We start from the raw sequence: 113,892 nt of genomic DNA, 5'->3' as shown, positions 1-113,892 counted from the left end.
ACCTGCTTTACGACATTTCGCAGATTGCCATTCCGTTCGATAACGTCGACGAGGACATGCTGAAACAACCGCAGCGCTGGCAGCCGGGCGACGTTGGGCGTTTCATGCTGTTTTTTGGCCCGATCAGTTCGATTTTCGATATCACCACGTTTGCCTTGATGTGGTACGTGTTCGATGCCAATACGCCGGATCACCAGACCCTGTTTCAGTCTGGCTGGTTTGTGGTCGGGTTGCTGACCCAGACGTTGATCGTGCACATGATTCGCACGCCGAAGATTCCGTTTCTGCAAAGCCGTGCTGCGATGCCGCTGTTGGTAATGACCGGGATTATCATGGCGGTCGGGATTTTTCTGCCGATGGGGCCGTTGGCGCATTACTTCAAGTTGCAGGCATTGCCGTCGCTGTATTTTGTGTTTTTGCCGGTGATTCTGCTGGCGTATATGGGGCTGACTCAGGCGGTGAAGGGCTTTTATGTTCGGCGGTTTGGCTGGCAATGATTGGTCTGTGCTGTGTTGGTTTTTTGGGTACATATCCGTTGCTGCGGTAACGGCTGCTTATGGTTTCGCCCTTACGGCGAGTCCCTTTTTCAGACGCCAAAAAGGAACCAAAAGGCTTGCTCCTGCGTTCGGCCCTCGCAAGCTCGGGTCCCTTCGCTCCGGGATTGATCCGGGCGCAGCGGCTACGGTTTGCTTCGCTGCACCTCCTTCCGCTGTGTCTGGCTGCGCCAGACGGTCGCTGCGCTCCCACGCCCGGATCGATCCCTGCGCTCAGCCTTCCGATGTCGCTGGTTAGGCAAGATCAAGATCAACAGCACGCGAGCTAACGCTCATTGTTGAGTGGTTAGAAGCGGGTGGTTGGATTTGGATTTGTGGTGGATTTTCCCTCACCCCAGCTCTCTCCCCCTGGAGAGGGAGCCGATTTTGGTTGGATTTGGCATTTGCGTTCGACTCGGTATCGCATGTCGGCGTATCTCTCGAATCCACCGCGATCGTTCCCTCTCCCTCCGGGAGAGGGCTAGGGTGAGGGGCTTTTGACGTGGCTTTTGATTTCAGGCCCGCCCGAGGTAACGCGTTGCCGCGCCGCCATCAGCAGCACCCTGGCACTGGGCTGCAACAGCGCCGCGCCCGGACGGCCTCGGACGAATGATCGATTTTTTAGGAAAAGTCCTACAGAGCCCGGTACACGCAATTGCGTAGCCTTGCCCCACCCAGAAACTCTGGAGGGAGAATGACCATGATCAACAAAGCCCTGCGAATCCTGATCGCCGATACCCAGCATTTTCACCGGATGAAAATCGAGCGCCTGTTCAACAGCCTCGATTATTACCGCGTGGCGCCGGTGCAAAGCCTCGCCGAGCTGTTGACGCTGGTCGACTACGGTTGCGAGCCGTTCGATGCGGTGATCATCAATGCCGATCTGGCGGGTCGGCTCGACCTGCTGGGGTTTTTCCTCGATAACCCACAGGTGCGGCAGGCATTGATCTACAACGAGCGCACGGCGCCATTGCAGTGCACTGCAGGTTTCGCTCAGGACAATGTGCAAATCAGCCCGCTGGCGTTGCCCGGACTGCCGGCGATCAAGCAGTTGATGGCAATGGTCGAGGCGCCGGCCATCCGGTGCGAGACGTTGGCCCGGCAGCCGCTTGCGGCGGTGCGCAGGGCAACCCATGCATAAAAAATCAACGTGCACAACTGTCAGACCTGACAGGTGATTCGCCCGTCGTTCCGTGTAACAGTCCCGGCGCAGCCACCGAGTCCGGATCCGCCCGCACCGGTGGGCTGTTCGTCCGGCTTTGCACTGGGAGTGGCCATGAAGCCCGAGAAGTCAGCGCTGATCGTTGACGATCATCCGGTGGTGCGCGCCGCCATCCGGATCGTATTGCAAGCTGAAGGATTCAAACTGATTCACGAGGCTTCTCAGGGCAACGAGGTGCTGGCGCTGATTCGTGAACATCAGCCGCAACTGGTGATCCTCGATATCAATCTGCCGGCGCTCGGCGGGCTGGAGGTGCTGGCGCGGATCAAGGCCAATGATCTGAATTGCCGCGTGCTGGTATTCAGTACTCACGATCCGCTGTTTTACCAGCAGCGCTGCCTGAGGGCCGGGGCAATGGCCTACGTGACCAAGACCAATCAACTGCAGCAGTTGCACAAAGCCATTCAGGCACTGATGTCCGGTTACACCTATTTTTCCGCGTTGTCGGATACCGCCAGCGTGCTGAATGCGGTGCAAACCACCGAGAAGGAAATGATCGATCAGCTTTCCAACCGTGAACTGAACATTCTCGAACAATTGGGGCACGGCAAGTCCAACAAGTCTATTGCCGAGGACATGCACCTTAGCCACAAGACCGTCAGCACGTACAAGACCCGATTGATGAAAAAACTCGGGGTCAATTCAGCGGTGCACTTGCGCGATTTCGCCAAGCGCAATCACGTCATCTGAGCACGCGATCATGCGCCAGGGAGGCTGGATCGTCGGGCTGTGGCTGAGCCTGACCGCGCTATGCGCGGCGAGTGAACCACCGCAGGTGCTGGAAGTGCTGACCCGTACCGGCCTGGAAAATGTCCAGTTGCGCCTCGACGCCCAGGACCGGCAATGGCTGCGTCAGCACCCGCTGTTGCGCATGGGCATTTCCGGGCCGGATTACCCGCCATTCGAACTGACCCGCAACCAGCATGAACTCGAAGGATTGACCGCCGATTACGCTGATCTGCTGGCGCAGTTGCTCGGGATCCGCATCGAGGTGCGCCGGTTTGCCGACCGGGAGGCGGTGATGGCCGCGCTCAAGCGTGGCGAGCTCGATCTGCTCGGCACCTCCAACAGCTTCGAAATCGCCGATCCGGCCTTTGTGTTGTCCCGGCCGTACGCCGAAGATCAACCGATGCTGGTCACTCGCCTCGACGAGCAATTGCCGACCGATCTTGCCGGCAAACGCCTGGCGATGGTCGAGGACTATTTGCCGCTGGCGACCGTGCAAGGCTTTTATCCGCAGGCTCAGGTGCAGCGTTACCCGTCGGCGATGGACGCACTCGGTGCGGTGGCATTCGGCGCGGACGACGTGTACCTCGGTGATGTCATCAGTGCCAACTACCTGATCAACACCAACTATCGCAACGACCTGCAACTGGCCGGCCCGTCGGGCCTGGACGCCAATGCGTTCGGCTTCGCCCTGCTGCGCAGTGATGCGCGCCTCAAGCGCATCGTCGATGTGGCGTTGGCGGCCATACCCATGGAGCGCCGGCAACGCATCGAACAGCGTTGGAGCGCCGGTCTGGCGGAAATGGCGGAGCAATCGCGGGTACAACTCAGCGCCAGCGAACAGGCCTGGCTCGACCAGCACCCGGTGGTGCGAGTTGGCGCCATCGAAGATTTCGCGCCGCTGACGTTTTTCGATGCCGACGGCCGTTTCAGCGGGCTCACGGCGCAATTGCTGAGCCTGATCAGCCAACGCAGCGGGCTCAATTTCGAAATCGTGCGCGGAACCTCGCTGGACCGTCAGATCGAACAGCTCAAGACCGGTGAACTGGACCTGCTGCCGGTGGTAACGCCGAGCAGCGAGCGCGAAACCGAGCTGCAATTCACCCGCGCCTACCTGAACAATCCGTTCGTGCTGGTCAGCGCAAGCACCTGGCAGGGGCCGCTCCCCCTGGACGAACTGGCGGGCAAGCGGCTGGCAATCTACCGCGGTCATCCGTTGCGCAGTTATCTGTTGGCCCGTGTGCCGCGCTTGCGTCTGGTCGAAACCGCGAGCCCGGCCGACGGCATGGCGATGATTCTCAAGGGCCAGGTCGACGTCACGGTGAGTTCGTTGGTGGTGGCGCGTTTTCTGATTGCCCGCCATTACCGCGAACGGCTGCGCATTACCGGCACAGTCGGTGATCAACCGGCGCGCATTGCCTTGGCGACCGCACCACAAATGCCGGCGCTTCACTCGATCCTGAACAAGGCACTGCTGAGCATCGCCCCGCAGCAGATGGATGAGCTGGTCGAGCGCTGGAGCCATGAGGTGGTGATCGATGACAGTTACTGGCGGCGCCATCGCCACGAAATTCTCCTTGGCTTTGCGGCAGCGGCGCTGCTGCTCGCGCTGGCGCTGGGCTGGATCGTCTGGCAGCGCCGTCAGTTGCGACGCCGCCAGCAATGGCTGCAGCAATTGCAGGACGCCAAGAATGCCGCGGACGATGCCAATCGCGCCAAGACCACGTTTCTGGCGACCATGAGCCATGAAATCCGCACGCCGATGAGCGCCTTGATCGGCATGCTCGAACTGGCCTTGAAACGCGCGGAGGAGGGCGTCACCGATCGTCTGGCGATACAGGTGGCGTCAAACGCCGGGCAACAATTATTGGCGCTGATCGGCGACATACTCGATATCGCACGGATCGAAACCGGGCATCTGTCCCTCGCGCCCGAACGCGCCAACCTGCGTGATCTGGTGCTCTCGGTGTGTCGGGTGTTCGAGGGGCTGGCGCGGCAGAAGCACTTGCTCTGGCATCTGCAACTCGATACCGGCAGTAATGTCGACGTGCTGATTGACCCGACACGTTTCAAGCAGGTGCTGTCGAACCTGCTGAGCAATGCCATCAAGTTCACTGACGAGGGCCAGGTCAGCTTGCATCTGGTGGTCGGCGCTGCGCCGGCCGAGCGCTTGGCGGTGAGGGTGTTGATCGAGGACAGCGGCGTGGGGATCAGTCACGCAGATCGTCAACGATTGTTCAGCCCGTTCGTGCAGGCGAGCAATCACGCGCAATCGGCGCGCAGCGGTTCCGGGCTGGGCCTGGTGATCAGCCGCAACCTGTGCGAGATGATGGGCGGCACACTGCGACTGGACAGCGTGCCGGGTATAGGCACGCAGGCAGAAGTCAATCTCGAGTTGCCGCTGCTGGCGCCGCTTGCGCAAGCGGCGTCGGCTCCCGTTGCGGTTGTCACGGCGGCGCGTTCGCTGAATGTGCTGGTGGTCGATGATCATCCGGTCAACCGCTTGCTGCTGTGCTGGCAGTTGAGTGAACTCGGCCATCGTACGGTCGATACTGACAACGGTGACGACGCCCTTGAGCGCTGGCGAACGCAGGCGTTCGATGTGGTCATTACCGACTGCAACATGCCGCGGCGCAATGGTTATCAGCTCGCGCAGGCGATCCGCGAGCAAGAATCGCTGGCCGAACGCACGCCGTGTTTGCTGCTGGGCTTCACCGCCAATGCGCAGGCCGAGGAACGCGCTCGCTGTCTGGCCGCCGGCATGGACAATTGCCTGTTCAAGCCTATCCGCTTGCACGATCTGGCACAGGCATTGGCCGCAGCCAGCCACTGCGCCGTGCCGGCGGATCACGTTGCAACGGCTGCGCTGGTGGAAATCGACTTGAGCACGCTGGAGCAAATGGCTGGCAATGACCGCGGTTTGATCGAGCGCCTGCGCGAGGAAGTGCTGAACAGCTTGCGCCTGGACCGGCGACTGCTGGCGGTGTTGCAGGATGACCGCGACCGCGCCGGGTTGCGCGATCTGGCGCATCACATCAAGGGTGGCGCGCAGATGGTCGGCGCGGCGCGGGTGGTGGCGGCCTGTGTCGACCTGGAACTGGCTTGCGCTGACGGGCAAACGCCGCTGTCCAACACAGCAATCGAGGCGTTGCGCGAGGCCATGGACAGCCTCGCGCAACGCCTGCTGACCTGATAGCGGCGCTTCGGTTTTTGTGGGAGCCAGCCTGCTGGCGATCGCAGCACCGCAGATTTTGTAGGCAGGTCACTGTTCCCCTGATGGAACGCTGAAGCCGGTTTTCGCCCTCTAGTCCGATATTGGTCAGGCGGTTAGGATTAATCCAATGCTTTTATCCAGATTGGAGACCCCATGAAAAACCTTATCGGTATCTACACCAGCCCGCGCGGCCATTGGGTCGGCGATGGTTTTCCGGTGCGCACGCTGTTTTCCTACGACAACCTGGGCAAACACATCAGCCCGTTCCTGCTGCTCGATCATGCCGGCCCGGCCGAATTCGCGCCGACCACGGAACAACGCGGCGTGGGCCAGCATCCGCATCGCGGTTTCGAGACTGTGACGATTGTTTACGACGGCGAAGTGCAGCACCGCGATTCGACCGGCAGTGGCGGGCTGATCGGCCCCGGCGATGTGCAGTGGATGACGGCTGCGTCGGGGATTCTGCATGAAGAGTTTCACTCGGAAAATTTCGCCAGAACCGGTGGCAAACTGGAGATGGTGCAGTTGTGGGTCAACTTGCCGGCCAGGGACAAGATGGCTGCGCCGGGGTATCAGACCATTCTCGACAGTGACATTCCGCGCATCGCGCTCAAGGACAACGCTGGCAGCCTGCGTTTGATTGCAGGTGAGTTCGAGGGGCATAAAGGACCGTCGCGCACGTTTACCCCGATTGATGTGTGGGATTTGCGGTTGAACGCAGGCCGGTTGCTGACGCTTGATTTGCATGAGGGTCGCAATACCGCGTTGGTGGTGTTGAAGGGCTCGGTGCGGGTTAATGGTGGGGAGTCGGCGTCTGTCGGGCAGTTGGTGCTGTTCGAGCGTGCGGGGCGGGCGGTGTCGCTTGAGGCGCATGAGGACTCGGTGGTGTTGTTGCTCAGCGGCGAGCCGATTGATGAGCCGATTGTCGGGCATGGTCCGTTTGTGATGAATTCGGAGGAGGAGATTCATCAGGCGTTTGTTGATTTTCAGTCGGGGCGGTTTGGGCGGATGCAGGGTTGAGATGAGCTTTTTTTGGGGTACATATCCGTTGCTGCGGTAACGGCTGCTTAGGGTTCCGCCCTTACGGCGGGTCACCTTTTTCAAACGCCAAAAAGGTAACCCAAAACGCTTGCTCCTGCGTTCGGCCCTCGCAGGCTCGGGTCCCTTCGCTCCGGGACTGATCCGGGCGCAGCGGCTGCGGTTTGCTTCGCTGCACCTCCTTCCGCTGTGTCTGGCTGCGCCAGACGGTCGCTGCGCTCCCACGCCCGGATCAATCCCTCCACTCAGCCTTCCGATGTCGCCGGTGACGCAAGATCAAGATCAAGGGCACTCGAGCTAACGCTCATTGTTGAGTGGTTAGAAGCGGTGTTTGGCTTTTGATTTGTGGTGTGGCTGCCCCTCACCCCAGCCCTCTCCCGAGGGAGAGGGAGCCGATTTTGGTTGGCTTCGAAGTTTTGCATTCGACTCGGTATTTCACGTCGGCAGATCTTTCGCATCCAACCCGGTCAGTCCCCTCTCCCTCCGGGAGAGGGCTAGGGTGAGGGGCTTTTGATTTTCAGCTAACTCCAAGCATCACTCAACCTCCCGACATCACCGCTGAACCAGGATCAAAACGGCGCCGAAATCATTTGCTCCTACACTGTGCCAATCTGTGCGATCTTTTCGCGATTGGCCTTTGTCGGAGTTGTTTGATGCTGTCTCTGCTGACCGAACATCCGCTGTTTAGCGCGTTTATCCTGATCCTGCTCGATCTTGGTCTGTGGCGGTTGATCAGTTCCCGTGGCAGTGAGTGGAAGCTGTTGGTGCGGGTGGTGATTTTTGCGTTGTTCAGTGTGTTGCTGTTCAACGAAGGGCTCAATCCGATGGAGCCGGCGCCGTGGGCGGAGAATGTGCCGTTGCATCTGGCGGCGACCGGGCTGCAGATCGGTTGGTGGCTGTTCGGTGCGCGGACGCTGACGGTGTTGATCGGTGCGGTGATGATGCAGCGGGTCGGGCATACCGGGCGGCTGTTGCAGGATCTGCTCGGGGCGGTGATTTTTCTGGTCGCGATCATTGCGGCACTGGCCTATGTGCTCGATCTGCCGGTCAAAGGCGTGCTCGCGACCTCTGGCGCGTTGGCGATCATTGTCGGCCTGGCGTTGCAGAGCACGCTCAGCGACGTGTTCTCGGGGATCGTCCTCAATACCACCAAGCCTTATCAGTTGGATGACTGGATTTCCATTGACGGCACCGAGGGCCGGGTGACCGATATCGATTGGCGCGCCACGCGTCTGCAAACCAGCCAGGGCAGCATGGCGGTGATTCCCAACTCGTTGGCGGCCAAAGCCAAGATCATCAATTTCAGCCGGCCAAGCAATATGTTTGGCGTCGCAGTCAGCGTGCAGGTCAGCCCGCATGCGCGACCCAGTGCGGTGATCGAGGCGCTGGAGCGGGCGATGCAGGGTTGTCGGCAATTGCTCGACACGCCGGCACCGAGCGTGGCGCTGAAAAACTCAGCCAGCGCTGGCGCGGAGTATGAAATCAGCGGGTTTGTCGCGTCGATGGGCGAGAAGCGTGTGGTGCGCAATCAGCTGTTCGATCTGGCGTATCGGCATTTGCAGGCGTCCGGAGTCAATCTGCTGTCGAGCAATGAAACCAGCATCGCGCCGCACTTGTCGCGCCCACGGGCGTTGCTCGACAGTTCGCCGATCTTCTCGACCCTGCGCGAGGAAGAGAAGGACACCTTCAGCCAGAACATGAGCCTGCAAACCTTCCGCGCCGGCGAGATCATTCTGGCGGGCGGGGAGGTCAGCGATCATTTGTTCATCATCGAGTCCGGCGTGGTCTCGGTGACATTGAAGCGCCACGGCACGACGTTCGAATCCGGACGCATGGGCCCGGGCGAGGTGATCGGCGAAGCGGGAATCCTGTCTGACACCGCGCTGCCGGCGGACTTCTCGGCGAAGACGTTCTGCGCCTTGTACCGCATTGAAAAGTCCTATCTGAAACCTTGTCTGGATGCCCGTCACGACATCCATGACGCCATGCAGGCCTTGCTCGATTTCCGCTTGCACAAGGCGCAAGCACTGACCGAGGAAGTCCCCGCGGTTGCGCCAAAACGCGGCTTTCTGCAATGGCTGCGCAATCGCGCCTGAGGTCACCGCTGTTATCGAATGCAACCTGCGCGGCGGTCCCGGGGTCACTATTGGCATACCCACTGGCCGGAGTTGCAGACGATGAAAAACCTGCGGATCGCCACCTTCAACGTCAACGGCATGCGTGCGCGGCTGCCGAATCTGCTGGAATGGCTCAAGCGCGAGCAACCGGACATCGTTTGCCTGCAAGAGCTCAAATCGGTGGACAGCGCCTTTCCCGCCGCCGAGCTGGAAGCGGCCGGTTACGGCGCGATCTGGCAGGGCCAGGCATCGTGGAACGGCGTGGCGATTCTGGCGCGCGATGCGCAACCGCTGGAGAGTCGGCGCGGGCTGCCGGGCGACCCCGATGACACCCACAGCCGCTACATCGAAGCTGCGGTGCATGGCGTGCTGGTCGGGTGCCTGTATCTGCCCAACGGCAATCCGCAACCAGGGCCAAAATTCGATTACAAACTGGCGTGGTTCGAACGGCTGATTACCTACGCGAAGGATCTGCAAAGCAGCGATCACCCGGTGGTGTTGGCCGGCGATTACAACGTCGTGCCCACCGACATGGACATCTACAACACCCGCTCATGGCTCAAGGATGCCTTGCTGCAACCCGAGAGTCGCGAGTGCTACCAACGGCTGCTCGATCAAGGCTGGACCGATTCGCTGCGTCATTTGTATCCCGAGGAACGCATTTATACGTTCTGGGACTACTTTCGCCAGCACTGGCAAACCAACTCCGGCCTGCGCCTCGATCATCTGCTGCTCAACCCGGCATTGAGCCCGTATCTGCAGGACGCCGGGGTAGACGCCTGGGTGCGTAACGAGCCGCATGCCAGCGACCATGCGCCAACGTGGATTCGCATTGGCTCGCGCAAGAAGCGCTGATGGCAATTGGCGAAATCAATTGTCGAAAAGTGCGCGCGATCCGTATACATGGCGAGCAGCAACGCAGTGATCTGCGACCTCCCTGCATAAGGATCGAGCAATGAGCGCGCCACGCCTGAACCATCTGAAACTGTACCTGCAACGCCTGGGGTTTGATTCAGCGCCGCCCGCGACGCTGGAAACGCTGCGCCAATTACAGTTGCGTCATACCGGCGTGTTTCCCTTCGAGAATCTGGCGACTATCGCCGGCGCGCCAGTGCTGATCGATCTGCCGTCCATTGAACAGAAAATCCTGCTGGGTGGTCTCGGCGGTTATTGCTACGAACTCAATCATCTGTTCTTCGCGCTGTTGCTGGAGCTGGGCTTTGACGCACGGGCAATCAGCGGGCGCGTGGTGATGAATCAGCCCGAAGGTAGCTGGACGGCACGTACCCATCGTTTGAGCCTGGTGACAATCGACGGCGAGCGCTACATCACGGACGTCGGCTTCGGCGGCATGGTCCCCACCGCACCTTTACTGCTCGACACCGAAACCGAACAAGCGACCCCGCACGAACCCTATCGCCTCGAACACCAGGCCGGTGGCTACATGCTCCGTGCCAACGTCGCCGGCGAGTGGCGGCCCATGTACCTGTTCGACCTGCAACGTCAGGAGGACATCGATTACACCGTCGGCAACTGGTACGTCTCGACGCATCCGGACTCGCCGTTCACTCAGCGGCTGATGGTTGCCCGTACTGGCGATGGCTGGCGCAAGACGCTGAACAACGGCAGCTTCGCTATCCATCACACGGGTGCGGAGAGTGAGCGGCGCGAGGTGACCGAGGTTGACGAGTTAATTGACGTGCTGCAACGCGAGTTTGGCCTTGATGTGAGTAATTTGCCGCGCATTCGCCAGGCACTGGCGCGGGTGATGATGCCTGTCGCAGCCTAAGGTTTGACGTCCGGTTCGAGCACGCGACGGATTTCGCCGATCGCGGCTGAAAGCTTCCTTTCCAGACTCTTCAAATCACTGGCCGTAATGCCTTTTTTGAATTGCCCGCTCAGGCCTGAATCATCCGGCTGTTGCTGGCGGGCGGTGTCGAGCAAGGCTTGGCGCAGCGTGTTGTTGATGACCGTCTGATAGCCGAACCCCTCATGTTCCGCAGCCGTACGCGCCGCTTCGATTACCGCGTCATCCAGCATGATGGTGATGCGGGTCTTGCCTTTGTTGGGCGCCACTGCGCCGCGTTTGCCCGGGGAAAAGTCATATTCGTCTTGCATGGTTCAAGCCTCCTGAAAACAGGCACATCGTTCGCTCGGTGTGGCGAGGCGTGCAGAAATGATTCAAACGACATTATGCATACTTTATATGTATAAAAAGGAGCGCGATCGCACCGCCGGTCGCCATGAACACTTCAGCCTGGTGGTCAGGTGCACGGATGCTGTCGGGGATTTGTTACCGGATTTGTGAGGGCAGAAGCCGCAGGCTAGAAGGTTGGGTGGCTAGCTAACCATTATGTGACCGATAAGTTGTATACAACTCTATGGACATTTGTCGCGGGTATTGAATACAGTGTGCGCATAACAAAAACCAGGGAACCCCCCACCATGAAAACGCCCCATGTTTCACACCCACGGCCCGAGGACGAAAATCTCGGGGTCGGCGCGAATATGGCTTACGGCCTGCAACATGTGCTGACCATGTACGGCGGTATCGTTGCGGTGCCACTGATCATCGGCCAAGCGGCCGGCCTGTCGCCGGCGGACATCGGTTTGTTGATTGCTGCTTCATTGTTTGCGGGGGGGCTGGCGACGCTGCTGCAAACCCTGGGTCTGCCGTTCTTTGGCTGTCAGTTGCCGCTGGTGCAGGGCGTGTCGTTTTCCGGCGTGGCGACCATGGTCGCGATCGTCAGCAGTGGCGGGGAGGGCGGCTTCCAGTCGGTGCTCGGCGCGGTGATTGCGGCGTCCTTGATAGGGCTGTTGATTACCCCGGTGTTCTCGCGCATTACCAAATTCTTTCCACCGCTGGTCACGGGCATCGTGATCACCACGATCGGCCTGACGCTGATGCCAGTGGCGGCACGTTGGGCCATGGGCGGCAACAGTCATGCGCCGGACTTCGGCAGCATGCAGAACATCGGTCTGGCGGCGGTCACGCTGGTGCTGGTGTTGCTGTTGAGCAAGGTCGGCAGTGCGACCATTTCGCGCCTGTCGATCCTGTTGGCCATGGTGATCGGCACGGTGCTGGCGGTGTTCCTCGGCATGGCGGATTTCTCCAGCGTCACCACCGGGCCGATGTTCGGCTTCCCGACGCCGTTTCACTTCGGCATGCCGACCTTCCACTTCGCCGCCATTCTGTCGATGTGCATCGTGGTCATGGTGACGCTGGTGGAAACCTCGGCGGACATTCTCGCGGTGGGTGAGATCATCGGCACCAAGGTCGACTCCAAGCGCCTGGGCAATGGCTTGCGCGCGGACATGCTGTCGAGCATGTTTGCACCGATCTTCGGTTCGTTCACCCAAAGCGCCTTCGCGCAGAACGTTGGCCTGGTGGCGGTGACCGGCATCAAGAGCCGTTACGTGGTGGCCACGGGCGGTCTGTTCCTGGTGATTCTCGGCCTGTTGCCGTTCATGGGCCGGGTCATTGCCGCGGTGCCGACTTCGGTGCTCGGCGGGGCCGGTATCGTGCTGTTCGGTACGGTGGCCGCCAGTGGTATTCGCACCTTGTCCAAGGTGGACTACCGCAACAACGTCAACCTGATCATCGTCGCCACCTCGATCGGTTTCGGCATGATCCCGATTGCCGCGCCGAGTTTCTACGACCAGTTCCCGAGCTGGTTCGCGACGATTTTCCATTCGGGTATCAGTTCGTCGGCGATCATGGCGATCCTGCTCAACCTGGCGTTCAACCACTTCACTGCCGGTAACTCGGATCAGCAATCGGTGTTTGCCGCAGCGGAGGAGCGCACCTTGCGCTACCGCGATCTGGCCGCGCTGCGTGAAGGCGACTACTTCAGCGATGGCAAGCTGCACGATTGCGATGGCAAGGAAGTGCCGGTGATCGAGCCTGATGAACACGACCCTGGGCACGGTGCAGCGAAAGTGCAGATCAAGAGCAGCGAACACGTTTGACGGCGGCGACTGAATAGAAAAGGGCCGATCTGTCCTGGACAGATCGGCCCTTTTCATTGGGGCTTTTCGAGCGCCCACAAAAAAGCCCCTGAATCTTTCGATTCAGGGGCTTTGCTATTTGGCTCCACAACCTGGACTCGAACCAGGGACCCAATGATTAACAGTCATTTGCTCTACCAACTGAGCTATTGCGGAATTGGTGCGTATGTTACTGATTTAAAAAGACTAGTCAAGCGCCTGATGCAAAATTGCAGGAATCTTCGGGACGGACGGTGATTTGTCAGCGATTGGCGGTTACCAGAAAAGCCCCATAGGTCTACCATGACCGCCCGGAAGTGGTCACACGCGCTGCCGGCCATCAGCCGCAAAGGTACGCGCCATGCCTCTAATCACTCGCAACACCGAGGTGCTCGCATGAGCACTGCACAAATCAGCCTGCCAAAAGGGATCGGCCCGCACGCGGAAAAACTCTTCGATGCAATCGCCGGGGCCAGCACTGCCGAAGAACTGAACCGCGCTGGCGGCAAGGCCGAAGGGTTCGTCCTCGGGCTTGAAAGCAGCAAGACCATCAAGAGCCAAGTGGCCGAATCGCTGTATGTGATTTACGACGATGCCGCCGCTCAGCGCTCGGATGAACTGGCTTAACTGCCGAAAGTAATCGTGCCCAGCATCAGCTTGGCATAGGCCGCCGTTGCCGCCAGTTGCACCAGCCACAGGGCCAGGCCACCGAGGAATACCCCGGTGGCGACTTGCAGCACCAGGCTCTTTTCGCGTTTGGCCGAGGCGCGCGGGATGAAATCATCCAGATCGTCACGGTCGGCGCGCAGGTTGTCGTTTTTCATGGGCTTCTCACAAAATTCTCGAATGTACACAAAACCCTGTAGGAGTGAGCCTGCTCGCGATAGCGTTTTTTCAGCCTGAACAGGTATGACTGACACACCGCTATCGCGAGCAGGCTCACTCCTACAGTTGGAATTGCGTGCAGTCTAGAGGTTACGGGGCGTTGTCAGAGACAAATAAAAACGGGAAGCCTTGAAGGCTTCCCGTTTTTCATCAAGCTGCGTGATCAGATGACCTGAACAATCGCATCCGTCACAGCCTTGATGTTGCTCTGGTTCAACGCCGCCACGCAGATGCGACCGGTGTCCAGAGCGTAGATGCCGAACTCGTTGCGCAGGCGATGAACCTGTTCAGTGGTCAGGCCCGAGTAGGAGAACATGCCGCGCTGACGGCCGACGAAGCTGAAATCACGGCCCGGCGCTTTCTCTGCCAGCAGATCGACCATTTGCGTGCGCATGCCGCGAATGCGCAGACGCATTTCCGCCAGTTCGGCTTCCCACTGCGCGCGCAGCTCAGGGCTGTTCAGCACGGCGGCGACGATGCTTGCACCGTGGGTTGGCGGGTTGGAGTAGTTGGTGCGGATCACGCGTTTGACTTGCGACAGCACGCGCGCGCTTTCTTCCTTCGATTCGCTGATGATCGACAGCGCGCCAACGCGCTCGCCGTACAGCGAGAACGACTTGGAGAACGAGCTGGAAACGAAGAAGGTCAGGCCGGACTCGGCGAACAGGCGCACCGCAGCGGCGTCTTCGTCGATGCCGTCGCCAAAACCCTGGTACGCCATGTCGAGGAACGGCACGTGGCCTTTGGCTTTGACCGCTTGCAGTACGTTGTTCCAGTCCGCCGGGCTCAGGTCGACGCCGGTCGGGTTGTGGCAGCAAGCGTGCAGGACAACGATCGAACCGTTCGGCAGGGCGTTGAGGTCTTCGAGCATGCCGGCACGGTTCACGTCGTGCGTGGCGGCGTCGTAGTAGCGGTAGTTCTGCACCGGGAAACCGGCGGTTTCGAACAGCGCGCGGTGGTTTTCCCAGCTTGGATCGCTGATTGCCACAACGGCGTTCGGCAGCAATTGCTTGAGGAAGTCAGCGCCGATTTTCAGTGCGCCGGTACCGCCGACGGCCTGAGTGGTGATGACACGGCCAGCACTGATCAGCGGCGAGTCGTTACCGAACAGCAGCTTTTGCACGGCCTGGTCGTAAGCGGCGATGCCATCGATCGGCAGGTAACCGCGCGAAGCGTGTTGCGCGACGCGAATCGACTCGGCTTCGATCACCGCGCGCAGCAGTGGAATTCGCCCCTCTTCGTTGCAGTAGACACCCACGCCCAGGTTGACCTTGGTGGTCCGGGTATCGGCGTTGAATGCTTCGTTGAGGCCCAGGATTGGATCGCGGGGTGCCATTTCGACAGCGGAGAACAGGCTCATTATTGCGGCGGCTCTGAATGGGATATGGAGGGACGTGTCGCGCTCCAGCCGGATGCACTAGAGCGGTGCACAAACGGGGAGCTAGTATAGAGGCCATCAGCGCGCAATGGCGACAGGCGAATCGGTTTTTCCGGTAAGTTTTTCCGATTATTTCTTGACCGTTAGTCGATTGTCTTTGTCAGACTCTTTACCCGGATGTAGGACGTTTGCCTTGAAAGGTCAGGCAATCGCCACCACATTACGGACAATCCAGGTTTTTCTTGCGCGACATCGGTCGTTTGCGGTCGTCCCCGTGGTAATCCGTCTGACTCGGAACGCCGCGATTCCAGAGGTGTGTATGTCGGAATTCCAGCTAGTCACCCGCTTCGAGCCTGCCGGCGATCAGCCGGAAGCGATCCGCCAGATGGTCGAAGGCATCGAGGCCGGGCTGGCGCACCAGACGCTGCTCGGTGTGACCGGCTCGGGCAAGACCTTCAGCATCGCCAACGTCATCGCCCAGGTGCAGCGCCCGACGCTGGTACTGGCGCCGAACAAGACCCTGGCCGCGCAGTTGTATGGCGAGTTCAAGGCGTTCTTCCCGAACAACGCCGTCGAGTATTTCGTTTCTTATTACGACTATTACCAGCCGGAAGCCTACGTGCCGTCGTCCGACACCTTCATCGAGAAGGACGCGTCGATCAACGACCACATCGAGCAGATGCGTCTGTCCGCGACCAAAGCGTTGCTGGAGCGCAAGGATGCGATCATTGTCACCACGGTGTCGTGCATCTACGGTCTGGGCAGTCCGGAAACCTATTTGAAGATGGTGCTGCACGTCGATCGCGGCGACAAACTCGATCAGCGCGCGCTGCTACGGCGTCTGGCCGATCTGCAATACACCCGCAACGACATGGATTTTGCCCGAGCGACGTTCCGTGTGCGTGGCGATGTGATCGATATTTTCCCGGCGGAATCCGATCTGGAGGCGATCCGTATCGAGTTGTTCGATGACGAGGTCGAGAGCATTTCCGCGTTCGACCCGCTGACCGGCGAAGTCATTCGCAAGATGCCGCGCTTCACTTTTTATCCGAAGAGTCACTACGTGACGCCGCGCGAGACCTTGCTCGACGCCATCGAAGGCATCAAAGTCGAATTGCAGGAACGTCTGGAGTACCTGCGCAGCAACAACAAACTGGTCGAAGCCCAGCGTCTGGAGCAACGCACTCGCTTCGATCTGGAGATGATTCTCGAACTGGGTTACTGCAACGGCATCGAAAACTACTCGCGCTACCTGTCCGGGCGTCCGGCCGGTGCCGCGCCGCCAACGCTTTACGATTACCTGCCGGCCGATGCCTTGCTGGTCATCGACGAGTCCCACGTCAGCGTGCCGCAGGTCGGCGCGATGTATAAGGGCGACCGCTCGCGTAAAGAAACCCTGGTCGAATACGGCTTCCGTCTGCCTTCGGCGCTGGATAACCGGCCGATGCGTTTCGACGAGTGGGAAGGGGTCAGCCCGCAGACCATTTTCGTCTCGGCGACGCCGGGCAATTACGAGGCCGAACACGCCGGTCGCGTGGTCGAGCAAGTGGTGCGCCCGACCGGTCTGGTCGACCCGCAGGTCGAGGTGCGCCCGGCGCTGACCCAGGTCGATGACCTGCTCTCGGAAATCACCAAGCGCGTAGCGGTGGAAGAGCGCGTACTGGTTACGACGCTGACCAAGCGCATGGCCGAAGACCTCACCGATTACCTCGCCGACCACGGCGTGCGCGTGCGTTATCTGCACTCCGACATCGACACCGTCGAGCGCGTGGAGATCATCCGCGACTTGCGCCTTGGCGTGTTTGACGTGCTGGTCGGCATCAACCTGCTGCGCGAAGGCCTGGACATGCCGGAAGTGTCGCTGGTGGCGATTCTCGATGCCGACAAGGAAGGTTTCCTGCGTTCCGAGCGTTCGCTGATCCAGACCATCGGCCGCGCGGCACGTAACCTCAATGGCCGGGCCATTCTGTATGCCGATCGCATGACCGGTTCGATGGAGCGGGCGATTGGCGAAACCGAACGCCGCCGCGAGAAACAGATCGCTTTCAACCTTGAGCACGGCATCACTCCGAAGGGCGTGATCAAGGACGTCGCCGACATCATGGAAGGTGCCACTGTGCCGGGCTCGCGCAGCAAGAAGCGCAAAGGCATGGCCAAGGCTGCCGAAGAAAACGCCAAGTACGAAGCCGAACTGCGCTCGCCAAGCGAAATCACCAAACGCATCCGTGCGCTGGAGGAGAAGATGTACCAGTTGGCGCGGGATCTGGAGTTTGAAGCGGCGGCGCAGATGCGTGACGAGATTGCCAAATTGCGTGAGCGCCTTTTGACCGTCTGATCTGTAGGGGCTGCGCTGGCCTCATCGCTAGCAGGCTAGCTCACACACAGGAATCGTGCCCGCCACAAAACTCTGTGACAGCTAGCCCTGCTAGCGATTGGGGCAACTCGGTTTCAGTGAGCCCCCCCATGTCTGGCTTTAATACCCTGTCCGCTGGAGCCGGGCGGGTCTCGCCTGTTACCATTCGCCGCTTGATTGTTCTGCTTTTCATTCTTTTCGAGACATGCCATGACCACCGTCCGCACTCGCATCGCGCCATCGCCTACCGGGGACCCCCACGTAGGTACCGCTTACATCGCATTGTTCAACTACTGCTTTGCCAAGCAGCATGGCGGTGAGTTCATCCTGCGCATCGAAGACACCGACCAGTTGCGTTCGACCCGCGAGTCCGAACAGCAGATCTTCGACGCCCTGCGCTGGCTGGGTATCGACTGGAGCGAAGGCCCGGACGTCGGCGGCCCGCACGGCCCGTATCGGCAGAGCGAGCGCGGCGACATCTATCAGAAGTACTGCCAGCAACTGGTCGACATGGGTCATGCCTTCCCGTGCTTCTGCACCGCTGAAGAACTCGACCAGATGCGCGCCGAACAAATGGCTCGCGGCGAAACCCCGCGCTATGACGGCCGCGCGCTGCTGCTGTCGAAGGAAGAAGTCGCCGCGCGCCTCGCTGCCGGCGAACCTCACGTGATCCGCATGAAAGTGCCGAGCGAAGGCGTTTGCGTGGTGCCGGACATGCTGCGTGGCGACGTCGAGATCCCGTGGGATCGCATGGACATGCAAGTGCTGATGAAGACCGACGGCCTGCCGACGTACTTCCTCGCCAATGTGGTCGACGATCACCTGATGGGCATTACCCACGTGCTGCGCGGTGAAGAATGGTTGCCGTCGGCGCCGAAACTGATCCTGCTTTACGAGTACTTCGGCTGGGAACAGCCAGAGCTGTGCTACATGCCGCTGCTGCGTAACCCGGACAAGAGCAAGCTGTCCAAGCGCAAGAACCCGACTTCGGTGACGTTCTACGAGCGCATGGGCTTCATGCCCGAAGCGATGCTCAACTACCTGGGTCGCATGGGCTGGTCGATGCCGGACGAGCGCGAAAAGTTCTCGCTGCAGGAAATGGTCGATAACTTCGACCTCAAGCGCGTGTCCCTCGGCGGGCCGATTTTCGACATCGAGAAACTGTCATGGCTCAACGGCCAGTGGCTGCGTGATCTGCCGGTGGAAGAATTTGCCGCGCGCGTGCAGAAGTGGGCGTTCAACTCGGAATACATGATGAAGATCGCGCCGCACGTTCAGGGCCGCGTCGAAACCTTCAGCCAAGTGGCACCATTGGCCGGGTTCTTCTTTGCCGGTGGGGTCAATCCGGACGCCAGACTGTTCGAGTCGAAAAAGCTCTCCGGCGATCAGGTGCGCCAGTTGATGCAACTGATCCTGTGGAAACTGGAAAGCCTGCGTCAGTGGGAAAAGGACAGCATCACCGCGACAATTCAGGCAGTGGTCGAGTCGCTGGAGTTGAAACTGCGCGATGCGATGCCGCTGATGTTCGCGGCGATCACCGGCCAGGCCAGTTCGGTGTCGGTGCTCGATGCGATGGAAATTCTCGGGCCGGACCTGACCCGTTTCCGTCTGCGTCAGGCGATCGACCTGCTGGGCGGCGTGTCGAAGAAAGAAAACAAGGAGTGGGAAAAGCTGCTGGGCGCCATTGCTTGAGCAGGTCTGACCCAGTGTGACGGCAGCCGAAGGCCACGATCTTTTGATCCGGCCTTTGGCGCTTCTCCCTGATTTACGGGGGGAGGGTGGTAAGTGATTGTTATCCCGACGAAAAATTTTGAAATTTTTCAAAAATAAGTTTGACAGGGTTTCGATGCGCCATTAAGATTCGCCCCGTCCTCAGCGATGACATCAACGATGAGGGGCTATAGCTCAGCTGGGAGAGCGCTTGCATGGCATGCAAGAGGTCGACGGTTCGATCCCGTCTAGCTCCACCAATTTACACTTCAAGGCCTGGCCACACCGACCTTGAAGCGATCAACACTCAGCGTTGATCAGTTGTACAGAAGGGTTTGCGTCCCCTTCGTCTAGTGGCCTAGGACACCGCCCTTTCACGGCGGTAACAGGGGTTCGAGTCCCCTAGGGGACGCCAGTTTTACAGAAGCGATGTTGCAAAATGTCGCTCCGCCGCGAGGCGAAAAATCCGGGGCTATAGCTCAGCTGGGAGAGCGCCTGCATGGCATGCAGGAGGTCAGCGGTTCGATCCCGCTTAGCTCCACCAATTTTACAGTTCAAGGTCTGGCCACACCGGCCTTGAATCGATCAGCACTCAGCACTGATCAGTTGTATAGAAGGGTTTGTGTCCCCTTCGTCTAGTGGCCTAGGACACCGCCCTTTCACGGCGGTAACAGGGGTTCGAGTCCCCTAGGGGACGCCACGATTACCCGCTCTGCGGGATTTTATAAGGGTCATTCAATTATTGAATGGCCCTTTTGTTTGTCTGGCGTTTGGCCAACTCTCCTTTTTCCTTACACTGTGCTTCAGACCAGCGGTCATATCCTTGACTTGCGGAATATTATTATGCGAATAATATTCTAGTCGTAATATTCGGAGGCAACGATGAACGATAAAAAAGCTCAAACCCGCGAACGCATCCTCAAGGCTGCCAGCGCCGCACTGATTCAGCGTGGCCCGGCAGATCCCAGTGTGGGCGAAGTGATGGGCGCGGCCGGCCTGACCGTCGGCGGCTTCTACGCGCACTTCGAAAGCAAGGACGCAATGATGCTCGAAGCGTTCAAGCAATTGCTGGGTCGGCGTCGCGACCTGATTGCCGACATGGATGCCGAGTTGACCGGCGAAGAGCGTCGCGCCCTGGTTGCCGCGTTCTACCTGTCGCGCAAACACCGTGATTCCAGCGAGGCGGCGTGCCCGATTCCCGCTTCGATTGGTGAGCTGGGTCGTTTGCCGGAGTCGTTCCGTCTGGCGCTGAACGAGCATCTGGAGCTGATGGTCGCGCAACTGGCGGCCAGCCCTGAAGACACCGACAAGGCCCTGGCTGACGTGGCGTTGATGGTAGGCGGTCTGGCGCTGGCACGCGCGCTCGGCCCGGGAGATTTATCCGATCGATTGCTGCGCGCCGCCAAGTCGGCGGTGCGTTGACCTGAAGGCATCCGGCCTTAGGAGAGAGCGATGAACGCGTTGAAGTGGGTTCGTGGCGTTAACGGCACCTTGGGCTGGATTGCACCGAAACGGGTGGCGAGCAAAATGCGTCTGGTGTTCATGACGCCACGCGCGCTGCCATTGCGTGACTGGGAATTGCCGATGCTGGCCAGTGCCGAGCGCATTACCTTGCGCTTTGGCCTCTCCGCGTTGCGCTGGGGCCAGGGCCCGGCCGTGCTGCTGATGCATGGTTGGGAAGGGCGGCCAACCCAGTTCGCCGCGTTGACCACGGCGCTGGTCGATGCCGGTTATACCGTTGTCGCACTGGATGGCCCAGCCCATGGTCGTTCGCCGGGGCGCGAAGCCAATGTGGTGCTGTTTGCCCGAGCCATGCTTGAGGCAGCGGCTGAGCTGCCGCCGCTGCAAGCCGTCATCGGCCATTCGATGGGCGGCGCCAGCGCGATGCTCGCTGTGCAAATGGGCTTGCGCACCGAAACCCTCGTCAGCATCGCCGCGCCGGCACGTATTCTCGGTGTGCTGCGTGGTTTCGCGCGCATGGTCGGCATGCCGCCGCGAGCGCGCTCGGCGTTCATTCGTCAGGTCGAACAGGACGTCGGCATGCGCGCCGCGACACTTGATGTGGCGCGCTATCAACTGGATATGCCGGGCTTGATCGTGCATGCCGAGGACGACAATTTTGTTTCGGTAAAAGAGTCGCAGTTGATCCACGAGGCCTGGTTCGACAGCCGCTTGCTGCGCCTCGAAAGCGGCGGGCATCAGCGCGTGCTGGCCGACCCTCGGGTGATTGATGGCGTGTTATCACTGCTGGCCGGTCGCAGCCTTCAGGCGCGCCAATCGGCGTAGGCATCCGTTACACTGCCCCGGTTCAATACATCGACCGGGAGTGGGGCATGGGCTGGGATCGGGCAACGCCGTTTACCATTGATCTGCAAGTAGGCGCCGAGGACATCGACGGGCTGGGTCACGCCAACAACGCGGTTTACGTGACCTGGCTCGAGCGCTGCGCCTGGCGCCACTCGCAGCGCCTGGGTCTGGACCTGGTCGAGTACCGGCGACTGGATCGGGCGATGGCCGTAGTACGCCACGAAATCGATTATCTCGCCGCTGCCTACGAGGGCGACGAACTGCAATTGGCGACCTGGATCGTCGATTGGGACCAGCGCCTGAAAATGACCCGGCATTTCCAGCTCAAGCGCCCGAGCGACAACGCCACGCTGTTGCGTGCGCAGACCACGTTTGTCTGCATCGAGTTATCCACCGGCAAGCCCAAACGCATGCCGGCGGAATTCATCGAAGGCTATGGCGCGGCGATCCAGATCCCGGCATCTGTTCAAATCTAAACTGTAGGAGTGAGCCTGCTCGCGATAGCGGTGTGTCTGTCACCTATGTGTAACTGACACACCGCTATCGCGAGCAGGCTCACTCCTACAAGGGATTGTGTTGTTCTGCGGTTTTGGGCGTAATCCAGTAAACTGCCGCACGTTTTTCCTTCAAGTAGTGTTTTCCCATGCAAATTGCTCTGGCGCCCATGGAGGGGTTGGTCGACGACATCCTGCGTGACGTGCTGACCCGCGTTGGCGGCATCGACTGGTGCGTGACCGAATTCATTCGAGTCAACGATCAGTTGCTCACCCCGGCCTATTTCCACAAGTTCGGCCCTGAGCTGCTCAATGGCGCACGCACCGCAGCCGGTGTGCCGTTGCGCGTGCAATTGCTCGGTTCCGATCCGGTGTGCCTGGCGGAAAACGCAGCGCTGGCCTGCGAACTCGGCTCCGAAGTGATCGACCTCAACTTTGGTTGCCCGGCCAAGACCGTCAACAAGTCCCGGGGTGGCGCGGTACTGCTCAAGGAGCCGGAACTGCTCAACCAGATCGTCGAGCACGTCCGTCGCGCGGTGCCTGCGCACATTCCGGTCACTGCGAAGATGCGCCTGGGCTTCGACAGCCCCGACGGCTCGCTGGTCTGCGCCACGGCGCTGGCCGAGGGCGGCGCCGAGCACATCGTGGTTCACGCGCGGACCAAAATGGACGGCTACAAACCGCCGGCGCACTGGGAGTGGATTCCGCGGGTGCAGGACGTGGTCAAGGTGCCGGTATTCGCCAACGGTGATATCTGGAGCGTCGAAGACTGGCGGCGTTGCCGCGAGATCAGCGGCGTCGAAGACATCATGCTCGGTCGTGGACTGGTGTCGCGTCCGGATCTGGCCCGGCAGATCGCTGCGGCCCGCGCCGGCGAAGAGGTGGTCGAGATGAGCTGGGCGGAGCTGATGCCGTTGATTCAGGATTTCTGGCTGCAAGCCAAAGCGCAGATGACCGCGCGCCAATCGCCGGGTCGCTTGAAGCAATGGCTGGCGATGCTGACGCGTAATTACCCTCAAGCCACCGAGCTGTTCACGGTTTTGCGCCGCGAAACCGAGCCTGACCAAGTCTCGCGTCTGCTCGGTTTGCCGCTCGTCGAGGCCGCCTGAAAAATCTGAAAATAATCTCTTGAAAACCAGACAGCGGTCCCTATCTAAGGGTTACGCGATGCCGAATTCGGGTCGCGGAGACACAAAAACTTGCTGATTGTTTTCAGGAGATTTGAACCATGAGTACTGCATTTTCTCTCGCACCACTGTTCCGTTCCTCGGTAGGTTTCGACCGTTTCAACGACCTGTTCGAAACCGCCCTGCGCAACGAGCCAGGCAGCAGCTACCCACCTTACAACGTCGAAAAACACGGTGATGACCAATATCGTATCGTCGTTGCCGCCGCCGGTTTCCGGGAAGAAGACCTGGAACTGCAGGTCGAGAAGGGTGTGCTGACCATCAGTGGTGGCAAGCGTGACGCCAACGAAGGTGTGACCTTCCTGCATCAGGGCATCGCCCAGCGTGCGTTCAAGCTGTCGTTCCGTCTGGCCGATCACATCGAGATCAAGGCCGCGGACCTGAGCAACGGCCTGCTGAGCATCGACCTGCTGCGCGTGGTCCCTGAAGAGGCGAAAGCCAAGCGCATTCCAATCAATGGTGCGCAGCAGCCGGCGCTGCAATAACGCCGAGTAACGAAAAGGGCGCCCATGGCGCCCTTTTTTGTGCGCGTCATTCCAGCAGCACCTTCAAATCGCTCAGTGCCACCGGTCGGCTGTGCAGATACCCCTGATACAAATGGCAGCCCAGCCCCTGCAAAAACGCCAACTGCTCCGGCGTTTCCACGCCTTCGGCAATCACCTCCAGCTCCAGACTGCGTGCCATCGCGACAATCGCGCGGATGATCTCGGCATCGTTCGGGTCGGTGGTCGCGTCGCGGATGAATGACTGATCGATTTTCAGCGTGTCCACCGGCAGGCGTTTCAGGTACGTGAGCGATGAGTAACCGGTGCCGAAATCGTCCATGGCAAAACTGACGCCGAGCTTTTTCAAACGGCGCATCTTGCCGATGGTGTCTTCCAGATTCTGGATGACGATGCCTTCGGTGATTTCCAGCTTCAGCAGCGAGCAGGGCAAGCCGTGGCTGGTCATGCTGTGTTCGATGCGCTCGACGAAATCGTTCTGGCGGAACTGCCGTGGGCTGATGTTCACGCACAGGCTGAAAGCGAGCGGGTTGACCAGGCGCAGCGCGATCAGTTGCTTGAAGGCATTGCAGGCTTCGTCGAGGATCCAGGTGCCGACTTCGAGAATCAGCCCGCTGTCCTCCAGAACCTTGATGAACTCGGCAGGCGATTGCGCACCCAGCTGCGGATGGTTCCAGCGCACCAGGGCTTCGGCGCCGATGATGCGGTTGTCGCGCGCATCGACCTGCGGCTGAAAGTGCACATTGAATTCGCCGCGTGACAGCGCCAGACGCAGATCGGTCTCCATGCGCAGCCGTTCGCTCGCGGCTTTCTGCATGGTGTTGTGATACATCTGCGTGGTGTTGCGCCCGGAATCCTTGGCCCGATACAGGGCGATGTCGGCGCGTTTGAGCAGGTCGGTCGGCGTCGAGCCGTGATCGGGAATCAGCGCCACGCCGATGCTTGGCGTCACTTGCAGGCGCTGACCGTCGAGAAACATCGGCTCGGACAGCAGTTCGCGAATGGTGTCGGCCAGCGCGCGCACCTGCTCGCTGACTTCACTGCGCGAGCCTTCGAGGCCGCTCAGCAATACTACGAACTCATCGCCACCGAGGCGCGCCACGGTGTCTTCCATGCGTACGCTGGCTTCTAGCCGCGCGGTGATGATTTTCAGCACGGTGTCGCCGACCGGATGCCCCAGCGAATCGTTGATGTGCTTGAAGTGATCGAGATCGAGGAACAACAAAGCGCCGCGCAGATTGTGACGTTTGAGCAGGGCTATCTGCTGGCTCAGGCGATCCATCAGCAGGGCGCGATTGGGCAGGTTGGTCAGAGGATCGTGATAGGCCAGATGGCGGATCTGCGCTTCGGCGTTTTTCAGCAGGCTGACGTCTCGCGCGGTCAGCAGCAGGCACGCGGTTTCGTTGAGGGTGATGGGCTCGACCGAGACCTCGACAGTCAGTATCTCCCCGCGCTTGTTGCGCCCAAGCATTTCCTGATGGTGCACGCGGCCCTTGATCTGCAATTCAGCCAACAGCGCCGAACGCTGCTTTTCCTCGGCCCAAATGCCGACCTGATACACGGTTTTGCCCACCACTTCCTCGGCGCGATAGCCCGTCAAGCGGCAGAAGCCGTCGTTGACCTCCAGATAACGTCCGGTGTCGCGCTCGGTGATGGTGATCGCATCGGGGCTGGAGTGAAACGCCTTGGCAAACTTCTCTTCGCTGGCCTTCAGCGCCGCTTCCGAGCGTTGTTGCTGGGTGATATCGCGCAACGTGGTGACGATGCACGGCTGATCGCCAACGCTGATCTGCCGACTGGAAATCACACAGGTCAGCGACTGGCCGTCCTTGTGCTGGACGATGATCGCGACGTTGCTCAAGCCCTGCTCGCGAATGACCCGCTCAATGCGTTGCAGGCTTTTTGCCGAGGCGTCCCACAGGCCGATTTCTTCGGCGGTGTGGCCAATCACATCAGCCGTGCTCCAGCCGAATGTCTGGGTGAAGCTGGAGTTGATCTCGATGAACTCACCGGTTTCCTGACGGGTGACGCAGATCGGGTCGGGGCTGACCTGGAACAGCGTGGCGAATTTCTCTTCCGAGGCCACCAGGCGCTGTTCGCGTTCAACCTGATCGGTGATGTCCAGCAGCGTCCCGGCCATGCGCAGCGGTGCGCCGTTGTCATCGCGATACAGGCGCGCGCGACTTTCCAGATAACGCGAGCTGCCGTCCGGCAATTGCACGCGATAGGTCAGTTGATAGTTGCCCGCCGGGCCTTCGCGCAGACTGCGGTAGGCATCGCGCATGCTGTCGCGTTCTTCGCCGGGCACACCCTCGAAAAACGCCTCGAATGATTCATGAAACGGTATCGGGTCGAGTCCGTGCAATTGCGCGGCGCGCGCCGAGCCGTAAAGCATGCCGCTGGGGATGTGCCAGTCCCAGGTGCCGAGCTGCGCCGAATCCAGCGCCAGGTCGAGGCGTTCCTGGCTGTCTTTCAAGGCCAGTTCGGCGGCTTTGCGTTCGGTGGTGTCGAGAAAGGTGCTGAGCAGGTACGGCTGACCTTCGAGTTCGACTTTCTGCGCACTGAGAATGCCGTCATGCACCTGGCCGTTGCTGGCGCGAAACTGCACTTCCATGCTGACCAGGTCGCCCTTGGCCTTGGTTTTTTTCACCAGTTCGGCGCGTTGTTCGGGATGCACCCACAGGCCAAGTTCGAGGGTGGTGCGCCCAATGGCATTCTGTACCGGCCAGCCGAACAGGCTTTCAAAATACTGATTGGCCTCGCTGATCAAACCGTCTTCCTGGCGGGTCAGCAGCACCATGTTGGGGCACAGGTGGAAAAGTGTGGCGAAACGTTTCTCCGAGCTGCTCAGCGCCTGTTCACGTTGGCGCTGGTGGGTGATTTCACGAATCACCCCGATCATTCGGGGGCGGCCATTTTTGTCCGGCAGCAGGCTGCCATTGATCTCCAGCCAGTGCAGGCTGCCGTCGGGCCAGCGGATGCGGTGGTGCATCGCCTGTTCCAGCGGCGCGCCGGCGATCACTGCATGGAAGGCGCGAACGGTTTTTGCCCGGTCTTCCGGTGGCAGCAAATCCAGATATTCCAGATCTTCGGGCAACGGTTGCCGCGGATCGAAGCCGAACAGGGCCTGGGTGCCGCGCGACCAACTGATCTGCCCGCGCTCGATGTCCCAGTACCAGGCGCCGAGCCGGGCGCCGTTGAGCGCCGCCAGCAATTGCGGCGCGCTTTCCCAGCTCTGCTCGGAATGACGCGGGTCAATCGCCTGGATACGCGGCATCGGCGGAATTCGGTCAACAGATTTCGGCATTGTGGACAGGCCTTGAGCGGATGGTGGCGTTAGGCACAGCAATCGCGGCTCTACAGGAGTAGCACAAGTCGGCCTCAAGTCCCTGGCAGATCGATTTGTGCATCCAGCAAGGCCATGAAGGCTCTTGCCGCGTTCGAGAGCGTCCGTTCGGTGTGCAGGATATAGCCTAGCTGGCGACTGAGCTGTATGCCCGGCAATGCGATGCTTGCCACTTGCTCATCAAGCATGGTGCGCGGCAACACGCTCCAGGCGAGGCCGATCGAGACCATCATCTTGATGGTTTCCAGGTAGTTGGTGCTCATGGCGATGTTCGGCGTCAGGCCTTGGGCCTCGAATAAACGCTGGACGATGTGGTGGGTAAAGGTGTTGCCGCCAGGGAATACCGCCGGATGGCCGGCGATGTCGATCAGGCTGACGGCGCCGTTATTGATCAGCGAATGCTCTGGGGCGACCACGAAATCCAGCGGGTCGTCCCACACCGGTGTGGCCTTGACCAGCGCGTGAGGCTCCGGCGCCAAGGTGATCACTGCCAGTTCAGCGCGGCCGTGAAGAATTTCTTCGTAGGCCACTTCCGAATCGAGGAACTGAATATCCAACGCGACCTGTGGGTAGCGGCGGGTGAACTCCCTTAATAAGGGTGGTAATCGATGCAGACCGATGTGATGACTGGTGGCCAGCGTCAGACGACCGCTGACTTCGCCGGTCAGGTTGGTCAGGGCGCGGCGGGTGTCATCCAGCACGTTTAAAATCTGGTAAGCCCGCGGCAGCAGGGCGCGGCCGGCCTCGGTCAGGCCGACTTCACGGCCCAAACGGTCGAACAGGCGCACCTTCAGTTGTTGCTCCAGCCCGGCGATGCGCTTGCTGATCGCGGGTTGGGTCAGGTGCAGGCGTTCGCCAGCGCCGGAGAAGCTGCCGGTTTCGGCGATGGCGATAAAAGCATTAAGGTTGGCCAGATCCATTCAGTATTCCAGTCGGTTATCCAAAGCATAAAAAATATGAATTTGAGTTATTTAATCTAACCCCATAGGATCGGCCTCACAAGCCAAAGGGTTATTGATAAGCCCAGGGCATAGAAACAAGCTGATGAGGAACCGTCTGATGGCCGGCAAAACGCTGTACGACAAGCTCTGGGATTCGCATTTGGTCAAGCAGCGCGACGATGGCTCTGCGCTGATCTACATCGACCGTCACATCATTCACGAAGTGACCTCGCCGCAAGCCTTCGAAGGCCTGCGTCTGGCCGGGCGCAAGCCGTGGCGCATCGATGCCAACATCGCGACCCCGGACCACAACGTACCGACCACCCCGGAACGCAAGGGCGGCATCGCAGCCATTGCCGACCAGGTCTCGCGTTTGCAGGTGCAGACCCTCGATGACAACTGTGATGAATACGGCATCGTCGAGTTCAAGATGAATGACGTGCGCCAAGGCATCGTCCACGTCATCAGCCCGGAGCAGGGCGCGACCTTGCCGGGCATGACCGTCGTCTGCGGCGACTCGCACACCTCGACCCACGGTGCCTTCGGCGCGTTGGCTCACGGCATCGGCACTTCAGAGGTCGAGCACGTGCTGGCCACTCAGTGCCTGGTTGCCAAGAAAATGAAAAACATGCTGGTGCGCGTTGAAGGGCAATTGCCGTTCGGCGTCACCGCCAAGGACATCGTCCTCGCGGTGATCGGCAAGATCGGCACCGCCGGCGGTAATGGCCATGCCATCGAATTCGCCGGCAGCGCGATTCGCGATCTGTCCGTCGAAGGCCGCATGACCATTTGCAACATGTCCATTGAAGCCGGCGCCCGCGTGGGCCTGGTGGCGGCGGACCAGAAAACCATCGATTACGTGAAGGGCCGCCCGTTTGCTCCGAAAGGCGCACAGTGGGACATGGCCGTCGAAGCCTGGAAAGACCTGGTTTCCGACGCCGACGCGCAGTTCGATACGGTGGTTGAACTCGACGCCGCGCAGATCAAGCCGCAAGTCAGCTGGGGCACTTCGCCGGAAATGGTTTTGGCCGTTGATCAGAATGTGCCGGACCCGGCCAAGGAGATGGATCTGGTCAAGCGCGACTCGATCGTCCGCGCTCTGAAATACATGGGCTTGACCGCCAATCAGGCGATTACCGAGATTCAGCTCGACCGCGTGTTCATCGGTTCATGCACCAACTCGCGGATCGAAGACTTGCGCGCCGCGGCGGTGATCGCCAAAGGCCGCAAGGTGGCATCGACCATCAAGCAGGCGATCGTCGTGCCGGGCTCGGGTCTGGTCAAGGCGCAGGCTGAAGCCGAAGGTCTGGACAAGATTTTCCTCGAGGCCGGTTTCGAATGGCGTGAGCCGGGTTGCTCGATGTGCCTGGCGATGAACCCGGACCGTTTGGAGTCCGGCGAGCATTGCGCCTCGACGTCCAACCGCAACTTCGAAGGCCGTCAGGGCGCCGGTGGCCGTACCCACCTGGTCAGCCCGGCCATGGCCGCGGCCGCAGCGGTGAACGGTCGTTTCATCGACGTTCGTGAATTGATCTAAAAGGAGCGCAGCATGAAAGCTTTCACCCAGCACACTGGTCTTGTCGCGCCTCTGGATCGTGCCAACGTCGACACCGATCAGATCATTCCCAAGCAGTTCCTGAAGTCGATCAAACGCACCGGTTTCGGTCCGAACCTGTTCGACGAGTGGCGTTACCTCGACGTTGGCCAGCCGTATCAGGACAACTCCAAGCGCCCGCTGAACCAGGATTTCGTGCTCAACGCCGAGCGTTATCAGGGCGCCAGCGTGTTGCTCGCCCGCGAGAACTTCGGTTGCGGCTCCAGCCGTGAGCACGCGCCATGGGCGCTGGAAGAATACGGTTTCCGCAGCATCATTGCGCCGAGCTACGCCGATATCTTCTTCAACAACAGCTTCAAGAACGGCTTGCTGCCGATCATCCTCAGCGATGCTGAAGTCGATGAATTGTTTAAGCAGGTTGAGGCCGAGCCGGGTTATCAATTGCAGGTCGACCTGCAAGCGCAAACCGTGACCCGCCCTGATGGCAAGGTGTACCGCTTTGAGATCGATGCGTTTCGCAAGCATTGCCTGTTGAACGGTCTGGACGACATCGGCCTGACCCTGCAGGACGGCGATGCGATTGCCACGTTCGAAGCGAAGCACCGGGTGAGTCAGCCGTGGTTGTTTCGCGACGCCTGATTGATTCGAGGCTGATGTAGTCAGGGAGGGCCTCATCGCTGGCAAGCCAGCTCCCACAGGTTTTGTGAACACCGCAAATCACTGTGGGAGCTGGCTTGCCAGCGATGAGGCCGGAACAGGCACCACAAAATCAAAGGGAAGTCCCATGAACACCACCGCGCAACACACCCAGGTCGTCCAGAAGCAATTCGGCGAACAGGCCGCCGCTTACCTGAGCAGCGCCGTTCATGCACAGGGCAGCGAATTCGCTCTGCTGCAAGCCGAGCTGGTCGGGCAGGGCGGGGCGCGGGTGCTCGATCTGGGTTGCGGTGCCGGTCATGTGAGTTTTCATGTCGCACCGCTGGTCAGCGAAGTGGTGGCCTATGACCTGTCGCAGCAGATGCTCGACGTGGTCACCGCCGCGGCGGCCGAGCGTGGCATGGGCAATATTTCCACGGTCAACGGCGCCGCCGAGCGTCTGCCGTTCGCCGATGGCGAGTTCGATTTTGTATTCAGCCGTTATTCGGCGCATCACTGGAGCGATCTCGGTGTGGCCCTGCGCGAGGTGCGACGGGTGCTGAAGCCGGGCGGCGTTGCAGCCTTCGTGGACGTGTTGTCACCGGGCAGTCCGCTGTTCGACACTTACCTGCAAAGCGTCGAAGTGCTGCGTGACACCAGTCATGTGCGCGATTATTCCGCCGCCGAATGGCTGCGCCAGGTCAGTGAGGCCGGGTTGCATGTGCGCACCACCACCCGTCAGCGTCTGCGGCTGGAGTACACCAGCTGGGTTGAGCGCATGCGCACACCCGAGGTGATGCGTGCGGCGATTGTTCAGTTGCAGCAATCGATGGGCAACGAAGTGCGCGAATATTTCGAAATTGAGGCCGATGGCTCCTTCAGTACCGATGTGATCGTATTGATGGCCGAGCGATAAGCATTTTTCCGGGCGCGCCGGTGAAGGCGCACCGATTGAAGACACGAGGAAAGCATGAGCAAGCAGATTCTGATTCTCCCAGGTGACGGTATTGGTCCGGAAATCATGGCCGAAGCGGTCAAGGTGCTGGAACTGGCCAACGACAAGTACAGCCTGGGCTTCGAGCTGAGCCATGACGTGATCGGTGGTGCGGCCATCGACAAGCACGGCGTGCCATTGGCCGACGAAACCCTCGACCGCGCCCGCGCTGCCGATGCCGTGCTGCTCGGCGCCGTCGGTGGCCCGAAATGGGACACCATCGAGCGCGATATTCGTCCTGAGCGCGGTCTGCTGAAAATCCGAGCGCAACTGGGCCTGTTCGGCAACCTGCGTCCGGCCATCCTGTATCCGCAACTGGCTGACGCTTCGAGCCTGAAGCCGGAGATCGTTGCCGGTCTGGACATCCTGATCGTTCGTGAATTGACCGGCGGCATCTACTTCGGTGCGCCGCGCGGCACCCGTACGCTGGACAACGGCGAGCGTCAGTCCTACGACACCCTGCCGTACAGCGAAAGCGAAATCCGCCGCATCGCCCGCGTCGGTTTCGACATGGCCATGGTCCGTGGCAAGAAGCTGTGCTCGGTGGACAAGGCCAACGTGCTGGCGTCCAGCCAACTGTGGCGCGAAGTGGTCGAGCAAGTGGCCAAAGACTATCCAGAAGTCGAGCTGAGCCACATGTACGTCGACAACGCCGCGATGCAACTGGTGCGCGCACCGAAGCAGTTCGACGTGATCGTCACCGATAATATGTTTGGCGACATTCTCTCCGACGAAGCGTCGATGCTCACCGGCTCCATCGGCATGCTGCCGTCGGCCTCGCTGGACTCCAACAACAAGGGCATGTACGAGCCTTGCCACGGTTCCGCACCGGACATCGCTGGCCAAGGCATTGCCAACCCGTTGGCCACCATCCTCTCGGTGTCGATGATGCTGCGTTACAGCTTCAATCTGCACGATGCCGCCGATGCCATCGAGAAAGCCGTCAGCGTCGTGCTCGATCAGGGCTTGCGCACCGGCGATATCCATTCGGCCGGTTGTACCAAAGTCGGTACGCAGCAAATGGGCGACGCAGTAGTCGCCGCGCTGCGGAATCTGTAATCTCTCGGGCCCGCTGCGAAATTCAATACAAAGCAGCGGCCCACTTTTCAAGAAGGTGTAGTTGCGATGAAACGTGTAGGTCTGATCGGTTGGCGCGGGATGGTCGGTTCCGTGCTCATGCAGCGGATGCTGGAAGAGCAGGATTTCGATCTAATCGAGCCGGTGTTTTTCACCACTTCCAATGTCGGTGGCCAAGGCCCGTCCGTGGGCAAGGACATTGCTCCGCTCAAGGATGCTTACAGCATTGACGAGCTGAAGACCCTCGACGTGATTCTGACCTGCCAGGGCGGCGACTACACCAGCGAAGTATTTCCCAAGCTGCGCGAAGCCGGCTGGCAGGGTTACTGGATCGACGCGGCCTCCAGCCTGCGCATGAACGATGACGCGGTGATCATTCTCGATCCGGTCAACCGCAAGGTCATCGATCAGCAACTGGATGCCGGCACCAAGAACTACATCGGCGGCAACTGCACCGTCAGCCTGATGCTGATGGGCCTGGGCGGCCTGTTCGAAGCGGGTCTGGTGGAGTGGATGAGCGCCATGACCTATCAGGCGGCCTCCGGCGCCGGCGCGCAGAACATGCGTGAACTGATCAAGCAGATGGGCGCGACCCATGCTGCAGTCGCCGATCAACTGGCCGACCCGGCCAGCGCGATCCTCGACATCGACCGTCGCGTGGCCGATGCCATGCGCAGCGAAGCGTATCCGACCGAGAACTTCGGCGTTCCGCTGGCCGGCAGCCTGATCCCGTGGATCGACAAGGAACTGCCGAACGGCCAGAGCCGCGAAGAGTGGAAGGCCCAGGCCGAGACCAACAAGATTCTCGGTCGCTTCAAGAGCCCGATCCCGGTCGACGGTATCTGCGTGCGCATCGGCGCCATGCGTTGCCACAGTCAGGCGCTGACCATCAAGCTCAACAAGGACGTGCCGATCGCTGATATCGAAGGGCTGATCAGCCAGCACAACCCTTGGGTCAAGCTGGTGCCGAACAACCGTGAGATCAGCATGCAGGAGCTGAGTCCGACCAAGGTCACTGGCACTCTGAATGTTCCGGTTGGGCGTCTGCGCAAGCTGAACATGGGGTCGCAGTTTGTCGGTGCGTTTACCGTGGGCGATCAGTTGTTGTGGGGTGCGGCGGAACCGCTGCGTCGCATGCTGCGGATTTTGCTCGAGCGGTGATTGGTTGATGTGATGAAGAAGCCCGCGCCTTTTTTGAGGTGCGGGTTTTTTTTGTCGGGTGGTTGGAGGAGTACATATCCGTTGCTGCGGTAACGGCTTCTTATGGTTTCGCCCTTACGGCGACTCACTTTTTTTCAAACGCCAAAAAAAGTAAGCAAAAAACGCTTGCTCCTACGTACGGCCCTCGCAGGCTCGGGTCCCTTCGCTCCGGTATCGATCCGGGCGCAGCGGCTACGGTTTGCTTCGCTGCACCTCCTTCCGCTGTGTACGACTTCGTCGTACGGTCGCTGCGCTCCCACGCCCGGATCAATCCCTGCGCTCAGCCTTCCGACGTCGCCGGTGACGCAAGATCAAGAGCACGCGAGCTAACGCTCATTGTTGAGTGGTTAGAAGCGGGTGGTTGGCTTTGAATTTGTGGTGGGGCTGCCCCTCATCGGAACGCCGCCCGCCCAGCCCTCTCCCGAGGGAGAGGGAGCCGATCCTTGTGCTTTTCAAAGTCTGAATTCGACTCGGTATTGCATGTCGGCGTAACTCCCGCATCCACCCCGGTCAGTTCCCTCTCCCTCCGGGAGAGGGCTAGGGTGAGGGGCTTTTGACTTTTGGACTGAGCCATCGCCATCTTCAGCAGGCTGGCTCCCACAGCATCCTTCGCAACGGGGCCGGCACACGCACCGCAAATCCTGAGGAAAATTGCCTGCACGCCAGCCACCCGGTAAAGTGCCGCTCCCCCCGTTTCACCAGAGGCTCGCAGCATGACCCAGACCTTAGATATTGCCGTGATCGGCGCCACCGGTACTGTCGGCGAAACCCTCGTGCAAATCCTTGAAGAGCGCGACTTTCCCGTTGGTAATCTGCACCTGCTGGCCAGCAGTGAATCGGCTGGCAGTTCGGTGCTGTTTCGCAATAAAAACGTACGCGTGCGGGAAGTCGACGAGTTCGATTTCGGCAAGGTCAAACTGGTGTTTTTCGCCGCTGGCGCAGCGGTCTCTCTGAGCTACGCGGCCCGTGCGCATGCCGCTGGTTGTTCGTTGATCGACCTGTCTGGTGCCTTGCCGGCCGATCAGGCGCCGCAAGTGGTGCCGGAAGCCAATGTCGAACTGCTCGCCACGCTGAGCGCGCCGTTTCAGGTCAGCAGCCCAAGCCCTTCGGCGACGTCGCTGGCCGTGGTGCTGGCGCCATTGCTTGATCTGCTCGATCTGCAATACGTCAACGTCACCGCCAATCTGGCGGTTTCCGCGCAAGGTCGCGAAGCCGTGTCCGAGCTGGCGCGGCAGACCGCCGAGCTGTTGAACATGCGTCCGCTTGAGCCGACCTTCTTCGATCGGCAGATGGCGTTCAACTTGCTGGCCCAGGTCGGTACGCCTGATGCGCAGGGCCACACGCTGCTGGAAAAGCGTCTGGTGCGCGAGTTGCGTCAGGTGCTCGCGCAGCCTTCGCTAAAGATTTCCGCAACTTGCGTTCAAGCCCCGGTGTTTTTTGGCGATAGCTTTAGCGTGACCTTGCAATCCGCACGGGCTGTCGACCTGGAAAAGGTCAACGCTGCGCTGGAAGCGGCGTCGGGCATCGAGCTGGTCGTGGCCGGTGATTACCCGACCGCCGTCGGCGACGCGGTGGGGCAGGATGTGGTGTATGTCGGTCGCGTGCGCCTCGGTGTTGACGATCCGGCGGAACTAAATCTGTGGTTGACGTCAGATAACGTACGCAAAGGTGCAGCGCTCAATGCTGTGCAGGTGGCTGAATTGTTGATAAAAGACCTGCTGTAAAAGATACTTGGCAACAATTTGTCGACTGATTCTAGGTCAGCGCTATGCTTGATCCGAAACGTCGATGACGTGTCAGCCCTCCGGGACTTTCCGGGGCATCAAAGAAATGATCGCGCGCGACATCTGTCGTCGTCGCGCGCAATGCCTTACGGCAGCGCTATTCAAAAGCTTCTCGCTGGCCGAGGAACGTTCAAACAAAGGATGAGGCTATGGTTCAAGTTCGCAAACTGGTGTTAGCAATAGCGGCCGCCTCGGCGCTGTCCTCCGGTATGGCGCATGCCCTCGGGCTCGGGGAGCTGACCCTGAAGTCGACCCTGAACCAGCCGCTGGTGGCTGAAATCGAGCTGCTCGATGTCAAGGACCTCACCGCGGCAGAAGTGGTGCCGAGCCTGGCGTCACCTGAAGATTTCGCCAAGGCCGGCGTTGACCGCCAGGCTTTCCTCAATGATCTGACGTTCACCCCTGTGCTCAACGCCAGCGGCAAAAGTGTTTTGCGGGTGACTTCGAGCAAACCGCTGTCGGAACCGATGGTGAAATTCCTCGTGCAGGTGATGTGGCCGAACGGCCGCTTGCTGCGCGATTACAGCGTGTTGCTGGATCCATCGAAGTTCTCGCCGCAGACCGCTGATGCCGCAGCCCAACCGGCGCCGTCGCAAACCATCGCGGCACCGACCACGGGCGCCACGCACCGCGGGCAATACACCACCACGCCGCGCGATACCCTCTGGGAAATCGCCGCGAAGGCGCGCAATGGCGGCTCGGTGCAGCAGACCATGCTGGCCATTCAAGCCCTGAACCCGGATGCGTTTATCGGTGGCAACATCAACCGCCTGAAAACCGGTCAGGTATTGCGTCTGCCAGATCAGGTACAAAGCACGGCGTTGCCGCAGTCCGCAGCCATCGCTGAAGTCGCGGCGCAGAACGAAGCCTGGCGTCAGGGCCGGCGTTATGTGGCCAAGCCGGGCAGCGGTCAACAGCAACTCGATGCGACCAATCGCGGTCGCGGCAATACCGGTGCTGCGCCCAATGCGCAGGACAACCTGAGCCTGGTCTCCGCCGAAAGCGCCAAGGCTGGCCGCAAGGGCCCCGCCGGCGACGCTCAGGCGCTGAGCAACAAACTGGCAATCACTCAGGAAAACCTCGACACGACCCGTCGTGACAATGAGGAACTGAAAAGCCGCATGGCCGATCTGCAAAGCCAGTTGGACAAACTGCAAAAGCTGATCGAGCTGAAGAACAATCAACTGGCGAAGATGCAGGCCGACGGCGCTGTTGCTGCGCCTGGCGCTGCGCCCGGGGTTAATGGCGCGGTGCCGCCGGTACCGGCAATCACCGCTGAATTGGCGGCGACACCGCCAGCCACTCCAGCTGACGCCGCCTCGGCATCGCCCACTCCGGAATCGGCCATCGCGCCACCGGCAGAGACGCCAGTCGAGCCAGTGGTCGAGCCGGTTGTCGAAACCACGCCGGCCGCTGATGGCGACAAGACCTTCAATGAACTGCTGACCAATCCGATTCTGCTCGGGCTGATCGGTGGTGGTGCAGTGGTGCTGCTGCTTCTGCTGTTGCTGCTGGCCCGTCGCCGCAAAGCCCAGCAGGAAGCCGAGAAGCATGTGCGCATGGCTCGTGCGCTGGCTGAAGAGCAGGAGTTCTCCGCCGAACAGGATCTGCCGGAAAGCAGCTTTGAAGGTCTGGAAACACCGGCGGCGAGCGTCAAACTCAATACCCCGGCACCTGCGCCCGCGCCGACTCCGGCGCCGATCGTGGCGCCGGTGGTCATGGCCGAGCCGATTGCCGCGCCGCTGATCGCGCCGGCCGCGGATCGCTCCGATGACGTCCTCGACAAGGCTCAGTCGCATATCAATGCCGGTCGCCTGAATCAGGCGGCCGCGCTGCTGGAGGAGGGCGTCAGCCTCGAGCCGGAGCGCAGTGACCTGCGTCTGAAACTGATGGAAGTCTACGGTCAGCAGGGCGATCGCGACGCGTTCGTCGCGCAGGAGCGGCAACTGGTGGCCAACGGCGACAACTTCGCCAAAGTTGAAGCGCTGAAAAGCCGCTTCCCGGCGATGGCATTGGTGGCTGCGGGCGGTCTGGCCGCTGCGGCGGTCGCCGCCGAGCTGGACGCGCAATACGTCAAGGACCTGCTGCTGGACGAGCCTGAAGCGCCTGCGCCGGCTGAAGATGACCTGGACAGTGCCTTCGACCTGAGCCTGGACGATCTCGACAACATCACCCCGGTTGAGCCGGCGCCAGTGGTCGAGCCTGAAGCACCGGTCGAGTTGGACGCGTTTCCGGCCGACGATGACCTGAGTTTCGAGTCGGTGCTGCAACAGCAGACCGAAGCGAAAGAGAATCTCGACGACCTGTCGGACTTCGATCTTGATATGGATCTCGGTGCCGATCCGTCGCCAGCAACTTTGGCTGAAGACGAGTTCCTGCTTGATCTGGATGAAGGTGTGAAGGATCTGCCGCCAGTCGAGGCGCCAGTCGTTGCCGACGTACCGCAGGACGATCTGGAGCTGCCAGCCGACTTCGATCTGTCGCTGGCCGACGAGATGGACAGCAACCCAGCCACCGAGTCGAACGCCTTTACCACCGAACTGGACGATGTCAACGCCGAACTCGATCGCTTGTCGCAAAGCATCGCCGAGCCGACCTTCACCGAAGCCGACGCGGCGCTGGGTGACGATCTGGGCGAAGACGATTTCGACTTCCTCGCCGGTACTGACGAAGCGGCGACCAAGCTCGATCTCGCTCAGGCCTACATCGACATGGGCGACGCCGACGGCGCGCGCGACATCCTCAATGAAGTGTTGACCGAGGGTAATGAAACCCAGCGGGGCGAGGCCAAGGATATGCTTTCCAACCTGGTGTAGGTTCTGCGTTGAAGCAAAGCGGCAGCCATAGGCTGCCGTTTTTGTTTGTGCCCGATGGTGTGTTGTCTGGACTATTGCTATCGCGAGCAGGCTCACTCCTACATTTGGAATGCGTTCCCCTGTAGGAGTGAGCCTCCGATGGGGCCGTTGATGGCGGTAGAGAAGTCTGGCATCCCTGAACCACCGCCTTATAATGCCCGCCTTTGCAAACACAGCAGGCTGTCCCACCTTGGCTAACATAGATAACCCGGTCGCCGAAATGGCCCCCGACGGCTTTTACCGCGTCGCGCTGGGCGTCGAGTACAAAGGCTCGCGTTACAGCGGCTGGCAGCGGCAGCTGACGGGTGTCGCTACGGTGCAGGAAGAACTCGAAAAGGCCTTGTCGAAAGTCGCCAACTCGCCGGTTTCCCTGCAATGCGCCGGGCGTACCGACGCCGGCGTGCATGCCTGCGGGCAAGTGGTGCATTTCGACACTCAGGTCGATCGTTCGCTGAAGGCCTGGGTCATGGGCGCCAACATCAATCTGCCCCATGACATCAGCGTCAGCTGGGCGCGGGTGATGCCGGCGCATTTTCATGCACGCTTCAAGGCGATCGCCCGGCGTTATCGGTATGTGATCTATAACGACCAGATCCGCCCGGCGCATCTCAATGAAGAAATCACCTGGAATCACCGTCCGCTGGACGTCGAGCGCATGGCCGAGGCCGCGCAGTACCTGATTGGTACTCACGATTTCAGTGCGTTTCGTGCCGGCCAGTGCCAGGCCAAGTCACCGATCAAGAAGATGCATCACCTGCGCGTGACCCGGCACGGCAAAATGATCGTGCTGGATATCCGCGCCAATGCCTTTTTGCACCACATGGTGCGCAATATTGCCGGTGTGCTGATGACCATCGGTGCGGGTGAGCGCCCGGTCGAGTGGATGAAGGAAGTGCTGGAAAGCCGTGAGCGGCGCTCCGGGGGGGTGACCGCGCATCCTTACGGCTTGTACCTGGTGCAAGTCGAATACCACGATGAATTCCCGCTGCCGGAACGTTTCATCGGGCCACATTTCCTTACGGGTTTCTCCGAACTTGACGGCTGACGCCTTCGAACGCTTTTGTTACCATCCGGGACTTTCCCGGTTTTAGCCTCGGAGTGTTTCCACATGTCAGCCGTTCGCAGCAAGATTTGCGGGATTACCCGCATCGAAGATGCGCTCGCCGCGGTTGAGGCCGGGGCCGACGCGATCGGCCTGGTGTTCTATGCCAAAAGTCCGCGGGCGGTCAGCGTGCAGCAGGCTCGGGCGATCATCCAGGCGCTGCCACCCTTCGTCACTACGGTCGGCCTGTTCGTCAATGCCAGCCGCTGCGAGCTCGGGGAAATCCTCGATGCGGTGCCGCTGGACCTGCTGCAGTTTCATGGCGACGAAGCCGCCGAGGACTGTGAAGGCTGGCATCGTCCGTATATCAAGGCGCTGCGGGTCAAGGCGGGCGATGACATCGCAGCGGCCTGCGATGCCTATCCGGGCGCCAGCGGCGTGCTGCTCGACACTTACGTTGAAGGCGTGCCCGGCGGAACCGGAGAAGCATTCGACTGGTCACTGATCCCGCAGCATTTGAGCAAGCCGTTGATTCTGGCGGGCGGGCTGACTCCCGAGAACATTGCCGACGCGGTCGCACGGGTAAAACCTTACGCGGTGGATGTCAGCGGCGGGGTGGAGCAGAGCAAGGGCATCAAGGATCACGCCAGGATTCGAGCATTCATCGAGGCGGTACGCAAAGCACCATAAGGATGTGACGGCTGGCAGTCTGCCGCCGTCCATCAATGCACCTGCACACGGCAGGCGCGGCTGAGGGTTGTCGTTTCGCACGCAGGTCATGTTTCGCACTGATCGTGGCTAGCGGCAATCATCGCCACACACATGAATTTAGCTCAAGGGCATACGCGGGGCTGCGAACCAGAGCGTTCGGGCCGCCGGTACTGGAGAAAGAAAGCATGAGCAACTGGTTAGTAGACAAACTGATCCCTTCGATCATGCGCTCGGAGGTCAAGAAGAGCTCGGTGCCTGAAGGTCTGTGGCACAAATGCCCTTCGTGCGAGGCTGTGCTGTACCGTCCGGAGCTGGAAAAGACCCTGGATGTCTGCCCAAAGTGCAACCACCACATGCGCATCGGCGCACGCGCGCGCATCGATATTTTCCTCGATGCCGAAGGTCGCAATGAACTGGGCGCCGATCTGGAGCCGGTTGACCGTCTGAAATTCCGCGACGGCAAGAAATACAAAGACCGCCTGACCGCAGCGCAGAAGCAGACCGGCGAGAAAGACGCGCTGATCTCGGTCAGCGGCACGTTGCTGGGCATGCCGGTGGTGGTTTCGGCTTTCGAATTCAATTTCATGGGCGGTTCGATGGGCGCCATTGTCGGTGAGCGCTTTGTCCGTGCTGCCAACTACGCGCTGGAAAACCGTTGCCCGATGATCTGCTTCGCCGCTTCCGGCGGTGCGCGCATGCAGGAAGCCCTGATCTCGCTGATGCAGATGGCCAAGACTTCGGCCGTGCTGGCGCGTCTGCGCGAAGAAGGCATTCCGTTCATCTCGGTGCTGACCGACCCGGTCTACGGCGGCGTTTCCGCCAGTCTGGCGATGCTCGGCGACGTCATCGTCGGTGAGCCGAAAGCCCTGATCGGCTTCGCTGGTCCGCGCGTGATCGAACAAACCGTGCGGGAAAAACTGCCGGAAGGTTTCCAGCGCAGCGAGTTCCTGCTGGAGCACGGCGCGATCGACATGATCATCCATCGTCAGGAACTGCGTCCGCGTCTGGGCAACCTGCTGGCGCAAATGACTGGCAAGCCGACGCCGAAATTCGTCGCTGCGCCCGTCGAGCCGATCGTCGTACCGCCGGTCCCTGCCGGCCTATGACCGAGCGCACCCTTGGCGAATGGCTCGCCTACCTTGAGCAGTTGCATCCATCGGCCATCGACATGGGGCTGGAGCGTTCGCAACAGGTAGCGTCCCGCATGGGGCTGGGCCAGCCGGCGCCTCGGGTGATCACGGTTACCGGCACCAATGGCAAGGGTTCCACCTGCGCATTCGTGGCTGCATTGCTGCGTGCGCAAGGCCTGGACGTTGGTGTCTACAATTCTCCGCACCTGCTGCGTTACAACGAGCGGGTGCAGCTCAATGGCGTCGAAGCCACTGATGCACAGTTGTGCCAGGCGTTTGCCGCCGTCGAGGCCGGGCGTGGCGACACTTCCCTGACTTACTTCGAAATGGGCACGCTGGCGGCGTTCTGGCTGTTTCAACAGGCCGGTCTGGACGCGGTGGTGCTGGAAGTCGGCCTGGGCGGGCGGCTGGACACGGTCAACGTGGTCGATGCCGACATCGCGCTGGTGACCAGTATTGGCGTCGATCACGCTGATTATCTGGGTGATACCCGCGAGTCCGTGGCGTTCGAGAAGGCCGGTATCTTCCGCCAGGGCAAGCCCGCCTTGTGCGGCGATCTCAATCCTCCGCAACCGCTGCTCGACAAGGCACGTGAACTGGCGTGCCCTTTCTTCTTGCGCGGGCGTGATTTCGATCTCGGTGTCACTGACCGGTTCTGGCAGTGGCGCGGGACCGATGCGCAGGGGCAAGTGGTTGAGCTGCGCGATTTGCCGCTGCTCGATCTGCCGATGGAGAACGCCGCGCTGGCCTTGCAGGCGTACCTGTTACTTGGGTTGCCCTGGGATGCGCAGCAGATCGTGGCCGCGTTGCAGGCAACGCGCGTGGTCGGGCGCCTCGATCGGCGGACCTTCGAGTGGGGCGGCAAGCGTCTGAACCTGTTGCTCGATGTCGGCCACAATCCGCATGCCGCTGAATACCTGGCAGGTCGCCTGGCCACGCGTCCGCCGCTCGGCAAGCGTCTGGCGGTGTTCGGCCTGCTGGCCGACAAGGATCTTGATGGTGTTGTCGGCGAATTGAATGCTAGTGTCCAGCACTGGGCGGTGGCGCCGCTGGATTCGCCGCGTGCGCGTCCGGTTGCCGAATTGCACGCGGCGCTGCAGGGGATTGGCGCCTCGGTCACGTCTTACGCCAGTGTCGCCGCCGCTTTGGAAGGGCAGTGCGCGCTCGCGACCGCTGACGACGAGATTCTGTTGTTCGGCTCATTTTATTGTGTCGCCGAGGCCCTTGAATGGCTGTCCCGGCGCTCCACGGAGGAAGCGGCAAATGGCTTTGCTGGATAAAGCGTACAAGCAGCGCATGGTTGGCGCACTGGTGCTGGTGGCGCTGGCGGTGATTTTCCTGCCGATGCTGTTTTCTCGTCAGGACGAGCAGCGCCAGGTGACTGTCGATGCGCCCGCTGCGCCGCAAGCGCCGGTCGTGCCGCAGGTGCAGATGGAGCCGGTGGCCGTGCCGGAACCACAAGCCTTGCCGCAAGAGCCTGTGCCAACCGATGAAGAGGTCGCCGCAGACGCGACGCCGGCAGCTCCAGCAGCGCCCGCGGCACCAGCGCCGGCACCCACTGCGCCTATCGCAATCGCCAAGCCGGCAGCGCCGCCTGCGGTGTCCAAGCCGATTCCGGCACCGGCGCAGCCGATCACTTCATCGTCGACCAAGCCTGATCCGGCGCAAAGTCGCGTCGATGCCAACGGTCTATCCGTGAGCTGGTCGGTCCAACTGGCCAGTCTGTCGAGCCGCGCCAGCGCCGAAAGCCTGCAGAAAAATCTGCGTAGTCAGGGCTATAACGCCTACATCCGTTCTGCCGACGGCAAGAATCGGGTGTTCGTCGGTCCGCTGATCGAGCGTGCCGAAGCCGATCGTCTGCGCGATCTGCTCAGCCGTCAGCAGAACCTCAAGGGCTTTGTTGTGCGTTTCCAGCCCGAGCGCGGTTAAAAACTATCGCCTCGATTGAAAAGCACAGGAAATCGCAGCTTACCGAGAGGCATGCGCTCTGCTAAAATGCGCCGCCTTATCCGTCTGTAGGCTGCACTGTGCCATTTACCTGGGTTGACTGGGCGATCGTTGTAATCATCGCCATCTCCGCTTTGATCAGTCTGAGCCGCGGCTTCGTCAAGGAAGCATTATCGCTGGTGACCTGGATCATCGCAGGAGCCGTCGCCTGGATGTTCGGTGGCTCATTGTCCGAGTACCTCGCCGGATACATCGAAACTCCATCGGCTCGCGTGATCGCGGGCTGTGCCATCATGTTTGTCGCCACACTGATCGTGGGCGCAATGATCAATTATCTTATCGGCGAATTGGTTCGCGTCACCGGGTTGTCCGGGACCGATCGATTCCTCGGCATGGCCTTCGGCGCAGCGCGTGGCGTGTTGCTGGTGGTCGTGGCGGTCGGGCTGTTGAGCCTGGGGCCGGTACAGCAGGACGGGTGGTGGAAAGAATCACAGCTCGTACCCAAGTTTCTATTGGTCGCCGACTGGTCCAAAAACCTGATTCTCGGGTGGAGCAGTCAGTGGCTTGCCAGCGGAATCAGCGTACCCGCTGATATTCCGTTCAAGGAGCAACTCTTGCCGGCGGCGAAAACGCCTCAGTGAGTGTTGTTCAGTTCAGATCCATTAAGTAGGGGTTGCGTCGCATGTGTGGCATCGTCGGTATCGTCGGTAAGTCGAACGTCAATCAGGCGCTGTATGACGCGCTAACCGTGCTCCAGCACCGCGGCCAGGACGCTGCCGGTATCGTGACCAGCCATGATGGCCGGTTGTTCCTGCGCAAGGACAATGGCCTGGTGCGTGACGTGTTCCAGCAGCGTCACATGCAGCGTCTGGTCGGCCACATGGGTATTGGCCACGTCCGTTACCCGACGGCGGGCAGCTCGACTTCGGCCGAAGCCCAGCCGTTCTACGTCAACTCGCCTTACGGCATCACCCTGGCGCACAACGGCAACCTGACCAACGTTGAACAGTTGGCCAAGGAAATCTACGAGTCCGATCTGCGTCACGTCAACACCAGTTCCGACTCGGAAGTGCTGCTCAACGTGTTCGCCCACGAGCTGGCCCAGCGCGGCAAGCTGCAACCGACCGAAGAAGACGTGTTTGCCGCCGTGACTGACGTGCACAACCGCTGCGTCGGTGGTTACGCGGTCGTGGCCATGGTCACCGGTTACGGCATCGTCGGTTTCCGCGATCCGCACGGCATCCGTCCGATTGTGTTCGGCCAGCGTCACACCGACGAAGGCGTCGAGTACATGATCGCCTCGGAAAGCGTTTCGCTGGACGTGCTCGGTTTCACCTTGATTCGCGACCTCGCCCCAGGCGAAGCGGTGTACATCACCGAAGACGGCAAGCTGCACACCCGTCAGTGCGCGACCAACCCGTCGCTGACCCCGTGCATCTTCGAGCACGTCTATCTGGCGCGTCCGGATTCGATCATCGATGGCGTGTCGGTCTACAAGGCGCGTCTGCGCATGGGTGAGAAGCTCGCCGAGAAGATCCAGCGCGAGCGTCCGGAGCACGATATCGACGTGGTCATCCCGATTCCGGACACCAGCCGTACCGCGGCACTGGAACTGGCCAATCATCTGGGCGTGAAATTCCGCGAAGGTTTCGTCAAGAACCGCTACATAGGCCGGACCTTCATCATGCCTGGCCAGGCGGCACGCAAGAAGTCGGTGCGCCAGAAGCTCAACGCCATCGAACTGGAATTCCGCGGCAAGAACGTGATGCTGGTCGACGACTCGATCGTACGCGGCACCACGTGCAAGCAGATCATTCAGATGGCCCGCGAAGCCGGCGCGAAAAACGTCTACTTCTGCTCGGCGGCGCCGGCGGTACGCTTCCCGAACGTCTACGGCATCGACATGCCGAGCGCGCATGAACTGATCGCGCACAACCGTTCGACTCAGGACGTGGCGGATCTGATCGGCGCTGACTGGTTGATCTATCAGGATCTGCCGGACTTGATCGAAGCGGTCGGTGGCGGCAAGATCAAGATCGAGCAGTTCGATTGTGCGGTGTTTGACGGCAAGTACGTTACCGGCGACGTCGACGAGGCCTACCTGAACAAGATCGAACAGGCACGCAACGATGCCTCGAAGGTCAAGACCCAGGCGGTCAGTGCGATCATCGATCTGTACAACAACTGAGTTTCTACCGGCCCTGAGGGGCCGGTTTTGTATCTGATAGTCAATTTTCGAGAACAGGGCAAGGAGTGACAGCATGAGTCAGGAATGGGATGCCGGTCGGCTGGACAGCGACCTCGAAGGCGTAGCGTTCGATACTCTGGCCGTACGCGCCGGTCAGCACCGTACGCCGGAAGGCGAGCACGGCGATCCGATGTTCTTCACCTCCAGCTACGTGTTCCGTACCGCCGCCGATGCGGCCGCACGGTTTGCCGGAGAAGTGCCGGGCAACGTCTACTCGCGCTACACCAACCCGACCGTGCGCGCATTCGAAGAGCGCATTGCTGCGCTGGAAGGTGCCGAGCAGGCCGTTGCGACCGCCACCGGCATGGCGGCGATCATGGCAGTGGTCATGAGCCTGTGCAGTGCCGGTGACCACGTGCTGGTTTCGCGCAGTGTGTTCGGTTCGACCATCAGCCTGTTCGAGAAGTACTTCAAGCGCTTCGGTGTGCAAGTCGATTACGTGCCCCTCGCTGATCTGTCGGCGTGGGATGCGGCGATCAAGTCCAACACCAAGCTACTGTTTGTCGAGTCGCCCTCCAATCCGCTGGCCGAGCTGGTCGATATTGCCGCGTTGGCGGAAATCGCTCACGCCAAAGGCGCGATGCTGGTGGTCGACAATTGCTTCTGCACCCCGGCGTTGCAGCAGCCGTTGAAGATGGGCGCGGACATCGTGGTGCATTCGGCGACCAAATTCATCGACGGCCAAGGTCGTTGCATGGGCGGTGTAGTCGCTGGCCGAAGCGAGCAGATGAAAGAAGTTGTCGGCTTTCTGCGTACCGCCGGGCCGACGCTGAGCCCGTTCAATGCATGGATTTTCCTCAAGGGTCTGGAAACCCTCAACCTTCGCATGAAGGCGCATTGCGCCAACGCGCAGGAGCTGGCCGAATGGCTGGAACAGCAGGAAGGCATCGAGAAGGTCCATTACGCCGGTCTGAAAAGCCATCCGCAGCACGAACTGGCACAGCGCCAGCAGAAGGCCTTCGGTGCGGTGGTGAGTTTTGAGGTCAAGGGGGGCAAGGAGGGCGCCTGGCGCTTTATCGACGCCACTCGACTGATTTCGATCACCGCCAACCTCGGCGACAGCAAGACCACGATTACCCATCCAAGCACCACCTCCCACGGCCGTCTGGCGCCGCAGGAGCGGGAAGCGGCGGGTATTCGTGACAGCCTGATCCGCATTGCGGTCGGTCTGGAAGATGTGGCTGACCTGCAGGCCGATCTGGCGCGCGGTCTGGCTGCGTTGTGATCGAATTGTCTACGCCGACCGCAGGCACCCATGGCCGCGTTGCGCTGGTCACGGGGGCCGCGCGGGGCATCGGTCTGGGGATCTCGGCCTGGCTGATCAGCGAAGGCTGGCAAGTGGTGCTGACCGATCTCGATCGCACGCGCGGCTCGAAAGTGGCGAAGGTGCTGGGTGAGAATGCCTGGTTCATCGCCATGGATGTCGCCGACGAAAATCAGGTCGCCCTCGGCGTAGCTGAGGTGCTGGGGCAGTTTGGCCGGCTCGATGCGCTGGTTTGCAACGCCGCTGTGGCTGACCCCCATAACATCACCCTGGAAAGCCTTGATCTGGCGTACTGGAATCGCGTGCTGGCGGTGAACCTCAGCGGGCCGATGCTGCTGGCCAAGCACTGTGCACCGTACCTGCGCGCGCACAACGGTTCGATCGTCAATCTGGCCTCGACCCGCGCCCGTCAGTCCGAAGCAGATAGCGAAGCGTATGCGGCAAGCAAGGGCGGGCTGCTGGCACTGACTCACGCGCTTGCAATCAGCCTCGGCCCGGAGATTCGCGTCAACGCCGTCAGCCCCGGCTGGATCGATGCGCGCGACCCCTCTGCGCGGCGCGCCGAACCCTTGGCAGATGCCGATCATGCCCAGCATCCGGCGGGCAGGGTAGGCACGGTCGAAGACGTCGCGGCGATGGTGGCGTGGCTGCTGTCGAGGAATGCCGGGTTCGTCACCGGGCAGGAATTCGTCGTCGATGGCGGCATGACCAGGAAAATGATTTACACGGAATAATGGGCGAAGCCGCGATCCTGTAGGAGCGAGCCTGCTCGCGATAGCGGTTTCAGGGTTGATGCTTTATTCCGGGAATGACTCGATTCTGTCTTTTTCAGAAAAACTTCAATCCTGCTATTGACTTAGGTTCGCTACCTGCGTAAATTTCGCGGCCTCGGAGATGCAAACGGGTGATTAGCTCAGCTGGGAGAGCGTCTGCCTTACAAGCAGAATGTCGGCGGTTCGATCCCGTCATCACCCACCACTCCCGAGAAACTTGCGCAAGCAAGAGCGTAGGCTGAAAGTGCCTGCACCGACGCGCAGCGGTAGTTCAGTCGGTTAGAATACCGGCCTGTCACGCCGGGGGTCGCGGGTTCGAGTCCCGTCCGCTGCGCCATATTTCACGAGTCAGAGCAATCTGGTTCGCGATTGCAGAGCACCGAAGCCTGCAGTCAAAACGAGTTACTTGAGCGCAAGCTCAAAGCGATACGCAGCGGTAGTTCAGTCGGTTAGAATACCGGCCTGTCACGCCGGGGGTCGCGGGTTCGAGTCCCGTCCGCTGCGCCATATCTGCTCCAAGGACCACTGAACGCCTTGAAGCACCGAAGTCAGCCAACGGTTGATTCGGAATCGATAGCAAAGACCCTGGTCGAAAGACCGGGGTTTTTTGTGTCTGAAATTTGATCTTCCCTCCTGAATCCAGCGCAAATCCCTTGTAGGAGTGAGCCTGCTCGCGATCGCGGTAGTCCAGTCGCCAACTTGTGACTGAAAAATCGCAATCGCGAGCAGGCTCACTCCTACAGGATTCGATTTTCAAATCAGTTGCTGCGATACCACGCCGCATTGATTTTTTGATTATTTGGTCAGCTTTTTTGTGTCTGGTTGTTTGCTGCGGCCTCGGAAACCTTTAAAGTTAACCTTTCGGTCAGCTTTGCACTGTCAACACAGCTCTTTGCTTCGCCAGAAAGGGCTTCTGCAAGACTCGAGATCCCCAGTAGATAACCACAAGGGCGGATATATAACCGCCCAGAGGATGATCCATGTCCAACCGTGAAATATCCCGGCGCTCGTTCCTCCAGGGCGGGCTGGTGGCGGGTGTGAGCGTCACGCTCACGCCGCTCAGCAGTCAGGCGCTGGCTGCCTTGATGGAAAACAGCGTCACTGTGCCGTCCGAGCAGTGGCTCGGCCACAATGGCAAGGCGCGTCAGCGAAACGATGCCTTGTCCAAGGTCTGCGGCAGCAAAGTGTTTGCCCGCGACATCCGCTCCAAAGACATGCCGGGCTGGCCGCACCAGCAAGGCCACGCCATGTTGCTGAAAACCATCAAGGCTGACCGAATCTACAACGGCTTCGACCTGTCCTGGCTCGGCACCGAGTTGCAGCCGGACCGCATCGTCACCGCCGCTGACCTGGACAAGGACGGCATCGTCTTCCCCGAAGAGCACGCCCCTGATCCGCTGCTGCCGGAAGGCAAGGTACCGATGTTCATCGGCCACCCGGTGGCGATCCTGATCTGGAACGATTTCGAGCGTTTCCGTCAGGCCAAGAACCAGCTCAAATTCAACGACAAAGCGATTCGTTACGGCGACAAGGTGCCGTTCTACGAAGGCGATCCCTACGGCAGCTTCCGCTACGTACGTGTCGGCGGCCCGACCTCGGCGGATGAAGACGAGTTTGCCAGCCTGAAGGACTCGATCCTGTTCCCGATGCTGAAAAACCGTCGCCCGGTGTGGAATTCCCAGCCGAACCTGCACGGCAACCTGACCGAGCGCGGCCTGTTCTACGCCGAGCGCATGAAGAAAGAGATCGATACGCCGCCGGACAACTGGCTGGTGTTCGACGAGCGCTACAAGACCCCATCGATCGAGCCGGCCGCGCTGGAACCGGACAACGGCAACGGCTGGTACGATCCGCAGACCAAAACCCTGCACTTCGTCGTGGCCACCCAGTGCCCGCTGGAAGTGGCGACCGAGACCGCGAAAATGATCGCGCCGTCGCGTTTTGGCCTCGCCAGTCTGAACATGCACCCGGGTTACACCGTCGGTTATGGCTCCAAGGACCACAACATTTTCGTCTACTACGCAGCCCTCGCTGCGCTGTATGGCGCTGGGGTGCCGGTGCGTCTGGCCAACGACCGCTACGAGCAATTTCAGAGCGGCATCAAGCGTCACCCGTTCGACATCCGCTACCAGTTGGCCGTGGACAAGAACGACTACACCTTCAAGATCTTCCGCGCTGAAATGAGCGTCGACGGTGGCGGTCGGGTCAACTACAGCCCGTCGGTGGCGGCGGTTGGTGCAACAGCGGCGCAGTCGATCTACTACATGCCGCAGAACGATCTGCAGGTCACGGCGTACCATTCACGTGCGGTGGAAGCAGGCTCGATGCGCGGTTACGGCACATTGCAGAGCATGGCATCGACCGAAATGATGGTCGATGAAATCGCCGATCGCCTCGGCGTCGACGCAATTGATCTGCGGCGCAAGAACGCCCTGCGTTCGGGCATGAAAAACACTCAGGGCGCGATTCCTGCCGGTGCACTGCGCCTGCATGAAATTCTCGACAAGGCCGCGGTGCACCAAGTCTGGAAAAACCGCAACGCGATCAAGCAGCAGCGCGAAGCGGCAGACCCGGACAACTGGTACGGCGTCGGTTTCGCCATTTGCCAGAAAGACTTCGGCACCGGTTCCGAAGCGCCGATGGCCAGCGTCGAGTTCAACGCTGACGGGCGCATCAGCCTTCGCCACATCGGTATCGAAATCGGCACTGGCATGTCCACCTCGCAAGCGCTGGTGGTTGCCGATTTCCTCGGCAGCCCGGCCCATGAAGTGAAAACCGGCGAAACCGAATGGAAGGAAATGCAGCTGATCACCAGTGGCAACCCTTACATCATGAGCCAGGCCGAGCAGGACAACCTGCTGCGCAACCCGCGTTGGGTCGGCAAATTGGCTTCGGCATCGTCGGCGACCAACTCGGCTTACTACTTCAGCCATGCCACCCGGGAAGCGGCGCGCGTGCTGTTCAATCATGGACTGTGGCCAGCGGCGCTGGAGATCTGGCGTCAGGGCCCGCATGGCGGCCAGGCCAACCCTTACGTGGTGCGTCGCGAAGATGCGCACTGGGTCGACGGCAAACTTACCGCCAACGGCATGCAACCGCTGAGCTTCGAAGAACTGGCCAAGCGCGCTCACGAACGCGGTCTGGTCACCGCGGCCACCGTGCACGGTTTCAACCGCTGGAGCTGGGCCGAGGCTGAATACAGCATCGACGGTGTACGCGAGCGCCTGCCGCTTGACGGTCTGGCGGTGAAGTACGGTGATGGCGCGCCGCAAGCGAAAAAGGCGCAGATGAACAGCGCCGGTTTCCATTTGCTCGATCGCCAGAACATCAACTACCCGGTGGTGCAGTTGAATAACGCCGCGGTGACGTACTACAGCCCGGTCGCCACGCTGGTCGAGCTTAAGGTCAATAAAGGTTCTGCAGAAGTTGAAGTGCTCAACCACCATTCGTGGGTCGAGTGCGGCCGCGTGCTGGTCGAAGAACTGGTCAAGGGCCAGCTCGAAGGCGGCATCGCCATGGGCATCGGGCACGCTTTGATGGAAGAAATGCCGCTGTACGAAGGTGGGCCGGGGGAGGGTGACTGGAACTTCAACCGCTATCGCTTGCCGATGGCTCGTCACGTTGCGGTGTGGAAGCAGACCGCGGAAATTCTGCCGCCGCTGTCACCGAGCGATCCGTCCAAGGGCATCGCCGAGGTGGTGATGATCCCGATTGTCGGCGCCATCGGTAACGCCGTGGCACACGCCATCGGTAAACGTGTTCGCGACCTGCCCATCACTGCTGCGCGCATCAAGGAGGCCCTCAATGGCTAACCGTCCGCTTCAACTGACCCTCAATGGTCAATCTGTCGGCCCGGTGGACATCCCTGATGACCTGCCGATGATCGACTATTTGCACGAATACAAAAACCTCACCGGTTCGCGTCTGGGCTGTGGCCAAGGCATCTGCCACGCCTGCGTGGTGATCGTCGACAACCCGGACGGCACCAGCGAAGAAGTGCGCACCTGCATCACCGGCGCACATTATTTCGAGGGCAAAAAGGTTCGCACCATCGAGGCCCACGCCAAGCGTGACGAGCAGGGCCAGGTCACTGAGCTGAATCCGATCCAGCAACGCTTCGTCGATGAGTTCGCCTTCCAGTGCAGCTACTGCGCGCCGGGCTTCGTCAACGCCGCGACGGTATTGGTGGAAAAGCTGCAGCGTCAGCCAATCGTCAAAAGCCAGCTGGAACAAGTCATCGAGGACAGCCTCGGCCATCACGTCTGCCGTTGCACCGGGTACGTGCGTTATTACAACGCCACCCGCAACGTGCTGACCGATCTCGGCTTGGTCAAGGAGGGTTGAACATGAAGCGTTTATTGACCCGCCTGACGCTGGCGGTCGGCCTTGCCGCGCCAGTGTTGTTTGCCCATGCCGATGAGCAAGTCAAACGCGGCGAATACCTCGCCCGCGCAGCCGACTGCATGGCTTGCCACACCGCCGCCGGTGGCGCGCCGTTTGCCGGCGGACTGCCGATCGTCTCGCCGTTCGGCACGATCTACGGCACCAACATCACTCCGAGCAAGAAATACGGCATCGGTTTGTACAACGATGACGAATTCTTCGCTGCGCTGACCGAAGGCAAGCGGCGCGACGGGGCGAACCTGTATCCGGCGATGCCGTATACCTCGTATCACCTGATGCCGCGCGCAGACTCCGATGCGATTCATGCCTATCTGAAAACCATCGAGCCGATCGAGCGTGCCGCGCCGGTCACCAGCCTGAGTTTTCCGTTTAACGTGCGCCCGGGCCTGATGGGCTGGAACATGCTCTATGGCAGCGCTCTGAAGCTGGAACCGGCCGAAGGCAAAAGCGAAGCGTGGAAGCGCGGCCAGTACATGGTCGAAGTGCTCGGCCACTGCGGCGAATGCCATACCCCGCGCGGCCTGCCGGGCGCAATGCAGCTGGACAAGCGCTTGACTGGCGGCATCCTCAACGGCTACCTGGCGCCGAGCCTGCTCGCCACCGATCTGGCTGCGCGCGGCTGGAACCAGCAGGATCTGGCGACGTTTCTTAAGCACGGCATGAGTGCGCAGGGCACGATGTTCAACGAGATGTTCCCGGTGTTTCACAACAGCACCCAGGGTCTCAAGGATCCGGATCTGGCGGCCATGGCGACTTTCCTGCTGGGCGAGCAACCGCCGGCAGCCAAGGCGCTGGTTGAAGTGCCAGTCGCGCAGCTCGGTGCCAGTGCCCAGCGCGGTCGTCAGGAATACCTGAACGTCTGCGCCGGTTGTCACGCGGCGGGCGGCGAAGGCAAGCCGCACATCGCGGTGGCCATGCGCGGCAACACCACGTTGCGTCTGGAAGACCCGCGTAACCTGCTGCGGGTGATCGAGGACGGCATCGGCGAACAGAAGTTTTCCGGGTTCGAGCACATGCAACCAATGCCGGGATTTGCCGACAAGCTCAGTCCTGAGCAACTGACCGATCTGCTCAACTACCTGCGTCAAGGCTGGGGCGGGCAATCGGCAGAGCTGGCGGTGAGCGAGGTGCAGAAGCTGCAAGCCGACGCACCGTCGATCGAGCACAAGGCGCACTGACATGCAGCATCTCGATCTGCAAGTGGTGCGCCGGGCGCTGGAGTGGTCACAGGCCGGGCAGCGCATCTGGCTGTGCACGGTGCTGGCGACCTATGGCTCGGCACCGCGCGCGCCGGGTTCGCTGTTGGCGGTGAATGACGGCGGGCAGTGGATCGGATCGCTGTCCGGTGGTTGCGTCGAGGAAGATTTTCTCCAGCGAGTCGCCGAGGGTGCGTTTCACGATGCCGTCACCGTTGTGCGTTACGGCGAGGGTGACGATCCGCGCTCGCGGGTCAGTCTGCCCTGTGGCGGCATTCTTGATGTGCTGGTGGAAAAACTGGATGCCGATTGCGAGGTGCAGGCGCATCTGCGCGAACTGCAATCGGCGCTGCTCGGTCAGCGTCGTCTGATTCGTGAGGTCGATTTGGCCGATGGTGCGCGCAGACTGTTCGCTGACCGCGAGCAGGGCGCGCGGATCGAGCGCGAGCTTGATCGGGTACGCGTTCGTATCGGCGCGGCGCAGCGCTTGTTGCTCGCCGGGTATTCCAGCGTCGCGCAGGCGTGCGCCGAGTTCGCCGTAGGCCTGGGCTTCGAGGTGATTCTCTGCGACCCGCGCGATGAAGTGCTTGAGGGAGTCATACTCGATGGCGTGGAAATTCGCCGGCAGTTGCCGTCGGTGTTCATTGCTCACGGCGGCTGTCATCGTGATACCGCGGTGGTGGCGCTGACTCATGATCCACGTATCGACGATCTGGCGATGATGGAAGCGGTGCGCACCGAAGCGTTCTACATCGGCGTGATGGGTTCACTGCAGACTTCGCAAAAGCGCTTCGAGCGTTTGCGTCGGATTGGCGGACTGGGGGAGGGCGAGCTGGCGCGGATTCGTGCGCCGATCGGTCTCAATCTCGGCAGCAAGACTCCGGCGGAAATCGCCTTGGCGGTGCTGGCGGATATCTTGCGAATCCGAAGCGGGATTCCTCGGGACCAGCTCTGAGTTTACGTTGGATGAAAAAGGGGACGCTGTTCAGCGGCCCCTTTTTTTACATTCCGAATTTGTCGCGCAATCCGTAATACCACGCGCCGAGTGCGGCGAACGGTGTGCGCAGCAGCTGCCCGCCGGGAAACGGGTAATGCGGCAGGTCGGCGAACGCATCGAAACGCTCGGCCTGACCGCGCAACGCTTCGGCTAACACCTTGCCCGCCAGGTGCGTATACGTGACGCCATGGCCGCTGCAACCTTGCGAGTAATAGATGTTGTCGCCAAGGCGTCCGACCTGCGGCAAACGCGACAGCGTCAGCAGGAAGTTTCCGGTCCAGGCGTAGTCAATCTTCACATCTTTGAGCTGCGGAAAAGCCTTGAGCATTTTCGGGCGGATAATCGCCTCGATATTGGCCGGGTCACGCGCGCCATACACCACACCGCCGCCGAAGATCAGGCGTTTGTCACTCGTCAGGCGGTAGTAGTCGAGCAGGTAGTTGCAGTCTTCAACGCAATAGTCCTGCGGCAGCAGTGCTTTGGCCAACTCATCGCCCAACGGCTCGGTGGTGATCACCTGAGTGCCGCACGGCATCGATTTGGCTGCTAGCTCCGGTACCAGGTTGCCGAGGTAGGCATTGCCAGCAACGATGATGAACTTGGCCCTGACCTTGCCCTGCGGCGTATGCACAACCGGATTGGCACCGCGTTCAATACGCACTGCCGGCGACTGTTCATGAATAATGCCGCCGAGGGACTCAACGGCTGCCGCTTCGCCGAGCGCCAGGTTCAGCGGATGGATATGCCCGCCGCTCATGTCGAGCATGCCGCCGACGTATTGCTCACAACCGACGACTTCACGAATACGACGCTGATCCAGCAGCTCAAGCTGGGTGTGGCCAAAACGCTCCCAGAGGCGCTTCTGCGATTCCAGATGGCCCATCTGCTTGGGTGTAAGCGCGGCGAACACGCCGCCGTCCTTCAAATCGCATTGAATATTGTATTTGGCCACACGCTCGCGAATGATCCGACCGCCCTCGAAGGCCATCTGCCCAAGCAATTGCGCTTGCTTCGGACCGACGCTGCGTTCGATCACGTCAATGTCCCGGCTGTAACTGTTGACGATCTGCCCGCCATTGCGCCCCGAAGCGCCGAAGCCGACCCTGGCCGCTTCCAGCACGGTTACGCGAAAACCGTTCTCCAGCAGAAACAGCGCCGAGGACAGCCCGGTGTACCCGGCGCCAATCACACAGACATCCGTCTCCACATCATCCTGTAGCGCCGGACGGGACGGCGCGGCGTTGGCCGACGCAGCGTAATACGATTCTGGGTAAGGGGTGTTCGCCATCCTGCCGCCTCTGTTTAATATATTTTACGAGTGCGCCGATCCTACCCGAGTTGAAAAACCTCCGCCAGCCACCGGAAAAACCGTGTTGCCGGGGGCAAATTAAATATTTTGCATATTCATAGGGTTAGGTGAAAAAAAGGTGTTGACACCCCTCCGGAATTCCGTAGAATGCCGCCTCACAGCAGGCACGTAGCTCAGTTGGTTAGAGCACCACCTTGACATGGTGGGGGTCGTTGGTTCGAGTCCAATCGCGCCTACCAAACAAAATCCGCTCTGCTGGGCGGTCTGAAAGGGCTCACCGAAAGGTGAGCCCTTTTTTGTTGTCTGGAATTTGCCAAATCCGCTTGGTGACCTACGTAAATGAAAGGGCTTTCAAGCGTGTACGGTCAGGCGCTCTGCGGATTACTGCGTCCGTTTTCTTCTCCCGCCAGATTTGTGAAGAATATGCAGCCTATCAGCCTTGCGAACAGCGTCAGTGTTTCGGCGAGGTCCGGGTTATCGAACAGCACCGCCCGAGAGTCCAGCGCGCATAGAGCACCCCACAGCCGGCCATCCGGCAAGAAAACAGGTGCTCCTGCATAGCTCTCGATCGCAAATTGTTTCACCACTGGACGCGAGCAAAGCCGACCGTCTTCACTGATTTTCGGCAGGAAAAGCACCTTGGGATCGCGCCGAAATTCGCTACAAAGCGTGGTCTCCAGATCCAGGGTATCGCCGACGTTGATACCCAGCTCGATCGGATCGTACGCCGAGCAAACTATCCATTCGGTTTCGGTAAATTTTGCGATCCCGGCAAAGCGTGTTCCGGTCAAGCGCGTTACGAGCTGCAAGATATTGGTTGTTGCTTCGATTTCGGCAATCGCCGAGCGCTCTTCTGCACTCAGGGATGCTTTGAGAACAGTCTCACTCATTTCCATACGTTCAAATCTCCGGATTGCTTCTGCGTTGCCGGGTCTGTCCCTGACATCGTATTTACCAAGGTTCTTGCCAGCGGCGTTAGCGTAGCCTTCCTCGCGGGCCTTTGTCACAGGACCATTTCCTGCATTGACCGTTCGCTTTCAGGTACGTTAGTCCAGCATCCACTAAAATAATGTGGATATTGAAGGGGTTACGGTCGTATTGAACCAGCCGGTTATCAGAAAATTGTTGTGACGGCAGGTGGGATTGAGTAACATCCGCCCCGCGTTCACCACCACGGTTTATGCATTTTTAAATCCCAAGCTTCCATCAGCTGCTTGGGATTTTTTTTGCCTGCGATTTGGCTTTTTCTTTCGTGACGATTCGGTTCGACAAGGACGCTACGCGTTTCACGATTTTCCGAACGGATAGCTTTGGCGCGCGGCGAAGCGCTCGCGACAGGCGCGCCCATCAGTCATGTCGAGGTCTTGGTATTGGTATTGGTGGTGATCGTAGCGACCGGAATGGCGCGTGGCGTGACATTTGTTTAGCGGTGCGAATTCCCTGCGCTCTATCGGAAACGTCCGACAGCCAGTCTTTGAGATGGCAGGTAGTATCTGGCGGGCAACGGGGGGAATGGCGTGTTGAAGTGAAGGCGGGACTTGCGTGTCAGGCGCCGTGCCCAGCGATGTGGGAAGCGGATGGCAAAACGGCGCGTAAAGCTCTAGCCAGTCATTCCACGAGGTAAACGGACTGGCTACTGACTGCGATGCGACTCAAGGCGTTTGGGGCTTGTCCGGAGCGGTCAGGCCAGCCTGGATGCGCTGGTAAATCTCTTCACGGTGCACGGCCACGTTTTTCGGTGCGTTGATGCCAATGCGGACCTGTTGGCCGCTAACGCCCAGAATGGTGATAGTGATGTCGTCGCCAATGTTTATGCTTTCACCGACTTTGCGGGTGAGTATCAGCATGGTCTTCTCCTTGATTGCTTTGTAGGGCACCTGATTCAGACAGTGCAGAGGTCGGTGGTACGTATAGATTAGTGCGAAGTCTCACGGTTTGGGTGCCTCTTTCTGACGCGCAGAAGCGGCATTAATTCCCAGGGCGTAACTATACAGAGGCTGCAAGCATCAATCTCGTTGTTTTGTGCCCATTTTGCGGGGCTCGCGAAGATTTATGAATGATAAGATCGCGGCTTTGGGATTTTCGAGGAAAGCGTTGTGCGCAAATTGGTCTGGGTAATCGCAGCACTTGTACTGGCGGGCTGTGGAGAGGGCAAGCAAGGTGATCTGCCGACGCCGAAAACGGCTGTCGCAGCGCCGGCAGTCGCGGCTGCTCCGCAGTGGGATCTGGAAGTTCGCGGAGAAACACCACAAGCGGTCAGTGATCTGAGTGGCTGGTTGATCGAGCATGCTTTCGTGCCGACGGTCATCAAGGACAGCAGCGGTAAAACGCGGATTCTGATTGGCCCGTTCAATTCCAAAGCCGAGGCCGAAGCACGGAAGGTGCAGGTGGACGCGGCGCTGGTCAAGGCGAAAAAACAGAACATCGAATCGGTGCTGGTCGAGCACCCGATCGCGCCATAAACGATCCGTTCGGCGGAGCTTGCTAAAGGCTGTCAGGCGCGACTCGTTCCTTCTGCAGTCGCTGATGATTACCAGAAGGAGCTCCCATGGCCTCCGCCAACCCGTACAAGCTGTTTGATACAACCCTGCATCGCAAGACCCGACTGAGTCCGCACTTGATGCGCATCACATTGGCGGGGCCGTCAGTGGCAGAAATGGCTACCTGGGCTCCGGATCAGCGGGTGAAACTGTTTTTTCCCGCGGCCAATGGTTCGCACGCGAAGCTCGCGCAGGAGGACGGCTGGTACGCTCGGTTTCGCTCGATGCTCGCGGATCGACGCCCGGCGATGCGCACCTACACCATCCGCCACTTGCGCGCCGGGCAAGGCGAAGTCGATATCGATTTTGTCCTGCACGGCGAGACCGGTCCGGCGTCGCGCTGGGCACTGCATTCGCAGCCAGGCGATACCATGCAGATCCTTGCGCCTGACCGACAGTTCTCGGCGAAGGAGGCGGGCGGTTTCGAGTGGAAGCCACCGCAAACCCTCAAGCAGGTGCTGTTGGTTGCCGATGCGACAGCGCTGCCGGCCGCAATGGGCATACTGGATCAGTTGGCGATGTCTTCGGCGCCGCCGCAAGTCCAGGCGTTTTTCGAAGTGGACAGCATGCAGGACATGCTAGCCGTTCCCGATTGGCCCGGGTTGTCGGTGCAGTGGCTGGTTCGCGATCAGGCGAGCGAGTCGGTCGCTGGGACCTTGATGGTGCAAGCCGTGCGAACAGCTGTTTTGCCAGTCCATACGGCCTCGGTCGCCCAATCACCTGAACTGGCTGATGTTGATATCGAAAAAGACATTCTCTGGGAGATCGCCGATACCGCCCCGGATGGATTTTACGGCTGGATTGCCGGAGAGTCTGCAGCGGTGATGAGCTTGCGCAAATACCTGATCAAGGACTGCGGCCTACCGCGCGAATCGCTCAATCTGATGGGTTACTGGCGACACAACAAGGCGGCTAATTAGCCAATAAAAAAGCCTCGAACATCACGTTCGAGGCTTTCTTTTTTGCCTGCCGATTCAGCCGCAGGCTTTCATGTTCACCGGGCCGACGAATTCATTGCCGCGTCCCATCACACACGCCACGCTCTGATTGCGCTGGCGCTCCCAGTCCTGCACCGGGTAGGTCTTGTCCCACGCCTCATACAATTTTCGATCCTGTTTCGACAGGCGCAAGCCGTACTGCTTGCTCATATAGAAGTACGTTCGGGCAATCATGCCGCGAATCGAGGGGCGCGGCATGACCTTTTTTGCCTTGAAATCGACCTGAGTCAAGCACGAGCCATACTGGCCGGATTGGACCGGCAACCAGCCGAAGCTGAAGTTGCTGCGGTCACCATTCACCTCGCCAATGCTCGGCACCAGGTTGTGCAGATCGGCCTCGGCTTTCTGGTAGACCGGGTCGTAGCGAGTGCAGTTCTTGCGTCCACCGGTCTGCCAGCATTGGCGCTGATGGCCGATTTGCCAGGCCGGCACAATGTGCTCCCACTCGATGCGTGAGGCGCGCTTGGCGCTCTTGCGCGGGACGTAGCCGCAGGCTTTCAGATCAACCCGGTTCCCGGTGTATTTGCACCCGCAATAAAACTCGGTGGACTGGGGCGCATAGAGTTTCCAGGCCGCCTTCTTGGCTTCGGAAAAAGTTCGGGGGGCGCCAGCCTGAGCACCCATGGCGATAAACAACAGCAGCAACGCGAAACAACGGACACTCATTGAATCAATCTTCCTTCGGCACAACCCAAAAAATCTGTACGCCACCGTCGTCGCGATAAGCGAGGGTGACATTGTCGTTCTCGTCGATTTCCTCGAGCAGGCGCTCCCAGTCGTCCATCGGCTCGTCTGGCAGACGGAAGATCAGTGCGGCTTTGGCTTTTTGGGCGGTGGGGGAATTGATGATTTTCTGAACGCGCATACCCATGCGTTCATAAGCGTCAGGAGCATCAGGGGAGGTGGCCACGAGGTTATCCTTATTAAGCTGTACGTGCATACAGTATTTAACTGTAAGCGTTTTCGCAACTGCTTAAAATTCAAGAAAATCCTCTGACAGTGGGTTTCCGATTTTGGTGTGGGACGTATCGAATTTTTTGTAGGAAAAGTGCGCGATGGCGGTAAGCAGCGCATCACCCGCTTTTTTAGACGGATGATGCGTGAATTACCATCACGAATGGACCGGGCGAAGGTCTATCAGTATTCCCAAAACATCCGCTGCAGCTCTTTGCTGTCGTTGGTCTTGGTCAGCGCGACCATCGCCAGGATGCGGGCTTTCTGCGGGTTCAGGTCGTGAGCAACGACCCAGTCGTACTTGTCGTCAGGTTGCTCGGCGTTGCGCAGAACGAAGCCGCCAGCGTTGACGTGGGACGAGCGAATGATCTGTACGCCATCCTTGCGCAGTGCTTGCAGGGCCGGGACGACACGGGAGGACACCGAGCCGTTGCCGGTGCCGGCGTGAATGATCGCCTTGGCGCCGGACTGCGCGAGCGCCTTGTAGGCGGTATCGCTGACGTTGCCGTAGGAATAGGCGATTTCTACGTCAGGCAGGCTCTTGATGTTTTTGATGTCGAATTCCGAATCCATGGTGTGGCGCTTGGCTGGCAAGCGGAACCAGTAGGACTTGCCTTCAACGACCATGCCCAACGGGCCCCAGGCACTCTTGAACGCTTCGGTCTTGATGTTGATCATTTTGCTGACGTCGCGACCGGACTGGATTTCATCGTTCATCGTCACCAGTACGCCTTTGCCGTGCGCTTCTTTGCTGCTGGCCACGGCCACGGCGTTGTACAGGTTGAGCATGCCATCGGCGGACATGGCGGTACCCGGACGCATCGAGCCGACCACGATGATCGGCTTGTCGGTTTTTTCCACCAGGTTGAGGAAGTAGGCGGTTTCTTCCAGAGTGTCGGTACCGTGAGTGATGACGATGCCGTCGACGTCCTTGCTGTCGGCCAGTTCGGCGACGCGGCGGCCCAGTTGCAGCAGATTTTCGTTGGTGATGCTTTCCGAGGCGATCTGCATGACTTGTTCGCCACGCACGTTGGCGAGCTTGCTCAGTTCGGGAATGCCGGCAATCAGTTGCTCGACACCGACCTTCGCGGCCTGATAGGTGGCGCTGTTGGCGGCGCTGGCGCCGGCACCGGCAATCGTGCCGCCGGTGGCGAGTACCACGACATTGGCGAGCTTGGTCTGGGTTTCGGCTTCTTTTGCCTGAAGGGCGGTGGGCAGGAGCAGGAGGAGGGCCAATGCGCCCGGAACCAAAGTGTTGAAAGCAGATTTCATTATTTTTCTCTCTAGTAGTGAGACGGTGCTGATGCAGGTTCATCTAGATGCGCCCCAAGCCGATCTGGAATGCCCGGGGTGCGATGAAGGGAGCAGGATCTGTACCAGCCGTACTGTGCCCCGCCAAAATGCTTAACCTGATGATTTACATCAACATTTCAGGTGTAAGTAAAAGTTGGGCGCAAGGGTTTATCCGGTTTCCCGAACAAAGCGCGCTATCGTGTTCGGCTCTCCGAAAGAGACTACGACCGCTGGCGAGCCCGACGGCTGGCCGATTTTCGATTTTCTGCTAAAGAAATTCGGCGAAGGGCCGATGGGTGTTCAAGGAATCTGAAATCTGGGGATACACATGTCACTGACGGTCGGCTTTGCAAATCCGGGTGCTGTCACCATCGGCGGTAAAACCGCAGCAACGATCAACACGTTGAACGACGCGGGCAAGGACGCTTCTGCCGAGGCCCTGGGCGTTGAAAAAGACAAAAGCAATCAGGTCAGGACCGGCGGCGCTGCGCCAGAAGAGAGCAAAACCGAAGGCAGCAGCAATCTCACCACCACCGTGAAAATGCTCCTCAAGCGCATGCAGGAATTGCAAAAACAGCTTCAAGAGCAACAGCAGCAGTTGGCCGCCGCCCAAGCCAAGAGCTACCCGACACCCGAAGCCAAGTCCCAGGCAGTCATGTCCATTCAAGGGCAGATCGCGCAAACCAGCGCCGCAATGACGGAGGTCGCTGCTGCACTGGTCAAGGAAATGTCCCAGGGTTCAACCAGCGGCAATGTGGTGAACACGACGGTATAACGCAGAAGGGGCGCCTCGGGGGATTCGCCCTACAACAAATGACGATTTCTGATTGTTGACAAATGTCGGCGGGATTCGCATAGTTCGCTCTACGCAAACGTTTGCGTCGCTTGCCTGCGGTGCTGTTGCTCCGTTCGCAAGCGATGTAGCTTACGCCAGCGCAAGCGTTGCTCACAATAATCATAAGATCGGAGTGAACCCATGAAGCTGCCATTCGCTGGACGTCTTCTTGCTGTCGCTATGCTGGCTGCCACAGCCGCCGCGCTACCTGTCTCCTCGGCGTTCGCCGAATCCCCTGAAAAACCCAAAGTCGCCCTGGTCATGAAATCTTTGGCCAACGAATTCTTCCTGACGATGGAAGACGGCGCCAAGGCCTACCAGAAAGAACACTCCGCCGATTTCGACCTGATCTCCAACGGCATCAAGGACGAAACCGATACCGCAGGGCAGACGAAGATTGTCGAGCAGATGATCCTCGCCAAGGTCGACGCACTGGTTATCGCACCCTCGGACTCCAAAGCCATGGTGCCGGTGATCAAGAAGGCCGTCGATGCGGGCATCACCGTGATCAACATCGACAATCAGCTTGATCCTGCAATCGTCAAAAGCAAAAACATCAGCGTCCCTTTCGTAGGGCCCGACAACCGTAAGGGTGCGCGCCTGGTCGGTGAGTACCTGGCCAAGCAGCTCAAGGCCGGTGACGAAGTCGGCATCATTGAAGGTGTGTCCACGACCACCAATGCCCAGCAACGTACTGCTGGCTTCAAGGATGCGATGGAGGCTGCACAGATCAAGATTGTTTCCCTGCAATCCGGTGATTGGGAAATCGACAAGGGCAACAAGGTCGCCGCTTCGATTCTCAGTGAATACCCGGACGTCAAAGCGTTGCTGACCGGCAACGACAGCATGGCAGTCGGCGCCGTTTCCGCCGTCCGTGCTGCCGGCAAGGCGGGTCAGGTGAAGGTCGTCGGTTACGACAACATCAATGCGATCAAGCCGATGCTCAAGGACGGTCGCGTGCTGGCCACGGCTGACCAGTTCGCCGCCAAACAGGCGGTGTTCGGCATCGAGACTGCGCTGAAAATCATCAAGGGCGAGAAAGTCGATAGCGGTGCCAACGGCGTGATCGAAACACCGGTCGAGCTGGTCACTCAGTAAGCTTCTGGCGACACAATGGCGCTCGTCCGTCCGGGCGAGCGCACGGAGAGTTTTCTATGTCAGTTTCCGCCCCGAACGCTGTCCTCTCGGTCAGCGGTATCGGTAAGACCTATGCGCAACCGGTGCTTACCGGCATCGATCTGACGCTGATGCGCGGTGAAGTGCTGGCGCTGACCGGTGAGAATGGCGCCGGCAAAAGCACGCTGTCGAAGATCATCGGCGGCCTCGTTACGCCGACCACCGGCCAGATGCAATTCCACGGCAAGGACTATCGTCCGGGCAGTCGCACCCAGGCCGAAGAGCTCGGTGTGCGCATGGTCATGCAAGAGCTCAATCTGTTGCCGACCCTGTCGGTGGCGGAAAACCTGTTTCTCGACAATTTGCCGAGCAACGGCGGCTGGATCAGTCGCAAGCAACTGCGCAAAGCAGCTATTGAGGCCATGGCGCAGGTCGGTCTTGATGCGATCGATCCGGACACGCTGGTCGGCGAGCTGGGTATCGGCCATCAGCAAATGGTCGAAATTGCCCGCAACCTGATAGGCGATTGCCATGTGCTGATTCTCGACGAGCCGACCGCGATGCTCACGGCCCGTGAAGTCGAAATGCTCTTTGAGCAGATCACCCGATTGCAGGCGCGCGGCGTCTCGATCATCTACATTTCCCACCGTCTCGAAGAACTCGCCCGCGTCGCGCAGCGGATTGCCGTGTTGCGTGACGGCAATCTGGTCTGCGTCGAGCCGATGGCCAATTACAACAGCGAGCAACTGGTCACGCTCATGGTAGGTCGCGAACTGGGCGAACACATCGACATGGGCCCGCGCAAGATCGGCGCCCCGGCCCTGACGATCAAGGGCCTGACCCGCGCCGACAAAGTCCGCGATGTCTCGTTCGAAGTGCGTGCCGGGGAAATCTTCGGGATTTCCGGATTGATCGGGGCTGGGCGTACAGAACTGCTGCGACTGATCTTTGGTGCGGACGCGGCCGACAGCGGCAGCATCGCCCTCGGCTCGCCAGCGAAGGCAGTCAGTGTGCGCTCGCCGGTCGATGCCGTACGTCATGGCATTGCGCTGATTACCGAAGATCGTAAAGGCGAGGGTCTGCTGCTCAGTCAGTCGATCAGCGCCAATATCGCGCTGGGCAACATGCCAGAAATCTCCAGTGGCGGTTTCGTCAACAATGGCGATGAAATCTCCCTCGCACAGCGTCAGATCGACGCCATGCGCATTCGCAGCTCGAGCCCGACGCAACTGGTTTCCGAGTTGTCCGGGGGCAATCAGCAAAAGGTTGTCATCGGTCGCTGGCTGGAGCGTGACTGTTCGGTGCTGCTATTCGACGAGCCGACCCGTGGCATTGACGTCGGCGCCAAGTTCGACATTTATGCCTTGCTCGGCGAGCTGACGCGGCAGGGCAAAGCGCTGGTGGTGGTGTCCAGTGATCTGCGCGAATTGATGCTGATCTGCGACCGCATCGGCGTGCTGTCCGCGGGGCGGCTGATCGATACCTTCGAGCGCGACAGCTGGACCCAGGATGACTTGCTTGCCGCCGCTTTCGCCGGCTACCAAAAACATGATGCGTTGCTCAATGAAGCGGCGCCTAGGGATCTCCCATGAAAACTGCATCTCCTGCCGGCAAACGTAGTGGCAACTTCTATGGCCTGGGCACCTATCTGGGCCTGGCCGGTGCCTTGCTGGCGATGATTGCGCTGTTCTCGGTCTTGAGCAGCCACTTTCTGTCCTATAACACCTTCAGTACGCTGGCCAACCAGATCCCGGATCTGATGGTGCTGGCGGTCGGCATGACGTTCGTATTGATCATCGGCGGCATCGACCTCTCGGTCGGTTCGGTACTGGCACTGGCGGCATCGACCGTCAGCGTGGCGATTCTCGGCTGGGGCTGGGGCGTGTTGCCGTCGGCGTTGCTCGGCATGGCGGTAGCGGCACTCGCCGGCACCGTCACCGGTTCCATCACGGTAGCCTGGCGGATTCCTTCTTTTATCGTGTCGCTCGGTGTGCTGGAAATGGCCCGTGGTCTGGCGTATCAGATGACCGGCTCGCGTACTGCCTACATCGGTGATTCGTTTGCCTGGCTGTCGAACCCGATCGCGTTCGGTATTTCGCCGTCGTTCATCATTGCCTTGCTGGTGATTTTCGTCGCGCAGGCCGTACTGACGCGCACCGTATTCGGTCGCTACCTGATCGGCATCGGTACCAACGAAGAGGCGGTACGGCTTGCGGGGATCAATCCGAAGCCCTACAAGATTCTGGTATTCAGTCTGATGGGCCTGCTGGCCGGCATCGCAGCGCTGTTTCAGATTTCCCGTCTGGAAGCCGCTGATCCTAATGCCGGCTCCGGTCTGGAGCTGCAGGTGATCGCTGCGGTGGTGATCGGCGGCACCAGCCTGATGGGCGGGCGCGGTTCGGTGATCAGTACGTTCTTCGGTGTGCTGATCATCTCGGTACTGGCGGCGGGGCTGGCGCAGATCGGCGCGACCGAGCCGACCAAGCGCATCATCACCGGCGCCGTCATCGTGATCGCGGTGGTGCTCGACACTTACCGCAGTCAGCGCGCCAGTCGGCGGGGCTAAGACATGGCAACGATCAAGGATGTGGCAGCGCTGGCGGGCATTTCCTACACGACGGTGTCGCATGTGGTGAACAACACACGGCCGGTCAGCAAGGAAGTGCGCTTGAAAGTCGAAGCGGCAATCAAGAGCCTCGACTATGTGCCGAGCGCGGTGGCGCGTTCGCTGAAAGCCAAGACCACGGCCACCATTGGCCTGCTGGTACCGAACAGTCTCAACCCGTACTTCGCCGAGCTGGCGCGTGGAATCGAGGATTACTGCGAGCGTAACGGCTACTGCGTGATCCTTTGCAACTCCGACGACAATCCCGACAAGCAGCGCAGCTATTTGCGTGTATTGCTGGAAAAACGCATCGACGGTCTGATCTTCGCGTCTGCCGGCGGTGACAGCGCCCTGGCGCAGGGGCTGGCCGCGGTGAAAACGCCCATGGTCATCGTCGACCGCGGTCTTGAAGGCGTCGACGCCGATCTGGTGCGTATCGACCATGAATACGGCGCGTACCTCGCAACCCGTCATCTGCTGGAATTGGGGCATCGCGACATCGCCACCATCGGTGGTCCGGCGAGCACCAGTGTTGCGCAGATGCGTCAGGCCGGATATTGCCGCGCGTTGGCAGAGGCGGGTATCGCGGTGCGGCAGGAGCGCATGCTGGAAAGTGACTTCACCAGCACGGGCGGTTACAACGCCGCGGCGAAGCTGCTGGAAAACAATCCGCCGAGCGCGATTTTTGCCGGTAACGACATGATCGGCATCGGTGTGTTGCGCGCGGCAGCAGAACGCAACGTGCGGGTGCCTGGCGAGCTGTCGGTCATCGGCTTCGATGACATTCAGATGAGCCGTTACGTGTATCCGGCGCTGACCACGGTGGGGCAGTCGATTCTGCAACTCGGTGAGATGGCCGCCGAAGTGCTGCTGCGCAGGATCGCCACACCGAATCTGGGCACCGATCAACGCATCGTTACCCCGAGTATTGTCTTGCGCGAATCCACCGCACCGCTGTCCGGCGTGTTCACCGAATACCGCTGAAACCGAATTGATGAGTAATGATGTATGCCCGCAAATGTAGTGGTAATAGGCAGCCTGAACATGGACCTGGTGACCCGCGCGCCTCGGCTGCCGGTCGGCGGTGAAACCCTGATCGGCCATTCGTTTGCCACGGTGTCCGGTGGCAAGGGCGCCAATCAGGCGGTGGCTGCTGCACGGCTCGGCGCGCAGGTGGCGATGGTCGGCTGTGTCGGTAACGACGATTACGGTGTGCAGTTGCGCGATGCACTGCTGGCCGAACAGATCGACTGCCAGGCCGTGAGTAGCGTTGAGGGTTCCAGTGGCGTGGCGCTGATTGTGGTCGATGACAACAGCCAGAACGCCATTGTCATCGTCGCCGGTGCCAACGGTGCAATGACGCCAACCGTTATCGACCGATTCGACGCGGTGCTGCAAGCGGCAGACGTGATCATCTGCCAGCTGGAGATTCCTGACGCCACCGTAGGGCATGCGCTCAAGCGCGCGCGCGCCCTCGGCAAGATTGTCATCCTCAATCCAGCCCCGGCCAGTCGCCCGCTGCCGGCGGACTGGTTTGCAGCAATCGATTACCTGATTCCGAACGAAAGCGAGGCGGCCGCCTTGAGCGGCATGCCAGTGGGTTCGCTGAAGACCGCAGAAAGCGCGGCCACTCGGTTGATCGCCATGGGGGCCGGCAAAGTCATTGTCACTCTGGGGGCGCAAGGTTCGCTGTTTGCCAATGGGCGCGGGTTTGAGCATTTCCCCGCACCGAAAGTGCAGGCTGTTGATACCACGGCAGCAGGGGACACATTTGTCGGCGGTTTCGCCGCGGCCCTGGCGAATGGCCAATCCGAAGCTTCAGCCATTCGCTACGGACAGATCGCCGCCGCGCTGTCGGTCACCCGCGCGGGCGCGCAGCCGTCCATTCCCACTATGTCCGACGTACAGGCTTTTGAACCGGTATGAAAAAAACTCCTTTGCTCAACATCGCGTTGTCGCGATTGATCGCATCGCTGGGCCATGGCGACATGGTAGTGATTGGCGATGCCGGGCTGCCCGTGCCGCCGGGTGTCGAGCTGATCGACCTGGCACTGACTCACGGCGTCCCGGATTTCATCAGCACCCTCAACGTGGTGCTCAGCGAGATGCAGGTGGAGAGCCACGCAATCGCCAAGGAAATCTTCGATAAACAACCGAGCGCCTTGAGTGCGCTCGAAGCGTTGAACGGGGAGGGGGCTCTGGGCCGTCGCGATCTGCTCGGTCACGAGCAATTCAAGGTACTCAGCCGACAAGCGCGGGCGATTGTTCGTACGGGCGAATGCCAGCCGTACTGCAACATCGTGCTGGTCGCGGGAGTTACGTTCTGATTTTTCGATTTCATCTGCACAAGGAATGCGCCATGCAACGCTATGCTCAGAAACTGCACCAATTGCTCCGGAGTCTGCTGCTTTTGTCCGTCATCACTGCCACCGGCGCCCAGGCGTCGGAGAAAATCGACCTGATCATCGACACCGATCCCGGCGCTGACGACGTGGTCGCCTTGCTGTTCGCGCTGGCCTCGCCGGACGAGCTGAATATTCGCGCGCTGACCACCGTGGCCGGCAACGTGCGTCTGGACAAAACCTCGCGTAACGCCCGACTGGCTCGCGAATGGGCAGGGCGTGAAGATGTACCGGTGTACGCCGGTGCGCCGAAGCCGCTGATGCGCACGCCGATCTATGCCGAAAACATCCATGGCAAGGAAGGGCTCTCGGGTGTCACTGTGCACGAGCCGAAAAAGGGTCTGGCTGAAGGCAATGCGGTCAATTATCTGATCGACACCCTGAAAAAGGCCAAGCCGCACAGCATCACCATCGCCATGCTCGGACCGCAGACCAACCTGGCGCTGGCGCTGATCCAGGAGCCGAAGATCGTACAGGGTATCAAGGAAGTGGTAATCATGGGCGGCGCGCATTTCAACGGCGGCAACATTACGCCAGTGGCCGAATTCAACCTGTTCGCCGACCCGCAAGCGGCGGAAGTGGTGCTGAAAAGCGGGGTGAAGCTGACGTATCTGCCGCTGGACGTGACCCACAAGATCCTCACCAGTGATGCCCGCCTGAAGCAGATTGCCGCGCTCGATAACAATGCGAGCAAGATTGTCGGCAACATCCTCAACGAATACATCAAAGGCGATATGGAACACTACGGCATTCCGGGTGGCCCTGTGCATGACGCCACCGTCGTCGCGTATCTGCTCAAGCCTGCGCTGTTCACCGGCCGCGCGGTCAACGTCGTGGTCGACAGTCGCGAAGGGCCGACGTTTGGTCAGACTATTGTTGACTGGTACGACGGCCTGAAGGCGCCGAAAAATGCGTTCTGGGTCGAGAATGGCGATGCCCAGGGTTTCTTTGATCTGCTGACCGAGCGTCTCAAGCGCTTGAAGTAAACGACCCGCCCGCAGGTGCCAGCCTGCGGGTTTTTTTATCCCTTCTCAGTCACTTCCTGCGCGGTGACCTCGACAGGGTAGCGCTCAAAAATCTGCTTGATGAATTGCTGGGCCGGTTCGGTGCCCAGAGCCTTGACCAACAGATCGATGCCAATCAACGCAAGCTCCTCGGCGGTGCCCGGGCTGTAAGAGCTGTGTCCGTCTGCCCATTTGGCTTTTATGTCGGCGTCGATGCTGATGTTGATGGTGTTCATTGGGCGCTCGAAGAGATGAAAGTCCGAACGTCGAGTTAACCATTTTGTCGTGCGCTTGGCACTGCGACTTAGGCATGAGCGGGGTGCTATGCGACACTTGGTCTTTTCCAGCGACCCAGAGGCTGTGCTGTGCAAATCGATTTGAACACTCCCGACGGCCTGACGGTAGAGGCTGTGCGCCAGTTATTGGCCTCGGCCAGCGACGACGTGCACACCCAATTGCGCGTGACCAAGGGCGGCATCGCCTATTTGTCGACGGTCACCGGTGGTCAGGACATCGACGATCTGCTGTTTCGCCTCGAGACGTGGGCCAAGGGATCGGGATATGTAGGCAATGTGGCGGCCAGTGATGAGGTGTGGGTCATGCAGATCTACAACGCGCTCAAGGACAACTGGCCGAATCCGCCTTTCGATTACATCGACGTCTACTGAGCGCCGTTAATATTCAGTCACGATTGCGGGCTGAGAACGTTGGTGCGCTCAGGCACACTCGGCGTTTTTCCGATTGTGCGGCCGGGTGACGGCTTTGCTCGCGAAACCAAACGCCGGATTGGCGGTCGCACGGTCTCAGCTTAACCATTTTGAAATCAAGGAGGCTTCATGCCTTTGAAGTTCGCGACACTGGGTGCACTTATGGCTGCTGCGCTGTTGGCCGGTTGCAGCACGAGCTCCAGCGAGTCGGCAAAGGAAAGCGTGGCGACCGACGCTGGTCACAGTCGCTGTGAGGCAACGGCGGCGCAGTTCACCGTCGGCAAGAAGGCTTCGCCGGAACTCCTGGAGCAGGCGCGCGTCAAGGCCGGTGCGCAAAATGCGCGATTCCTCAAGCCGACCGACATGATCACTCTGGAATACCGATCCGATCGCCTGAACCTGAACACTGACAACAATCTGGTGGTTACCCGCGTCAACTGCGGCTGACCGCCCACGACTTTTGTTGCAGGCACAAAAAACCCCGTCACATGGACGGGGTTTTTTTTAGTGCGCCAGGAAATTACTCTGGGCGAACCTGTGCAGCTTGCATACCCTTTTGGCCTTTCTCAGCCACGAAAGAGACGGTCTGGCCTTCTTTCAGGCTTTTGAAACCGTCGGATTCGATAGCTTTGAAGTGTACGAACAGGTCGTCACCGCCACCTTGAGGAGTGATGAAGCCGAAGCCTTTTTCATCGTTGAACCATTTAACGGTGCCGGTTTGGCGATTAGACATGGTGTATCTCCAAGAAACATATATTTTCAGTAGTACTGTGCTGCTCAGGCCAACTGGGCACACCCGGGTATCATAGTCGAAATGTTCGCTTTGGGAGCCCCCCGGACGTGCTGTTTGCCAATCAGTCGTGTTTTCTTTACCACCTGTTTCTGCTGAAAGCCCCGGTTTCAAAGGCTTGCAGCGAAACGTAAAGACGATAAAAAAACCTGTAAAACGTGCATAAATCGTCTGAAAAGCTTCATTTCCAGCACTTTTTTCCAGCTTTCAGCCGATCAAAAAGCGTGGTGTTCTCATTTTTTCGCTGGGGGATTCGCCTTGCATTTGGCGATCTGACCGAGGGCTTTCTGTTGCAGTTCAGGGGTCGCCTTGTTGTCCATCAATGCCTGAATATCACTGGCCGGATAGGACTTGATGGCGTCGGCGCCACAAGCGCAATGGGATTTGGCTGCGGCAGCGCCAATTTGCTGCGTGGCTGCCTGGGTGCACTGCGCCATGTATTTTTCACGCTCGCCCTTCGGCCAGTCGGCATGAGCGCTCAGCGGCAGCAGCAGAGCAAGAGGGGCGACGACGGCGAATAAGGTGTTCAGACGCATGCGAGAATGCTCCTTGTGGGTCAATGTCTTGTTATCTGAGGGCTGAAGAGCCGATCTAGTTCAGCACTCTGGCATAAAAACGGACGGTTTGCCTTCTGCCAAATCAGCACGTAAGCGACCGCTCATCTGTGCTAGGATGCCGGTCTCATGCGTTTTCAAGCGCCGGATGACCTTCAGTCCCGGCCGCGGTCAGCGTGCGAATATCCTGATTTGAATCCCAGTCACTCTGGTTCGGTTTTCCGGTTGGCCGCAAGGCTCCTGCCGCTGTAAGGCAGGCGTTCGTCATTGAATGGCCTGGACCGGATCTTGTACTGGCTCATCCCAACCCACGTGACCTTTGGTAGGGGTCACCACTAGGAGAGGAGGCGCCATGCCAACTATTACTCTTCCCGACGGCAGTCAACGTTCATTCGATCACCCGGTTTCCGTAGCCGAGGTCGCCGCATCCATTGGTGCCGGTCTGGCCAAGGCGACCCTGGCCGGCAAGGTCAATGGGCAACTGGTCGACGCCAGCGACATCATCAGCAGCGACGCGACCCTGCAAATCATCACGCCAAAGGATGAAGAGGGGCTGGAGATCATTCGCCACTCCTGCGCGCACCTGGTTGGCCATGCGGTCAAGCAGCTGTACCCGACTGCAAAAATGGTCATCGGGCCGGTCATCGACGAAGGCTTCTATTACGACATCGCCTTCGAGCGTCCTTTTACTCCGGACGACATGGCCGCCATCGAACAGCGCATGCAGCAGCTGATCGAGAAAGATTACGACTTGATCAAGAAAGTCACTCCACGCGCCGAAGTGATCGAAGTGTTCAAGGCCCGCGGCGAAGACTACAAGCTGCGCCTGGTCGAGGACATGCCGAACGAGCAGGCCATGGGCCTGTACTATCACGAAGAATACGTCGACATGTGCCGTGGTCCGCACGTGCCGAACACGCGTTTCCTCAAATCCTTCAAGCTGACCAAGCTGTCCGGCGCCTACTGGCGCGGCGACGCCAAGAACGAGCAATTGCAGCGCGTTTACGGCACAGCCTGGGCCGACAAGAAACAACTCGCGGCCTACATTCAGCGCATCGAAGAAGCTGAAAAGCGCGATCACCGCAAGATCGGCAAACGTCTGGGTCTTTTCCACACCCAGGAAGAAGCGCCGGGCATGGTCTTCTGGCACCCGAACGGCTGGACCTTGTATCAGGTGCTCGAGCAGTACATGCGCAAGGTGCAGCGCGACAACGGCTACCTCGAGATCAAAACGCCGCAAGTCGTTGACCGCAGCCTGTGGGAGAAATCCGGGCACTGGGCCAACTATGCCGACAACATGTTCACCACCGAGTCGGAAAGCCGCGACTACGCGATCAAGCCGATGAACTGCCCGTGCCATGTGCAGGTGTTCAATCAGGGCCTGAAAAGCTACCGCGAGCTGCCGATGCGCCTGGCCGAGTTCGGTGCCTGCCACCGCAACGAGCCATCGGGTGCGCTGCATGGCATCATGCGTGTGCGTGCGTTTACTCAGGATGACGCCCACATTTTCTGCACAGAAGAGCAGATGCAGGCTGAGTCCGCTGCGTTCATCAAGCTGACCATGGACGTTTATCGCGACTTCGGCTTCACCGATGTCGAGATGAAACTGTCCACTCGTCCGGAAAAACGCGTCGGTTCCGACGAGCTGTGGGATCGCGCGGAAGCCGCACTGGCTGCAGCCCTCGATTCTGCGGGCCTGCCGTACGATCTGCAGCCGGGTGAGGGGGCGTTCTATGGTCCGAAGATCGAGTTCTCGTTAAAAGATTGCCTCGGTCGCGTCTGGCAATGTGGTACCTTGCAGCTCGATTTTAACCTGCCTGTCCGTTTGGGCGCTGAATACGTCTCCGAAGACAACAGCCGCAAACACCCGGTGATGCTGCACCGCGCGATCCTCGGTTCGTTCGAGCGTTTCGTCGGGATTCTGATCGAGCACTACGAAGGTGCATTCCCTGCCTGGCTGGCGCCAACGCAGGCGGTGATCATGAATATCACTGATAAACAGGCAGATTTTGTTGCAGAGGTTGAAAAAACTCTCAACGAAAGCGGATTTCGTGCCAAGTCCGACTTGAGAAATGAAAAGATCGGCTTTAAAATCCGCGAGCATACTTTGCTCAAGGTTCCCTATCTTTTGGTTATCGGAGATAAGGAAGTCGAGATGCAGACTGTCGCTGTGCGTACTCGTGAAGGTGCTGACCTGGGCTCGATGCCCGTCGCCCGGTTCGCTGAGTTTCTCGCGCAAGCGGTTTCCCGGCGTGGTCGCCCAGATTCGGAGTAATTATTATTAAGCGTGAAATGAGACAAGATAAACGAGCTGCACCGAAAGCCCCGATCAACGAGAATATCTCGGCACGCGAGGTTCGGTTAATTGGCGCTGATGGCGAGCAGATTGGCATCGTCTCGATTGATGAAGCGCTTCGTATCGCTGAAGAAGCAAAGCTTGATCTGGTGGAAATCTCCGCAGACGCAGTCCCGCCGGTTTGCCGTGTGATGGACTACGGCAAGTCGATCTTCGAAAAGAAGAAGCAGATTGCCGCGGCGAAGAAGAACCAGAAGCAGATTCAGGTTAAAGAAATCAAGTTTCGTCCAGGGACGGAGGAAGGGGATTACCAGGTAAAACTGCGCAACCTGGTACGTTTCCTGAGTGACGGGGACAGGGCCAAGGTATCCTTGCGATTCCGCGGCCGTGAGATGGCCCACCAGGAGCTGGGGATGGAACTCCTCAAGCGGGTTGAACAAGACCTGCTCGAGTACGGTTCGGTCGAACAGCATCCTAAGATGGAAGGACGCCAGCTGATCATGGTCATCGCCCCGAAAAAGAAGAAGTAATCAACAGGGCACGGCAGGCCTTCTGATTATGTTTATCAACTGAATGCGGAGTATCCGAACATGCCAAAAATGAAAACCAAAAGTGGTGCTGCCAAGCGGTTTCTGAAAACTGCTAACGGCATCAAGCACAAGCACGCTTTCAAGAGCCACATCCTGACTAAAATGTCGACCAAGCGTAAGCGTCAACTGCGCGGTAGCAGCTTGCTGCATCCGTCTGACGTGGCAAAAGTCGAGCGCATGCTGCGCCTTCGTTAATTTAGTCAAGAATAGAGGAAGTAACTCATGGCTCGTGTAAAGCGTGGCGTCATTGCCCGTAAGCGTCACAAAAAAATTCTGAAACTTGCTAAAGGCTACTACGGCGCACGCTCCCGCGTATTCCGTGTTGCCAAGCAAGCGGTAATCAAGGCAGGCCAGTACGCCTACCGTGACCGTCGTCAGAAAAAACGTCAGTTCCGCGCTCTGTGGATCGCTCGTATCAATGCTGGTGCTCGTGTTAACGGTCTGTCCTACAGCCGTTTCATCGCTGGCCTGAAAAAAGCGTCCATTGAGATCGACCGTAAGGTTCTGGCTGATCTGGCAGTGAACGAAAAAGCGGCGTTTGCTGCGATTGTCGAGAAAGCTAAAGCCACCTTGGCTTAAGTACCCCCGACAGTCACCCGGCCTCATCTTTGTGGGGTCAGGTGTTAAACGTCATAAATAGGGGAAGAGCCTTCAAGCTCTTCCCCTATTTTGTATCTGGAGTCTGTACATGGAAAACCTGGATGCGCTGGTCGCTCAAGCACTAGAGGCTGTGCAAAGCGCTGAAGATATCAATGCCCTGGAGCAAATCCGGGTTCAATACCTTGGCAAAAAGGGTGAATTGACTCAGGTGATGAAGACCCTGGGCAATCTTCCGGCAGAAGAGCGTCCGCAGGTCGGCGCCCTGATCAACGTTGCCAAGGAGCGTGTTACAGGCGTTCTCAATGCACGCATGGCTCTGTTTGAAGAAGCCGAACTGGCTGCCAAACTGTCCGCCGAGTCCATCGACGTGACGTTGCCGGGCCGTGGCCAGACCTCCGGTGGTCTGCATCCGGTGACCCGCACGCTGGAGCGTGTCGAGCAGTTCTTCACCCGTATTGGCTACGGCATCGCCGAAGGCCCCGAGGTCGAAGACGACTATCACAACTTCGAAGCGCTCAACATCCCAGGCCACCACCCGGCCCGGTCGATGCATGACACCTTCTATTTCAATGCCAACATGCTGCTGCGCACCCATACCTCGCCAGTACAGGTCCGCACAATGGAATCGAAGCAGCCGCCGATTCGCATCGTCTGCCCGGGCCGTGTGTATCGCAGCGACTCCGATATCACCCACTCGCCGATGTTCCACCAGGTCGAAGGCCTGCTGGTTGATCGCGATATCAATTTTGCCGATCTCAAAGGCACCATCGAAGAATTCCTGCGGGTGTTCTTCGAGAAAGAGCTGGCCGTGCGTTTCCGTCCTTCGTACTTCCCGTTCACCGAGCCATCCGCTGAAGTCGACATGGAATGCGTGATGTGCAGCGGTAAAGGCTGCCGCGTCTGCAAGCAGACTGGCTGGCTGGAAGTGATGGGCTGCGGCATGGTTCACCCGAACGTGCTGCGCATGTCCGGCATCGATCCGGAAGAGTTCTCCGGCTTTGCTTTCGGCATGGGCGTCGAGCGTCTGGCCATGCTCCGTTACGGCGTGAACGACTTGCGTCTGTTCTTCGACAACGACTTGCGGTTCCTCGCGCAATTTCGCTAGTCGTAACGAATTCTTAGGAGAGCAGGATGAAATTCAGTGAACAATGGCTGCGTGGCTGGGTTAGCCCGCAGGTAGATCGCGACGAGCTGGTTGCCCGTCTGTCGATGGCCGGTCTGGAGGTCGACAGCGTGACCCCGGCCGCCGGTGTATTCAGCGGTGTGGTGGTAGGTGAGGTGCTGAGCACCGAGCAGCACCCTGACGCCGACAAATTGCGCGTGTGCCAGGTCAGCAATGGCGCGGAAACCTTCCAGGTCGTGTGCGGTGCGCCGAACGTGCGTCCGGGCCTGAAGATTCCGTTCGCCATGATCGGCGCTGAGCTGCCGGGTGATTTCAAGATCAAGAAAGCCAAGCTGCGCGGCGTCGAGTCCAACGGCATGCTGTGCTCGCAAGCCGAGTTGCAGATTGGCGAAGGCAACGACGGTCTGATGGAGCTGCCGGCCGATGCGCCGGTCGGCGAAGATTTCCGGGTTTATCTGGATCTGGAAGACGCGAGCATCGAGGTCGACCTGACCCCGAACCGTGGCGACTGCCTGTCGCTGGCCGGTCTGGCCCGTGAAGTCGGCGCGCTGTACGCCGCGCCGGTAACGCGTCCGGTAGTAGCCGCCGTTCCAGCCACACATGACGAAGTCCGCTCGGTCGAAGTGCTGGCGCTCGCCGCATGCCCACGTTATCTGGGTCGTGTGATCCGTAACGTTGATTTGTCGAAGCCGACGCCGCTGTGGATGGTTGAACGTCTGCGTCGCGCCGATGTGCGCAGCATCGACGCTGCCGTCGACATCACCAACTATGTGATGCTCGAACTGGGTCAGCCGCTGCACGCGTTCGATCTCGCCGAAATCAATGGCGGTATTCGCGTGCGCATGGCGGAAGAGGGCGAGAAGCTCGTGCTGCTCGACGGTCAGGAAGTCAGTCTGCGTAGCGATACGCTGGTGATCGCTGACCATGGCCGTGCGCTGGCTATTGCCGGTGTCATGGGCGGTGAGCACAGCGGTGTGTCCTCGACTACGCGCGACGTTTTCCTGGAAAGTGCGTTCTTCGACCAGATCGCTGTAGCCGGCAAAGCCCGTTCGTATGGCCTGCACACCGACGCCTCGCACCGCTACGAGCGTGGCGTTGACTGGCAACTGGCCCGTGAAGCCATGGAGCGCGCCACTGGCCTGCTGCTGGACATCACCGGTGGCGAAGCCGGCCCGATCATCGAGACCGTCAGCGAGCAGCACCTGCCGTCGATCGCGCCGATCACCCTGCGTTCCCAGCGCATCACGCAAATGCTGGGCATGGAAATGGATTCGGCTCAGGTCGAAAGCCTGCTCAGCGGGTTGGGTCTGAAGATTACCGCCGATGGTGCAGGGCAGTGGCGTGTTGAAGTGCCAAGCCATCGCTTCGACATCAGCCTGGAAGTCGATCTGATCGAAGAGTTGGCCCGCCTCTACGGCTACAACCGTCTGCCGGTTCGTTACCCGCAAGCACGTCTGGCACCGCAAGCAAAGGCAGAAGCGCGTAGCGATCTGCCGGAGCTGCGTCGTCTGCTGGTTGCTCGTGGTTACCAGGAAGCGATCACTTACAGCTTCATCGATCCACGCCAGTTCGAACTGTTCAATCCGGGTGTCGAGCCACTGTTGCTGGCCAATCCGATTTCCAATGACATGGCGGCCATGCGTTCGTCGCTGTGGCCGGGTCTGGTCAGAGCGCTGCAACACAACCTCAATCGTCAGCAGGATCGCGTGCGTCTGTTCGAAAGCGGTCTGCGTTTCGTCGGCCAGCTCGACGGCCTGAAGCAAGAGCCAATGTTGTCGGGTGTGGTGTGCGGCAGCCGCCTGCCGGAAGGCTGGGCACAAGGTCGCGATACCGTGGACTTCTTCGACGTCAAGGCTGACGTGGAAGCGGTGCTGGGCTTCGCCGGTGCGCTGGATTCGTTCACTTTTGCTCCGGGCAAACACCCGGCGCTGCACCCGGGCCAAACTGCGCGCATCGAACGCGAAGGCCGTGAGGTCGGTTTCATCGGTGCAATTCACCCAGAACTGTCGAAAGCCCTGGGCCTGGATCGTCCGGTCTTCGTTTTCGAGCTGGTTCTGGCTGAAGTGGCACTCGGTAAAATGCCGAAATTCCACGAGTTGTCGCGCTTTCCTGAAGTGCGTCGTGACCTTGCACTGATCGCGCATAAAGACGTCGCAGCCTCGGCTGTACTGGACGTAATTCGTGAAAATGCAGGCGAATGGCTCACTGATCTCAGGCTGTTTGACGTGTATCAGGGTAAAGGCATTGATCCTGATAGAAAAAGCCTCGCCGTTGGCTTGACCTGGCAGCATCCATCGCGCACTCTTAATGACGATGAGGTGAATTCGACGACGCAAAATATCCTCACCTCGCTCGAACAAAGGTTGAACGCCACGTTAAGGAAGTGACGTATGGGGGCTTTGACGAAAGCTGAGATGGCGGAACGTCTGTATGAAGAGCTGGGCCTGAACAAGCGGGAAGCCAAGGAATTGGTAGAACTGTTTTTCGAGGAAATCAGGCACGCTCTTGAAGACAACGAGCAGGTCAAATTGTCCGGTTTCGGCAATTTCGACCTTCGGGACAAACGCCAGCGGCCTGGCCGCAACCCGAAAACGGGGGAAGAAATCCCGATCACGGCTCGCCGTGTGGTCACCTTTCGTCCAGGGCAGAAGTTGAAGGCCCGAGTTGAGGCTTATGCTGGAACCAAGTCATAACGACGAACTACCCGTCATCCCGGGCAAACGCTACTTCACCATTGGTGAAGTCAGCGAGCTGTGTGCCGTAAAGCCACACGTGCTGCGCTACTGGGAGCAGGAGTTTCCTCAGCTCAACCCCGTCAAACGCCGCGGAAACCGCCGGTATTATCAGCGCCAGGACGTGCTGATGATCCGGCAGATCCGCGCGCTCCTCTACGATCAGGGTTTCACCATCGGCGGCGCACGCCTGCGCCTGTCCGGCGATGAAGCCAAAGACGACACCACCCAGTACAAGCAGATGATCCGGCAGATGATTGCCGAGCTCGAAGACGTGCTGGTAGTACTCAAGAAATAAAAAGCAGCGTTTGAATACTTCCAGTTTTCAAACGCTTGCGCTATATTCTTGAACGTTCTTCGAGGTGAAGAACGAGATGCAACATCAGTCGGGGCGTAGCGCAGTCCGGTAGCGCACTAGCATGGGGTGCTAGGGGTCGAGTGTTCGAATCACTCCGTCCCGACCATATATTTCAATGACTTAGCCGAACTCTAGCCAGTTCGGCTTTTTCATGGGCGGGGACTTTTGCGGAGGGCATGCTGTTTTCCTCCTTGGAATGGTCAAGGCCGACCCGCGTGAGCCCGGCTTCGAGTTGCCATGAGATGCTGCGCGTGACGGCAGAAGGTGCTCGCTTTGGTCTCAATGCTATGAGGTAGCCATGTTCATTGGCGCAGCCTCTGGTATATTCGCTGCGCCGAAGGACACATTGGATGCGCAGGGAATGAAGGATAGCAACAGGCTTGAATCTTTAACGTTCTTTAGGTTTATCGCTGCGGCATCTGTCGTGATATTTCACTATGGAAGAGATACCCAGTTTTACAAACTGCTTCCTTCCGTTCTTGCTGCTGGTTCAATTGCAGTAACGTTCTTTTTTGTTCTGTCTGGATTTGTTATTGCATTATCTTCCATCAAGAAAGAGTTTTCTGTTGGCGGTTTCTATGTGGATCGACTCGCCAGAATTTTGCCGGTCTATCTTATAGCGTTGGTTTTAACGCTAGCCCTGATAGGTCTAGTGGGAAAAGATACTGAGTTGATTTTATCTGTTTTGATGCTGCAATCATGGGTTAGTCCATATCCATTGTCGCTTAATATGCCAGCTTGGTCTGTGTCCGTTGAGATGGCTTTCTATTTGCTTGCGCCCGCTTTAATCGTTCTGGCAAGAAAAGGGGTGGGCTCGCCAGTAGTGTGGATTGCTGTTTCCTGCGTTTTTTGGCTGGCGACACAGCTTGTGTTGTCATCGATTAACCAGTCTGAGTTTGCAACACTCAACCCATCACGCGCGGTAGATATTGTTTATTATTTTCCACCCGCGCATTTTTGCAGCTTCGTGCTTGGGTTTTCCGGAGGTTACGCGTATTCAAGGCTAAAAGCTGGTGGTGCTTATGCGCAGGCAAAGAATGTCGTTTTATTTATTCTGTCAATTGTTGTTATCTACGCACTGTCAAAAACTGGAAGAGTGATCAATGATTTTTTTGGAGAGAAGTTTGCATATGGGTCAAGCTTCTATGCGGTGGTTTTTTTGTTTTTTATTTATAGTTGTGCAGTTTGCAATCATGCCATTCCTCGGTTCATGAAAGGGAAATTATCTACGCTGCTTGGCGATGCCAGCTACGCGCTTTATATCATGCAGATGCCAGTGTATCTTTTGCTATCCAGGTTTTATCCATCATCTGCTACGGGATATGAGCTCCATTTTTGGACTTACTTTGCACTGCTTCTCGCGGTTTCGGTGTCGCTTCACATATTGGTCGAAAAGCCCATCGTGAAAGCCGTGAAGAAGAGACGCCTGGAAGCGAATGAGAAAATAGTAGTTGCCGCTTAGTGCGCCTAAAACAAAAAGCCCGCCATCGAACGCGCTTTTTTCCACGTGAGTACAGCTGAATTTGACTAACGAGCGCGCGAGGGTAATTCCCGCTCGTCGAGCGAATCGCACTCTCTGGCGTGGAATCGTCTCTCAGTAGTAAGCGCAGGCCCTGCGCCAATGACGGGAGAAAATGATGATTGACGACAACAACGGTCCTGAAGCTCCGTATCCGGGACCAGGCGAGCAAACGCCGGACTCTGGCGAGGGCCATGATTCTGGCCTGGAACAGGCTATCTCTGAGCCAAAGCAGGGTGCCGACGAGCGACCAGAGGACTGGAATCCGCCACCCGGAAATCCTGGTTCTGACCAGGATGCCCAGACAGGTCGGGATAACGGCGGCGCGAAACAGGCGCCATGAACCTTTACCGTTCACAAGACCCGGCCAGCGTGCCGGGTTTTTTGTTGCCGTCGACCTATGGATGAGTCAGAAACAGACACGAACTCGCCACCCTGCGTTTGTTTCGAACGCCGGGGCGCCCGCGCTGGATACTTCGATCCAGGCGCGGGCGGTCGGCACGTTCACTCCACGATACAGATCCAGCGATGGTTGTATCGGTAAGGTGCGCGGGTGAAATGGATGTCTGAAACTCTATTCATGCCTCGCTCTTGAAGCGCTTCAGTCAGTTTTGCGAGTGTCTCTGCCTGGATAGTCATTACTGTCACCTCGTCAGATTTACTGCGTTCATAATTCTTGACCGAGGGATCAGGTGGCTAATTCATTTTTTCTAAGTTAATGATGGAGGTCGCGCAAAGATATGCGCCACTCCAAAGCAGTCGCAAAACCTCATCGGGAGCGACGCTAGCTTTCAGCTATTAGCACATCCGACCTAATTGCCCCAGTCCCGGCTCGACTTTAAAGTCCTATCGCCTGACAGGTTGCTGTCAAAATTTTCTGGTATAAAAATCAAAAAGGTCGATCTGCAATGAACTCATCAAGGACTGTCCCGGTTCTCGTTTTACTCGCAACATTCGCGCTCGCGGTCTCTGGGTGCCAGACCGTCAAACCGGGCGAAAGTGATCTGAAGGATCGAGCGCAGACCACCATTGGCAAACCCGTTATCAAGGTTTCAAACATCCGCAACGACTTCAATACAACCTACTACACCGCTCAAACCGATGGCGGCGAATACAAGTGCGAACTTCCGAGCGGCCCGATGGTTGCGCTGGGCTCCATGGGCATGGGACTGGGCGCTCAATGCACCAAGCAATGACGGACCGGTTTCTTCGGGACTGAAATGAAAAGGCCAATGTCGATGACATTGGCCTTTTCATTTATGGAGCCAGAGCACAGACCGGATGGTCTGTGAGTTGTCCATTGGAAATTACTGCGTGGGCTTTTTCTCCAGGTCTTTGGAGTCGCTGGACGTGGCGGCATCCTTCTGCGTCTCATGAGGCTCCGCGCCCGCGTTGGCACCTGACGACTCTTCGCCTTTCTTGTTCGCCTTCTCATCATGGTCGCGGGAGCTTTCTGCATGATTGACACCGGGCAGCGCGGTGGCGGGGGTGGCGGCGCCCGCTGTCGTTTCCGCTGCCGATGCATGAAGCGGGCCGATCAGAAACAGACTGGCGAACGATAAGGCGGCGATTGTCCTGTTCATTGCATGAGCCTTCTGCGCGACGGGATGTACTGATTTGGATGAGCCAGCCCGCCAAAGGTGCGAGGTTCTGGACGAGCGGCAGAGCTTGGGATGTATTCGGTTCAAGGATTAGTCTTCGCAGGAAGGCAAATTGCTGGCCCCCGGACTTGATCTGCCCCGGCAAAATCGCCTTTTTTCAAAAGGTTAGGTCGGCTAAATGCGGACGATTGTTATCACCGTTGCGACGCTTTCCCTGGCTTTGATCGCCTCGGGCGTACAGGCAAAAGAGCTGAGCAAGGGCCACCGCTTTGCCTGCACATGGGGCTCGGACATTGCTGCCGGCGCGCAGCGGTCAAAACTGTCTGGAGTCTCGTTGTACGGGGCACGCAAACAATTGCAGGTTCGGCGGTTCCAGCAGCCCTGGATGCGCATGACCGCGATGGGCATTACCGAGCAAACCTATAACAGCAGTTCGAAGTTGAACCCCGCGGCGGTCAAGCAGACTTATTACGAACAGTGCGTACGCCACGAACTGGCACGGCGCTGATGCCGGTGGGCGTAGGTTGACCGGACAGCTCAGGAGTCGCGAGAGCCCTTGGCCACTGCCGGCCCGGCCACCTGCGGCGACGGTTTGGTCTGCATCAATGCATCCAGTGCCTTGCGATAACCCTGGCCGCCGAGGGCCATGCTGTTGTTGTGCGTCGCTCCGGGCACCAGCAGCAGGCGCTTGGGCTGCTCAGCGGCATTGAACAATTGCTCGCTGAAGCGCGGCGGTACGAAGGCGTCCGCCTGGCCATGCACCACCAGCAGTGGCATGTGAATGTCGGCTATCTTGTCGATGGAATCGAATTTCTGTGACAACAGCCAGCGCACGGGTAGCGAGGTATTGGCGACGGCGGCAGCCACGTCGGCCAGCGACGTGAAGGTCGACTCAATGACCAGACCGCGCACGGGTAAGGGGGAGTGGCTGCGAGCAGCGCGCTGTCCGAGTTCAGCGGCCAGGTCAATCGCTACCGCGCCGCCGAGAGAGTGACCATAGATCAGGCGCTTGTTCGGGTCCGGTTGCAGCAGTTGGAAGCGCTCCCACGCAACGCGAGCGTCTTCATAAACACTGCTTTCCGACGGTAGATCACCTTTGCTCTGACCGAAGCCGCGGTAATCGATAGCCAGCACCGAATAACCCGCTGCGCGCAGTTGCTCGATGCGGAACAACTGACCGGTGAGGTTCCAGCGAACCCCGTGCAGGTAAAGAATCGCTGGCGCATCGGCTTTTTCCGCCGGCCACCACCAGGCATGGATGTTTTGCCCGGCCTTGAAGCTTTTCGGCTGCAGATCGAGCTCCTGCACGCTGCCGGGCAAGCCGCGATACCAGCCAGCGTTGCCCGGTTCGATGCGAAACAGCAGGGTGCGCTCGGTGTGTTCGAGCACGGCACAACTGGTCGGCACGCCGATGATCAACGCGGCCATGCAGGCGAACGCCAGGCGGCGACGGCGCAGACGCGTCATGAAGGACCGGAACATTAAACGTTTCACCTGAGCGCAGACAAAGAACGCCTTTTACCAGATGCCTCGGTCTGCGCGTAATTTTTTCGACCGCTGTCCGGCTGTATTGATTACAAAATGCTGCGATGCCTCAAGTCACCTGCAGCACGATCTTACCGATATGGTCACCTGCCTCCATATGGGCGTGGGCCTTCGCCGCGTCGGTCAGTGGGTAGACCTTATCAATCATGGGCAGGCAGCGCCCGGCAGCCAGCGCCGGCCAGACGTGTTCATGCAGTTGCGCAGCGATTTCGGCTTTTTCCGCTGAGGTGCGAGCGCGCAGCAGCGAGCCGGTGACCACCGCGCGTTTGCCGAGAATGGCCAGCAAGTCGACGTCATTGGCCCGCGCGCCGCCGAGGAAGCCGAGCATGACCAGTCGGCCGTCCATTGCCAGTGCGCTGACATTACTGTTGAAGTACGAGCCGCCCATGATGTCGAGAATTACGTTGACCCCGTGATTGTCGGTCTTCTCGGCGATCACTTCAGCGAAATCTGCATCGCGATAATTGATCGCCTCGCCACCCAGCTCACGGATCGCTGCGCATTTGTCGGCGCTGCCGGCCGTGGCAAAGGCTTCAATGGCGAATTCACGGCACAGCATCAGCGCGGTAGTGCCAATGCCGCTGGTGCCACCGTGAATCAGCACACGCTGGCCGCGACTCGCGCCGCCGAGACCGAACAAGTTGGCCCAAACGGTGAAGAACGTTTCCGGAATGGCCGCAGCATGCACCCAGTCGAGGCCGGCGGGGATCGGCAGAGTCTGGCCGGCTGGAACCGCACAATATTCGGCATAGCCGCCGCCATTGGTCAACGCGCAGACGCGGTCACCCATGGCGAACTGCTTCACACCCTCACCAAGCGCGACGACTTCGCCGGCGACTTCCAGTCCTGGAATCGGGTTCATGCCGGGCTTCATAGGGTACTTGCCAGCACGCTGCAAGGCGTCCGGGCGATTGATGCCGGCGGCATGCACGCGAATCAGCACTTCGCCGGCGGCAGCGACCGGCAGCGGCACGCGCTTGGGCTGCAAGACTTCGGGCCCGCCGGGCTCAGTGATTTCGATACGGGTCATTTCATTGGGCAGCGACATGTCGACTCCTGTAGGCGTGCGTTCTGTAATGGGAGCTTGCCGGGTAGGCAATGATTCCCCTCAATTTGTGCAACGGTGTGGTTGAGCCGCGACGGGCAGCCACTTCACGGCATGTTCCAGCAGCAGCGCTACAACGATCGCGCCAGCGGCAATCACGAACAACAACGCGTGATGACCGCCACTGGCATTGAACAGCGCCGAATAGGCAAACCCGGCCAAGGCTTGAAACGTGGCGAATGACACCGTGGCGCGACTCCAGGCGATCTGCTGACCATGATGCTCCGGCACCAGCTCATGTACCCGCGCCAGGGCCAGCGGCACGATGCCGGGCGGGAAGGAACCGAGAATCACCGCCAACAACGCCAGTGCCAGAAACGAGTGAGATACTGCGAGCAGGCCGAGAGCAATCGCTTGCACCACCAGCACCCAGCGGATGCCAGAGCGTGCGCCAAGGTGATCGGCGAGAAAACCATAACTCACCGGCCCGACAATCGCGCCCAGACCGTACATCACCCAGATCAGCGCACCGGTATGCGCGCCGGCACCAAGGCCACGTGCAACGTAATCCACCAGAAACACCATCGCCGGCACCAGGCCCGCGGCCATGAACGCGTACTGAGCGAACAACAGATACACCGCGCGCGGTGTTGACTGTACGCCCGTCGCTTCATGTGTCACTGGCGGATGCGCAAAGTCGTCCGGCCAGCCGAACCAGCTCAGGGCCGTCAGCACCAGCGCCAGAATGCCAAGGCCCAGCCAGGTGGCCTGCAATCCGAGACTCAACAGCGGCGGCACCAACGTCCCGGAGGCAGCGATACCGAGGCCGATGCCGAGGAAGATCGCACCACTGGCCAATCCTTTGCGTGCTGCCGGCACATGCGGCAGAACGGTTGCAGCCACCAGCACCATGATTGCGCCCCCGGCAATGCCCGACAGCAGCCGCCAGCCGAAGAACCAGCTCACCGACAACGGAAATGCACAGGCAAAAAACGCCGCCGTCACTCCCAGCATCATTAACCGCAGGGCATTTTTATTGCCGAGTTGGCGCGCTGTCGGCCGACCTAGCAGGGCACCGATCAAGTAGCCGACCAGATTGGCTGCGCCGAGGTAGACCACATCATTGGCGCTGAACCAGCGGGCTTCAATCAGCGAAGGGATCAACGGGGTGTAAGCGAAGCGCGCCAAGCCAATGCTGACCAGGCTGGCACAGAGGCCGGCGAAGATCGGCATCCAGATGCCGGATGAGGTAGAAGTACGCATGACAGCGATCTCGTGAAAGGTTTATAGCGCTGAGCATATCCGCTATCGTTGCTGCGATAACGCAGCGATTAAGCGACGCGCTGATGCATTTTTGCATCAAGGGGAAAACATGAATTGGGATGATGCGCGAATGTTTCTGGCGGTTTGCCGGGAGTCGACGCTGCGGGGCGCGGCGCGGGTGCTGGGCGTGGATCAGGCCACCGTCGGGCGGCGTATTACCGCGTTGGAAAAGACCCTGAGTGCGACTTTATTCCTGCGCACTTCCGACGGTTACGCATTGACTGCAGTCGGCGAAGCGGCGCTCAGGAGTGTGGAGAAAATGGAGCAGTCCGCGCTGGATCTGCAGCGGCAAATCGAAGGTCTGGACGATCGCCTGACCGGCACCGTGCGGGTCAGCACCACCGATTCGCTGGCCATTGATTTCCTGATCCCGGCCATGGCGCGCTTGCATGCCCGGCATCCGGACGTGCGCGTGCAACTGGAGGCGTCCACGCAGATTCTCAGTCTGGCCAAACGCGAAGCCGATATCGCCGTGCGCAACACCCGGCCGGACAATCCAGATCTGATTGCCCGACGCATCGCCCGCTGGCCGGTGGGCCTGTTCGCTTCGCAGGCCTACATCGACACCAATGGCTCACCGCAGCCAGACACGGCGTTCGAAGGTCATGATCTGGTGGTCTATCAACCCTATCTGCAAAGCAAGAAAGATTTGACGCTGGTCTGCGAGCCGTTGAATCGCGGGCGAATCGTCGCCAGTCTCAGCTCCAGTCTGCTGGTGCGCCGCTCGATCGCGGCCGGTCTGGGTGTAGGAGAAATTCCGGTTTACATGGGTGAACGCGATGGCCTGATCAGATTGTGGCCGCAACGCACGCGTCCGCTGCCGTACGACGTGTGGCTGGTGACCCATGCGGATTTGCGCCACACGGCGCGGGTGAGAGCGGTAATCGAGCAGATTGTCGAAGCGTTTGCGCAGGAAAATGAGTGAGCTCAAGGCTGCTTGGATGAGGCTACGTCGGCTGACGAAAAAGCCTACAAACGTGGCCGAATCGGCCGGCTTGTTGGTATTGGGTAACGGCTTTATCGTTTCCACAGTCCGGTGAGAGTCGCAGGGCTCGCACTGAAACGATCGACCACGGAAGGTCTCGGTAACCACCACAGGTGACGAATTGAAAGCCAGGGAAATGAGGCAATGTTCAGACAGTGATCCATTCAACGACAGCCGGAATACGCACACCATGAGCAGCATAAGCCGCGAAGAGTTCGATGCCAGGATCGAGACCATAGAAGCAAGGATGGATGCGCGGATGGAGGGCGTATCGATGCGTATCGATGCATTTCTGGCGGCTCAGGCCGAGCGGGACAAGGCAGACTCCCGTATTCGGTCGGAGATGGACAGGGCGCAGTCGGAGCGAGACAGGGCGCAGTCGGAGCGGGACAAACGCTTCGAATTGATGTCCTCAGCGATCCAGAACATTGCACAGGAATCGAAAGAAGCCATCAGGCAGGCGAGCACGACGAAAGCCAATGTCTGGGCCGCGGCCGCCGTTCAGTTGGTGGGGCTCGTCGCCATCGTCGTCGGTGCCTGTTATGCCAATCAGGCCAACACTTATGCAGCGGTCCAGACGACGTTGGCGGCGATTCAGGCGGGCAAGGAGTTTACCGTGCCCATACCGCCGATGCTGCCGTGGAGCAAATCACCCGAATAAAAAACGGCCTTCATTGGAAGGCCGTTCTCATAAGTGTAGAAACACTGCGTCATGGCATCTGCGGCAACTCCTGCGGCCGCAAGTCAAACACCAGCACCTCGGCATCGACACCGTTGCTCAAGGTCAGCAACTGTTCTTCGCGAACCCGCACGCCATCGCCTTCCTGCAATGGCTGGCCATTGAGTTCGACACTGCCGCGTGCCACATGCACATACGCGTAACGGTCGGCCGGCAGTTTCAGCGTGGCGCTTTCTTCGCCGTCGAACAGCCCGGCGAACACGCGCGCGTCCTGGCGAACTTTCAGCGAGCCGTCCTTGCCGTCTGGCGAGATGATCAATTGCAGGCGACCGCGTTTTCTTTGCGCGCTGAAATGCTCCTGCTGGTAGCGCGGTTTGGCACCGCTGACTTCCGGCACGATCCAGATCTGCAGAAAATGCACAGGCTTGGTGGCCGAATGGTTGAACTCGCTGTGCGCCACGCCGCTGCCGGCGCTCATCAATTGCACGTCGCCGGGGCGGATGACCGAGCCGGTGCCCAGCGTGTCCTTGTGTTCCAGCGCACCTTCCAGCACGTAGGAAAAGATCTCCATGTCGCGGTGCGGGTGCTGGCCGAAACCTTTGCCGGCGGCAACGCGGTCGTCATTGATCACCAGCAGGTCCGAGAAACCCTGTTCGCGAGGGTTGCGATAGCTGGCGAAGGAAAAGGTGTGAAACGACTTCAACCAGCCATGATTGGCGAGGCCACGATCGGAGGCTTTGCGAAGAGTCAGCATGATTAAGATCTCCTGGCGGGACGTGTATTCGTCCGAGTGAGGAGAAGGTTACTGTTAACCATGAAATCCAATAAGTAGGTGAAAACTGAAAGACTGTCTCGGTGAGGTTGACAGTTGTGCGAGGCCGCTCACACAATTTTTCGCGCTTGAGACGTCTTGCCTGGTCATAATGTCCGGCCTGTCTCATGTTCCCCGATTGAAGCGACGTGCTCCCATGAAAACCGTGGCAATGGTGCTGTTTCCCGACTTTCTCCTGCTTGATATGGCCGGGCCGCTGGAAGTGTTTGCGGTTGCCAACCGCTACCTCAAGCCCGACGCGCACTATCAGTTGGTCACCCTGGGAACCGAGCCCGGCGCGCTGCGAGCGTCCAACGGTGTGATGGTCCAGGCTGATCGGACAATCGACGAAGATACCGAGCGCTATGATCTGTTGCTTGTGCCCGGCGGCCCCGGCGCCTACAACCAGCAATTTCCTGCCTTGTTCGCCTGGCTCAAAGGCGCCGTGCAACGGGCCGAGCATTACGGTTCGATCTGCACTGGCGCTTTTGTACTGGGACATGCCGGTCTGCTTGACGGCTATCAGGTGACCACTCACTGGAATTACACCGAGCGGCTGATCCGGGCGTTTCCCAAGGCCGACGTCGCCACCGATCAGATCTATATCGAAGATCGCAACCTGATCACCTCTGGCGGTGTGACCGCTGGTATTGATATGGCATTGGCTGTGGTGGCCCGCGATCACGGCAAGAAGCTTGCCCAGGATGTCGCCAAGGTCCTGCTGGTGGTGATGAAGCGGCAGGGCGGGCAGGCACAGTTCAGCCCGTTGATGGCGGCCGTGGCGCCGCAGGAAACCCCGATCACCCGCGCGCAGAGCTACGTGCTCGAGCACCTTGACGAAGCATTCACGGTCGAGCGCATGGCGGCTATTGCCAATATGAGTGCGCGGCATTTCGCCCGGGTGTTCGCCCGGGAAATCAACATGACACCGATGGAGTTTCTGCAAAGCGCCCGCGTCGACTGTGCGCGAAATCTTTTGGAAACCAGCGAGTTGCCGCTGAAGACCGTGGCGTACAAAAGCGGCTTTGGCAGCGTCCGGCACATGCGCTCACTGTTCGCCGAAAAGCTCGGCCTGACCCCGGCGCAGTATCGCGAACAGTTCAGCTAGAGCGTTTCTGTCCGTCTGGCGCCTCGGTATGTCCGTCTGGCGCCTCGGTATGTCCGTATTGCGCCCCGTGTCGCCGTTGTCGCGTCATCGAACGCTGCCAAGATGGTTGGCATGAACAGCCTCGATGATTTCAACCCGGCGTCAGTGCTGCGTTTTGGCCCTTACGCCTTTCATGTGCGACAACGACTGATCCTGAACGGGGATCAGCCAGTGCGCGTGGGCAGTCGGGCGCTGGATATTTTGCAAGTATTGGTCGAGCGCGCCGGTCGGGTGGTCACCAAGGAGCAATTGATCGCCCAGGTGTGGCCGACGTCGGTGGTCGAGGAGATCAACCTGCGGGTGCACATCGCGGCACTGCGACGCGCACTGGGAGACGGTGGCAACGGTCAGCGTTACATCATTAACGTGCCGCAATGCGGCTACAGTTTCATCGCCCCGGTGCATCGCGACAGTGCAGCGCCGCAAACACTTGCCAATGCGCCACCACCGCACAACTTGCCCGCGCGGTTGACCCCGGTGATCGGCCGCGATGCGCTGGTGGGCAGTCTGATGCGACACCTGCCAGCGTGTCGGCTGCTGACCATCACCGGCCCGACCGGCGTGGGCAAATCCACCGTGGCCCTGCGGGTAGCGGAGCTGTTGGTGCAGTATTTTCGCCACGGCGTCTGGCATGTCGATCTTGCGCAGATCAGCGGCAACAGCTCATTGCTGGAGCATTGTCTGCACCGGCTCGGCAGCGATCTGGCCGGGTTGTGCGAACGTCATGCCTTGCTGGTGCTCGACAACGCCGAGCATCAGCACGCGGCCTGCAAGGCACTGGTCGAAACCCTGTCAGGCGTGGCGCCACGTGTGTCCATTCTGGTTACCAGCCGTGAGCCCTTGCAGGTCAGCGGTGAAGTCCTCAAGCAACTGCCACCCTTGAGCCTGCCAAAGCCTGTGGCGGTCGACGATGTCGCCGAGGCCATGGGCTGCCCGGCGGTGCAGTTGTTCGTCAGTCGCGCACGGGCGCGCCAGCATGATTTCCAGCTGCGCGCTCAGGATGTTCAGCCGCTGCGCGAAATTTGCCGACAACTCGACGGCTTGCCGCTGGCCATCGAACTGGCGGCGGCGCAGATCGATGTGCTGGGTCTTATCGGCTTGCACGCGCACGTGTCCGATGGTCTGCAAGTGCTCAGTCAGGGGCGGCGCACCGCCGTGCCGCGCCATCAGTCGATGCGGGCCGCGCTGGACAGCAGCTATCAGCGCTTGAGTGAGCCGGAGCAGCGCGTATTGCAGCGTTTGTCGGTGTTCAAAATGCCTTTCACATTGGAGGCGGCGCTGGCAGTGGTCAGTTGCACGCCACTGGCCTCGTCGCGCCTCGCCGCAATCATCACAAGCCTGGTGCAAAAATCGCTGCTGACGCAGGAGGGGAGCGGCAGCGCTTGCCGATACCGCATGCTCAACACCACTCGACGTTATGCGCGCGAGCAGCTTGAACGCAGCGGGGAAGGGGTCGAGCTTGAGCGTCGGCATGCGCGCTACGTCAATCAACGACGCACTCATTCAGGCGTGTACGTCTTCACTTAGGGCATTGATCAGCAAGCGTGCTCTGCTCAAATCCGGGGTCGCAAAACCCTCGCTGAACTGCTCAACGACAGGACGCAGCAGATTCAGTGCGTGATGACCGCGCGACTGGCGATGCCAGAGTTGCGCCAATGATGTGGCGCTGCGCAGCTCCCAGGCGAGGGCGCCGTGGGTGCGGGCGGTGGTCAGGGCTTGTTGCAGGAGGTGTTCGGCTTGCTTGATATTGGCGCTGTCTGACAGGACGCCATCGCTGGCAAGCCAGCTCCCACAGGGATCTGAGGCGCATCCAGAATTCTGCGATAGCAACGCCAGCGCCTGAGCGCGCAAGATCTCTGCCGTGCTCCATCCCGCCTCGCCACTCAATGCACGCTGCAGCAATGCATCGTCGACGAAACGCGGATCCAGCGTGACCATGATTTCACCGATCAACCCGCCGCGCTCCGTCGGCGGCAGTTCGGTGGCGTCTGCATGAATGACCTGCGCGTAATGCCGCCCCCAATGATTGAACAGCAGCACCGAATGTTTTTGCGATTGCTCCAATAGCAGACGCAGCAGCATGCGGGCGTTTTGTTGATCGCCGTTGTAATGAGCGATCGGGCAACTGGCCAAGGCCAGGGTGTAACAGATCGAAGTGCCGTGATCGATCTGCACGGCGATGTCCAGCGCCTGTCGCGCGGCACGCCACGCCTGCTCGGGCAGGCCCTGCATCCACAAGATGCGCGCCAGCACCGTCAACGAGGCCACGCTCTGGTCGTATTGCACGCCAAAGCCGTGGGTGAAGCGGTTGACGTTGCCACTGTGCGCCATGCGCTGCAGGACCTGCTCGGCATGAGTGCGCGCCTGCGACTGGTCGCCGGCATAATGCAGCGCCAGTACGCGCAAACGGTGGGTGCTCAGTGACAGCAGTGGATCGCCGTGCAGGCCGAGGCGGTCGAACTGCTCGCTCTGGGCCAGCGCCAGGCGGTAATGCCCGCAACTGAGATTGACCGCCATGTACCCGGATACCGCACGCAATTGGCCGGCAACGTCGTTGTTCGCCTGCGCCAGTTGTTGTGCCTGGGCAAAGGCGTCGATGGTTTCGGTGGTGCCGCCCCAGGTGTGGTAACAGGCACTGCCCAGCGCCAGTTTCAAAGTGATCTTCAGACGCGGGCAAGGCTCGTCGCGTTCATCGAACAGGCTCAGCGCCCGACGCACATGGCCGCCGTATTCCTTGAGCAGCGAGAGTTCTTGCCACAACGGCGCCGAGGCTGCCGCCAGACGAATTCCCAACCCCCCGGAGCCGGCCCCGTGCAGGCTCCACTCCAGCGCCGCGCGCAAATCTTCGAGCCCGCGGGCGTAGCGTTCGATCCACAGCGCCGTCGGGGTATGCTCCCATTCGCTTTTCGCTTGCTGCATCAGCGCCAGGCAGCGCTCGGCATGGCGCTCGCGGGTGTCATCGAATTCGGCGGCCTGCTCGAGTTTTTCCAGCGCATAACGGCGGGTGGTGTCGAGCAAGCGGTAGAACACCTGTTCATCGCCGACCTCGACGCTGAGCAAGGATTTGGCGACCAATTGAGTGATCGAGACGAACACCCCACTGGGATCGATCTGCTCGCCGACGATCACGGCCGCTGCCGATTCCAGAGTAAAGCCGCCGCGAAACACCGCCAGACGACGCAGGCAGGTCTGCTCGCAGCGCTCCAGCAGATTGAAACTCCAGTCCAGCGTGGCGCGTAGCGTCAGGTGCCGTTCATGACTGCTTTGCCGGCCTTTGTTCAACGGTGGCAGGCGACCCTGCAACTGCCCGAGCAGACCGTCGAGGCCAAGCTCGGTAACCTGCGCGGCCGCCAGTTCCAGCGCCAGTGGCATCCCGTCCAGTCGGTGGCAGATCTCGATCACTTGCGGCAGTTGGCTATCGCTCAGTTCGAAGCTTTCCTGGGCGGCCGTGGCTCGCTCTATAAACAGTTGCAGTGCCGAAAATTCGAGTACCTGTTCGCGACTCAGCATCGTACTCATCGACGGGTAGGCGAGCGCGTCCAGGCGCTGGACGCATTCACCCTCGGCCCGCAGGCTTTCGCGGCTGGTGGCAAGAATGTGCACTTTGGGCGCGCCGCGCAGAATGCTTTCGCTGAGGGTCGCGACGGCATCGATCAGGTGCTCACAGTTGTCGAGCAGCAACAGCATCTGCCGTGGTTGCAGCGCGTCGACCAACGCTGCCAGCGAGTCGCCCTCAGGCAGCACCAGATCAAGCAGGGTGGCGAGGTGCGAGCCGATCAGCGCGGGGTCGTTGAGCGGCGCCAGATCCACCAGGCGAATACCGTCGCGGTAAAAGCCGATCAACTGCTCGGCGACCCGCAGCGCGACGGTGGTCTTGCCGATTCCGCCAGGGCCGACCAGGGTGATGCAGCGTCGGCGCGGCAGGTCGCTCATCAGGCTGTCGACCAGTGGCTGGCGGCCGATCATGCGCGTGCGCCGCAAGGGCAGATTGTGGCGACCGCCGGCATCGTCCAAAGGACGCTCCTCCATGGAATGCAGCAGGAGCGGCGCGACAAAACTGTAGCCTCGCTGCGCCACCGTGACGATGTAACGCTGGCCGGCCTGACCGTCACCGAGCGCCTTGCGCAATGCCGCCATGTGCACGCGCAAATTGATTTCTTCGACAACACTGTCCGGCCAGACCCCGGCCATCAGTTCCTGCTTGCTCACCACTTCACCGGCACGCGCCAGTAGCATCAGCAGAATGTCCATTGCCCGCCGACCCAGACGCAGCGGTTGCTCGCCTTCGAATACGCGGCGTTGTCCGGGATGAATCCGATAGGGGCCAAAACCGATGGCCTGATTCGGGGAAAGACTCAACAGCTCACTCCTGCGGCGCTGCGACGGACGATACCCACCGATCGCGCGCGCAGGCGCGGGCTCTCTGGTTCGGGTGTCTGGGCATGATCCTCAGGTTTGCGCATCGGTGCAACGGGCGTCTCGATCAGAACATGCCGGGCTGCGAACGCGGCGACCGCGGTTCGCGCATGATCTGGCAGCGCCAGGCGAACGGATTGATGCCTTCGCTGCGGGTAAACATGTGACAGAAATGCGCTTGATCGCAGAAGCCGCATTCCAGGCTTATGTGCGTCAGGCTCAGGTCGGTGTGCTGGATCAGCATCTTGGCGCGGGCGATGCGCTGGGTACGAATCCAGTCCTGCGGCGAAACCCCGGTGCTGCACTTGAAGGCGCGGGAAAAATGACTGCGTGACAGTGAGCAGGCGCGGGCCAGTTCGGCCACTTCCAGGCTGTCACCGAGGCGTTCGAGGATCAGTTGTTTGACCAGCCGTTCGCGTTGCGGACTGAGCCCGCCAATGGCAGGTGTATCCGGTTGGCGGGCAGGGGCGAGGGCGACGGTGGGTTGCAATTGAGCCATGGCCAAGGTCCGTGTCGATGGGGAATGCACGAAAGGCGCATCCCGTCAGGTCAAAAAACAACGCTGTGCGAGTGACGGCATTGTTCAGCGCGGGCGCCAGGCTGACGAGTTAATCGTTGTTAATTGCCGAGCATCGACCGGAACTCAGCACATGCTTGCAAGTCTGCGCCGGGCGTTTTGCGCCACGATCCGGGGCAAGCGTGGCGAACCGACAGGGCCGCCGCAGTCGGTCAGGTTCAGGAGAATTCGATGAAAAGCATGTTCAAAGCCGTGACAACCATGACGCTCGCACTGGCGATGTCCTGCGCAATGGCGCAAGCGCCACACGTGGGCACCCAGGCGCCGGGTTATTTCCGCCTGGCGGTGGGCGATTACGAAGTCACGGCGTTATTTGACGGCTACAACGACTTGTCGCCGAAGCTGCTGCAAGGCATGAGTCAGAGCCAGATTCGTGCGCTGCTGGCCCGCCGTTCGATTGAAACGCCGGGTGTGCAAACCGCGTTCAACGCCTTTCTGGTCAATACCGGCAAACAACTGATTCTGGTCGACAGCGGCGCCGGCCAGTGCATCGGCGCCACCGCTGGCCAGCTGCTGAGCAACATGCAGGCAGCCGGCTATAAACCGGAACAGGTCGATACGATCCTGCTGACGCACCTGCATCTGGATCACGTCTGTGGCCTGGTCGACGGGCAAAAGCAGGCGCTGTTCAGCAATGCTACGGTCTACGCGGCCAAGGCTGAAGCCGATTACTGGCTCGATCCGGCCGCACTGGCCAAGGCTCCGGCCGGCGCCAAGGAGTTCTTCAAGATCGCCCAGCAATCCACTGCCGCTTACGTCGCCGCCGGGCGTTTCAAGACCTTCAGCGCAGGCGAGTCGCCGCTGCCGGGCGTGGTCGAAGCGACGCTCGAAGCCGGGCATACGCCGGGCAGCACCACCTATCGTTTCACCTCGCAGAAGCAGAGCATCGTGTTCATGGGCGATCTGGTGCATAACCTCGCGGTGCAATTCCTGCATCCGGAAGTGTCGATCGGCTTCGACGTTAACAGCCAGCAGGCGATCAACAGCCGGCAGGCGGTGTTCAGTGCGGCGGCGGTGAGCAAGACGTGGGTCACCGCTGCGCATTTGCCGTTCCCTGGGATCGGCCACATCACTGCCGAAGGCAAACATTTCCAGTGGGTGCCGGTGGAGTACGGCCCGTACAAACGCGCGGCCAAAGTGCCGTTGATCGAGTAAAGTGCGTAGCGCCGATCCGCTTGAGCGGCTGACATTGATAAGGACGACATGCCCATGAACCGTAACGATCTGCGTCGCGTCGACATGAACCTGCTGGTGATTTTCGAAGCGCTGATGTTCGAGAAGAACCTGACCCGCGTCGCCGAAAAACTGTTCATGGGCCAGCCCGCAGTCAGTGCGGCGCTCGGGCGGTTGCGCGACCTGTTCGACGATCCATTGCTGCTGCGCAATGGTCGCGGCATGGAACCGACCGCACGGGCGCTGGCGATTCTCAAGGAACTGCAGCCGGCGATGGATGTGATCTCCGGGGCGGTCAGCCGGGCCAAGGAGTTCGAGCCGGCGAGCAGTTGCGACGTGTTTCGCATCGGCCTGTCGGACGACGCCGAGTTCGGTCTGTTCCCGCCGCTGTTGCGCCAGCTTCAGCAGGAAGCGCCGGGGATTGTCGTGGTCGTGCGCCGCGCCAACTACCTGCTGATGCCAGCGTTGCTGGCCTCGGGGGAAATCTCCGTGGGTGTGAGCTACACCACGGATCTGCCAGCTAACGCCAAGCGCAGGAAGCTACGTGATATTCCCTGCAAAGTCCTGCGCGGCGATGATCGTCCGGGGCCGCTGACGCTGGACGAATATTGCCAGCGTCCGCATGCGATGGTGTCGTTCTCGGGCGACCTGAGCGGCAATATCGATCTGGACCTGGCGAAGATCGGCCGTTGCCGCCGTGTCGTTCTCGGTGTGCCGCAGTTCAGCGGTTTGCGCGCCTTGCTCGCCGGCACCGAGATGATCGCCACTGTTCCGGATTATGCTGCCTGCGCCTTGGTTGAGGGCTGTGCGCTGCGTGCCGAAGATCCGCCGTTTCCGATCGATGCGGCGCAGTTGTCGATGGCGTGGAGTGGGGTGCATGACAACGACCCGGCGGAGAAATGGCTGCGCTCGCGAATCAGTCAGTTCATGGCGGCGCCGCTGGATATCCCTTCAAGATGAGCGACCACTCGTCGAAAACCATGCTTCACCTGTAAGTTCTGACAGTGGTGCCGGTTGGCCTTCCCGTGTTTGATGAGCATGCCGAAGAGGCCAACACTCAAGGAACCTGAACATGGACACGTCGACGCCTGCGCTCAACAGTAACGACCTGCCACCGCTGCAGATCATGGAAAGCTTTCCTGGCGGCTTGTTGAACCCGCACGCGGTTCGGCACAACATTACGCTGCGAATAGACTACGAGTGGGCGCGGGAAGACGTTGTGACGATCCACTGCGCCGGAACTCCGGGCTTCGGCTCTTACACATCGCCGCGCATACCGATCGGTGGGTTTGCACGTCCTTTCCAGACCCACATCGACACCCGGCTCGTGACTTTCAACCTGGGGCATACCGTCGTTTTCACTTATACGGTTTACCGAGGCACGGCGGAGTTTGTTTCACAAGCGTTGGCGCTGTACGTCGCACCGATCAATCTGTTTGATCTGCCTCGGCCGTTCATCCGACAGGCTGACAACGACGGTCAGGGAATCGAATTGCCTGTCAGCGATCTGGATGAGTTCACATTGCGTATCAATGCGTGGCTGCTGGGCACGCGCGGGCAGTGTTTTTGGCTCACCGCAAATGGCACTAACGCCGACGACACTGATTTCGAGGCGTCTTATTGGCGAGCCCCGGTCAACGTCGTCGATGAAGACTTTCAGCGCTATGGGTTTTTCGAGCAGAATTTCCCTGCTGCGCCGCTGCAGGCTTTGAAGAATGGCAGCGTGCTGACGCTGAAATTCATGGCCGGGCTGCAAGGCAGTGAGCAGCCATCCCTCGCTCAGGCATTCGCCCATCGAAACTACATCATCCGCACAGGTCCCGCCGTTACGCCGAGGATATTGTCAGTTAGCGATCAGGATGGCGAGGTCGCCGACGGTGCGAATACTCGCTACGCCGATGTCACCTTGAGCGGCAGTGCTTCGGGTAAATTGACGGTGTTGGACGGTACGACCTCGATCGGTACGGCCAGTCCCGTAGACGGTAACTGGACGCACGGTGCGCCTGGTCTGAATCCGGGACCGCATGCATTTACGGTTCGGTTGGCTGATGGCAGTGGCAGCCCGTCGAATACCCGACGGATCAACGTCGTGCTGTCAGACCTGCCGCTGAGAATTGTCGAGGCTCCCGATGACACCCGTCTTGATCCGCTGAACGCACTCACCAGCCTGACCGCTGAGCTCGTTTATGATCATCTGCCCACCGATATGGTGTCTGTGACGGTGACAGCCGCTGACGGCACACCCCCTGCAGGCTCGCATACGACCCCACCGGTTGCAGCGGGTAACACCCGCCCCATCAGGATTACCTTGCCCGTTTCGTTGGTGGCATTCAGCGTCGGAAAAACCATGGTGGTGACCTTTTCGTATACCCGCGGTGGGGCAGCTCCGGTGCCCTCACTGCCTTTACGTCTGAACGTGTTGCCGATTGCGCTGGAGCGGCTCGTAGCGCCAGTGATCACTCAGGCCAACGGTGACATTCTTGATCTGAAAGATATCCAGTCCGGGGCCAATCTGGAGTTTGGAGTCTGGCCCTTGATTGCTGTGAGTCAACGATTGTCGTGTGATTTTGCCGGGGAGTCCGACACGGGGCCGCACAACCTGCGCATGTGGACGGCCACCGTCAACATGGTGCACCGCGCATGGATCACCAATGGCCGTTTCGGTCCTAATGTTTCAGTCGATTATCTGCGGTTGCTCAAGCACGGCAGCAAACTGGTCATTCGGTTCCGGGTCAATCTGGATCAGGCGACGGATCCGAATACGCAGACGGTTTTTCAAACGCGCGAATACACGATCAGTGCGACGCCTTGAGACCGCTCCTGCCTGACACGCTGGACAAACCCGGCAACTGAGCACATCCATGCAATTCACTCCGCCCCCTCGTTGGCATGATTCAAGCCAATGACATTCAGAGGGGCGGGTCATGACTACTTCGAGGGATGAACAGGCACAGGACATCGGTTTGCTGTTCCTGCGGGTCAGCGGCGGATTGTTTTTGCTGTGGGTGCACGGCTTGCCCAAGCTGCTGGACTTCACCGCGCAACTGCAACTGATCGAAGACCCGTTCCACCTCGGTGCCCGCCTCACGCTGATCCTGGCGATTTTTGCCGAAGTCCTCTGCCCGCTACTGATCGTCGCCGGGGTGCTGGCGCGGTTGGCCTGCCTGCCTATTCTCTTTGTGCTGCTGGTGGCGCTGCTGGTCGTGCATCCGCAATGGAGTGTGGCCGAGGGGCAGTTCGGCTGGTTGCTGTTGATTCTTTTCACCACTGTATTGATCGCCGGGCCGGGTCGGCTGGCGATTCCTGTTCGTTTGCCCGGAGTACTGCGTTATGCCTGAAGCCCTGAATCAACCCACACCGGGGGCCGATGAGACCGTCACGTTGATTATCAAGCACCGGGTCAAGGCCGGTTTCGAGTCGGCGTATGAAGCCTGGCTGCGCAATATCGTCCGTGTGGCGGGGCAGCGCGAAGGCCATCTGGGGGTCGATGTGGTGCGCGGCAAGCGTGGGCGTCTCGACTTTTATACCTGCGTGCTGCGCTTCAGCAGCACCGAAGCGATGCAAGGCTGGCTGGAATCAGCGGAACGTCAGGCGCTGGTCGCCGAGGCGGCGCCGATGCTGGCTGATGGCGATCAGACCGAAGTCGCGCCGGTCAACGAATTCTGGTTCTCGCCACTGGCTGACGCCGCTTCGCCACCGCCGCGCTGGAAACAAGCCGTGGTGTCGTTGCTGGTGATTCTGCCGCACACCTTGCTGGTGCCGCTGATCTGGGGGCCGTTGCTGGCGCTGCATCCAATCCTTTCCAACTACGTGGTGGCCACCTTCTTCATCACCCTGACCATCGTCCTTTCGGTGGTGTACGTGGTGATGCCGCCGGTCACCCGTTTGTTCACGCCGTGGCTGGAAGCCAGCCAGGCCCATGAACACCTCGATTCCCAAGAAACCGCGCCGCGTTGAGCGGGGTTTGCTTCTTTTTACTTTTGCTTGAGGAGCTGCGATGAACGCCGATCTGATTCTGTTCAATGGCCAATTTCATACGGTTGACCGCGAAAAACCGCTCGCCAGCGCCGTGGCGATCAAGGACGGCCGCTTCGTTGCGGTCGGTAACGACGCCGAAGCCATGGCCCTCAAGGGCAGCGCCACGCAAGTGGTCGACATGAAGGGCCGCTGCGTCATTCCTGGTCTTAACGACTCGCACTTGCATTTGATCCGTGGCGGCTTGAACTACAACCTCGAATTGCGCTGGGAAGGCGTGCCGTCGCTCGCCGACGCGCTGCGCATGCTCAAGGATCAGGCGGACCGCACGCCGACCCCGCAATGGGTGCGTGTGGTCGGTGGCTGGAACGAATTCCAGTTCGCCGAAAAACGCATGCCGACCCTGGAAGAAATCAACCAGGCCGCGCCGGACACCCCGGTGTTCATCCTGCACCTGTACGACCGCGCCTTGCTCAACCGTGCGGCGTTGCGCGTCGCCGGTTATACCCGCGACACGCCGAACCCGCCGGGCGGCGAGATCGTTCGTGACAGCAACGGCAATCCGACCGGCATGCTGGTTGCGCGGCCGAACGCGATGATTCTCTACTCGACGCTGGCCAAGGGGCCGAAGCTGCCGCTGGAATATCAGGTCAACTCGACCCGCCAGTTCATGCGCGAACTCAATCGCCTCGGCCTGACCAGCGCGATCGACGCCGGCGGTGGTTTCCAGAACTACCCGGACGATTATCAGGTGATCGAGCAACTGGCCAAAGAAGACCAGTTGACCGTGCGCATCGCCTACAACCTGTTCACCCAGAAGCCGAAAGAAGAACTGACCGATTTCCAGAACTGGACCGGCAGCGTCAAGTTGCACCAGGGCGACGACTTCCTGCGCCACAACGGCGCCGGCGAAATGCTGGTGTTCTCGGCGGCCGACTTCGAAGACTTCCTCGAGCCGCGCCCAGACCTGCCGCAGACCATGGAACAAGAGCTGGAGCCGGTGGTGCGCCATCTGGTCGAACAGCGCTGGCCGTTCCGCCTGCACGCCACGTACAACGAATCGATCAGCCGCATGCTCGACGTATTCGAGAAGGTCGATCGCGACATTCCGTTCAACGGTCTGCCGTGGTTCTTCGACCACGCCGAAACCATCACCCCACGGAACATCGAGCGAGTGAAAGCGCTGGGCGGCGGCATCGCGATCCAGGATCGCATGGCGTTTCAGGGCGAATACTTCGTCGATCGCTACGGCAAACAAGCCGCCGAAGCCACGCCGCCGATCAAGCGCATGCTTGCCGAAGGCGTGCCGGTGGGCGCCGGCACCGACGCCACCCGCGTGTCGAGCTACAACCCGTGGACTTCGCTGTACTGGATGGTCAGCGGGCGCACCGTCGGTGGTCTGGCCTTGTACGAAGAGGGGCTGCCACGCAGCACCGCGCTGGAATTGTTCACCCACGGCAGCGCCTGGTTCTCCTCGGAGCAGGGCAAGAAGGGCCAGATTCGCGTCGGCCAACTGGCGGATCTGGCAGCCCTGAGTGCGGACTTCTTTAGCGTTGAAGAAGAAGCGATCAAATGGATCGAGTCGGTCATGACCGTGGTCGGCGGCAAGATCGTCTACGCCGCCGGCGATTTCGAAGACCTCGGCCCGCGTTCGATTCCGGTGCTGCCGGACTGGTCGCCAGTGGTCAAGGTGCCGGGTCACTGGCGCCCGAACTCGCCGTTGCAGGCGCAGGTTCACCAGTGCAGCGGGCCGTGCGCGGTGCACACCCACAGCCATGAAAAGGCGCGGATGTCGAACGCGCCGGTCAGCGACTTCGCCGGTTTCTGGGGCGCGTTCGGCTGTTCCTGCTTCGCCTTCTGATTCCGAAAAAAGCGCCGGTCATCCCGGCCGGCGCTTCACGCAACAACCATCCATCCAGGAGTTTTGCCATGAGCGTTCCTTACAAGCGTCTGAACAAAGATGATGCCGTCGTGCTGCTGGTCGATCACCAGACCGGTCTGATCTCGCTGGTCCAGGATTTCACCCCGAACGAGTTCAAGAACAACGTGCTGGCACTGGGCGATATCGCCAAGTTCTTCAAGCTGCCAACCATCCTCACCACCAGCTTCGATGCAGGTCCCAACGGCCCGATCGTGCCCGAGCTGCGCGAGCAGTTTCCGGACGCACCGTTCATCCAGCGTCCAGGCCAGATCAACGCCTGGGACAACGAAGACTTCGTCAAGGCGATCAAGGCCACTGGTCGCAAGCAACTGATCATCGCTGGCGTGGTGACCGACGTCTGCGTGGCATTCCCGACCCTTTCGGCAATTGCTGAAGGCTTCGAAGTGTTCGTGGTGACCGACTCGTCCGGCACCTTCAACACCACCGTGCAACAAGCGGCGTGGGCGCGCATGTCGGCGGCCGGTGCACACCTGTTGAACTGGTTCTCGGTGGCGTGCGAGCTGCAGGGTGACTGGCGCAACGATATGGAAGGCCTGGCGCATCTGCTGTCGGAGCGCCTGCCTAACTACCGCAACCTGATCAACAGCTATACCAAGTTTACTGCTCAGTAATCGGGTGCGAGTCTGAAAAGCCCTCACCCTAACCCTCTCCCAGAGGGAGAGGGGACTGACCGCGGTGTTTGTTGAAGTTGCACCGACCCGCAATACCGAGGCGATCTCCATGCTTGAAGCGCATGGAGATCGGCTCCCTTTCCCCCTCGCCCCCCTTGGGGGGAGAGGGCTGGGGTGAGGGGGGAAGCTTTTGATTTTGGTCTTGATCTTGATTTTCAGCGCTTCTGCAACCACCCCAAAAACCCTCCCTTCTTCACCGCCACCGGTTTGGCCATCAACGCGAGGCGACTGTTCTGCTGACGCACCGCCTGCAATTTGTTCAAGGCCCGACTGACCTCACTGCGCTTGTCCATGCACTCACGGGTCAACTGCTTGTCGAGTCGATAAATGATACTCGAGGTCAGCGCCGTGAACGTCGCCTGCGACGGCGTGTCGGCAAGAATGCTTTGTTCACCCATCACCTCACTCGGGCCCATGCGCCCGGCTTCGACCTTGTTATCACCATCCGGCACGGTCGCGCTGACCACGCCTGTGGCAATCACGAACAGGCTATCCGGCACTTCATCCAGATCCAGCACCACCTGACCTGTCGTGTATTGCTGGGCGACCATCGATTCGGCGAGGCGATCGCGCTCGTCACTGCTCAGCGAGCGGAAGATCTTCACCTCATCGAGCAACGCGCGGGCGCGGCTCGAAGGTTCGATCACGCCGTCGGGATGACGCGAAATGCCCGCGGCTTCGAGATGCCGGTGGGCGAGGTCGTACAGTTGATTGCGCACTTCGCTTTTCTTGCCCAGCTCGGCGATGAAACCGCTGGCAACGTACTCGGACATGGTTTCGCCGGCCTCTTTGAGCACGGCTTTCGGTGCCGGACTGAGCAACAGCGAACTGCTGCCTTGCAGCGTGCGATCCAGCGCATCCAACACCCGGCGTGGGCGGATATGGTTCGGCACTTTGATGCTGATCGACACGCCGTGCATGTTGTTCGGGCGGCTGAGGTTGACGATCTTCGCCTTGGCTGCCACCGAGTTCGGCACCACCGCCATGGTCCCGGCGCTGGTCAGCAAATGGGTGGCGCGCCAGTCGATGTCGAACACCTTGCCTTCGACGCCGTCGATCATCACGAAATCGTCCACCTGATACGGCTTGGTGGTGTTCAGCACGATCCCGGAAAACACGTCGGCCAGGGTGCTTTGCAGCGCCAGACCGACAACGATCGCGACCACGCCCGACGTCGCCAGCAGACCTTTGACCGGCAGCTCCAGCACATAACCGGCGGCGGCGACGATGGCGACCAGAAACACCAGCGCGCCGATTACGTCCTGCAGGAGACGACCGCTGTGACCGATGCGACGCATCAGGGCCAGGCCGATGACTTCGGTCAGCACCCGCGCGGCGTACAGCCACCAGAGAATGCCCAGCGCCGTTGCGCCCAATTGCGCTACGCGGTCATCGGCAAATTGCGGCGCCTGCAACGGGCTGACACCGGCATTGATCACCAGCGCACTAAAGGCCAGAAACAGCACCAGCCGCACACCGACCTTCGGCGCGCGATGCTTGTAGGGCGCGAAGTGCCACAGCGCAGCGTCGAGCAACAACAGTACGGCGCTCCAGGAGAGCAGGTGAGCGAGAAGGAAAGTCATGGGCGTTACTCACACAAAAAGCCCAGCGCTTTTGGGGCGCCGGGCCTGGGCTCAGTTGAGGTGGGTTTTCAGCTCGGCGGCGGCTTGTCGTACCGCTGCCTGCACTTCGGGGATCTGGCTCAGCGGGTTGAGCAGGCCGAAGTCATGAATCATCCCGTTGTAGCGCACCGAGGTCACCGCGACGCCGGCCGCATCGAGGTGCCGCGCATAGGCTTCGCCTTCATCACGCAGCACGTCGAATTCGGCGGTCTGCACCAGCGCTGCCGGCAAGCCCTTGAGCTGTTCGGCGCTGGCGTTGAGCGGCGAGGCGTGGATCTGCGTACGCTCGGCCGGCTTGGTGGTGTAGTTGTCCCAGAACCACTGCATCATGCCTTTGGTGAGGAAATGTCCCTCGGCAAATTGCTGGTACGAACCGTCGTCGAACTGCGCGTTGGTCACCGGCCACATCAGCAACTGGAAGCGCAGCGCCGGGGCTTTGTGTTCCTTGGCCATCAACGCTACCACCGCCGCCATGTTGCCGCCGACGCTGTTGCCGGCCACGGCGAGGCGCTTGCCGTCGACGCCGATTTCCTTGCCGTGCTCGGCGACCCATTTCGTCGCGGCGTAGGCCTGGTTGATCGCGGTCGGGTACTGCGCTTCCGGCGACGGCGTGTAATCGACGTAAACCGCGACCGCGCCAGAGCCCACCACAAGATCACGAATCAAGCGCTGGTGCGTCGGGAAATCACCAAGCACCCAGCCGCCACCGTGGAAGAACATGAACACCGGCAACTCTCCCTTGACCTTGGCCGGACGCACCACTTTCAGATTGATGGTCTGACCATCGACCTTGATCGCCTTGTCGCTGACTTCAATCCCCGACAGATCCACTTTCACCGACGCCTGCGCACCGGTCAGCACCGCACGGGCGTCTTTCGGGCTCAGTTGCTCCAGCGGCTTGCCGCCGCCAGCGGCGAGGGCGTTGAGGAAGGCCTGGGTATTGCGTTCGACCCCGGTACTTTCAGCGGCGAATGCGTTGCCGATGGACAGGGCTAGGAGGGATGCCGCGAGGGTTTTCTTGACGATGCTCATGGGTGGAAATCCTTTTGAATGATTTTGATTTTTTGCCTGAGTTGCGGGCTGCTGTGGCGCTGGGTTCCTGGCCTCAGCAACACCGTGAGCACAGATTAATGGGCTGCTGAAAAGTGAAAAAGCAGCTATAAAGCGTTTAACTGTCCACCAGAGAGTGACAATGAACCCGTTCGAAGACATGCGTATTTTTTGCCAGGTCATGGACTCCGGCAGCTTCACCTCAGCGGCCGATCAGTTGGGCCTGTCCAAGCAGTTCGTCAGCCGTCGTTTGATGCAGTTGGAAGAGCGGCTGGGCGTGCGCTTATTGAACCGCTCGACTCGGCGTCTTGATGTCACTCCGCTGGGGCAGAGTTATTACGAAGCGGCCTTGCGCTTGCTGAGCGAAGTCGAGCAAGTAGAGCAGGGCATCGCCGGGGAAACGGCGGAGCCGCGCGGGACGATCCGCCTGAGCGCGCCGCTGTCGTTTGCTGTGGCGCATCTGGGCTGCCTGCTGCCGATGTTTCTGCAGCGCTATCGCGAAGTGACAGTGGAAGTGGACCTGAGCGATCGCCCGGTGGACTTGCTGGGCGAGGGCTACGACCTGGCCCTGCGCATCGGCACGCTGGAAGATTCAACGTTGATTGCTCGACGCCTCGCGTCCATCGAACGGGTGTATTGCGCCAGTCCCGCGTACCTTTCAGAACGCGGCACGCCGCTCAAGCCTGAAGACCTGCACAGCCACGATTGCCTGCCGTATGGGCACGGGCGCTCGGTGCAATGGCGATTCAACGAAGGGCAGGGCAAGCCTGTATTGGTCAACGTCGCCGGGCGCATGCGCGTGAACAATGGTGAATTGCTGCGCGATGCGGCGGTGCAGGGGATGGGCATCACTTATCTGCCGACATTCATTGTTGGCGCGGCTTTGAAGGATGGACGGCTGGTGCCGGTGCTGGACGATCTGCGCCCCGAGCCGCTGACGTTGTCAGCGGTGTATCCGCAGCATCGGCAGGCTTCAAGGCCGGTGCAGGCGCTGGTGGAGTTTTTGCGTGAGCGGTTGAACCAGAGCCATGTGAATCTCTGAGTCTTGCGCAGATCGAAACGGTAGCAGCGAGCCTGCTCGCGATTGCGTTCTTTCAGGCGCTGGTTTTCTGATTTTTGTGTACATATCCGTTGCTGCGGTAACGGCGGCTCAGGGTTCCGCCCTGACGGCGGGCCAGGGTTGATCGTTCTCAATCAAAAAACCGCGCTTCCGAAGGCCGCGCGGTTTTTTTACTATCGAATGGTTTAGCGAGAGTCGCGTCGCGGATATTCCTGACGCGCATGTAGAACGTTCACAATCTCGATCCGATCCGTCACTTGATAAATGATCAGATAGCTGGAATTTACAACGATCTCCCGAGTGCCGGTAATCCGGCCTGGTCGATAGAGGTAGGGGTGATCAGGAAGATTGGCTAAGGCCTTCCCAACAGCCTTTATGATCCCGGTGGCTGCCCCAACATTCCTTTCGACTACGTATTCGAGCACTGTCACCAGTTTCGCCCGCGCTTCGGGCCTCCACTCAATCGGCCTCGAAGCCATCGTCTTTCGCCCTGATCAAGGCATGTATCTCGGCCATGACTTGTTCATGCGAAAGATTCGGGCGCGGGTCATCGAGGGAGGCTTGTACTTCCGCTCTGAACCAGCGGTCATAGCTCGCAGCCTGTTCTTCAGGGTCAAGATCAGAGACGACAGGGCATAACGGGTCAATCATCTTCGGGTCGATCATGGCACCTCCGGGAGCAATGCCTGGAAGTCTATTCGGTGAGGGGAATGTTGTCGTGGTTGTCTGGATGAGTTGCACGTTGGTAGAGCTCCGTAGGGTTCAGGTTGTCCCGAAAAATCCTAGCCCTTGCGCTTCCGACGGCCAACCGCCAGACAGGGTAGGAAAACGTTCAGCTTTTCCAGAAATCATTCTTTTTTCTGTAGGACTTGGCGGGTCTGAAACATTTAAGAACGCGTGCCGTTGATCGGTCCTACGACCACAAAAAACGCCCCCTCAGATGAAATAGCCGTCCAGTGCTTGCGCCTCAGTGGCAGCGAGTTGACAACCCATCAACAGCAGCCGATCGAAGTTTGGCTGGCGGCACCTGTGAATGCGGTTTTCCCCAAGGCTGTTAACGATAGCCGTGATATCGCTTACAAGTTTGCAACACGGCCGATTGCGAGGCTGATCTAGACTCTGCCCCGCTCAATCACGAGCATTGTCTGGAGAGCGCCATGGAAGTGCCCGAAAACAAAACCGCCATCGAGAGCAATCGACAGGCCTGGAATGATTCCGCTGATCATCATCAGAATTCACCGGACTGGCAGGCATTGCTCAACGAGGTCGCGCAGGCGGATTTTTCCTGTCTCGACGACACCCTGAGCGGCTTGCTGGACGTCAACGGCAAGGACGTGATTCAACTGGGCTGCAACAACGGTCGCGAAAGCCTGTCGCTGTTTGCCCTGGGGGCGAGCAGTGTGGTCGGCGTCGATCAGTCGGCAGCGTTTCTCGAACAGGCCCGCGTACTCAATGCTCGCTCACCGCACCCTGCCGAGTTTGTCGAAAGCGATATCCATCATTTGCCTGGGTCATTGCATAACCGGTTTGATGTCGCCCTGATCACTATTGGCGTGCTGAACTGGATGCCCGATATTGGCGAGTTTTTCCGTCACGTGGCTTCGACGCTGAGACCGGGTGGCAAGCTGGTGATCTACGAGACCCATCCGTTTCTGGAAATGGTCGATCCGGCTGGCGAGGACCCTTATCGCCTCGCCAGCTCGTACTTTCGCGCCGAGCCGTTTGTGCAGGAAGAGCCGATTGTCTACGTCGGCAAGATTGAACAGCCGGCGGCAAAGTCGTTCTGGTTCGTGCATACCCTCGGCGCGATTTTCAGCGGCGCTATTGGAGCGGGGCTGAATATCGTGCATTTTCAGGAGTACGCGCATTCGAATCGGGAAGAGGTGTATGACTGCTATTTGAATCGTGAGGCGCAGATGCCGATGTGCTTTACCTTGGTGGCGAGCAAGGTCTGAGCACCTTTATTGCGACGACTGGCCTCTTCGCGAGCAGGCGCTGGTTTAGGGTTTTTGTGTGCATATCCGTTGCTTCGGGTGCTGCGGCTGGCGGTTTCGCCTGACGGCGACTCACTTTTTTTACAAACGCCTAAAAAAAGTAAGCAAAAAAACGCTTGCTCCTACGTTCGGCCCTCGCAGGCTCGGGTTCCTTCGCTCCGGGACCGATCCGGGCGCAGCGGCTACGGTTTGCTTCGCTGCACCTACTTCCGCTGTGTACGACTTCGTCGTACGGTCGCTGCGCTCCCACGCCCGGATCGATCCCTCCACTCAGCCTTCCGACGTCGCCGGTGGATCAAGATCAAGAGCACTCGAGCTAACGCTCATTGTTGAGTGGTTAGAAGCGGTTGTTCGGCTTTGGATTGGTGGTGTGGCTGCCCCTCATCGGAACGCCGCCCGCCCAGCCCTCTCCCCCTGGAGAGGGAGCCGATTTATGGGCCGTTCAAAACCTGAGTTCGACTCGTTGTTGCGCGTTGGCGCATCTCTTTCATCCACCCCGGTCAGTCCCCTCTCCCTCCGGGAGAGGGCTAGGCGGGCGGCGTTCCGATGAGGGGCTTTTGATTTTCAGGCTGAGTTCAAGCATTGCCTGACCTGCGCCATCGCCAGCAGGCTGGCTGCCACAAGTTGATGTCGTTCCAACTGAACAAATGCAAACAACAGGTGGGAGCTTGCCTGCAAGCGATGGCGGCCCAAGGGCCACCGCCGCTTGCGAGGTGAATTACGCCTGCGCCGCCGCGCTCACTTCCGGTCTTTCCGGCTTGCGCAGCGCTGCCAGTCTTGATTCGCTGTAGCGCGTTTGGCGGGTGAAGCGCCAGTGCCCGAACAGGTCGTAGACGTGTGTGATACGCCCTTGTTCCTGATAGCCCAGGCGCATGTGCATTTTCAGGGCCTGAATATTGGCGCTGTCGCAGATATCCACGACTTTCTTGAAACCTCGGGCCGCCATGACTTGCCAGAGTGCGACCTGTGCATCGACGGTCAGGCTACTGCCGAAATAATGCCGGGTAATTTCGGCACCGAACTGGAAGTATTCACCGGGCTGGACCGGGAACGTGCAGCGATAGAAGTGGCGGTCGTAATAGTCGTGCGCGCTGGCCCAGACGAACCCGACGGTGTGATCGTCCTGGTCCAGGTACATGTGCCCCGTATGCCCTTCAGCGGCGAGCTCGGCCATGGTCTGCACGCGGTCGCCAAAGTACTTGCTGAAGGCCTTGGCGTTTTCTTCGGTGATGTCGACCCTGCGCAACCCTTCACAGGGGCGCAGTTTGTTCGGGGCAATCGGCGTGACCAGATCGCGCTCCATCCAGAGCAATTTGCGGTGAGCGAATATGTAACGTTTCCCCAGCGCGCCAAGGGTGCGGCGCAGGCCTTTTTGTTTGATGCGCAGAAGCAGTTCTTCGATGACGTTCATGATGCTCTCCGAGGCGCTAGCCCAGGTGTGGGGGATGATGTTGCCGGTTGAGTTGCAGATGTATCTGTTGCCGCCGGGTTGCCCGCACGCTGTGCGCGTCTTTTTTGCAAGGCCGGTTTGACGCAGTACCAAAGACGTAGCCCAAGGCCCAGCAGCAAGCCACTGGGGCGCCATGAGTAGAAGCTCCAGCGCCAGTGTTCGAGTTGTCCGGTCATGCGCTCGTGCAGTTGATGGCTGGAGTTCTCCAGGCTCACCCGCGACGCATCGATCCAGTGCCATTGCTCGTCCAGGCCCCAGCGAATCCATTCCTCCAGCAGCACGCGGCCGCTGCCCAGATCGGCATGCTGCGGCAGGAACGCAAGGTTGTAGTCGTAGAGTCGGCCCTGCTCGAGCAGGCCCAGCCGATAGCTGATGCAGCGACCGTCCAGCTCCAGCGTTACGACCCGCACCAGGCCCTGAGCGGCGAGGGCGGTGAAAGCGCTGTTTATCCACTGACGACTGTGTTCGGTGGCGAAGATCCCGACACCTTCGTCACCTTTCCAACTGACCGATTCGACTGTCTGCAGCGCTTGTAAAACCGTGGGCATCGACAGCGCATCGGGGGTGATTCGCCGTACCTGGGCGCCGCACGCGGCAATCCGTTTGCGCGCCCGCCGCAGTTTGTAGCGCGGGTCGCCGGAGACTTCCTGATGGTCGGCTTCGCTGATCAGATGCACTGGCACCCGGCAACTCAGGCGTCGTTCAGCCGTGGAGCTGCGCGCCATCCATTCGGTGAGCGCACTTTCTTCGCCGGCCGGTTCCGACAGTTCATTGAGCTGCAGCAGCGCATGAGGCAGCCGCTGACGGACCAGCGCCAGCGCCTCGCGCATGTCCTCGGCGCCGAGCAATGACAGCAGGGCCAGCCGATCGGCCAGCGGATACCCCAAGTGGCGCAGCACGCGAAAGGGCACCCCAGCGAAGCGTTCGCGGCCGGCTACCAGCGGCAGGCACAGGCGCAATGTGTCCGCGTCCCAGCCGAGCAGAATGTGCAGGCGCTGGTCCTCGCCCAGGGCCTGCTCTGCTGCGCACAACCAGCCAAGATTATTGAACGGCGTGTGGTCGGCTACGAGCAGGCGCAGTGCTTCATAGGCGTTCGCCGGGAAGTCCGCTGCGCACAGGGACGTGCGCCATTCGAATCGCATCGCCATGGGTTCAGGCCGCCGTTGCTTTGACAGGTGGACGGGACGGTTTGCGCAGCGCCGCCAGGCGTGAGCCGCAGTAGCGGGTTTCGCGGTAGAAGCGCCAGCGGCCGAACAGCGTGTAGATATTCATGATCCGCTGTTGTTCGGTATAGCCCATGCGCAGGTGCAGCTTGAGCGCCGGGATGTTGCTCGAGTCACAGACATCGACCACTTTACTGCAACCTTGCACGGCCATGGCTTGCCACAGACGCACTTGCACATCGACGGACAATGCGGTGCCCCAGTAGGCGCGGGCCATTTCGCCACCGAATTCGAAGAACTCGCCGGGTTTCACCGGGAACCGGCAACCGTAGTAATGCCGATCAAAATAATCGCGCGGCGTGCCCCAGATGAACGCCACGGCATCGCCGTGCTCGTCGACATGCATATGCCCGGTGTGACCTTCATCGGCCAGCTCGGCCATGACGTCGACACGGTCGCCGAAGTAACGGCTGAAGGCGCTGGCGTTGTCTGCGGTGATGTTCATTACGCGCAGCGGCGGGTAAGGCTTGAGACTGTACGGCGGCACGGGACTGACCAGGTCGCGCTCCATCCACAGCAATTGCCGATGGGAAAAAACATACATTCTGCGGATCTTCGCCAAGGTCGCTCGCAGGCCTTTACGACGGATATGTCCGCTGAGTTTTTTCAAGATATCCATGGTCTCTTCTCCTGATGAAGGTGCCACGCGCAGCATGACGCTCGCAGGGCAGTAGGGCGGTTCATGAAGCGTTCCAGTTCAGGGCAAACAGGGTTTGCCCCGGTAATTCGAAACGCACACGCCCGTTTTTGCAGGCAAACGGTGCGTCGCGGGCGCGATTGTCAACGCCGAAGAAACTCAGGGCTGCGTGATCAAGCGGGCACTTCACGCTGCTCAGATCAACGCGTTGCAGGCGGGTACTTTTGTTTACCCCGAGCAATGTGCGCTGCTCGTCACCGGCCATCGCCAGCACATCCACTTCGAAAGCGTCGTTATCCAGTTGCAGCACTTGCGGCAGCCAATGCCGGGCGATGAATTGCTGGGCGAGGCCCACCGGTTTGAGCTCGAAGCGACCGTCGCCTGACACGCGCGCCATGCCCTTGGCGTAGGGCGGTTCGTCAGCGGCCTGAAACCAGTTGAGCATCGTCAGAAGGCCATCCTGAGAAGCGTTGATGACGACCGAGGCCCACCACAGCGCGGCGTAGTGAGTTTCCTGATCGTACGGGCTCAGGCTCGAGCCGCTGGACAGGTTGGTCTGATCGAGCAGCAAGGCTTTGCGCGGCTGACCGTTTGCGTCGAGGCCGACCAGATCGGCGGCGCGACGTACGCTGTCGCGGTAGACCCGGGTTGCCAGCAGGTCGCGAATCATCCATTCGTGCCAGGCCAATGCGTCGACCTGATCGGCAGATTCGCTGAGCATTCGGCGGGCCCAGTCGATGCCGCGTTTGCTCGCCGCGTTGCGGGTGAACGGCCCGTTGACCAAGCGTGAAGTGGCGGGCATGGCGATACGCACGCCTGCCTTGGCATTGGCCGGGTCGCTGCGCACCTGGCGAGCCATGCTGACAAAGATCGCCCGGTAATCTTCGTAGCTCGAATAGTTGAGATTCGGCTCGTCGGCGAAGCCGATGTAATGCGTGCCTTGACCACCCAGTGCGCGTGTAGCGGCGAGCCACGCGCCAAGACCGTTGCTGCTTTGCCCGTCGGCACGCAGATTGGCCTGACGCCCGGTGCCGGCGAGCAGGGTGATGTCCTGACGGATGCCGAAACGAGTCTGATAGAGCAGACGAACCGGGTCTTCGAAACCGGCATTTTTCGAAACGAGGTCAACGTAGCTGTAATAACTCGCTGCGGCCGGTTTCAAGGCATCGAGTGCGGCATGGCTGGCGGCGGGCGGCATGAGATTGGGCAGGGCAATGCCCAGATCCGGCGTGCGCCCGAGGACTTTATCGTGCAGGGTCAGTCGTACCTGACCCGGCTCTTCACGCAATGGCTGGAGCTGCTGGGGATTTTGCGCAAACAGGTTGGCCGTGCCGTCGAGCCAGAACGCCGCTTTGCCGCTGCCCTGCAGGCGCAAGCGCCAGACCTGGGCCTGGTCGCTGACCGGCAAGGCCACTTGATCGAATTGCCAATAGGCGGGGTGGCGCGTGAGGGCCAGCGACAGTTGTTGGCCATCGTTCATGCGCTGTGCCTGCAGCGCGTTGACGCCGCCATGGTATTTGCCGTTCAGCACCGCGCGTTCCCCCGGTGCGACTCGGAAAAACAGCTCATCGCCACGGCGCGTTTCAACACTGAAATGCACCTTGGCCGGACTGAACAGCGCCACGGTCTGGTCGTCATGCTCGATGCGGTAACTGCGAAAGCTGTAGCCGGGAATCTCCAGACGGTAGCTGGCCGCGCCCGGCACCAGCGGCCAGCGCTGCGAACCGCGCACCTCACTGGCCTTGATGAACCGGTCACCTTGCAATCGGCCGTGGCCGTCGAGCAGGTAGATATGCTCTTCATTGGCCTCAGCCTGCCACGCCGGAACCCAGCTCACGGTGACGGTATCCGGACGATCAGCTTGCAGATACAGGCTACCGTCGCGGATGTCGCCCCACTGCATCGGCGCAGCGAAGCCGTTCAGCGACATGCCGAGTCCGAGCAACAGGGCCAGGCGATTCATGCGGCTTTCCGACGGTGCAACATCAGCCACATCGGGCTGAGATCACCGGGGAGGATGAACAGCGTCTGCCAGAACGCTACGCCGCTGAGTTTGCAATACAGCACCAGCATCGCCAGGGTCACTGCCAGATAGGCAATCGAGGACGCCGCTGCTGCGCCGACGATGCCGTAGCCCGGAATCAGCAACAGATTCAACGCCAGATTAAGTAATGCCCCCACTCCCATCATCAGCGACACGGTGGCGGGGCGGTTCTTGCCGATCAGGTCCAGGCGCAGAATGCTGGCGTAGCACAGGCCCAACAGCCCCGGCAGCAATGCCAGCAGCGCCGGGTACGCCGGTTGGTAAGCGACGCCGAACAGGGTGACGATCAGCCATTCGCCGATCAGCGCCATGGTAATGCAGGCGCCGAGCATCACCGTGGCTGTCAGGCGCAGCGCCAGCGGCGTGACCTTGTCCATGCCTTTGTCCTGTTGCAGCAGACGCTTCATCAGCGGTGTAGTGACCGCCTCCGGAACGATCAGCAGCAGTTCGGCGGCGGCGCTGGCCATGGCGTAATGGCCGAGCGCGGTGCTGCCCAAAAGGGCCCCGATAAACAAGTAATCGGAGCGCAGAATGACCTGTTGGAACAGCAGATCCGGATGGCTGCGCGCACTGAATCGCAGCAGCTCGTTCTGGCTCGCACGATCCCATTGCAACTGAGTTGGCTGTGCGCGTTTGAGCCACATCCAGCCCACCAGCACCACCAGACTGATGCCGGCCAGCCAACTGATCAGCGCGGCTTCGAGTGCGGCCTCTTTCCACATCCAGAACAGCGCGACAAACAACAGCAACGGCGCCAGCGATTCGATCAGGCGCAGGACATTGAACGCGACCACACCCCCCGAGGCGTTGTGCAAGGTCAGCAGGCCGCTTTTGAGCACCGTC

104 protein-coding genes, 10 tRNA genes and 1 pseudogene (2 of these 115 cut by a window edge) are annotated in these 113,892 nt (G+C 59.9%); 83 read left to right on the top strand and 32 right to left on the bottom strand.

Annotation, left to right across the window (positions count from 1 at the left end; translation table 11 throughout):
- The 8 genes from mgtA to BLU24_RS19345 all read left to right on the top strand — a co-directional run.
- Positions 1 to 497, top strand: partial view of a magnesium-translocating P-type ATPase gene (mgtA, locus tag BLU24_RS19380; RefSeq protein ID WP_093102882.1) — the 3' portion only. Its footprint begins 2,203 nt before the window's first position; only the last 497 of its 2,700 coding nucleotides appear in the window; its start codon lies off the left edge, out of view; the stop codon is at positions 495 to 497.
- A 736-nt stretch (positions 498 to 1,233) separates the two neighbouring features.
- A complete protein-coding gene (locus BLU24_RS19375) occupies positions 1,234 to 1,674 on the top strand; it encodes a chemotaxis protein CheY (RefSeq protein WP_093106854.1) in 441 nt (146 codons plus the stop codon).
- Positions 1,675 to 1,809: 135 nt separating this feature from the next.
- Positions 1,810 to 2,445, top strand: coding sequence for a response regulator transcription factor (locus BLU24_RS19370; RefSeq protein ID WP_093102879.1), 636 nt, complete (start codon positions 1,810 to 1,812; stop codon positions 2,443 to 2,445).
- 10 nt (positions 2,446 to 2,455) lie between these two features.
- Positions 2,456 to 5,674: a transporter substrate-binding domain-containing protein gene (locus BLU24_RS19365; RefSeq protein ID WP_093102876.1), complete on the top strand. Its 3,219-nt coding sequence runs from the start codon at positions 2,456 to 2,458 to the stop codon at positions 5,672 to 5,674.
- Between the two features lie 174 nt (positions 5,675 to 5,848).
- Positions 5,849 to 6,715, top strand: coding sequence for a pirin family protein (locus tag BLU24_RS19360; protein WP_093102873.1), 867 nt, complete (start codon positions 5,849 to 5,851; stop codon positions 6,713 to 6,715).
- A gap of 671 nt (positions 6,716 to 7,386) precedes the next feature.
- Complete coding sequence (locus BLU24_RS19355) at positions 7,387 to 8,829, top strand: mechanosensitive ion channel family protein (RefSeq protein ID WP_093102870.1); 1,443 nt, start codon at positions 7,387 to 7,389, stop codon at positions 8,827 to 8,829.
- An 81-nt stretch (positions 8,830 to 8,910) separates the two neighbouring features.
- Positions 8,911 to 9,705, top strand: a complete 795-nt coding sequence (gene xth / locus BLU24_RS19350; RefSeq protein WP_093102867.1) for an exodeoxyribonuclease III — start codon at positions 8,911 to 8,913, stop codon at positions 9,703 to 9,705.
- Positions 9,706 to 9,805: 100 nt separating this feature from the next.
- Positions 9,806 to 10,639: an arylamine N-acetyltransferase family protein gene (locus BLU24_RS19345; RefSeq protein ID WP_093102865.1), complete on the top strand. Its 834-nt coding sequence runs from the start codon at positions 9,806 to 9,808 to the stop codon at positions 10,637 to 10,639.
- Here BLU24_RS19345 and BLU24_RS19340 read toward each other — a convergent pair.
- Positions 10,636 to 10,968, bottom strand: coding sequence for a BrnA antitoxin family protein (locus BLU24_RS19340; RefSeq protein WP_093102862.1), 333 nt, complete (start codon positions 10,966 to 10,968; stop codon positions 10,636 to 10,638). The genes BLU24_RS19345 and BLU24_RS19340 overlap by 4 nt on opposite strands.
- A gap of 327 nt (positions 10,969 to 11,295) precedes the next feature.
- Between BLU24_RS19340 and BLU24_RS19335 the strand changes: the two genes are divergently transcribed.
- Positions 11,296 to 12,819 carry a nucleobase:cation symporter-2 family protein gene (locus BLU24_RS19335; RefSeq protein WP_090282630.1) on the top strand — a complete coding sequence of 508 codons (1,524 nt, stop codon included), beginning with the start codon at positions 11,296 to 11,298 and terminating at the stop codon, positions 12,817 to 12,819.
- A 119-nt stretch (positions 12,820 to 12,938) separates the two neighbouring features.
- Here BLU24_RS19335 and BLU24_RS19330 read toward each other — a convergent pair.
- A tRNA-Asn gene (locus tag BLU24_RS19330) sits at positions 12,939 to 13,014 on the bottom strand.
- A gap of 219 nt (positions 13,015 to 13,233) precedes the next feature.
- Here BLU24_RS19330 and BLU24_RS19325 point away from each other — a divergent pair.
- A complete protein-coding gene (locus tag BLU24_RS19325; protein ID WP_090282631.1) occupies positions 13,234 to 13,464 on the top strand; it encodes a hypothetical protein in 231 nt (76 codons plus the stop codon).
- Here the strand turns inward: BLU24_RS19325 and BLU24_RS19320 are convergent.
- The gene (locus tag BLU24_RS19320; protein WP_090282632.1) at positions 13,461 to 13,661 is read right to left on the bottom strand and encodes a hypothetical protein; all 201 of its coding nucleotides are present in this window, start codon (positions 13,659 to 13,661) and stop codon (positions 13,461 to 13,463) included. The genes BLU24_RS19325 and BLU24_RS19320 overlap by 4 nt on opposite strands.
- A gap of 224 nt (positions 13,662 to 13,885) precedes the next feature.
- Positions 13,886 to 15,082 (bottom strand): amino acid aminotransferase, encoded by a 1,197-nt coding sequence (locus tag BLU24_RS19315; RefSeq protein WP_093102859.1) that lies wholly within the window; start codon positions 15,080 to 15,082, stop codon positions 13,886 to 13,888.
- Between the two features lie 337 nt (positions 15,083 to 15,419).
- On the opposite strand from BLU24_RS19315, the gene uvrB reads away from it, so the two are divergent.
- From uvrB to BLU24_RS19260, 11 genes are all read left to right on the top strand, one after another.
- Entirely contained in the window at positions 15,420 to 17,435 is a 2,016-nt protein-coding gene (uvrB, locus tag BLU24_RS19310) for an excinuclease ABC subunit UvrB (protein ID WP_090282634.1), read from the top strand.
- A gap of 228 nt (positions 17,436 to 17,663) precedes the next feature.
- On the top strand, positions 17,664 to 19,145 hold the full coding sequence (gene gltX, locus BLU24_RS19305) for a glutamate--tRNA ligase (RefSeq protein ID WP_090282635.1): 1,482 nt from the start codon (positions 17,664 to 17,666) through the stop codon (positions 19,143 to 19,145).
- 202 nt (positions 19,146 to 19,347) lie between these two features.
- Positions 19,348 to 19,423 (top strand) — tRNA-Ala (locus BLU24_RS19300).
- 79 nt (positions 19,424 to 19,502) lie between these two features.
- A tRNA-Glu gene (locus BLU24_RS19295) sits at positions 19,503 to 19,578 on the top strand.
- Positions 19,579 to 19,631: 53 nt separating this feature from the next.
- A tRNA-Ala gene (locus tag BLU24_RS19290) sits at positions 19,632 to 19,707 on the top strand.
- An 80-nt stretch (positions 19,708 to 19,787) separates the two neighbouring features.
- Positions 19,788 to 19,863 (top strand) — tRNA-Glu (locus tag BLU24_RS19285).
- A 182-nt stretch (positions 19,864 to 20,045) separates the two neighbouring features.
- Positions 20,046 to 20,585: a TetR/AcrR family transcriptional regulator gene (locus tag BLU24_RS19280; RefSeq protein WP_093102857.1), complete on the top strand. Its 540-nt coding sequence runs from the start codon at positions 20,046 to 20,048 to the stop codon at positions 20,583 to 20,585.
- Positions 20,586 to 20,615: 30 nt separating this feature from the next.
- Complete coding sequence (locus BLU24_RS19275; protein WP_090282637.1) at positions 20,616 to 21,449, top strand: alpha/beta fold hydrolase; 834 nt, start codon at positions 20,616 to 20,618, stop codon at positions 21,447 to 21,449.
- Positions 21,450 to 21,496: 47 nt separating this feature from the next.
- Positions 21,497 to 21,946 carry an acyl-CoA thioesterase gene (locus BLU24_RS19270; RefSeq protein WP_093102854.1) on the top strand — a complete coding sequence of 150 codons (450 nt, stop codon included), beginning with the start codon at positions 21,497 to 21,499 and terminating at the stop codon, positions 21,944 to 21,946.
- A gap of 167 nt (positions 21,947 to 22,113) precedes the next feature.
- Positions 22,114 to 23,073 carry a tRNA dihydrouridine synthase gene (locus tag BLU24_RS19265; RefSeq protein WP_093102852.1) on the top strand — a complete coding sequence of 320 codons (960 nt, stop codon included), beginning with the start codon at positions 22,114 to 22,116 and terminating at the stop codon, positions 23,071 to 23,073.
- A 119-nt stretch (positions 23,074 to 23,192) separates the two neighbouring features.
- Complete coding sequence (locus tag BLU24_RS19260; RefSeq protein WP_090282640.1) at positions 23,193 to 23,636, top strand: Hsp20 family protein; 444 nt, start codon at positions 23,193 to 23,195, stop codon at positions 23,634 to 23,636.
- A 46-nt stretch (positions 23,637 to 23,682) separates the two neighbouring features.
- Here the strand turns inward: BLU24_RS19260 and BLU24_RS19255 are convergent, their stop codons facing one another.
- Positions 23,683 to 26,961 carry a PAS domain S-box protein gene (locus BLU24_RS19255; protein ID WP_090282641.1) on the bottom strand — a complete coding sequence of 1,093 codons (3,279 nt, stop codon included), beginning with the start codon at positions 26,959 to 26,961 and terminating at the stop codon, positions 23,683 to 23,685.
- Positions 26,962 to 27,035: 74 nt separating this feature from the next.
- A complete protein-coding gene (locus BLU24_RS19250; protein WP_090282642.1) occupies positions 27,036 to 27,920 on the bottom strand; it encodes a LysR family transcriptional regulator in 885 nt (294 codons plus the stop codon).
- Between the two features lie 139 nt (positions 27,921 to 28,059).
- On the opposite strand from BLU24_RS19250, the gene leuC reads away from it, so the two are divergent.
- The 23 genes from leuC to BLU24_RS19130 all read left to right on the top strand — a co-directional run bounded on the left by leuC (position 28,060) and on the right by BLU24_RS19130 (position 53,712).
- Positions 28,060 to 29,478, top strand: a complete 1,419-nt coding sequence (gene leuC / locus BLU24_RS19245; RefSeq protein WP_093102849.1) for a 3-isopropylmalate dehydratase large subunit — start codon at positions 28,060 to 28,062, stop codon at positions 29,476 to 29,478.
- Positions 29,479 to 29,490: 12 nt separating this feature from the next.
- A complete protein-coding gene (gene leuD, locus BLU24_RS19240) occupies positions 29,491 to 30,135 on the top strand; it encodes a 3-isopropylmalate dehydratase small subunit (protein ID WP_093102846.1) in 645 nt (214 codons plus the stop codon).
- 145 nt (positions 30,136 to 30,280) lie between these two features.
- Positions 30,281 to 31,048 carry a class I SAM-dependent methyltransferase gene (locus BLU24_RS19235; protein WP_093102843.1) on the top strand — a complete coding sequence of 256 codons (768 nt, stop codon included), beginning with the start codon at positions 30,281 to 30,283 and terminating at the stop codon, positions 31,046 to 31,048.
- Between the two features lie 54 nt (positions 31,049 to 31,102).
- Positions 31,103 to 32,185: a 3-isopropylmalate dehydrogenase gene (gene leuB, locus BLU24_RS19230; protein WP_090282646.1), complete on the top strand. Its 1,083-nt coding sequence runs from the start codon at positions 31,103 to 31,105 to the stop codon at positions 32,183 to 32,185.
- A 66-nt stretch (positions 32,186 to 32,251) separates the two neighbouring features.
- A complete protein-coding gene (gene asd, locus BLU24_RS19225; protein WP_039762046.1) occupies positions 32,252 to 33,364 on the top strand; it encodes an aspartate-semialdehyde dehydrogenase in 1,113 nt (370 codons plus the stop codon).
- Positions 33,365 to 34,116: 752 nt separating this feature from the next.
- Complete coding sequence (locus BLU24_RS19215) at positions 34,117 to 35,127, top strand: aspartate-semialdehyde dehydrogenase (RefSeq protein ID WP_093102837.1); 1,011 nt, start codon at positions 34,117 to 34,119, stop codon at positions 35,125 to 35,127.
- A 209-nt stretch (positions 35,128 to 35,336) separates the two neighbouring features.
- Positions 35,337 to 38,003, top strand: a complete 2,667-nt coding sequence (locus tag BLU24_RS19210) for a FimV/HubP family polar landmark protein (protein ID WP_093102834.1) — start codon at positions 35,337 to 35,339, stop codon at positions 38,001 to 38,003.
- 259 nt (positions 38,004 to 38,262) lie between these two features.
- Entirely contained in the window at positions 38,263 to 39,087 is an 825-nt protein-coding gene (truA, locus tag BLU24_RS19205) for a tRNA pseudouridine(38-40) synthase TruA (protein WP_047600206.1), read from the top strand.
- A gap of 63 nt (positions 39,088 to 39,150) precedes the next feature.
- On the top strand, positions 39,151 to 39,774 hold the full coding sequence (locus BLU24_RS19200; RefSeq protein WP_093102831.1) for a phosphoribosylanthranilate isomerase: 624 nt from the start codon (positions 39,151 to 39,153) through the stop codon (positions 39,772 to 39,774).
- A gap of 206 nt (positions 39,775 to 39,980) precedes the next feature.
- Positions 39,981 to 40,901 (top strand): acetyl-CoA carboxylase, carboxyltransferase subunit beta, encoded by a 921-nt coding sequence (accD, locus tag BLU24_RS19195; RefSeq protein ID WP_090282652.1) that lies wholly within the window; start codon positions 39,981 to 39,983, stop codon positions 40,899 to 40,901.
- Positions 40,898 to 42,205, top strand: coding sequence for a bifunctional tetrahydrofolate synthase/dihydrofolate synthase (gene folC, locus BLU24_RS19190; protein ID WP_093102829.1), 1,308 nt, complete (start codon positions 40,898 to 40,900; stop codon positions 42,203 to 42,205). Before accD ends, folC begins: the two co-directional genes overlap by 4 nt.
- Entirely contained in the window at positions 42,189 to 42,854 is a 666-nt protein-coding gene (locus BLU24_RS19185) for an SPOR domain-containing protein (RefSeq protein WP_093102826.1), read from the top strand. Before folC ends, BLU24_RS19185 begins: the two co-directional genes overlap by 17 nt.
- Positions 42,855 to 42,952: 98 nt before the next feature.
- Positions 42,953 to 43,513, top strand: coding sequence for a CvpA family protein (locus tag BLU24_RS19180; protein ID WP_093102824.1), 561 nt, complete (start codon positions 42,953 to 42,955; stop codon positions 43,511 to 43,513).
- A gap of 41 nt (positions 43,514 to 43,554) precedes the next feature.
- A complete protein-coding gene (gene purF, locus BLU24_RS19175) occupies positions 43,555 to 45,060 on the top strand; it encodes an amidophosphoribosyltransferase (RefSeq protein WP_090282656.1) in 1,506 nt (501 codons plus the stop codon).
- Positions 45,061 to 45,133: 73 nt separating this feature from the next.
- Entirely contained in the window at positions 45,134 to 46,345 is a 1,212-nt protein-coding gene (locus BLU24_RS19170; protein ID WP_093102822.1) for an O-succinylhomoserine sulfhydrylase, read from the top strand.
- Complete coding sequence (locus BLU24_RS19165) at positions 46,342 to 47,118, top strand: SDR family oxidoreductase (protein WP_093102819.1); 777 nt, start codon at positions 46,342 to 46,344, stop codon at positions 47,116 to 47,118. The genes BLU24_RS19170 and BLU24_RS19165 overlap by 4 nt, the downstream gene beginning before the upstream one ends.
- Positions 47,119 to 47,286: 168 nt before the next feature.
- Positions 47,287 to 47,362, top strand: a tRNA-Val gene (locus BLU24_RS19160).
- 55 nt (positions 47,363 to 47,417) lie between these two features.
- Positions 47,418 to 47,494, top strand: a tRNA-Asp gene (locus BLU24_RS19155).
- A 93-nt stretch (positions 47,495 to 47,587) separates the two neighbouring features.
- A tRNA-Asp gene (locus BLU24_RS19150) sits at positions 47,588 to 47,664 on the top strand.
- A gap of 473 nt (positions 47,665 to 48,137) precedes the next feature.
- Positions 48,138 to 50,969 carry a xanthine dehydrogenase family protein molybdopterin-binding subunit gene (locus BLU24_RS19145; protein ID WP_093102816.1) on the top strand — a complete coding sequence of 944 codons (2,832 nt, stop codon included), beginning with the start codon at positions 48,138 to 48,140 and terminating at the stop codon, positions 50,967 to 50,969.
- On the top strand, positions 50,962 to 51,501 hold the full coding sequence (locus tag BLU24_RS19140) for a (2Fe-2S)-binding protein (RefSeq protein WP_090282659.1): 540 nt from the start codon (positions 50,962 to 50,964) through the stop codon (positions 51,499 to 51,501). The genes BLU24_RS19145 and BLU24_RS19140 overlap by 8 nt, the downstream gene beginning before the upstream one ends.
- A gap of 2 nt (positions 51,502 to 51,503) precedes the next feature.
- Positions 51,504 to 52,739, top strand: coding sequence for a c-type cytochrome (locus BLU24_RS19135; RefSeq protein ID WP_093102813.1), 1,236 nt, complete (start codon positions 51,504 to 51,506; stop codon positions 52,737 to 52,739).
- A 1-nt stretch (position 52,740) separates the two neighbouring features.
- A complete protein-coding gene (locus BLU24_RS19130) occupies positions 52,741 to 53,712 on the top strand; it encodes an XdhC family protein (protein WP_093102810.1) in 972 nt (323 codons plus the stop codon).
- 46 nt (positions 53,713 to 53,758) lie between these two features.
- Here BLU24_RS19130 and BLU24_RS19125 read toward each other — a convergent pair whose 3' ends face one another.
- Entirely contained in the window at positions 53,759 to 55,042 is a 1,284-nt protein-coding gene (locus BLU24_RS19125; protein WP_093102807.1) for an NAD(P)/FAD-dependent oxidoreductase, read from the bottom strand.
- A gap of 183 nt (positions 55,043 to 55,225) precedes the next feature.
- On the opposite strand from BLU24_RS19125, the gene BLU24_RS19120 reads away from it, so the two are divergent.
- Positions 55,226 to 55,302 (top strand) — tRNA-Val (locus BLU24_RS19120).
- Between the two features lie 126 nt (positions 55,303 to 55,428).
- Here BLU24_RS19120 and BLU24_RS19115 read toward each other — a convergent pair.
- Complete coding sequence (locus BLU24_RS19115) at positions 55,429 to 55,959, bottom strand: GAF domain-containing protein (protein ID WP_093106850.1); 531 nt, start codon at positions 55,957 to 55,959, stop codon at positions 55,429 to 55,431.
- Positions 55,960 to 56,228: 269 nt separating this feature from the next.
- A complete protein-coding gene (locus tag BLU24_RS27685; RefSeq protein ID WP_157720862.1) occupies positions 56,229 to 56,411 on the bottom strand; it encodes a hypothetical protein in 183 nt (60 codons plus the stop codon).
- Here BLU24_RS27685 and BLU24_RS28045 point away from each other — a divergent pair.
- A pseudogene (locus BLU24_RS28045) lies at positions 56,365 to 56,490 on the top strand (DUF2214 family protein); the annotation flags it as partial. The gene BLU24_RS27685 and the pseudogene BLU24_RS28045 overlap by 47 nt on opposite strands.
- 225 nt (positions 56,491 to 56,715) lie before the next feature.
- On the opposite strand, the gene csrA reads toward BLU24_RS28045, so the two are convergent.
- Entirely contained in the window at positions 56,716 to 56,910 is a 195-nt protein-coding gene (gene csrA / locus BLU24_RS19105) for a carbon storage regulator CsrA (protein ID WP_003179932.1), read from the bottom strand.
- A 249-nt stretch (positions 56,911 to 57,159) separates the two neighbouring features.
- Between csrA and BLU24_RS19100 the strand changes: the two genes are divergently transcribed.
- Together BLU24_RS19100 and BLU24_RS19095 are read left to right on the top strand one after the other, a co-directional pair.
- Entirely contained in the window at positions 57,160 to 57,525 is a 366-nt protein-coding gene (locus BLU24_RS19100; RefSeq protein WP_090282664.1) for an SPOR domain-containing protein, read from the top strand.
- Between the two features lie 86 nt (positions 57,526 to 57,611).
- Positions 57,612 to 58,523 (top strand): siderophore-interacting protein, encoded by a 912-nt coding sequence (locus BLU24_RS19095; RefSeq protein ID WP_093102804.1) that lies wholly within the window; start codon positions 57,612 to 57,614, stop codon positions 58,521 to 58,523.
- A 54-nt stretch (positions 58,524 to 58,577) separates the two neighbouring features.
- On the opposite strand, the gene BLU24_RS19090 is transcribed toward BLU24_RS19095, so the two are convergent.
- From BLU24_RS19090 to BLU24_RS19080, 3 genes are all read right to left on the bottom strand, one after another.
- Complete coding sequence (locus BLU24_RS19090) at positions 58,578 to 59,267, bottom strand: endonuclease (protein WP_093102802.1); 690 nt, start codon at positions 59,265 to 59,267, stop codon at positions 58,578 to 58,580.
- Between the two features lie 4 nt (positions 59,268 to 59,271).
- Positions 59,272 to 59,541, bottom strand: a complete 270-nt coding sequence (locus BLU24_RS19085) for a DUF1654 domain-containing protein (protein ID WP_090282667.1) — start codon at positions 59,539 to 59,541, stop codon at positions 59,272 to 59,274.
- Between the two features lie 197 nt (positions 59,542 to 59,738).
- Positions 59,739 to 60,827, bottom strand: coding sequence for an asparaginase (locus tag BLU24_RS19080; RefSeq protein ID WP_093102799.1), 1,089 nt, complete (start codon positions 60,825 to 60,827; stop codon positions 59,739 to 59,741).
- A gap of 349 nt (positions 60,828 to 61,176) precedes the next feature.
- Between BLU24_RS19080 and BLU24_RS19075 the strand changes: the two genes are divergently transcribed.
- The 8 genes from BLU24_RS19075 (at position 61,177) to BLU24_RS19040 (ending at position 68,792) form a co-directional block, all read left to right on the top strand.
- A complete protein-coding gene (locus BLU24_RS19075; protein WP_093102796.1) occupies positions 61,177 to 61,623 on the top strand; it encodes a hypothetical protein in 447 nt (148 codons plus the stop codon).
- Between the two features lie 201 nt (positions 61,624 to 61,824).
- Complete coding sequence (locus tag BLU24_RS19070; RefSeq protein ID WP_093102793.1) at positions 61,825 to 62,781, top strand: sugar ABC transporter substrate-binding protein; 957 nt, start codon at positions 61,825 to 61,827, stop codon at positions 62,779 to 62,781.
- A 56-nt stretch (positions 62,782 to 62,837) separates the two neighbouring features.
- Positions 62,838 to 64,391: a sugar ABC transporter ATP-binding protein gene (locus BLU24_RS19065; RefSeq protein ID WP_093102790.1), complete on the top strand. Its 1,554-nt coding sequence runs from the start codon at positions 62,838 to 62,840 to the stop codon at positions 64,389 to 64,391.
- A complete protein-coding gene (locus tag BLU24_RS19060) occupies positions 64,388 to 65,365 on the top strand; it encodes an ABC transporter permease (protein WP_090282672.1) in 978 nt (325 codons plus the stop codon). Before BLU24_RS19065 ends, BLU24_RS19060 begins: the two co-directional genes overlap by 4 nt.
- 3 nt (positions 65,366 to 65,368) lie before the next feature.
- Positions 65,369 to 66,388 (top strand): LacI family DNA-binding transcriptional regulator, encoded by a 1,020-nt coding sequence (locus tag BLU24_RS19055; RefSeq protein WP_093102787.1) that lies wholly within the window; start codon positions 65,369 to 65,371, stop codon positions 66,386 to 66,388.
- A gap of 24 nt (positions 66,389 to 66,412) precedes the next feature.
- Positions 66,413 to 67,330, top strand: coding sequence for a ribokinase (rbsK, locus tag BLU24_RS19050; protein ID WP_093102784.1), 918 nt, complete (start codon positions 66,413 to 66,415; stop codon positions 67,328 to 67,330).
- Positions 67,327 to 67,731, top strand: a complete 405-nt coding sequence (gene rbsD, locus BLU24_RS19045; protein ID WP_090282675.1) for a D-ribose pyranase — start codon at positions 67,327 to 67,329, stop codon at positions 67,729 to 67,731. Before rbsK ends, rbsD begins: the two co-directional genes overlap by 4 nt.
- 32 nt (positions 67,732 to 67,763) lie before the next feature.
- The gene (locus BLU24_RS19040) at positions 67,764 to 68,792 is read left to right on the top strand and encodes a nucleoside hydrolase (protein WP_093102781.1); all 1,029 of its coding nucleotides are present in this window, start codon (positions 67,764 to 67,766) and stop codon (positions 68,790 to 68,792) included.
- Positions 68,793 to 68,827: 35 nt separating this feature from the next.
- Here the strand turns inward: BLU24_RS19040 and BLU24_RS19035 are convergent, their stop codons facing one another.
- Entirely contained in the window at positions 68,828 to 69,046 is a 219-nt protein-coding gene (locus BLU24_RS19035) for a hypothetical protein (RefSeq protein WP_093102778.1), read from the bottom strand.
- 129 nt (positions 69,047 to 69,175) lie between these two features.
- Between BLU24_RS19035 and BLU24_RS19030 the strand changes: the two genes are divergently transcribed.
- Complete coding sequence (locus tag BLU24_RS19030) at positions 69,176 to 69,478, top strand: hypothetical protein (RefSeq protein WP_090282678.1); 303 nt, start codon at positions 69,176 to 69,178, stop codon at positions 69,476 to 69,478.
- Positions 69,479 to 69,646: 168 nt separating this feature from the next.
- Positions 69,647 to 69,964: an I78 family peptidase inhibitor gene (locus tag BLU24_RS19025; RefSeq protein ID WP_090282679.1), complete on the top strand. Its 318-nt coding sequence runs from the start codon at positions 69,647 to 69,649 to the stop codon at positions 69,962 to 69,964.
- 73 nt (positions 69,965 to 70,037) lie between these two features.
- Here BLU24_RS19025 and BLU24_RS19020 read toward each other — a convergent pair whose 3' ends face one another.
- Positions 70,038 to 70,250: a cold-shock protein gene (locus tag BLU24_RS19020; protein WP_003179963.1), complete on the bottom strand. Its 213-nt coding sequence runs from the start codon at positions 70,248 to 70,250 to the stop codon at positions 70,038 to 70,040.
- Between the two features lie 290 nt (positions 70,251 to 70,540).
- A complete protein-coding gene (locus BLU24_RS19015; protein WP_090282680.1) occupies positions 70,541 to 70,843 on the bottom strand; it encodes a hypothetical protein in 303 nt (100 codons plus the stop codon).
- A 370-nt stretch (positions 70,844 to 71,213) separates the two neighbouring features.
- Between BLU24_RS19015 and thrS the strand changes: the two genes are divergently transcribed.
- The 11 genes from thrS (at position 71,214) to BLU24_RS18955 (ending at position 81,275) form a co-directional block, all read left to right on the top strand.
- Positions 71,214 to 73,136, top strand: a complete 1,923-nt coding sequence (thrS, locus tag BLU24_RS19010; RefSeq protein WP_093102775.1) for a threonine--tRNA ligase — start codon at positions 71,214 to 71,216, stop codon at positions 73,134 to 73,136.
- Positions 73,136 to 73,687, top strand: coding sequence for a translation initiation factor IF-3 (infC, locus tag BLU24_RS19005; protein WP_169432615.1), 552 nt, complete (start codon positions 73,136 to 73,138; stop codon positions 73,685 to 73,687). The genes thrS and infC overlap by 1 nt, the downstream gene beginning before the upstream one ends.
- A gap of 60 nt (positions 73,688 to 73,747) precedes the next feature.
- A complete protein-coding gene (rpmI, locus tag BLU24_RS19000) occupies positions 73,748 to 73,942 on the top strand; it encodes a 50S ribosomal protein L35 (RefSeq protein WP_002553160.1) in 195 nt (64 codons plus the stop codon).
- Between the two features lie 27 nt (positions 73,943 to 73,969).
- A complete protein-coding gene (gene rplT, locus BLU24_RS18995) occupies positions 73,970 to 74,326 on the top strand; it encodes a 50S ribosomal protein L20 (protein WP_002553161.1) in 357 nt (118 codons plus the stop codon).
- A gap of 109 nt (positions 74,327 to 74,435) precedes the next feature.
- Positions 74,436 to 75,452: a phenylalanine--tRNA ligase subunit alpha gene (gene pheS, locus BLU24_RS18990; protein ID WP_090282682.1), complete on the top strand. Its 1,017-nt coding sequence runs from the start codon at positions 74,436 to 74,438 to the stop codon at positions 75,450 to 75,452.
- A 26-nt stretch (positions 75,453 to 75,478) separates the two neighbouring features.
- A complete protein-coding gene (gene pheT, locus BLU24_RS18985; RefSeq protein ID WP_093102772.1) occupies positions 75,479 to 77,857 on the top strand; it encodes a phenylalanine--tRNA ligase subunit beta in 2,379 nt (792 codons plus the stop codon).
- Positions 77,858 to 77,860: 3 nt separating this feature from the next.
- Positions 77,861 to 78,163 (top strand): integration host factor subunit alpha, encoded by a 303-nt coding sequence (gene ihfA, locus BLU24_RS18980; protein ID WP_002553164.1) that lies wholly within the window; start codon positions 77,861 to 77,863, stop codon positions 78,161 to 78,163.
- Positions 78,144 to 78,500 carry a MerR family transcriptional regulator gene (locus BLU24_RS18975; protein WP_003179985.1) on the top strand — a complete coding sequence of 119 codons (357 nt, stop codon included), beginning with the start codon at positions 78,144 to 78,146 and terminating at the stop codon, positions 78,498 to 78,500. Before ihfA ends, BLU24_RS18975 begins: the two co-directional genes overlap by 20 nt.
- Before the next feature lie 89 nt (positions 78,501 to 78,589).
- Positions 78,590 to 78,666 (top strand) — tRNA-Pro (locus tag BLU24_RS18970).
- Between the two features lie 192 nt (positions 78,667 to 78,858).
- Positions 78,859 to 80,022, top strand: coding sequence for an acyltransferase family protein (locus BLU24_RS18965; RefSeq protein WP_093102769.1), 1,164 nt, complete (start codon positions 78,859 to 78,861; stop codon positions 80,020 to 80,022).
- 965 nt (positions 80,023 to 80,987) lie between these two features.
- Positions 80,988 to 81,275, top strand: coding sequence for a hypothetical protein (locus tag BLU24_RS18955; protein WP_090282685.1), 288 nt, complete (start codon positions 80,988 to 80,990; stop codon positions 81,273 to 81,275).
- A 111-nt stretch (positions 81,276 to 81,386) separates the two neighbouring features.
- Here the strand turns inward: BLU24_RS18955 and BLU24_RS18950 are convergent, their stop codons facing one another.
- Complete coding sequence (locus tag BLU24_RS18950; RefSeq protein ID WP_093102763.1) at positions 81,387 to 81,662, bottom strand: hypothetical protein; 276 nt, start codon at positions 81,660 to 81,662, stop codon at positions 81,387 to 81,389.
- Positions 81,663 to 81,858: 196 nt separating this feature from the next.
- Between BLU24_RS18950 and BLU24_RS18945 the strand changes: the two genes are divergently transcribed.
- On the top strand, positions 81,859 to 82,188 hold the full coding sequence (locus tag BLU24_RS18945; protein WP_090282687.1) for a hypothetical protein: 330 nt from the start codon (positions 81,859 to 81,861) through the stop codon (positions 82,186 to 82,188).
- Positions 82,189 to 82,217: 29 nt separating this feature from the next.
- On the opposite strand, the gene BLU24_RS18940 is transcribed toward BLU24_RS18945, so the two are convergent.
- From BLU24_RS18940 to BLU24_RS18930, 3 genes are all read right to left on the bottom strand, one after another.
- Entirely contained in the window at positions 82,218 to 83,162 is a 945-nt protein-coding gene (locus BLU24_RS18940) for an alpha/beta hydrolase (protein WP_093102760.1), read from the bottom strand.
- 112 nt (positions 83,163 to 83,274) lie between these two features.
- Positions 83,275 to 84,273, bottom strand: coding sequence for an NAD(P)H-quinone oxidoreductase (locus BLU24_RS18935; RefSeq protein ID WP_093102757.1), 999 nt, complete (start codon positions 84,271 to 84,273; stop codon positions 83,275 to 83,277).
- Between the two features lie 60 nt (positions 84,274 to 84,333).
- Positions 84,334 to 85,533, bottom strand: coding sequence for a YbfB/YjiJ family MFS transporter (locus BLU24_RS18930; protein WP_093102754.1), 1,200 nt, complete (start codon positions 85,531 to 85,533; stop codon positions 84,334 to 84,336).
- A gap of 109 nt (positions 85,534 to 85,642) precedes the next feature.
- On the opposite strand from BLU24_RS18930, the gene BLU24_RS18925 reads away from it, so the two are divergent.
- Positions 85,643 to 86,518 carry a LysR family transcriptional regulator gene (locus BLU24_RS18925; RefSeq protein WP_093102752.1) on the top strand — a complete coding sequence of 292 codons (876 nt, stop codon included), beginning with the start codon at positions 85,643 to 85,645 and terminating at the stop codon, positions 86,516 to 86,518.
- Positions 86,519 to 86,768: 250 nt separating this feature from the next.
- A complete protein-coding gene (locus BLU24_RS18920; protein WP_090282692.1) occupies positions 86,769 to 87,239 on the top strand; it encodes a hypothetical protein in 471 nt (156 codons plus the stop codon).
- A gap of 49 nt (positions 87,240 to 87,288) precedes the next feature.
- Here the strand turns inward: BLU24_RS18920 and BLU24_RS18915 are convergent, their stop codons facing one another.
- Positions 87,289 to 88,011: a pirin family protein gene (locus tag BLU24_RS18915; RefSeq protein ID WP_090282693.1), complete on the bottom strand. Its 723-nt coding sequence runs from the start codon at positions 88,009 to 88,011 to the stop codon at positions 87,289 to 87,291.
- Between the two features lie 214 nt (positions 88,012 to 88,225).
- Here BLU24_RS18915 and BLU24_RS18910 point away from each other — a divergent pair, with 214 nt between their 5' ends.
- Entirely contained in the window at positions 88,226 to 89,176 is a 951-nt protein-coding gene (locus BLU24_RS18910; RefSeq protein ID WP_093102749.1) for a GlxA family transcriptional regulator, read from the top strand.
- Positions 89,177 to 89,287: 111 nt separating this feature from the next.
- Positions 89,288 to 90,742: an ATP-binding protein gene (locus BLU24_RS18905; RefSeq protein ID WP_093102746.1), complete on the top strand. Its 1,455-nt coding sequence runs from the start codon at positions 89,288 to 89,290 to the stop codon at positions 90,740 to 90,742.
- On the opposite strand, the gene BLU24_RS18900 is transcribed toward BLU24_RS18905, so the two are convergent.
- The gene (locus BLU24_RS18900; RefSeq protein ID WP_093102743.1) at positions 90,719 to 93,574 is read right to left on the bottom strand and encodes an ATP-binding protein; all 2,856 of its coding nucleotides are present in this window, start codon (positions 93,572 to 93,574) and stop codon (positions 90,719 to 90,721) included. The genes BLU24_RS18905 and BLU24_RS18900 overlap by 24 nt on opposite strands.
- 124 nt (positions 93,575 to 93,698) lie before the next feature.
- On the bottom strand, positions 93,699 to 94,130 hold the full coding sequence (locus tag BLU24_RS18895) for a helix-turn-helix domain-containing protein (RefSeq protein WP_093102740.1): 432 nt from the start codon (positions 94,128 to 94,130) through the stop codon (positions 93,699 to 93,701).
- Positions 94,131 to 94,379: 249 nt separating this feature from the next.
- Between BLU24_RS18895 and BLU24_RS18890 the strand changes: the two genes are divergently transcribed.
- From BLU24_RS18890 to ycaC, 7 genes are all read left to right on the top strand, one after another.
- Complete coding sequence (locus tag BLU24_RS18890; protein ID WP_093102737.1) at positions 94,380 to 95,363, top strand: MBL fold metallo-hydrolase; 984 nt, start codon at positions 94,380 to 94,382, stop codon at positions 95,361 to 95,363.
- A 54-nt stretch (positions 95,364 to 95,417) separates the two neighbouring features.
- On the top strand, positions 95,418 to 96,341 hold the full coding sequence (locus BLU24_RS18885; RefSeq protein ID WP_093102734.1) for a LysR family transcriptional regulator: 924 nt from the start codon (positions 95,418 to 95,420) through the stop codon (positions 96,339 to 96,341).
- A gap of 112 nt (positions 96,342 to 96,453) precedes the next feature.
- Positions 96,454 to 98,193, top strand: a complete 1,740-nt coding sequence (locus tag BLU24_RS18880) for an Ig-like domain repeat protein (RefSeq protein WP_093102731.1) — start codon at positions 96,454 to 96,456, stop codon at positions 98,191 to 98,193.
- Between the two features lie 112 nt (positions 98,194 to 98,305).
- A complete protein-coding gene (locus BLU24_RS18875; protein ID WP_093102728.1) occupies positions 98,306 to 98,719 on the top strand; it encodes a DoxX family protein in 414 nt (137 codons plus the stop codon).
- Positions 98,712 to 99,338 (top strand): antibiotic biosynthesis monooxygenase, encoded by a 627-nt coding sequence (locus BLU24_RS18870; protein WP_093102725.1) that lies wholly within the window; start codon positions 98,712 to 98,714, stop codon positions 99,336 to 99,338. Before BLU24_RS18875 ends, BLU24_RS18870 begins: the two co-directional genes overlap by 8 nt.
- Before the next feature lie 40 nt (positions 99,339 to 99,378).
- Positions 99,379 to 101,217, top strand: a complete 1,839-nt coding sequence (locus BLU24_RS18865; protein ID WP_093102722.1) for an amidohydrolase — start codon at positions 99,379 to 99,381, stop codon at positions 101,215 to 101,217.
- A 68-nt stretch (positions 101,218 to 101,285) separates the two neighbouring features.
- A complete protein-coding gene (gene ycaC, locus BLU24_RS18860; RefSeq protein WP_090282704.1) occupies positions 101,286 to 101,909 on the top strand; it encodes an isochorismate family cysteine hydrolase YcaC in 624 nt (207 codons plus the stop codon).
- A gap of 215 nt (positions 101,910 to 102,124) precedes the next feature.
- Here the strand turns inward: ycaC and BLU24_RS18855 are convergent, their stop codons facing one another.
- Together BLU24_RS18855 and BLU24_RS18850 are read right to left on the bottom strand one after the other, a co-directional pair.
- Positions 102,125 to 103,552, bottom strand: coding sequence for a mechanosensitive ion channel family protein (locus BLU24_RS18855; RefSeq protein ID WP_093102719.1), 1,428 nt, complete (start codon positions 103,550 to 103,552; stop codon positions 102,125 to 102,127).
- 51 nt (positions 103,553 to 103,603) lie between these two features.
- Positions 103,604 to 104,623, bottom strand: a complete 1,020-nt coding sequence (locus BLU24_RS18850; protein WP_093102717.1) for an alpha/beta hydrolase — start codon at positions 104,621 to 104,623, stop codon at positions 103,604 to 103,606.
- Positions 104,624 to 104,783: 160 nt separating this feature from the next.
- Between BLU24_RS18850 and BLU24_RS18845 the strand changes: the two genes are divergently transcribed.
- Entirely contained in the window at positions 104,784 to 105,683 is a 900-nt protein-coding gene (locus tag BLU24_RS18845; protein WP_093102714.1) for a LysR family transcriptional regulator, read from the top strand.
- 203 nt (positions 105,684 to 105,886) lie between these two features.
- Here the strand turns inward: BLU24_RS18845 and BLU24_RS18840 are convergent, their stop codons facing one another.
- Both BLU24_RS18840 and relB read right to left on the bottom strand, forming a co-directional pair.
- Positions 105,887 to 106,180, bottom strand: a complete 294-nt coding sequence (locus BLU24_RS18840) for a type II toxin-antitoxin system RelE/ParE family toxin (RefSeq protein WP_093102712.1) — start codon at positions 106,178 to 106,180, stop codon at positions 105,887 to 105,889.
- A complete protein-coding gene (gene relB, locus BLU24_RS18835) occupies positions 106,161 to 106,367 on the bottom strand; it encodes a type II toxin-antitoxin system RelB family antitoxin (RefSeq protein WP_093102709.1) in 207 nt (68 codons plus the stop codon). The genes BLU24_RS18840 and relB overlap by 20 nt, the downstream gene beginning before the upstream one ends.
- Positions 106,368 to 106,858: 491 nt before the next feature.
- Between relB and BLU24_RS18830 the strand changes: the two genes are divergently transcribed.
- Entirely contained in the window at positions 106,859 to 107,656 is a 798-nt protein-coding gene (locus tag BLU24_RS18830) for a class I SAM-dependent methyltransferase (protein WP_093102706.1), read from the top strand.
- Between the two features lie 757 nt (positions 107,657 to 108,413).
- On the opposite strand, the gene BLU24_RS18825 is transcribed toward BLU24_RS18830, so the two are convergent.
- The 5 genes from BLU24_RS18825 to BLU24_RS18805 all read right to left on the bottom strand — a co-directional run.
- The gene (locus BLU24_RS18825; protein ID WP_093102703.1) at positions 108,414 to 109,106 is read right to left on the bottom strand and encodes an N-acetyltransferase; all 693 of its coding nucleotides are present in this window, start codon (positions 109,104 to 109,106) and stop codon (positions 108,414 to 108,416) included.
- A complete protein-coding gene (locus BLU24_RS18820) occupies positions 109,103 to 110,293 on the bottom strand; it encodes a GNAT family N-acetyltransferase (protein ID WP_093102700.1) in 1,191 nt (396 codons plus the stop codon). Before BLU24_RS18820 ends, BLU24_RS18825 begins: the two co-directional genes overlap by 4 nt.
- A gap of 4 nt (positions 110,294 to 110,297) precedes the next feature.
- A complete protein-coding gene (locus BLU24_RS18815; RefSeq protein WP_093102697.1) occupies positions 110,298 to 110,987 on the bottom strand; it encodes a GNAT family N-acetyltransferase in 690 nt (229 codons plus the stop codon).
- 61 nt (positions 110,988 to 111,048) lie between these two features.
- Entirely contained in the window at positions 111,049 to 112,968 is a 1,920-nt protein-coding gene (locus BLU24_RS18810; protein WP_093102694.1) for a hypothetical protein, read from the bottom strand.
- Positions 112,965 to 113,892, bottom strand: the 3' portion of a protein-coding gene (locus tag BLU24_RS18805) for an oligosaccharide flippase family protein (RefSeq protein WP_093102693.1). Its footprint extends 380 nt past the window's final position; only the last 928 of its 1,308 coding nucleotides appear in the window; its start codon lies off the right edge, out of view; it ends in the stop codon at positions 112,965 to 112,967. The genes BLU24_RS18810 and BLU24_RS18805 overlap by 4 nt, the downstream gene beginning before the upstream one ends.

The organism is Pseudomonas sp. Z003-0.4C(8344-21), assembly GCF_900104975.1.
GTDB lineage: Bacteria > Pseudomonadota > Gammaproteobacteria > Pseudomonadales > Pseudomonadaceae > Aquipseudomonas > Aquipseudomonas granadensis.
The sequence above is the reverse complement of the archived record's forward strand: the minus strand, read 5'-3'. Positions and strand labels throughout refer to the sequence as shown.

Coding starts and splice junctions, on each gene's coding strand:
- BLU24_RS18875 (WP_093102728.1), top strand. CDS start 98,306: ATGACTACTTCGAGGGATGAACAGGCACAGGACATCGGTTTGCTGTTC.
- BLU24_RS19280 (WP_093102857.1), top strand. CDS start 20,046: ATGAACGATAAAAAAGCTCAAACCCGCGAACGCATCCTCAAGGCTGCC.
- rpmI (WP_002553160.1), top strand. CDS start 73,748: ATGCCAAAAATGAAAACCAAAAGTGGTGCTGCCAAGCGGTTTCTGAAA.
- BLU24_RS19365 (WP_093102876.1), top strand. CDS start 2,456: ATGCGCCAGGGAGGCTGGATCGTCGGGCTGTGGCTGAGCCTGACCGCG.
- rplT (WP_002553161.1), top strand. CDS start 73,970: ATGGCTCGTGTAAAGCGTGGCGTCATTGCCCGTAAGCGTCACAAAAAA.
- BLU24_RS19250 (WP_090282642.1), bottom strand. CDS start 27,920: ATGGATCTGGCCAACCTTAATGCTTTTATCGCCATCGCCGAAACCGGC.
- leuD (WP_093102846.1), top strand. CDS start 29,491: ATGAAAGCTTTCACCCAGCACACTGGTCTTGTCGCGCCTCTGGATCGT.
- BLU24_RS18975 (WP_003179985.1), top strand. CDS start 78,144: ATGCTGGAACCAAGTCATAACGACGAACTACCCGTCATCCCGGGCAAA.
- thrS (WP_093102775.1), top strand. CDS start 71,214: ATGCCAACTATTACTCTTCCCGACGGCAGTCAACGTTCATTCGATCAC.
- relB (WP_093102709.1), bottom strand. CDS start 106,367: ATGATCGACCCGAAGATGATTGACCCGTTATGCCCTGTCGTCTCTGAT.
- BLU24_RS19215 (WP_093102837.1), top strand. CDS start 34,117: ATGACCCAGACCTTAGATATTGCCGTGATCGGCGCCACCGGTACTGTC.
- BLU24_RS18815 (WP_093102697.1), bottom strand. CDS start 110,987: ATGGATATCTTGAAAAAACTCAGCGGACATATCCGTCGTAAAGGCCTG.
- BLU24_RS19315 (WP_093102859.1), bottom strand. CDS start 15,082: ATGAGCCTGTTCTCCGCTGTCGAAATGGCACCCCGCGATCCAATCCTG.
- BLU24_RS18910 (WP_093102749.1), top strand. CDS start 88,226: ATGAAAACCGTGGCAATGGTGCTGTTTCCCGACTTTCTCCTGCTTGAT.
- truA (WP_047600206.1), top strand. CDS start 38,263: ATGGCCCCCGACGGCTTTTACCGCGTCGCGCTGGGCGTCGAGTACAAA.
- BLU24_RS18925 (WP_093102752.1), top strand. CDS start 85,643: ATGAATTGGGATGATGCGCGAATGTTTCTGGCGGTTTGCCGGGAGTCG.
- BLU24_RS19210 (WP_093102834.1), top strand. CDS start 35,337: ATGGTTCAAGTTCGCAAACTGGTGTTAGCAATAGCGGCCGCCTCGGCG.
- BLU24_RS18955 (WP_090282685.1), top strand. CDS start 80,988: ATGAACTCATCAAGGACTGTCCCGGTTCTCGTTTTACTCGCAACATTC.
- BLU24_RS19125 (WP_093102807.1), bottom strand. CDS start 55,042: ATGGCGAACACCCCTTACCCAGAATCGTATTACGCTGCGTCGGCCAAC.
- BLU24_RS19320 (WP_090282632.1), bottom strand. CDS start 13,661: ATGAAAAACGACAACCTGCGCGCCGACCGTGACGATCTGGATGATTTC.
- BLU24_RS19020 (WP_003179963.1), bottom strand. CDS start 70,250: ATGTCTAATCGCCAAACCGGCACCGTTAAATGGTTCAACGATGAAAAA.
- pheT (WP_093102772.1), top strand. CDS start 75,479: ATGAAATTCAGTGAACAATGGCTGCGTGGCTGGGTTAGCCCGCAGGTA.
- ycaC (WP_090282704.1), top strand. CDS start 101,286: ATGAGCGTTCCTTACAAGCGTCTGAACAAAGATGATGCCGTCGTGCTG.
- BLU24_RS19025 (WP_090282679.1), top strand. CDS start 69,647: ATGCCTTTGAAGTTCGCGACACTGGGTGCACTTATGGCTGCTGCGCTG.
- BLU24_RS18940 (WP_093102760.1), bottom strand. CDS start 83,162: ATGTTCCGGTCCTTCATGACGCGTCTGCGCCGTCGCCGCCTGGCGTTC.
- BLU24_RS19060 (WP_090282672.1), top strand. CDS start 64,388: ATGAAAACTGCATCTCCTGCCGGCAAACGTAGTGGCAACTTCTATGGC.
- BLU24_RS18945 (WP_090282687.1), top strand. CDS start 81,859: ATGCGGACGATTGTTATCACCGTTGCGACGCTTTCCCTGGCTTTGATC.
- BLU24_RS18840 (WP_093102712.1), bottom strand. CDS start 106,180: ATGGCTTCGAGGCCGATTGAGTGGAGGCCCGAAGCGCGGGCGAAACTG.
- BLU24_RS19130 (WP_093102810.1), top strand. CDS start 52,741: ATGCAGCATCTCGATCTGCAAGTGGTGCGCCGGGCGCTGGAGTGGTCA.
- uvrB (WP_090282634.1), top strand. CDS start 15,420: ATGTCGGAATTCCAGCTAGTCACCCGCTTCGAGCCTGCCGGCGATCAG.
- BLU24_RS19055 (WP_093102787.1), top strand. CDS start 65,369: ATGGCAACGATCAAGGATGTGGCAGCGCTGGCGGGCATTTCCTACACG.
- leuB (WP_090282646.1), top strand. CDS start 31,103: ATGAGCAAGCAGATTCTGATTCTCCCAGGTGACGGTATTGGTCCGGAA.
- purF (WP_090282656.1), top strand. CDS start 43,555: ATGTGTGGCATCGTCGGTATCGTCGGTAAGTCGAACGTCAATCAGGCG.
- BLU24_RS19355 (WP_093102870.1), top strand. CDS start 7,387: ATGCTGTCTCTGCTGACCGAACATCCGCTGTTTAGCGCGTTTATCCTG.
- BLU24_RS19200 (WP_093102831.1), top strand. CDS start 39,151: ATGTCAGCCGTTCGCAGCAAGATTTGCGGGATTACCCGCATCGAAGAT.
- BLU24_RS19070 (WP_093102793.1), top strand. CDS start 61,825: ATGAAGCTGCCATTCGCTGGACGTCTTCTTGCTGTCGCTATGCTGGCT.
- csrA (WP_003179932.1), bottom strand. CDS start 56,910: ATGCTGATACTCACCCGCAAAGTCGGTGAAAGCATAAACATTGGCGAC.
- leuC (WP_093102849.1), top strand. CDS start 28,060: ATGGCCGGCAAAACGCTGTACGACAAGCTCTGGGATTCGCATTTGGTC.
- BLU24_RS18810 (WP_093102694.1), bottom strand. CDS start 112,968: ATGAATCGCCTGGCCCTGTTGCTCGGACTCGGCATGTCGCTGAACGGC.
- BLU24_RS18965 (WP_093102769.1), top strand. CDS start 78,859: ATGTTCATTGGCGCAGCCTCTGGTATATTCGCTGCGCCGAAGGACACA.
- BLU24_RS19260 (WP_090282640.1), top strand. CDS start 23,193: ATGAGTACTGCATTTTCTCTCGCACCACTGTTCCGTTCCTCGGTAGGT.
- accD (WP_090282652.1), top strand. CDS start 39,981: ATGAGCAACTGGTTAGTAGACAAACTGATCCCTTCGATCATGCGCTCG.
- BLU24_RS18935 (WP_093102757.1), bottom strand. CDS start 84,273: ATGTCGCTGCCCAATGAAATGACCCGTATCGAAATCACTGAGCCCGGC.
- BLU24_RS18950 (WP_093102763.1), bottom strand. CDS start 81,662: ATGAACAGGACAATCGCCGCCTTATCGTTCGCCAGTCTGTTTCTGATC.
- BLU24_RS19095 (WP_093102804.1), top strand. CDS start 57,612: ATGGCCTCCGCCAACCCGTACAAGCTGTTTGATACAACCCTGCATCGC.
- BLU24_RS19040 (WP_093102781.1), top strand. CDS start 67,764: ATGCAACGCTATGCTCAGAAACTGCACCAATTGCTCCGGAGTCTGCTG.
- BLU24_RS27685 (WP_157720862.1), bottom strand. CDS start 56,411: ATGGGCGCGCCTGTCGCGAGCGCTTCGCCGCGCGCCAAAGCTATCCGT.
- BLU24_RS19170 (WP_093102822.1), top strand. CDS start 45,134: ATGAGTCAGGAATGGGATGCCGGTCGGCTGGACAGCGACCTCGAAGGC.
- BLU24_RS19370 (WP_093102879.1), top strand. CDS start 1,810: ATGAAGCCCGAGAAGTCAGCGCTGATCGTTGACGATCATCCGGTGGTG.
- BLU24_RS19345 (WP_093102865.1), top strand. CDS start 9,806: ATGAGCGCGCCACGCCTGAACCATCTGAAACTGTACCTGCAACGCCTG.
- BLU24_RS18895 (WP_093102740.1), bottom strand. CDS start 94,130: ATGGCTCAATTGCAACCCACCGTCGCCCTCGCCCCTGCCCGCCAACCG.
- BLU24_RS18825 (WP_093102703.1), bottom strand. CDS start 109,106: ATGAACGTCATCGAAGAACTGCTTCTGCGCATCAAACAAAAAGGCCTG.
- BLU24_RS19360 (WP_093102873.1), top strand. CDS start 5,849: ATGAAAAACCTTATCGGTATCTACACCAGCCCGCGCGGCCATTGGGTC.
- BLU24_RS19140 (WP_090282659.1), top strand. CDS start 50,962: ATGGCTAACCGTCCGCTTCAACTGACCCTCAATGGTCAATCTGTCGGC.
- BLU24_RS19325 (WP_090282631.1), top strand. CDS start 13,234: ATGAGCACTGCACAAATCAGCCTGCCAAAAGGGATCGGCCCGCACGCG.
- BLU24_RS18885 (WP_093102734.1), top strand. CDS start 95,418: ATGAACCGTAACGATCTGCGTCGCGTCGACATGAACCTGCTGGTGATT.
- BLU24_RS18845 (WP_093102714.1), top strand. CDS start 104,784: ATGAACCCGTTCGAAGACATGCGTATTTTTTGCCAGGTCATGGACTCC.
- BLU24_RS18905 (WP_093102746.1), top strand. CDS start 89,288: ATGAACAGCCTCGATGATTTCAACCCGGCGTCAGTGCTGCGTTTTGGC.
- xth (WP_093102867.1), top strand. CDS start 8,911: ATGAAAAACCTGCGGATCGCCACCTTCAACGTCAACGGCATGCGTGCG.
- asd (WP_039762046.1), top strand. CDS start 32,252: ATGAAACGTGTAGGTCTGATCGGTTGGCGCGGGATGGTCGGTTCCGTG.
- BLU24_RS19270 (WP_093102854.1), top strand. CDS start 21,497: ATGGGCTGGGATCGGGCAACGCCGTTTACCATTGATCTGCAAGTAGGC.
- BLU24_RS19340 (WP_093102862.1), bottom strand. CDS start 10,968: ATGCAAGACGAATATGACTTTTCCCCGGGCAAACGCGGCGCAGTGGCG.
- BLU24_RS19145 (WP_093102816.1), top strand. CDS start 48,138: ATGTCCAACCGTGAAATATCCCGGCGCTCGTTCCTCCAGGGCGGGCTG.
- BLU24_RS18890 (WP_093102737.1), top strand. CDS start 94,380: ATGAAAAGCATGTTCAAAGCCGTGACAACCATGACGCTCGCACTGGCG.
- BLU24_RS18880 (WP_093102731.1), top strand. CDS start 96,454: ATGGACACGTCGACGCCTGCGCTCAACAGTAACGACCTGCCACCGCTG.
- rbsD (WP_090282675.1), top strand. CDS start 67,327: ATGAAAAAAACTCCTTTGCTCAACATCGCGTTGTCGCGATTGATCGCA.
- BLU24_RS19135 (WP_093102813.1), top strand. CDS start 51,504: ATGAAGCGTTTATTGACCCGCCTGACGCTGGCGGTCGGCCTTGCCGCG.
- BLU24_RS19090 (WP_093102802.1), bottom strand. CDS start 59,267: ATGAGTGTCCGTTGTTTCGCGTTGCTGCTGTTGTTTATCGCCATGGGT.
- BLU24_RS19275 (WP_090282637.1), top strand. CDS start 20,616: ATGAACGCGTTGAAGTGGGTTCGTGGCGTTAACGGCACCTTGGGCTGG.
- ihfA (WP_002553164.1), top strand. CDS start 77,861: ATGGGGGCTTTGACGAAAGCTGAGATGGCGGAACGTCTGTATGAAGAG.
- BLU24_RS19185 (WP_093102826.1), top strand. CDS start 42,189: ATGGCTTTGCTGGATAAAGCGTACAAGCAGCGCATGGTTGGCGCACTG.
- BLU24_RS19375 (WP_093106854.1), top strand. CDS start 1,234: ATGATCAACAAAGCCCTGCGAATCCTGATCGCCGATACCCAGCATTTT.
- gltX (WP_090282635.1), top strand. CDS start 17,664: ATGACCACCGTCCGCACTCGCATCGCGCCATCGCCTACCGGGGACCCC.
- BLU24_RS18850 (WP_093102717.1), bottom strand. CDS start 104,623: ATGAGCATCGTCAAGAAAACCCTCGCGGCATCCCTCCTAGCCCTGTCC.
- BLU24_RS19085 (WP_090282667.1), bottom strand. CDS start 59,541: ATGCACGTACAGCTTAATAAGGATAACCTCGTGGCCACCTCCCCTGAT.
- BLU24_RS19235 (WP_093102843.1), top strand. CDS start 30,281: ATGAACACCACCGCGCAACACACCCAGGTCGTCCAGAAGCAATTCGGC.
- BLU24_RS18920 (WP_090282692.1), top strand. CDS start 86,769: ATGAGCAGCATAAGCCGCGAAGAGTTCGATGCCAGGATCGAGACCATA.
- folC (WP_093102829.1), top strand. CDS start 40,898: ATGACCGAGCGCACCCTTGGCGAATGGCTCGCCTACCTTGAGCAGTTG.
- BLU24_RS19115 (WP_093106850.1), bottom strand. CDS start 55,959: ATGGAAATGAGTGAGACTGTTCTCAAAGCATCCCTGAGTGCAGAAGAG.
- BLU24_RS18870 (WP_093102725.1), top strand. CDS start 98,712: ATGCCTGAAGCCCTGAATCAACCCACACCGGGGGCCGATGAGACCGTC.
- BLU24_RS19080 (WP_093102799.1), bottom strand. CDS start 60,827: ATGAAATCTGCTTTCAACACTTTGGTTCCGGGCGCATTGGCCCTCCTC.
- rbsK (WP_093102784.1), top strand. CDS start 66,413: ATGCCCGCAAATGTAGTGGTAATAGGCAGCCTGAACATGGACCTGGTG.
- pheS (WP_090282682.1), top strand. CDS start 74,436: ATGGAAAACCTGGATGCGCTGGTCGCTCAAGCACTAGAGGCTGTGCAA.
- BLU24_RS18915 (WP_090282693.1), bottom strand. CDS start 88,011: ATGCTGACTCTTCGCAAAGCCTCCGATCGTGGCCTCGCCAATCATGGC.
- BLU24_RS19065 (WP_093102790.1), top strand. CDS start 62,838: ATGTCAGTTTCCGCCCCGAACGCTGTCCTCTCGGTCAGCGGTATCGGT.
- BLU24_RS19015 (WP_090282680.1), bottom strand. CDS start 70,843: ATGCGTCTGAACACCTTATTCGCCGTCGTCGCCCCTCTTGCTCTGCTG.
- BLU24_RS19255 (WP_090282641.1), bottom strand. CDS start 26,961: ATGCCGAAATCTGTTGACCGAATTCCGCCGATGCCGCGTATCCAGGCG.
- BLU24_RS19035 (WP_093102778.1), bottom strand. CDS start 69,046: ATGAACACCATCAACATCAGCATCGACGCCGACATAAAAGCCAAATGG.
- BLU24_RS18855 (WP_093102719.1), bottom strand. CDS start 103,552: ATGACTTTCCTTCTCGCTCACCTGCTCTCCTGGAGCGCCGTACTGTTG.
- BLU24_RS18830 (WP_093102706.1), top strand. CDS start 106,859: ATGGAAGTGCCCGAAAACAAAACCGCCATCGAGAGCAATCGACAGGCC.
- BLU24_RS19075 (WP_093102796.1), top strand. CDS start 61,177: ATGTCACTGACGGTCGGCTTTGCAAATCCGGGTGCTGTCACCATCGGC.
- BLU24_RS18820 (WP_093102700.1), bottom strand. CDS start 110,293: ATGGCGATGCGATTCGAATGGCGCACGTCCCTGTGCGCAGCGGACTTC.
- BLU24_RS19335 (WP_090282630.1), top strand. CDS start 11,296: ATGAAAACGCCCCATGTTTCACACCCACGGCCCGAGGACGAAAATCTC.
- BLU24_RS19265 (WP_093102852.1), top strand. CDS start 22,114: ATGCAAATTGCTCTGGCGCCCATGGAGGGGTTGGTCGACGACATCCTG.
- BLU24_RS18865 (WP_093102722.1), top strand. CDS start 99,379: ATGAACGCCGATCTGATTCTGTTCAATGGCCAATTTCATACGGTTGAC.
- BLU24_RS18930 (WP_093102754.1), bottom strand. CDS start 85,533: ATGCGTACTTCTACCTCATCCGGCATCTGGATGCCGATCTTCGCCGGC.